The organism is Catenulispora yoronensis (genome assembly GCF_039531695.1).
Taxonomy (GTDB): Bacteria; Actinomycetota; Actinomycetes; order Streptomycetales; family Catenulisporaceae; genus Catenulispora; species Catenulispora yoronensis.
The window spans coordinates 1-115,343 of sequence record NZ_BAAAQN010000038.1; the positions used below are offsets into that span (position 1 = coordinate 1).

The 115,343-nt window shown below is 71.0% G+C and carries 97 protein-coding genes, 1 tRNA gene and 1 pseudogene (1 of these 99 running past the window's edge); 60 read left to right on the forward strand and 39 right to left on the reverse strand.

Annotated elements, in window-relative coordinates; translation table 11 throughout:
- The 4 genes from ABD481_RS27240 to ABD481_RS27255 form a co-directional block, all read right to left on the reverse strand.
- Positions 1 to 377: 2-oxoglutarate dehydrogenase E1 subunit family protein (locus ABD481_RS27240; protein WP_344668617.1), on the reverse strand; the 377-nt coding region annotated here is incomplete at its 3' end.
- A 263-nt stretch (positions 378 to 640) separates the two neighbouring features.
- Positions 641 to 2,068, reverse strand: a complete 1,428-nt coding sequence (locus ABD481_RS27245; RefSeq protein ID WP_344668618.1) for a HAMP domain-containing sensor histidine kinase — start codon at positions 2,066 to 2,068, stop codon at positions 641 to 643.
- Complete coding sequence (locus tag ABD481_RS27250) at positions 2,065 to 2,895, reverse strand: response regulator transcription factor (protein ID WP_344668619.1); 831 nt, start codon at positions 2,893 to 2,895, stop codon at positions 2,065 to 2,067. The genes ABD481_RS27245 and ABD481_RS27250 overlap by 4 nt, the downstream gene beginning before the upstream one ends.
- A gap of 132 nt (positions 2,896 to 3,027) precedes the next feature.
- Positions 3,028 to 3,507, reverse strand: a complete 480-nt coding sequence (locus tag ABD481_RS27255; RefSeq protein ID WP_344668620.1) for a hypothetical protein — start codon at positions 3,505 to 3,507, stop codon at positions 3,028 to 3,030.
- Positions 3,508 to 3,612: 105 nt separating this feature from the next.
- On the opposite strand from ABD481_RS27255, the gene pgi reads away from it, so the two are divergent.
- The gene (gene pgi, locus ABD481_RS27260) at positions 3,613 to 5,247 is read left to right on the forward strand and encodes a glucose-6-phosphate isomerase (RefSeq protein WP_344668621.1); all 1,635 of its coding nucleotides are present in this window, start codon (positions 3,613 to 3,615) and stop codon (positions 5,245 to 5,247) included.
- 105 nt (positions 5,248 to 5,352) lie between these two features.
- On the opposite strand, the gene ABD481_RS27265 is transcribed toward pgi, so the two are convergent.
- Positions 5,353 to 8,154, reverse strand: a complete 2,802-nt coding sequence (locus tag ABD481_RS27265) for a CHAT domain-containing WD40 repeat protein (protein WP_344668622.1) — start codon at positions 8,152 to 8,154, stop codon at positions 5,353 to 5,355.
- 102 nt (positions 8,155 to 8,256) lie between these two features.
- Here ABD481_RS27265 and ABD481_RS27270 point away from each other — a divergent pair, with 102 nt between their 5' ends.
- The 12 genes from ABD481_RS27270 to rdgB all read left to right on the forward strand — a co-directional run bounded on the left by ABD481_RS27270 (position 8,257) and on the right by rdgB (position 17,388).
- A complete protein-coding gene (locus ABD481_RS27270; RefSeq protein ID WP_323746582.1) occupies positions 8,257 to 8,355 on the forward strand; it encodes a putative leader peptide in 99 nt (32 codons plus the stop codon).
- 76 nt (positions 8,356 to 8,431) lie between these two features.
- Positions 8,432 to 8,704 (forward strand): MoaD/ThiS family protein, encoded by a 273-nt coding sequence (locus ABD481_RS27275; protein WP_344668623.1) that lies wholly within the window; start codon positions 8,432 to 8,434, stop codon positions 8,702 to 8,704.
- 9 nt (positions 8,705 to 8,713) lie between these two features.
- Positions 8,714 to 9,661 carry a PLP-dependent cysteine synthase family protein gene (locus tag ABD481_RS27280; protein WP_344668624.1) on the forward strand — a complete coding sequence of 316 codons (948 nt, stop codon included), beginning with the start codon at positions 8,714 to 8,716 and terminating at the stop codon, positions 9,659 to 9,661.
- A gap of 53 nt (positions 9,662 to 9,714) precedes the next feature.
- Positions 9,715 to 10,611 carry an SCO4651 family lipoprotein gene (locus tag ABD481_RS27285; protein ID WP_344668625.1) on the forward strand — a complete coding sequence of 299 codons (897 nt, stop codon included), beginning with the start codon at positions 9,715 to 9,717 and terminating at the stop codon, positions 10,609 to 10,611.
- Between the two features lie 98 nt (positions 10,612 to 10,709).
- The gene (locus ABD481_RS27290) at positions 10,710 to 11,828 is read left to right on the forward strand and encodes an SCO4651 family lipoprotein (protein ID WP_344668626.1); all 1,119 of its coding nucleotides are present in this window, start codon (positions 10,710 to 10,712) and stop codon (positions 11,826 to 11,828) included.
- 184 nt (positions 11,829 to 12,012) lie between these two features.
- Positions 12,013 to 12,882, forward strand: coding sequence for a 3-methyladenine DNA glycosylase (locus tag ABD481_RS27295; protein WP_344668709.1), 870 nt, complete (start codon positions 12,013 to 12,015; stop codon positions 12,880 to 12,882).
- Positions 12,883 to 13,012: 130 nt separating this feature from the next.
- Complete coding sequence (gene murI, locus ABD481_RS27300; protein WP_344668627.1) at positions 13,013 to 13,921, forward strand: glutamate racemase; 909 nt, start codon at positions 13,013 to 13,015, stop codon at positions 13,919 to 13,921.
- Positions 13,918 to 14,694 carry an MBL fold metallo-hydrolase gene (locus tag ABD481_RS27305; RefSeq protein ID WP_344668628.1) on the forward strand — a complete coding sequence of 259 codons (777 nt, stop codon included), beginning with the start codon at positions 13,918 to 13,920 and terminating at the stop codon, positions 14,692 to 14,694. The genes murI and ABD481_RS27305 overlap by 4 nt, the downstream gene beginning before the upstream one ends.
- Before the next feature lie 66 nt (positions 14,695 to 14,760).
- Complete coding sequence (locus ABD481_RS27310) at positions 14,761 to 15,252, forward strand: hypothetical protein (protein ID WP_344668629.1); 492 nt, start codon at positions 14,761 to 14,763, stop codon at positions 15,250 to 15,252.
- Between the two features lie 97 nt (positions 15,253 to 15,349).
- Positions 15,350 to 16,081, forward strand: a complete 732-nt coding sequence (gene rph / locus ABD481_RS27315; protein ID WP_344668630.1) for a ribonuclease PH — start codon at positions 15,350 to 15,352, stop codon at positions 16,079 to 16,081.
- Positions 16,082 to 16,215: 134 nt separating this feature from the next.
- Positions 16,216 to 16,737 (forward strand): hypothetical protein, encoded by a 522-nt coding sequence (locus ABD481_RS27320; protein WP_344668631.1) that lies wholly within the window; start codon positions 16,216 to 16,218, stop codon positions 16,735 to 16,737.
- Between the two features lie 33 nt (positions 16,738 to 16,770).
- The gene (rdgB, locus tag ABD481_RS27325; protein WP_344668632.1) at positions 16,771 to 17,388 is read left to right on the forward strand and encodes an RdgB/HAM1 family non-canonical purine NTP pyrophosphatase; all 618 of its coding nucleotides are present in this window, start codon (positions 16,771 to 16,773) and stop codon (positions 17,386 to 17,388) included.
- A 131-nt stretch (positions 17,389 to 17,519) separates the two neighbouring features.
- Here rdgB and ABD481_RS27330 read toward each other — a convergent pair whose 3' ends face one another.
- The 3 genes from ABD481_RS27330 to bcp all read right to left on the reverse strand — a co-directional run bounded on the left by ABD481_RS27330 (position 17,520) and on the right by bcp (position 18,950).
- Complete coding sequence (locus ABD481_RS27330) at positions 17,520 to 18,185, reverse strand: DUF4190 domain-containing protein (RefSeq protein WP_344668633.1); 666 nt, start codon at positions 18,183 to 18,185, stop codon at positions 17,520 to 17,522.
- 77 nt (positions 18,186 to 18,262) lie between these two features.
- A tRNA-Leu gene (locus ABD481_RS27335) sits at positions 18,263 to 18,345 on the reverse strand.
- Between the two features lie 113 nt (positions 18,346 to 18,458).
- The gene (gene bcp, locus ABD481_RS27340; protein ID WP_344668710.1) at positions 18,459 to 18,950 is read right to left on the reverse strand and encodes a thioredoxin-dependent thiol peroxidase; all 492 of its coding nucleotides are present in this window, start codon (positions 18,948 to 18,950) and stop codon (positions 18,459 to 18,461) included.
- A gap of 91 nt (positions 18,951 to 19,041) precedes the next feature.
- Between bcp and ABD481_RS27345 the strand changes: the two genes are divergently transcribed.
- The 6 genes from ABD481_RS27345 (at position 19,042) to ABD481_RS27370 (ending at position 26,293) form a co-directional block, all read left to right on the forward strand.
- Entirely contained in the window at positions 19,042 to 19,344 is a 303-nt protein-coding gene (locus ABD481_RS27345; protein ID WP_344656388.1) for a GroES family chaperonin, read from the forward strand.
- A gap of 175 nt (positions 19,345 to 19,519) precedes the next feature.
- Complete coding sequence (locus ABD481_RS27350) at positions 19,520 to 20,728, forward strand: AI-2E family transporter (RefSeq protein WP_344668634.1); 1,209 nt, start codon at positions 19,520 to 19,522, stop codon at positions 20,726 to 20,728.
- A gap of 204 nt (positions 20,729 to 20,932) precedes the next feature.
- The gene (locus ABD481_RS27355; RefSeq protein WP_344668635.1) at positions 20,933 to 22,402 is read left to right on the forward strand and encodes a protoporphyrinogen/coproporphyrinogen oxidase; all 1,470 of its coding nucleotides are present in this window, start codon (positions 20,933 to 20,935) and stop codon (positions 22,400 to 22,402) included.
- A 151-nt stretch (positions 22,403 to 22,553) separates the two neighbouring features.
- Positions 22,554 to 24,332 (forward strand): MFS transporter, encoded by a 1,779-nt coding sequence (locus ABD481_RS27360; RefSeq protein WP_425559298.1) that lies wholly within the window; start codon positions 22,554 to 22,556, stop codon positions 24,330 to 24,332.
- Between the two features lie 96 nt (positions 24,333 to 24,428).
- The gene (locus ABD481_RS27365) at positions 24,429 to 25,034 is read left to right on the forward strand and encodes a hypothetical protein (RefSeq protein ID WP_344668636.1); all 606 of its coding nucleotides are present in this window, start codon (positions 24,429 to 24,431) and stop codon (positions 25,032 to 25,034) included.
- 332 nt (positions 25,035 to 25,366) lie between these two features.
- Positions 25,367 to 26,293 carry an undecaprenyl-diphosphate phosphatase gene (locus tag ABD481_RS27370; RefSeq protein ID WP_344668637.1) on the forward strand — a complete coding sequence of 309 codons (927 nt, stop codon included), beginning with the start codon at positions 25,367 to 25,369 and terminating at the stop codon, positions 26,291 to 26,293.
- 19 nt (positions 26,294 to 26,312) lie between these two features.
- Here the strand turns inward: ABD481_RS27370 and ABD481_RS27375 are convergent, their stop codons facing one another.
- Positions 26,313 to 27,902: a hypothetical protein gene (locus ABD481_RS27375; RefSeq protein WP_344668638.1), complete on the reverse strand. Its 1,590-nt coding sequence runs from the start codon at positions 27,900 to 27,902 to the stop codon at positions 26,313 to 26,315.
- Positions 27,903 to 28,062: 160 nt separating this feature from the next.
- Between ABD481_RS27375 and ABD481_RS27380 the strand changes: the two genes are divergently transcribed.
- Positions 28,063 to 30,300 carry a HelD family protein gene (locus tag ABD481_RS27380; RefSeq protein WP_344668639.1) on the forward strand — a complete coding sequence of 746 codons (2,238 nt, stop codon included), beginning with the start codon at positions 28,063 to 28,065 and terminating at the stop codon, positions 30,298 to 30,300.
- 126 nt (positions 30,301 to 30,426) lie between these two features.
- Positions 30,427 to 32,037, forward strand: coding sequence for an LCP family protein (locus ABD481_RS27385; protein WP_344668640.1), 1,611 nt, complete (start codon positions 30,427 to 30,429; stop codon positions 32,035 to 32,037).
- 117 nt (positions 32,038 to 32,154) lie between these two features.
- Here the strand turns inward: ABD481_RS27385 and ABD481_RS27390 are convergent, their stop codons facing one another.
- The 3 genes from ABD481_RS27390 to ABD481_RS27400 form a co-directional block, all read right to left on the reverse strand.
- Entirely contained in the window at positions 32,155 to 33,993 is a 1,839-nt protein-coding gene (locus ABD481_RS27390; protein WP_344668641.1) for a hypothetical protein, read from the reverse strand.
- A gap of 111 nt (positions 33,994 to 34,104) precedes the next feature.
- Positions 34,105 to 34,377, reverse strand: a complete 273-nt coding sequence (locus ABD481_RS27395) for a hypothetical protein (protein WP_344668642.1) — start codon at positions 34,375 to 34,377, stop codon at positions 34,105 to 34,107.
- Between the two features lie 51 nt (positions 34,378 to 34,428).
- Positions 34,429 to 35,043, reverse strand: coding sequence for a hypothetical protein (locus ABD481_RS27400; protein ID WP_344668643.1), 615 nt, complete (start codon positions 35,041 to 35,043; stop codon positions 34,429 to 34,431).
- A gap of 687 nt (positions 35,044 to 35,730) precedes the next feature.
- Here ABD481_RS27400 and ABD481_RS27405 point away from each other — a divergent pair.
- On the forward strand, positions 35,731 to 38,010 hold the full coding sequence (locus ABD481_RS27405) for a glycosyltransferase (RefSeq protein ID WP_344668644.1): 2,280 nt from the start codon (positions 35,731 to 35,733) through the stop codon (positions 38,008 to 38,010).
- Positions 38,011 to 38,315: 305 nt separating this feature from the next.
- Here the strand turns inward: ABD481_RS27405 and ABD481_RS27410 are convergent, their stop codons facing one another.
- Positions 38,316 to 39,146, reverse strand: a complete 831-nt coding sequence (locus ABD481_RS27410; protein ID WP_344668645.1) for an MHYT domain-containing protein — start codon at positions 39,144 to 39,146, stop codon at positions 38,316 to 38,318.
- A 402-nt stretch (positions 39,147 to 39,548) separates the two neighbouring features.
- Here ABD481_RS27410 and ABD481_RS27415 point away from each other — a divergent pair, with 402 nt between their 5' ends.
- Positions 39,549 to 40,508, forward strand: a complete 960-nt coding sequence (locus ABD481_RS27415; protein ID WP_344668646.1) for a glycoside hydrolase family 130 protein — start codon at positions 39,549 to 39,551, stop codon at positions 40,506 to 40,508.
- Positions 40,509 to 40,512: 4 nt separating this feature from the next.
- Here ABD481_RS27415 and ABD481_RS27420 read toward each other — a convergent pair whose 3' ends face one another.
- From ABD481_RS27420 to ABD481_RS27435, 4 genes are read right to left on the reverse strand one after another with little or no spacing between them, the layout of a single operon-like run.
- The gene (locus ABD481_RS27420) at positions 40,513 to 41,112 is read right to left on the reverse strand and encodes a hypothetical protein (protein WP_344668647.1); all 600 of its coding nucleotides are present in this window, start codon (positions 41,110 to 41,112) and stop codon (positions 40,513 to 40,515) included.
- Positions 41,113 to 41,838: a hypothetical protein gene (locus ABD481_RS27425; protein ID WP_344668648.1), complete on the reverse strand. Its 726-nt coding sequence runs from the start codon at positions 41,836 to 41,838 to the stop codon at positions 41,113 to 41,115.
- A complete protein-coding gene (locus ABD481_RS27430; RefSeq protein ID WP_344668649.1) occupies positions 41,835 to 43,646 on the reverse strand; it encodes a ThiF family adenylyltransferase in 1,812 nt (603 codons plus the stop codon). The genes ABD481_RS27425 and ABD481_RS27430 overlap by 4 nt, the downstream gene beginning before the upstream one ends.
- 13 nt (positions 43,647 to 43,659) lie before the next feature.
- A complete protein-coding gene (locus ABD481_RS27435; RefSeq protein WP_344668650.1) occupies positions 43,660 to 44,238 on the reverse strand; it encodes a hypothetical protein in 579 nt (192 codons plus the stop codon).
- A gap of 188 nt (positions 44,239 to 44,426) precedes the next feature.
- Here ABD481_RS27435 and ABD481_RS27440 point away from each other — a divergent pair, with 188 nt between their 5' ends.
- The 3 genes from ABD481_RS27440 to ABD481_RS27450 are packed head-to-tail and all read left to right on the forward strand — an operon-like array spanning position 44,427 to position 45,416.
- Positions 44,427 to 44,720: a hypothetical protein gene (locus ABD481_RS27440; RefSeq protein WP_344668651.1), complete on the forward strand. Its 294-nt coding sequence runs from the start codon at positions 44,427 to 44,429 to the stop codon at positions 44,718 to 44,720.
- The gene (locus tag ABD481_RS27445; RefSeq protein ID WP_344668652.1) at positions 44,627 to 45,082 is read left to right on the forward strand and encodes a histidine phosphatase family protein; all 456 of its coding nucleotides are present in this window, start codon (positions 44,627 to 44,629) and stop codon (positions 45,080 to 45,082) included. Before ABD481_RS27440 ends, ABD481_RS27445 begins: the two co-directional genes overlap by 94 nt.
- A gap of 55 nt (positions 45,083 to 45,137) precedes the next feature.
- The gene (locus ABD481_RS27450) at positions 45,138 to 45,416 is read left to right on the forward strand and encodes a hypothetical protein (RefSeq protein WP_344668653.1); all 279 of its coding nucleotides are present in this window, start codon (positions 45,138 to 45,140) and stop codon (positions 45,414 to 45,416) included.
- Between the two features lie 74 nt (positions 45,417 to 45,490).
- Here ABD481_RS27450 and ABD481_RS27455 read toward each other — a convergent pair whose 3' ends face one another.
- Positions 45,491 to 46,372, reverse strand: a complete 882-nt coding sequence (locus ABD481_RS27455; protein WP_344668654.1) for a helix-turn-helix transcriptional regulator — start codon at positions 46,370 to 46,372, stop codon at positions 45,491 to 45,493.
- Between the two features lie 406 nt (positions 46,373 to 46,778).
- Here ABD481_RS27455 and ABD481_RS27460 point away from each other — a divergent pair, with 406 nt between their 5' ends.
- The gene (locus ABD481_RS27460; protein ID WP_344668712.1) at positions 46,779 to 48,194 is read left to right on the forward strand and encodes an MFS transporter; all 1,416 of its coding nucleotides are present in this window, start codon (positions 46,779 to 46,781) and stop codon (positions 48,192 to 48,194) included.
- A 168-nt stretch (positions 48,195 to 48,362) separates the two neighbouring features.
- On the opposite strand, the gene ABD481_RS27465 is transcribed toward ABD481_RS27460, so the two are convergent.
- Together ABD481_RS27465 and ABD481_RS27470 are read right to left on the reverse strand one after the other, a co-directional pair.
- Positions 48,363 to 49,727 carry a DUF2252 domain-containing protein gene (locus ABD481_RS27465; protein ID WP_344668655.1) on the reverse strand — a complete coding sequence of 455 codons (1,365 nt, stop codon included), beginning with the start codon at positions 49,725 to 49,727 and terminating at the stop codon, positions 48,363 to 48,365.
- 150 nt (positions 49,728 to 49,877) lie between these two features.
- A complete protein-coding gene (locus ABD481_RS27470; protein WP_344668656.1) occupies positions 49,878 to 51,377 on the reverse strand; it encodes an MFS transporter in 1,500 nt (499 codons plus the stop codon).
- Positions 51,378 to 51,493: 116 nt separating this feature from the next.
- On the opposite strand from ABD481_RS27470, the gene ABD481_RS27475 reads away from it, so the two are divergent.
- Positions 51,494 to 51,952 (forward strand): ArsR/SmtB family transcription factor, encoded by a 459-nt coding sequence (locus ABD481_RS27475; RefSeq protein WP_344668657.1) that lies wholly within the window; start codon positions 51,494 to 51,496, stop codon positions 51,950 to 51,952.
- A gap of 30 nt (positions 51,953 to 51,982) precedes the next feature.
- Here the strand turns inward: ABD481_RS27475 and ABD481_RS27480 are convergent, their stop codons facing one another.
- Positions 51,983 to 52,396: a DUF2000 family protein gene (locus ABD481_RS27480; protein ID WP_344668658.1), complete on the reverse strand. Its 414-nt coding sequence runs from the start codon at positions 52,394 to 52,396 to the stop codon at positions 51,983 to 51,985.
- 49 nt (positions 52,397 to 52,445) lie between these two features.
- On the opposite strand from ABD481_RS27480, the gene ABD481_RS27485 reads away from it, so the two are divergent.
- Positions 52,446 to 53,267, forward strand: a complete 822-nt coding sequence (locus tag ABD481_RS27485) for a helix-turn-helix transcriptional regulator (RefSeq protein WP_344668659.1) — start codon at positions 52,446 to 52,448, stop codon at positions 53,265 to 53,267.
- On the opposite strand, the gene ABD481_RS27490 is transcribed toward ABD481_RS27485, so the two are convergent.
- The gene (locus ABD481_RS27490; RefSeq protein ID WP_344668660.1) at positions 53,184 to 54,641 is read right to left on the reverse strand and encodes a sugar porter family MFS transporter; all 1,458 of its coding nucleotides are present in this window, start codon (positions 54,639 to 54,641) and stop codon (positions 53,184 to 53,186) included. The two genes, ABD481_RS27485 and ABD481_RS27490, sit on opposite strands and share 84 nt — an antisense overlap.
- A 122-nt stretch (positions 54,642 to 54,763) precedes the next feature.
- Positions 54,764 to 55,678: an IclR family transcriptional regulator gene (locus tag ABD481_RS27495; RefSeq protein WP_344668661.1), complete on the reverse strand. Its 915-nt coding sequence runs from the start codon at positions 55,676 to 55,678 to the stop codon at positions 54,764 to 54,766.
- A gap of 262 nt (positions 55,679 to 55,940) precedes the next feature.
- Between ABD481_RS27495 and ABD481_RS27500 the strand changes: the two genes are divergently transcribed.
- Genes ABD481_RS27500 through ABD481_RS27520 form a run of 5 tightly spaced genes read left to right on the forward strand, consistent with a single transcriptional unit; the run spans position 55,941 to position 60,902 of the window.
- Positions 55,941 to 57,293 carry an ABC transporter substrate-binding protein gene (locus tag ABD481_RS27500; RefSeq protein ID WP_344668662.1) on the forward strand — a complete coding sequence of 451 codons (1,353 nt, stop codon included), beginning with the start codon at positions 55,941 to 55,943 and terminating at the stop codon, positions 57,291 to 57,293.
- The gene (locus tag ABD481_RS27505; protein ID WP_344668663.1) at positions 57,290 to 58,231 is read left to right on the forward strand and encodes a carbohydrate ABC transporter permease; all 942 of its coding nucleotides are present in this window, start codon (positions 57,290 to 57,292) and stop codon (positions 58,229 to 58,231) included. Before ABD481_RS27500 ends, ABD481_RS27505 begins: the two co-directional genes overlap by 4 nt.
- Complete coding sequence (locus ABD481_RS27510; RefSeq protein WP_344668664.1) at positions 58,228 to 59,061, forward strand: carbohydrate ABC transporter permease; 834 nt, start codon at positions 58,228 to 58,230, stop codon at positions 59,059 to 59,061. The genes ABD481_RS27505 and ABD481_RS27510 overlap by 4 nt, the downstream gene beginning before the upstream one ends.
- Positions 59,062 to 59,069: 8 nt before the next feature.
- The gene (locus tag ABD481_RS27515; protein WP_344668665.1) at positions 59,070 to 60,050 is read left to right on the forward strand and encodes a 5-dehydro-4-deoxyglucarate dehydratase; all 981 of its coding nucleotides are present in this window, start codon (positions 59,070 to 59,072) and stop codon (positions 60,048 to 60,050) included.
- 30 nt (positions 60,051 to 60,080) lie between these two features.
- Entirely contained in the window at positions 60,081 to 60,902 is an 822-nt protein-coding gene (locus ABD481_RS27520; protein WP_344668666.1) for an NAD-dependent epimerase/dehydratase family protein, read from the forward strand.
- A gap of 60 nt (positions 60,903 to 60,962) precedes the next feature.
- Here the strand turns inward: ABD481_RS27520 and ABD481_RS27525 are convergent, their stop codons facing one another.
- A complete protein-coding gene (locus ABD481_RS27525; protein WP_344668667.1) occupies positions 60,963 to 61,856 on the reverse strand; it encodes a DUF4389 domain-containing protein in 894 nt (297 codons plus the stop codon).
- Positions 61,857 to 61,895: 39 nt separating this feature from the next.
- Positions 61,896 to 62,159 (reverse strand): hypothetical protein, encoded by a 264-nt coding sequence (locus ABD481_RS27530; protein WP_344668668.1) that lies wholly within the window; start codon positions 62,157 to 62,159, stop codon positions 61,896 to 61,898.
- Between the two features lie 97 nt (positions 62,160 to 62,256).
- On the opposite strand from ABD481_RS27530, the gene ABD481_RS27535 reads away from it, so the two are divergent.
- Positions 62,257 to 62,952: a YoaK family protein gene (locus tag ABD481_RS27535; protein WP_344668669.1), complete on the forward strand. Its 696-nt coding sequence runs from the start codon at positions 62,257 to 62,259 to the stop codon at positions 62,950 to 62,952.
- Positions 62,953 to 63,001: 49 nt separating this feature from the next.
- On the opposite strand, the gene ABD481_RS27540 is transcribed toward ABD481_RS27535, so the two are convergent.
- Positions 63,002 to 63,664 carry a hypothetical protein gene (locus ABD481_RS27540; protein WP_344668670.1) on the reverse strand — a complete coding sequence of 221 codons (663 nt, stop codon included), beginning with the start codon at positions 63,662 to 63,664 and terminating at the stop codon, positions 63,002 to 63,004.
- Positions 63,665 to 63,781: 117 nt separating this feature from the next.
- Positions 63,782 to 64,255, reverse strand: a complete 474-nt coding sequence (locus tag ABD481_RS27545; RefSeq protein WP_344668671.1) for a MarR family winged helix-turn-helix transcriptional regulator — start codon at positions 64,253 to 64,255, stop codon at positions 63,782 to 63,784.
- Between the two features lie 60 nt (positions 64,256 to 64,315).
- Here ABD481_RS27545 and ABD481_RS27550 point away from each other — a divergent pair, with 60 nt between their 5' ends.
- Positions 64,316 to 64,699, forward strand: coding sequence for a cupin domain-containing protein (locus ABD481_RS27550; RefSeq protein WP_344668672.1), 384 nt, complete (start codon positions 64,316 to 64,318; stop codon positions 64,697 to 64,699).
- A 125-nt stretch (positions 64,700 to 64,824) separates the two neighbouring features.
- Here the strand turns inward: ABD481_RS27550 and ABD481_RS27555 are convergent, their stop codons facing one another.
- A complete protein-coding gene (locus tag ABD481_RS27555) occupies positions 64,825 to 65,943 on the reverse strand; it encodes a S1C family serine protease (RefSeq protein WP_344668673.1) in 1,119 nt (372 codons plus the stop codon).
- Positions 65,944 to 66,117: 174 nt separating this feature from the next.
- On the opposite strand from ABD481_RS27555, the gene ABD481_RS27560 reads away from it, so the two are divergent.
- Together ABD481_RS27560 and ABD481_RS27565 are read left to right on the forward strand one after the other, a co-directional pair.
- Entirely contained in the window at positions 66,118 to 66,744 is a 627-nt protein-coding gene (locus ABD481_RS27560) for an RNA polymerase sigma factor (RefSeq protein WP_344668674.1), read from the forward strand.
- Positions 66,741 to 67,373, forward strand: a complete 633-nt coding sequence (locus tag ABD481_RS27565) for a hypothetical protein (protein WP_344668675.1) — start codon at positions 66,741 to 66,743, stop codon at positions 67,371 to 67,373. Before ABD481_RS27560 ends, ABD481_RS27565 begins: the two co-directional genes overlap by 4 nt.
- 194 nt (positions 67,374 to 67,567) lie before the next feature.
- On the opposite strand, the gene ABD481_RS27570 is transcribed toward ABD481_RS27565, so the two are convergent.
- A complete protein-coding gene (locus ABD481_RS27570; protein ID WP_344668676.1) occupies positions 67,568 to 68,041 on the reverse strand; it encodes a hypothetical protein in 474 nt (157 codons plus the stop codon).
- Positions 68,042 to 68,329: 288 nt separating this feature from the next.
- On the opposite strand from ABD481_RS27570, the gene ABD481_RS27575 reads away from it, so the two are divergent.
- The 3 genes from ABD481_RS27575 to ABD481_RS27585 are packed head-to-tail and all read left to right on the forward strand — an operon-like array spanning position 68,330 to position 77,890.
- Entirely contained in the window at positions 68,330 to 72,355 is a 4,026-nt protein-coding gene (locus tag ABD481_RS27575) for a glycosyl hydrolase 2 galactose-binding domain-containing protein (RefSeq protein ID WP_344668677.1), read from the forward strand.
- A gap of 37 nt (positions 72,356 to 72,392) precedes the next feature.
- On the forward strand, positions 72,393 to 74,456 hold the full coding sequence (locus ABD481_RS27580) for a glycosyl hydrolase family 8 (RefSeq protein WP_344668678.1): 2,064 nt from the start codon (positions 72,393 to 72,395) through the stop codon (positions 74,454 to 74,456).
- A 35-nt stretch (positions 74,457 to 74,491) separates the two neighbouring features.
- The gene (locus ABD481_RS27585; RefSeq protein ID WP_344668679.1) at positions 74,492 to 77,890 is read left to right on the forward strand and encodes a PQQ-dependent sugar dehydrogenase; all 3,399 of its coding nucleotides are present in this window, start codon (positions 74,492 to 74,494) and stop codon (positions 77,888 to 77,890) included.
- A 183-nt stretch (positions 77,891 to 78,073) separates the two neighbouring features.
- Here the strand turns inward: ABD481_RS27585 and ABD481_RS27590 are convergent, their stop codons facing one another.
- Positions 78,074 to 78,370 carry a putative quinol monooxygenase gene (locus ABD481_RS27590; RefSeq protein ID WP_344668680.1) on the reverse strand — a complete coding sequence of 99 codons (297 nt, stop codon included), beginning with the start codon at positions 78,368 to 78,370 and terminating at the stop codon, positions 78,074 to 78,076.
- A gap of 169 nt (positions 78,371 to 78,539) precedes the next feature.
- Here ABD481_RS27590 and ABD481_RS27595 point away from each other — a divergent pair, with 169 nt between their 5' ends.
- The 3 genes from ABD481_RS27595 to ABD481_RS27605 all read left to right on the forward strand — a co-directional run bounded on the left by ABD481_RS27595 (position 78,540) and on the right by ABD481_RS27605 (position 80,756).
- On the forward strand, positions 78,540 to 79,193 hold the full coding sequence (locus ABD481_RS27595) for an alpha-ketoglutarate-dependent dioxygenase AlkB (protein ID WP_344668681.1): 654 nt from the start codon (positions 78,540 to 78,542) through the stop codon (positions 79,191 to 79,193).
- A 77-nt stretch (positions 79,194 to 79,270) separates the two neighbouring features.
- A complete protein-coding gene (locus ABD481_RS27600; protein WP_344668682.1) occupies positions 79,271 to 79,774 on the forward strand; it encodes a SigE family RNA polymerase sigma factor in 504 nt (167 codons plus the stop codon).
- 43 nt (positions 79,775 to 79,817) lie between these two features.
- Positions 79,818 to 80,756, forward strand: coding sequence for a hypothetical protein (locus ABD481_RS27605; RefSeq protein WP_344668683.1), 939 nt, complete (start codon positions 79,818 to 79,820; stop codon positions 80,754 to 80,756).
- 214 nt (positions 80,757 to 80,970) lie between these two features.
- On the opposite strand, the gene ABD481_RS27610 is transcribed toward ABD481_RS27605, so the two are convergent.
- The gene (locus ABD481_RS27610) at positions 80,971 to 82,359 is read right to left on the reverse strand and encodes a DNA-3-methyladenine glycosylase 2 (protein WP_344668684.1); all 1,389 of its coding nucleotides are present in this window, start codon (positions 82,357 to 82,359) and stop codon (positions 80,971 to 80,973) included.
- A gap of 140 nt (positions 82,360 to 82,499) precedes the next feature.
- Entirely contained in the window at positions 82,500 to 83,405 is a 906-nt protein-coding gene (locus ABD481_RS27615; protein ID WP_344668713.1) for an SDR family oxidoreductase, read from the reverse strand.
- 108 nt (positions 83,406 to 83,513) lie between these two features.
- On the opposite strand from ABD481_RS27615, the gene ABD481_RS27620 reads away from it, so the two are divergent.
- The 3 genes from ABD481_RS27620 (at position 83,514) to ABD481_RS27630 (ending at position 85,872) form a co-directional block, all read left to right on the forward strand.
- Positions 83,514 to 84,080, forward strand: a complete 567-nt coding sequence (locus ABD481_RS27620) for a TetR family transcriptional regulator (RefSeq protein WP_344668685.1) — start codon at positions 83,514 to 83,516, stop codon at positions 84,078 to 84,080.
- 83 nt (positions 84,081 to 84,163) lie between these two features.
- Entirely contained in the window at positions 84,164 to 85,039 is an 876-nt protein-coding gene (locus tag ABD481_RS27625; protein WP_344668686.1) for a haloalkane dehalogenase, read from the forward strand.
- Positions 85,036 to 85,872: an RNA polymerase sigma factor gene (locus tag ABD481_RS27630; protein WP_344668687.1), complete on the forward strand. Its 837-nt coding sequence runs from the start codon at positions 85,036 to 85,038 to the stop codon at positions 85,870 to 85,872. Before ABD481_RS27625 ends, ABD481_RS27630 begins: the two co-directional genes overlap by 4 nt.
- Before the next feature lie 41 nt (positions 85,873 to 85,913).
- Here ABD481_RS27630 and ABD481_RS27635 read toward each other — a convergent pair whose 3' ends face one another.
- The gene (locus ABD481_RS27635; protein WP_344668688.1) at positions 85,914 to 86,579 is read right to left on the reverse strand and encodes a TetR/AcrR family transcriptional regulator; all 666 of its coding nucleotides are present in this window, start codon (positions 86,577 to 86,579) and stop codon (positions 85,914 to 85,916) included.
- Between the two features lie 97 nt (positions 86,580 to 86,676).
- Between ABD481_RS27635 and ABD481_RS27640 the strand changes: the two genes are divergently transcribed.
- Complete coding sequence (locus ABD481_RS27640) at positions 86,677 to 87,570, forward strand: NmrA/HSCARG family protein (RefSeq protein ID WP_344668689.1); 894 nt, start codon at positions 86,677 to 86,679, stop codon at positions 87,568 to 87,570.
- A 107-nt stretch (positions 87,571 to 87,677) separates the two neighbouring features.
- On the opposite strand, the gene ABD481_RS27645 is transcribed toward ABD481_RS27640, so the two are convergent.
- Complete coding sequence (locus ABD481_RS27645) at positions 87,678 to 88,451, reverse strand: NYN domain-containing protein (protein ID WP_344668690.1); 774 nt, start codon at positions 88,449 to 88,451, stop codon at positions 87,678 to 87,680.
- Between the two features lie 187 nt (positions 88,452 to 88,638).
- Between ABD481_RS27645 and ABD481_RS27650 the strand changes: the two genes are divergently transcribed.
- The 10 genes from ABD481_RS27650 (at position 88,639) to ABD481_RS27695 (ending at position 98,072) form a co-directional block, all read left to right on the forward strand.
- Positions 88,639 to 89,376, forward strand: a complete 738-nt coding sequence (locus ABD481_RS27650) for a methyltransferase domain-containing protein (RefSeq protein ID WP_344668691.1) — start codon at positions 88,639 to 88,641, stop codon at positions 89,374 to 89,376.
- A gap of 108 nt (positions 89,377 to 89,484) precedes the next feature.
- Complete coding sequence (locus ABD481_RS27655) at positions 89,485 to 90,162, forward strand: response regulator transcription factor (RefSeq protein ID WP_344668692.1); 678 nt, start codon at positions 89,485 to 89,487, stop codon at positions 90,160 to 90,162.
- A gap of 92 nt (positions 90,163 to 90,254) precedes the next feature.
- Complete coding sequence (locus tag ABD481_RS27660) at positions 90,255 to 91,736, forward strand: sensor histidine kinase (RefSeq protein ID WP_344668693.1); 1,482 nt, start codon at positions 90,255 to 90,257, stop codon at positions 91,734 to 91,736.
- A gap of 177 nt (positions 91,737 to 91,913) precedes the next feature.
- Positions 91,914 to 93,152 (forward strand): monooxygenase, encoded by a 1,239-nt coding sequence (locus tag ABD481_RS27665; RefSeq protein ID WP_344668694.1) that lies wholly within the window; start codon positions 91,914 to 91,916, stop codon positions 93,150 to 93,152.
- 63 nt (positions 93,153 to 93,215) lie between these two features.
- The gene (locus tag ABD481_RS27670) at positions 93,216 to 93,437 is read left to right on the forward strand and encodes an EF-hand domain-containing protein (RefSeq protein ID WP_344668695.1); all 222 of its coding nucleotides are present in this window, start codon (positions 93,216 to 93,218) and stop codon (positions 93,435 to 93,437) included.
- Between the two features lie 444 nt (positions 93,438 to 93,881).
- Positions 93,882 to 94,772: a CPBP family intramembrane glutamic endopeptidase gene (locus ABD481_RS27675; RefSeq protein ID WP_344668696.1), complete on the forward strand. Its 891-nt coding sequence runs from the start codon at positions 93,882 to 93,884 to the stop codon at positions 94,770 to 94,772.
- A gap of 29 nt (positions 94,773 to 94,801) precedes the next feature.
- Complete coding sequence (locus tag ABD481_RS27680) at positions 94,802 to 96,007, forward strand: sensor histidine kinase (RefSeq protein WP_425559301.1); 1,206 nt, start codon at positions 94,802 to 94,804, stop codon at positions 96,005 to 96,007.
- 4 nt (positions 96,008 to 96,011) lie between these two features.
- Positions 96,012 to 96,725, forward strand: coding sequence for a response regulator (locus ABD481_RS27685; protein WP_344668697.1), 714 nt, complete (start codon positions 96,012 to 96,014; stop codon positions 96,723 to 96,725).
- 46 nt (positions 96,726 to 96,771) lie between these two features.
- Complete coding sequence (locus ABD481_RS27690; RefSeq protein ID WP_344668698.1) at positions 96,772 to 97,638, forward strand: zinc-binding dehydrogenase; 867 nt, start codon at positions 96,772 to 96,774, stop codon at positions 97,636 to 97,638.
- 170 nt (positions 97,639 to 97,808) lie between these two features.
- Positions 97,809 to 98,072 carry a DUF6289 family protein gene (locus ABD481_RS27695; protein ID WP_344668699.1) on the forward strand — a complete coding sequence of 88 codons (264 nt, stop codon included), beginning with the start codon at positions 97,809 to 97,811 and terminating at the stop codon, positions 98,070 to 98,072.
- Positions 98,073 to 98,353: 281 nt separating this feature from the next.
- On the opposite strand, the gene ABD481_RS47440 is transcribed toward ABD481_RS27695, so the two are convergent.
- The 3 genes from ABD481_RS47440 to ABD481_RS27705 all read right to left on the reverse strand — a co-directional run bounded on the left by ABD481_RS47440 (position 98,354) and on the right by ABD481_RS27705 (position 106,579).
- Entirely contained in the window at positions 98,354 to 98,740 is a 387-nt protein-coding gene (locus ABD481_RS47440) for an IS3 family transposase (RefSeq protein ID WP_425559300.1), read from the reverse strand.
- Positions 98,741 to 98,802: 62 nt separating this feature from the next.
- Positions 98,803 to 99,120: a transposase gene (locus ABD481_RS27700; RefSeq protein WP_344668700.1), complete on the reverse strand. Its 318-nt coding sequence runs from the start codon at positions 99,118 to 99,120 to the stop codon at positions 98,803 to 98,805.
- Between the two features lie 358 nt (positions 99,121 to 99,478).
- Positions 99,479 to 106,579 (reverse strand): LamG-like jellyroll fold domain-containing protein, encoded by a 7,101-nt coding sequence (locus ABD481_RS27705; RefSeq protein WP_344668701.1) that lies wholly within the window; start codon positions 106,577 to 106,579, stop codon positions 99,479 to 99,481.
- 426 nt (positions 106,580 to 107,005) lie between these two features.
- Here ABD481_RS27705 and ABD481_RS27710 point away from each other — a divergent pair, with 426 nt between their 5' ends.
- A complete protein-coding gene (locus ABD481_RS27710; protein WP_344668702.1) occupies positions 107,006 to 113,431 on the forward strand; it encodes an RHS repeat-associated core domain-containing protein in 6,426 nt (2,141 codons plus the stop codon).
- Between the two features lie 22 nt (positions 113,432 to 113,453).
- On the forward strand, positions 113,454 to 113,852 hold the full coding sequence (locus ABD481_RS27715; RefSeq protein WP_344668703.1) for a hypothetical protein: 399 nt from the start codon (positions 113,454 to 113,456) through the stop codon (positions 113,850 to 113,852).
- 400 nt (positions 113,853 to 114,252) lie between these two features.
- On the opposite strand, the gene ABD481_RS27720 is transcribed toward ABD481_RS27715, so the two are convergent.
- Together ABD481_RS27720 and ABD481_RS47445 are read right to left on the reverse strand one after the other, a co-directional pair.
- A complete protein-coding gene (locus ABD481_RS27720; RefSeq protein WP_344668704.1) occupies positions 114,253 to 114,768 on the reverse strand; it encodes a hypothetical protein in 516 nt (171 codons plus the stop codon).
- 418 nt (positions 114,769 to 115,186) lie between these two features.
- Positions 115,187 to 115,343: pseudogene (locus ABD481_RS47445) on the reverse strand (tyrosine-type recombinase/integrase) (its annotated part continues 194 nt past the right edge of the window); the annotation flags it as partial.

The window sequence follows — 115,343 nt, forward strand, 5'->3', positions numbered from 1 at the left end:
AGTGCCGCGGCGGCGGCCAGAGCGGCCGGGGCGGGGGTGGCGGCCGGAGCCGGGGCGGGAGCCGGGACGACCGCCGCCGTGGGGGCGGCGGCCGCGGCGGGGACCGCCGTGTCGGAGGTCACAGTCACTTCGGGGTTATCAACCTTCGCAACGGGGGCAAGAGCCTGCGCGGCGGCAGAGCTGTCCGTGGGCTGGTAGTCGTTGAAGAAGTCCCACCACGCACGGTCCACACTCTCCGGGTCGCGCAGGAACTGCTGATAGATCTCGTCCACCAGCCACTCGTTCGGGCCGAACTCGGCCAGGGTGTGCCCAGGCGTCGAACCCGGGGTACCGGCAGTCTGATCGGTGGGTGCCTGCTGCGACGGCTGTGGCGACACGGCGGTTTCCGCCCTCTTCCGCGTGGGTGCGTATAGGAGTGCACAGCGTCCACGAACGGGTCCGAACGTGGACGTCATAGCGGTCATCCAGGGTACGCCGGTATGAGGGCTTCGTGCAGGCGCGCCTCGTGATAGAGGCACTGATCACACCGGTGAGCGGGGAAAATCCCTCCATCTGGCTACGCCCTCTGGCCCGGAGTGACCAGATTCACACGTTCCGGACCACCCGTCGGCCGGTTCGGACCCCTAGTCCGGACGGCGAGTTACGGCAGATCGACGCGGATGACACAACCCGGTGACGCGCCGGGGTCCAACGGCTCCGCACCGTCGTCGGCCGGCTCGGCCACCGAGATCCGTCCGCCGTGCAGGTCCACCACCCAGCGCGCGATCGCCAGCCCCAGGCCGGTGCCGCCGTCGGCGGCCTGCCGCGACCCGCGGTCGAACCGGTCGAAGACCCGGACCCGCTCGCCCGGCGGGATGCCCGGGCCCTCGTCGCAGACCTCGATCCGGACGCCGCCGGCCTCCAGGCGCCGGGCCCGCAGGGTCACCGTGCCGTGCGGCGGGGAGTGGCGCAGCGCGTTGTCCAGCAGGTTGGCCGCGACCTGGTGCAGGCGCTCGCGGTCGGCGCGCACGGTGAGCGCCGCCGGGACCACGTCCACCACGGTCTTCGGCCGGCCGCCGGGCGAGCTGCCGGGTGAGCCACCGGGCGCGCCGCCGGCCCCGGCGGCGTTCGCGCCGGTGCCCCGGGCCAGCATCTTCACCGTGGCCTCCCGGGACACCGTGCCCAGGAACTCCTCCAGCGCCACGTCCTCGCGGTCCAGCTCGACCGCGCCGGCGTCGATCCGGGACAGGTCCAGCAGCGTGGTGACCAGCCGGCCCAGCCGCTCGGCCTGCTCCAGCGCCAGGCGCATGGTCGGCGGGTCGGGCTCGGTGACGCCGTCGACCACGTTCTCCAGCACCGCGCGCAGCGCCGAGATCGGAGTGCGCAGCTCGTGCGAGACGTTGGCGATCAGCTCCTTGCGCTGCCGGTCCACCGCCTCCAGGTCGGCGGCCATCAGGTTGAACGCGGCGGCCAGCTGGCCGACCTCGTCGCGGGAGGTGGCGGCGGTGACCCGGCGGCTGTAGTCGCCGCGGGCGATGCGCTCGACGGCGTCGGCCATCGAGCGCAGCGGGCTGGTCATGCCGTGCGCCAGGATCTGGGTGACGATCAGCGACAGGATCACCGCGACGCTGACCACGTAGCGGGCCTGGATGCCGGCCGAGACGCCGACCGCGGTGAAGCAGCCGGCCACCGACACCGAGGCCACCACCAGGACGCCGAGCTTGACCTTGATGCTGTGGAACCGGTCCAACGGCCGAACCTCGCGGGCCCGGCCGATCACGGTGCCGCCGACCTTCTTCGCGCCGGCCCTCATCGCCCGCGGCCGTTCGGGCTCCGGCCGGGGACCGGCGCCGGGCTCCGGTGCGGCGGGTTCGTGCTCGACTTCGCGGTAGGGGTCGCGCTCGCCGTCCCCGCTGCTGTCGCGTTCGTGCTCGTGTTCGTGCTCGTGCTCTGCGTACGCGCTGTGCTGTTCGTGTTCTTGGTGCTCTCTGTGCTCGCTGCGCTCTGTGCGGTCTTCCTGCTCCCCGGGCCGGTACCGCTCCCGGGCACCGGCGTCGGCGCCGATCGCACCGACCGTGCCGGCGTTCACGGCCCCGCCGGCGCCGCCGGCTCCTCGGGGGCCGGCTCGGCCTCCAAGGCGTACCCGACCCCGTGCACCGTGCGGATCCACTCCGCGCCGATCTTCCGCCGCACCGCCTTCACGTGGCTGTCCACGGTCCGGGTGCCGGAGGCGTCCAGCCAGTCCCACACCTCGGCCAGCAGCTTCTCCCGGCTCAGCACCGTGCGCGGCTGCCCGGCCAGGCAGGCCAGCAGGTCGAACTCGGTCGGGGTCAGATGCGCCTCGTCCCGGTCCCGGCCGGTGCCGACCCGGACCCGGCGCTGCGCCGGGTCGATCTCCAGCACCCGCGGCCCGGCCCCGGAGCCGCCCGCCACGAACCGCAGCGGCCGCGGCGCGCGCGGCGCGGCGGCCGGGTGGAACCCGGTCCCGACCGCGGGCTCGGCCCCGGCGGCGGCCCCGAGCTCGGCGGCCCGCTCCACCCGCCGCAGCAGGGCGTGCACCCGGGCGATCAGCTCCCGCATCGAGAACGGCTTGGTCAGATAGTCGTCGGCGCCGGTGCGCAGCCCCTCGATCAGGTCGCTCTCGTCGTCGCGCGCGGTGACCATCAGCACCGGGACGGCCCGCTCGGCCTGGATCCGGCGGCACACCTCCAGCCCGTCGAACCCGGGCAGCATCACGTCCAGCACGATCAGGTCCGGCAGCTGCTCCTGCGCGGTGCGGACGGCGGACGGCCCGTCCGCGGCCAGGTGGGTCGCGAACCCCTCGGCCCGCAGCCGCGCGGCGATCGCCTCGCCCAGCGTCGGCTCGTCCTCGACGACGAGGATTCCCACCCGTCGCCCACCACTCGTCACGGTCATCGGTTCAGAATAGGCACGCCCGGGCCCCACTCCCGGCGTCACGCCGCGAACGCTCACATTTTCGGCACAGAAGGGTCCGGGGCGACGGATGGGGCCGGTGGGGGACCGCCGCGTCCGGCCCGGAGCGCGCGGTCACAGCTCCGGGACGGTGGCGAGCTGGCCGGCGATGACCTCCTGGTCCTCCGGAGGCAGCGCCTCCAGCGCGGTCCGGCACTTCGCCGCGTACTCGTCCCGCTCGGCCTTGTCGCCGAGGGCGGCGTAGGCCCGGGCCACGCCTTCGTAGGCGGAGGCGAGCGTGAAGTCGGTCCAGCCCTGCGCCTCGACGGTCGCCAGCGCCTGCCGGGCGAACGACAGCGCCAGCGGGCCGTCGCCGAGCAGGGTCAGGACGTGGCCGACCTGCCAGTCGCCGATCGCGTGCTCGCGCGGGCCGCCGGCCTGGTCCCAGTGCGCGCGGGAGGCGCAGGCCAGGACCAGCATCCGGCGGTCCTGCTCCGGCGACCGCGCCGGCTCGTCGATCAGCTCCCAGGCCGCGTTGAAGGTCCGCTTCGCCTGCTCGCGATGCCACTCGGCCTGTTCGAGCTCTGCCGTCCCGCTGTCGGAGAAAACTGTCATGGGAATCATTCTCACGACGTTCGGTGTTCACCGCAGCCGCCGGGCTTCGCACCCCCGGCGGCGATAGGGTCTGCGAGGGACGAGGCACGTGGCTAGGAGGACCCGATGACTGAGAAGCTCACCGATCTGCCGCAGTGGAAGGCGCTGGAGGCGCACCACGCGGAGTTCGACAAGGTGAACCTGCGGGAGCTGTTCGACACCGACCCGGGCCGGGCCGAGCGGTACTTCGCCCAGGCCGGCGACCTGTCGGTGGACTACTCCAAGCACCTGGTGAGCGACGAGACCCTGCGGCTGCTGCTGGACCTGGCCAAGGCCCGCGGCGTGTTCGAGCTGCGCGACCGGATGTTCGCCGGCGAGAAGGTGAACCTCACCGAGGACCGCGCGGTGCTGCACGTGGCGCTGCGCGCGCCGGCCACCGAGCGCATCGAGGTGGACGGCGAGGACGTCGTGCCGGCCGTGCACGAGGTCCTGCACCGGATGTCCGCCTTCGCTTCCCGGGTGCGCAGCGGCGAGTGGACCGGCGCGACCGGCAAGCGCATCAAGACCGTGGTGAACATCGGCATCGGCGGCTCGGACCTGGGCCCGGCGATGGCCTACGAGGCGCTGCGCGCCTACACCAAGCGCGACATGCAGTTCCGCTTCGTGTCCAACGTCGACGGCGCCGACCTCTACGAGGCCACGCAGGACCTGGACCCCGAGGAGACGCTGTTCGTCGTCTCCTCGAAGACCTTCACCACGGTGGAGACCATCACCAACGCCACCTCGGCCAAGAAGTGGCTGCTGGCCGGCCTCGGCGGCGACGAGGCGGCGATCGCCAAGCACTTCGTGGCCGTGTCCACCAACGACAAGGCCGTGGCCGAGTTCGGCATCGACACCGAGAACATGTTCGGCTTCTGGGACTGGGTCGGCGGCCGCTACTCCTACGACTCGGCGATCGGCCTGTCGCTGATGATCGCCATCGGCCCGGAGCGCTTCGAGGAGATGCTCGGCGGCTTCCACACCGTCGACCAGCACTTCCGCACCGCCCCGGCCGAGCGCAACCTGCCGCTGCTGATGGGCCTGATCGGGCTGTGGTACCGCGACTTCTGGGACGCGCAGACCCTCGCGGTCCTGCCGTACTCGCACTACCTGTCGAAGTTCACCGCCTACCTCCAGCAGCTCGACATGGAGTCCAACGGCAAGTCCACCCGCCGCGACGGCGAGCCGGTGGAGTGGGAGACCGGCCCGATCGTCTGGGGCACCCCCGGCACCAACGGCCAGCACGCCTACTACCAGCTGATCCACCAGGGCACGGCCCTGATCCCGGCCGACTTCATCGGCTTCGACCGGGCCATCGAGGGCACCGACCCGTTCGGCCAGCAGGACGCGCTGATGGCGAACTTCTTCGCCCAGACCGAGGCGCTGGCCTTCGGCAAGACCCGCGAGCAGGTCCAGGCCGAGGGCGTCCCGGCCGCCCAGGTGCCGCACCGCACCTTCCGCGGCAACCACCCGACCACCACGCTGACCGCCCCCCGCCTGACCCCGTCGGTGCTGGGGCAGCTGGTGGCGCTGTACGAGCACAAGGTGTTCGTGCAGGGCGCGGTGTGGGACATCGACTCCTTCGACCAGTGGGGCGTGGAGCTCGGCAAGGTGCTGGCGAAGAAGATCGAGCCGGAGCTGTCCTCGGGCGGGGAGCTGCACCACGACTCCTCGACCAACGCCGCGATCGAGCGCTACCGGGGCGACCGCGCCGCGAAGTGACGATCGGACGATGATCCGGCCGGAACGGCCCGTCGGCGCCCTCGGGTGGCGGCGGGCGCCTTCGGACGGCGGCGGGCCGGCTCCGGGCGCGACCCGGGTCCGGCCTCAGTGGGAGAGCTCGTAGATCCGCACCGTCCGCTGGTCCGGCAGCGCGACCGCGAGCAGCGTCCCCGTCGGATCGAAGGCCGGCCGCACCGTCGGGCAGATCCGGTCCGGCAGCTGTCCGAGCTCGATCTCCGGCCAGGCGACGTCCCAGAACACGGCGTCGGCCGCGGTCTCCTGGAACGGCAGGCCCAGCGCCAGCCCGCTCCCCGTCAGCGACCACATCGGCCGCCGGTCGGCCAGCGCCGACGGCACGCACGGCGCCGACCGCCGGGTGGCGAGGTCGCAGCGGATCATCCCCTGCCGCGTGTGCGAGGCGAACAGTGAGGCGCCGTCCGGGCTGAACTGGAGCCCCAGCTCCAAGCGGGCCTCCGGCGCGCCGAACGACGCGACCTCGTCGCCGGTCAGGGCCCGCCAGACCACGATCCGATGGTCGCCGATCGCCGCGACGTGCGCGCCGTCCGCGCTGACGGCGAGGTCGCCCAGCTCGCCGAGGCCGCGATAGGGCGCGACCGCCGTGAACGGCGCGGTGTAGCGGCGCAGGCTCAGATCGTGGCCGCTCGTCGCCGCGACGAACGTCCCCTCCGCGTGGAAGGCGAAGTGGCTGGCGAGCACCCCGTCCTGGGAGTTCGGCACGCCGTCCACGGACCAGATCCGCAGCCGGTCCGGCCGCTCGCCCTCGCCGAGCAGACAGACCACGTTCTGCCCGCCGGGGCCGAACATGAGCTGCCGGACCGGCCGGCCCCGGCCGTTGGCGAGCGTCGTCGGCTCCGCGCCGCCGGGCCGCAGGATCGCGACCTCCCCGTCCCTGCGGCCGACGCCGAGCAGGCGCGACGGACCGCCCGCGAAGCCCAGGCTCAGAATCTCCGAGGCCATGGTGAACTCGCCGACCGGAGTCGCGCCGACCGCCCTTGATGTGCGCGTCGCGCGGCGATGGCGCTCGCCGGTGCCGTGGCGCGTGGTCTTGCTCCGGAAGTGGTCCTCGGAGTCGTCGTCGGCGGGGTCGGCGGGGTCGGCGGGGTCGGCGATTCCGGTGACCGAGGCCCCGGGCCGCGACCCCCGGTCCGACCGGTCCTCCAGGCCGGACCTGGCCTGGGACAGGACCGTGCGAGCCCGGTTCGTCGATTCGTGCTCGGCGCCGCGCAGCTCGGCGTAGCGCCGGACGATGTCTTCCAACATCGCGACCAGGTCCGAGGAGAAGTCGCCGCGCATGACACTCTCGGTGGCGGTGGTCATGTCCATGCTGAGGAGCTGCTGGAGCAGGGTCTGGTCGGTGCCGAGCGACTGCCCGGGCCGGTCCTGGCGACCGGTTCCGGCCGGGGTCTCCGGCTCGGGGCGCCACGGCTCGGCGTCGGTGGGCGGCCCGGCGGTGGGCGGCCCGGCGGTGTGCCAGGACTCGCTCGCCCGGCCCGACTCCGCCAGGCCCCGGCCGCCGTCCGGCTCGGCCCGACTGCCATCCGCAGTGGCTCGGCCCGGCGCGGGCTCCGCCACCGGTGTCCGCGCCACCGCCGAGCCCGCCGACGTCGGCTCCGCGGCCGCCGGCTCCGCCATGGCGAACAGCGTCCCGTCGGCGCTCCGCAGATGCAGGACCGGCGTTCCCCACTCCAGGCTCGCGTCGTTCGCCAAGGTGATCGCCGCCCGCCCGGCCCGCACGCACCGGTCCACCGGCTGCCCGGCGGCCAGTGCGCCGTAGAACTCGCGCCCGAACACCGGGGCGGCGTCGTCCGTGATCGGGAACTGCATCGCCACCACCGCCGCCAGGCCGGCGTGCACCAGTGCCGCGGCCAGTCCGGCCTGGCCGTCCTCGCTGCTGCCGGCCGACGACTGGCACGCGTTGAGCACCACCAGCCGCAGCGTCGGGTGGGCGCCGAGGATGGTGGCGAGCTGGCGCGCGGTCACCCAGTCGGTGCCCCCGGCCCCGCCCCCGTCCCCGGCCTCGGCGGCGAAGGCCAGGCGGCCGGCGCCGGTGGCGGCGTCGAAGTCGCCGTGGCCGATGTAGTGCACGATGTGCCACCGCTGCCGCTGGGTCGCCGACAGCAGCGCCTGCTTGGTGGCCGGCACCCAGGCCAGCTCCAGCCGTCCGGCGGCGCTCATCGGCGCCAGCGCCGCCTCCAGGTAGGCGCGCTCGCGCGCCACGTCCAGCACCGCCTGGTCCCCGGGCTCGGCGACCATGGCCAGCACCCGCAGCGGCCCGGACACCGCCAGCGGCGGCACGGTGCGCAGGTCGCCGGCGCTGCGGGTGACCATGCAGGAGCGGCCCAGGAACTCGCGGCGGTCCTCGCGGGCGTCGAACAGGTACTCCCAGGGCAGCGCGGCCAGCTCCGGCGGCCGGACCCGCAGCGCCAGCCGGACGTCGGCGCCCGCGGCCTGCGCCCGGCGCCGCAGCCGGGCCAGCTCGCCCAGCGTCTCGCCGCCGGTCAGGGCCCGGAACAGCTGGTCGCCGACGGCCCGCGCGGCCTGCTCCATCGGGCTGACCACCAGCCGGGACTTCGCCGCCGAGGCCAGCACCATGGTCGGCAGCATCGCCAGCTGGGCGCGCAGCGCGGCGTCGGCGGCGTCCAGCGGGGCGATCGCGCTGTGGCCGCCGGTGCCGGTGGGGGAGTCCGGATCGGGGTAGGCGAAGGTGAGCCGGTAGCCGTCCGCGACCCGGTCGCCGACCTCGACGAGGAACTCGAACGTGCCCTGCCGCACCGTGTCCTGCCAGACCGTGTCCTGCCGCACACCGCCGGCCGCTCCCGAGGCCCGGCCCGGGGCCCCGCCCGGCGCCCCGTCCCGGTCCCGCTCCCACGCCCCGCCCTGTGTCACGTGCCGTGCCCCCCTCGAACGCGCCGTGAGCGCGATGATAGCGGCGGTCTCAGCGCTCGGGAGCGGGGTTGGGCCGGGCGCCGGGATGAATATCATGGGGGTATGCGTTCTCCCGGCATGGACCCGACGGTGCTGCTCGTCGCGCGCCGCCATGTCGACTTCGGCCGGCTGGCCAGCGCGCTGTGTCGCCGGGGCGTTTGAGCCCTTCCCCGTTCTCGGGGTTCAGCACGCTTCCGTCCGCCCGATCCGCCTTTCCCTCCCAAGGAGAAGACCGGCCATGTCCGTCTCTGTGTCGATCCCGACCATCCTGCGCACCTACACCGACGGCGCCAAGCGCGTCGAGGCCAGCGGCGCCACCCTGTCCGAGCTCATCGCCGACCTCGACGCCCGGCACCCGGGCCTGGGCGGCCGCCTGCTCGACAACGGCGAACTGCGCCGGTTCGTGAACGTCTACAAGAACGACGAGGACGTCCGCTTCATCGAGGGCCTGGCCACGCCGCTGGCCGACGGCGACGCCGTCACGGTGCTGCCGGCCGTCGCCGGCGGCTGAGCCGCGGCCATGCGCTACGACTCGCTGCTGGACTCTGTCGGCCGCACCCCGCTGGTCGGGCTGCCCCGGCTGTCCCCGTCCGAACGGGTGCGGGTGTGGGCCAAGCTGGAGGACCGCAACCCGACCGGCTCGGTCAAGGACCGGGTGGCCCTGGCGCTGATCGAGAGCGCCGAGAAGGAGGGCCGGCTCACGCCGGGCGACACCATCCTGGAGCCGACCTCCGGCAACACCGGCATCGGCCTGGCGATGGTGGCCAAGCTCAAGGGCTACCGGCTGGTCTGCGTGATGCCGGAGAACACCTCCGAGGAGCGGCGCCAGCTGCTGCGGATGTGGGGCGCCGAGATCATCTCCTCGAACGCCGCCGGCGGCTCCAACGAGGCGGTGCGGGTGGCCAAGGAGCTGGCCGCCGAGCACCCGGACTGGGTCATGCCCTACCAGTACGGCAACCCGGCCAACGCGCTGGCGCACTACCACGGCACCGGCCCGGAGCTGCTCGCCGACCTGCCGACCATCACCCACTTCGTGGCCGGCCTGGGCACCACCGGCACCCTGATGGGCGTCGGCCGCTACCTGCGCGAGCAGCGGCCGGAGGTGAGGATCGTCGCCGCCGAGCCGCGCTACGACGAGCTGATCTACGGCCTGCGCAACCTCGACGAGGGCTTCGTCCCGGAGCTCTACGACGAGTCGGTCCTGACCACCCGCTACTCGGTCGGCGCGCACGACGCCCTGCGCCGCACCCGCGAGCTGCTCGAAGCCGAGGGCATCTTCGCCGGCATCTCCACCGGCTGCGCGCTGCACGCCGCCCTGGGCATCGCCGCGCAGGCGGAGAAGGCCGGGGACGAGGCGGACATCGCGTTCGTGGTCGCCGACGGCGGGTGGAAGTACCTGTCGACCGGCGCCTACGAGGGCACCCTGGACGAGGCCGAGGACCGGATCGAGGGGCAGCTCTGGGCCTGATCCGGCCCGGGTCTAGGATTTCCGCGTCCTGACATACACGGGGGGTGGAGTCCATGGGTCAAGGTTCTTCGGCGGCCCGGCCGGCACGCAGGGCCGGCCTGGCGGCGCTCGCGGCGGTGACGTTCCTCGTCACCGCCGCTTGCTCGTCCTCGGGCACGGTGGGGGAGAGCGGGTCCGGCGCCGAGCTGGACCTGGGCACGGTGAGCGCCGCCGACGCGGTCAGGGCCGCGAGCGCCGCGCAGATCGCGAAGCACACCGTGCGGGTGCGCAGCTTCTACTCCAACAAGCTCGTCGACCAGACCGTCGACGCGGTGGAGAGCACCGAGCGGGCGGCCGTCGTGTCGACCAACACCGCGCAGCAGAAGGGCGGCAGCAGCCCGAGCCCGCAGCACGGCGAGCTCCGGCTGGACTACCCGGTCCTCTACATCGACGATCCCGGCCTGCCCGCCCGCTTCCTGCACGGCAAACAGTGGGCCAAGCTGGACCTGGACCATCTGCCGCCGGGCGACTCGTCCGACGACGGCCTGGCGTTCTACGCCCGGCTCGGCGCCTCGTTCCGGAACGACGACCCGAAGCAGAACCTGCTGTTCCCGCTGCTCTATCCCGATCTGCGCCGCGTGGGGGTCGAGAGCAGGAACGGGCAGCAGGTGCTGCACATCGAAGGCAGCGTCACCCCGCAGACGCTGCCCGCGACCCCGCCGCCGGGCTCCGGGATGACCCAGGCCTATCTGGACGGCCGGCGCAAGGCGATGACCGACACGCAGGTGACCAAGGACACCTTCGACCTCTGGATCGGCCGGAACGGCCTGGTGACGGAGGTCAAGGAGACCCACGCGAGCAGCGGCCCCACCGGTGACGTGACCAATGACGTCCTCCAGAGCGACTGGGGAACGCCGCTGGTCGTCACCGCGCCGCCGGCCGATCAGACGTACGTCGTCCCCGCGTCGTGACCCGGTGTCGCCGCGCCGCCCCGATGCCGGGGCTGATCTGCGGCGACGTTAGGATCGCTGCGCTCTCCAAGCAGTCACTACCTAGGGTGGGAAAGTTCATGCCCCGCAAGCAGATATGGTCCGGCGTCGCGCTCGCGGCGGCCGTCACCGCCGCGCTGTCCGGTTGCACGCTGAAGGCCTCCGACGGCACGCCGCAGTCCTTCGCGGAGCTGTCGGCGCTCAGCCCGCAGGACGCGGTGAAGGCGGCGGGCCGGGCCGTGGCCGCGCACCCCAGCGCCAAGGTGCACGCGGTGCTCAGCGCCCCGAACGCGACCGAGGCCTCCGACGTGACCGCGTCCTTCGGTGAGCACCCGGCGCTCCAGGGCACGCTGGCCGTGGGCCCGGCGGGCTCGGCGCCCGACCCCTCCAGCGCGATCCCGATCGCCTACGCCGACCACATCATGTTCATGAAGATGGGCACCGACCCGTCGATGGCCGCGCAGATGGAAGGCAAGGCGTGGCTGCGCATGGACCTGGCGGCGATGGCGGGCGACCCGCGGACCGCCGGGATCGGCAGCGACGTGCTGGAGAACACCTCGCCGACCAAGGGCCTGACCATGCTGACCGCCTCCAAGGACCTGCACAAGGTCGGCGAGGAGCAGCACGGCGGCGTGCAGACGGTGCACTACGCGGGCACCGTGTCCGGCGCCGACGCGCTGGACCCGAACCTGATCGGCCGCGGCCTCACCCAGGAGAGCGCCGACGCCGTCACCGAGGCGATGGCCGGCGGCGCGGTGACCTCGATGGCCTACGACGTGTGGCTGCGCGCCGACGGCCTGCCGGTCGCGCAGGCCTTCACCGAGACCACGCCGGTCGGCGCGCTGAAGGGCGCGATCGACTTCACCGACTGGGGCACCGGCGTCAAGGTCGACAAGGTGCCGGACAGCCAGAGCGTGGACTACATGGAGATGGTCGCGAAGGCCGCCGCCGCGAGCGCGAGCCCGGACGCCTCCGGGTCGGCGAGCCCGTCGCAGGCCCCGAGCGCCTCCGCCGCGCCGAGCCCCTCGGACGCCCCGAGCGCCTCCAGCTCCTCCAGCGAGCCCGCCGCGCCCGCCACCCCGGCCACGCCCGCCACCCCGTCGAAGCCGTCGCCGACCGGCACGGCGTCCGCCCCCGCGACCCCGGCCACCCCGAGCACGCCGCGCTCCACCGGCTCCTCGTCGAGCTCGTCGGCCTGACGACCGCCAGGCCGCCCCAGGGCCCGGGGCCGGATCGCGACGGCGATTCGGCCCCGGGCCCGTGGCCGGGTACCGTCGAAGCGTGAGCGTGGAGCAGGCCGGGCAGGCCGAGCAGGCCGAGCGGCGGGACGCGGGGGCGAGGCCGTCCGGCGCGCCCGAGCTTCCCGCCGGGCCCGCGCCCCGGATCCTCCCCGAGCCGGTCTGGCGCGCCCGCGAGGCCGCCCACGACGCGCGCGTCGCCGCCTGGGTCGATCCGCATCTGCGCCGCCGCGCCGACAACGAGGCGCACCCGGTGATGGACTTCCTGTTCACCTACTACTCCCACCGCCCGGCCCGCCTGCGCCGCTGGCACCCCGGCGTGGGCGTCGTCCTGGCCGGCCCGGCCGCCCGCGAGCGGCTCGCCTGGCGCGGCTACACCGGGACCGCCGACGGCGTCACGCTCGACCGGGCCGAGTTCACCGACGCCCGGGTCCGCACCGCCGAGTTCGTGCGCGCGCTGCTGGCCGCCACCGCCGGGCGCGAACCCCGGCTGGCCTGCTTCGGGCTGCACGAGTGGGCCATGGTCTACCGCCTCGGACCCGAGCAGGTCCGGCACTCCGCCCGCCGCCTGCGGCTGGGGCCGGCCGGCACCGACGAGGTCGTCCAGACCCAGCGGATCCGCTGCTCGCACTACGACGCCTACCGGTTCTTCACCCCCGACGCCGAACCGCTCAACACCCTGCGTCCGACCCGCGAGGCGCAGATCGCCAACGAGCAGCCCGGCTGCCTGCACGCCGGCATGGACCTCTACAAGTGGGCCTACAAGCTGGACCCCTTCGTCCCGTCCGAGCTGATCGCCGACTGCTTCGCGCTGGCCTGCGAGATCCGCGAGACGGACATGCGGGCCAGTCCCTACGACCTCGCCGAGCTCGGCTACGCCCCGATCCCGATCGAGACCGCGGCCGGCCGGGCCGAGTACGCCGCCGCGCAGGCGGAGTTCGCCCGCCGCGGCGCCCCGCTGCGCCGCCGCCTCGTCGACGTCTGCGACACGCTGCTCGCCTGGGCCGCCGGCTGACCCGGACCCCGGCCCTGCCGAGTATTCGCGCAGCTCAGCCCGGCGTGAGGGAAAGCACCCCTGAGACAGTGGCCACATCGGCGGGCCCAATCGTCGGCCCCAAGAGCACGGAGCCGTACTCTTTCACCTCATGGCCGCACCACCGCCTCCGCACACTCCCGGTGCCGACCCGGCCCCCCGGGACGCCCCGATCGGGATCTTCGACTCCGGCTTCGGCGGGCTCACCGTCGTCCGGGCCCTGCTCGACCAGCTGCCGCACGAGGCGGTCAGCTATTTCGGCGACACCGCGCGCCAGCCCTACGGACCCCGGCCCATCGCCCAGGTCCGCGCCTACGCCCTGGAGTGCATGGACCGGCTCGTCGAGTCCGGCGTGAAGATGCTGGTCATCGCCTGCAACTCGGCCTCCGGGGCGGTGCTGCGCGACGCCCGCGAACGCTACGAGATCCCGGTGGTCGAGGTGATCCGCCCGGCGGTGCGGCTCGCCGTGGCCGCCACCCGCAACCAGCACGTCGGCGTGATCAGCACCCGCTCCACCCGGCGCTCCATGGCCTACGTCGACGCCTTCGCCGCCGCCCCGCAGATCCAGCTCACCACCCAGGACTGCCCGCGCTTCGTGGAGTTCGTCGAGGCCGGCGTCACCGCCGGCGACGAGCTGCTCAAGGCCGCCCACGAGTACCTCGACCCGGTCGCCGCGGCCGGCGTCGACACCCTGATCCTGGGCTGCACCCACTACCCGCTGCTCACCGGCGTGATCTCCTATGTCATGGGCGAGGACGTCATCCTGATCAACAGCGCCGAGGAGACCGCCAAGGACGTCTACCGCGTGCTCGCCGAGAACGCGCTCATGCGTCCCGACGACCTCCCCGAGCCGGTGCACAGCTTCACCACCACCGGCGACCCGGACCAGTTCCTGCAGATCGGACAGCGCTTCCTGGGGCCGGAGATCGGCCACGTCCACCAGGGGCAGCTGCCCGCCGTGCCCACCGATTCACCAGAAGCCGCCGATTCACCAGAAGTTCCAGATGCGGAGTCCTCATGAAGCTCACCGTCATCGGCTCCTCCGGGTCCTTCGGAGGCCCCGGCAACCCGTGCTCCAGCTACCTGGTGGAGCACGACGGCCACCGCGTCCTGCTGGACTTCGGCAACGGCGCCCTCGGCGAGCTGCAGCGGTACGGCGACATCTACGCCATCGACGCGGTGATCCTGTCGCACCTGCACGCCGACCACTGCGTCGACATGTGCGGGTACTACGTCGCGCGCAAATACCGGCCCGGCGGCGACGGACCGCTGCCGCTGCTCCCGGTCTGGGGCCCCTCCGGCACCCGCGAGCGCATCGCGCAGGCCTACGACACCGACGACACCGAGTGCGACTCCGTGTTCGCCTTCCGCGACGTGCTCGCCGGCGCCCCGGACGGCGCCACCGGCAACACCTTCGCCACCGGGCCGTTCACCGTGCGCGTGGACCGCGTCGACCACCCGGTCGAGGCCTACGCGATCCGCCTGGAGGCCGGCGGCAGCACCCTGGTCTACTCCGGCGACACCGGCCCCTGCGCCGCCCTGGACCGCATCGCCGAGGGCGCCGACCTGCTGCTGGCCGAGGCCTCCTTCCAGGAGCCGCGCGACGACGGCCTGCTCGGGCTGCACCTCAACGGCCGCCAGGCCGGCGAGTCCGCGGCCGCGGCCGGCGCCGGCCGGCTGGTGCTGACCCACATCCCGCCGTGGACCGACGCCGGCCTGAACCTGGCCGCCGCCCGCGCCGCCTTCCCGGGCCCGGTCGACCTGGCCGCGCCGGGCGCCGTCTTCCAGATCTGAGAAAATGGCCGCCGGAGCGCTGTTCAGGCGCTCCGGGAGCACCAGCCGCACCGGAGAGGACCCACCGTGCCGACCACCATGCTCGTCGTCGAGAAGGCGATCACGCAGCACGACCTGGAGTACGTCGTCAGCCTGCACGAGGAGAACGCCCAGGACGGCCTGGACCCCGAGAACTACGTGGTCGTCGTGCCGGTCGGCAAGGAGAACGGCAAGGTCCTGGCCACCCTCGACGATCTCGCCCTGGGCAACTTCAAGGGCGCCGAGGAGGACAGCCACGACGAGCCGCTCAACGAGGCCGTGGTGGAGGCCCGGGCGATCATGACCGCCACTGTCGGCTCCTTCCAGCAGGCCGGGAAGCAGGCGAGCGGCGAACTGCTGGTCGGACCGCCGGTCGACGGGCTCAAGGCGATCGCCGCCAAGTACGGGGTCGACGAGATCATCGTGCTGACCGTGCCGCACCTGGTCGAGGAGTTCTTCCACCGCGACCTGGCGACCAAGCTGCGCAAGGCCACCGACCTGCCGACGCTGCGGCTGATGGCGCACGTCGCGCTCGACTAGGCGGACGCCCCCCCGTAGACGGACACCCCCCCGCGGGCTCAAGCGCGGTCCCGCACCGGGACCGCGCCGCCGGGCCGCCGTGGGCTAGGGTCTACACATGTCAGCAGCACGCGTCGACGGCCGCAAGGCCGACCAGCTCCGTCCGGTCACCCTGACCCGCAAGTGGTCGATCCACCCCGAGGGCAGCGTCCTCGTCGAGTTCGGCCAGACCAAGGTGCTGTGCACCGCCTCCGTCACCGAGGGCGTGCCGCGCTGGCTGCGCGGCAGCGGCAAGGGCTGGGTCACCGCCGAGTACGCGATGCTGCCGCGCGCCACCAACACCCGGGGCGACCGGGAATCGGTCAAGGGCAAGGTCGGCGGGCGCACGCAGGAGATCTCCCGGCTGATCGGGCGCGCGCTGCGGGCCGTGGTGGACACCAAGGCGCTGGGCGAGAACACCATCGTCGTGGACTGCGACGTGCTCCAGGCCGACGGCGGCACCCGCACCGCCGCGATCACCGGCGCCTACGTGGCGCTGCAGGACGCGGTGACCTGGATGCGCGACAAGAAGCTGATCAAGGCCTCCAAGGAGCCGCTGACCGGCTCGGTGTCGGCGGTCAGCGTCGGGATCATCGACGGCGTGCCGATGCTCGACCTCTGCTACGAGGAGGACGTGCGCGCCGAGACCGACATGAACGTGGTCTGCACCGCCGACGGCAAGTTCGTCGAGATCCAGGGCACCGCCGAGGGCGCGCCGTTCGACCGCGCCGAGCTGGACGCGCTGCTGGACCTGGCCACCGGCGGCTGCAAGGACCTGGCCTCGCACCAGGTCAAGGCCCTGCTGAGCTGAGGCCCGGTCCGGTTCCCGGTCCGGTTCCCGGGCCGGCTCTCCGAGTTCATTGCCTGATCCACCCCCTGTTCGGTCACCGCGGCCGCACGCCTGCGCTACGGTGTGCTGCGATCGTCGTCCACAGGGGGTGGCTCATGACCGCACGATTCCGATCGCCGGCCGCCATGGCGGCCGTTTCGGGGGTGCTCGCGCTGGGGGTCGCGGGCTGCGCGTCGCAGGGTGTGGTCGGCGCGGTCGGGAGCACCGCCCCGTCGGCACCTGGCTCGGCGGCCGCGACCACCGCGCCCGAAACTCCGATCTCCGACCCCAGCACGTCTACCTCGGCGACCGCCGATCCGTCGGCTCTGGCCTCGTCGCTGAAGTCGTTGAGCGACCTGTGGACCGACCCCGGCTGCAAGATCGGCCTGCGCGGCTTCGGCGCCTACCTCACGGCCTCCGAGCAGAGCACCGCCAAGGGCGACGCGGTCATTCCCACGGCCATCACCGATCTGCGCGCCGGGGCCTCAGCCAGCAAGCGGCTCGCGGCCACCCAGGCCATGACCGCGATGGCCAAGGACCTCCAGGACATCGCCGCCGCCGACAAGGCCGGCACCACCGCGGACCGCGGCAAGCTCCGCCGCGACTGGCAGATCATGGGCACCGCGTGCACCGGGTGAGAAACCGGGCCGCGGCTCCCTAGACTGGCGGCCATGCGCCAGATCGTCCTCGCCACCCGCAACGCCAAGAAGATCCGCGAACTCGAGCGGATCCTGCTCGCCGCCGGCCTCACCGACGTCGAACTCGCCGGCCCCGAGCTCTACGCCGCGCTGCCCGACATCCCCGAGACCGGGTTCACCTTCACCGAGAACGCGCTGATCAAGGCGCGGGCGGTGGCGGCCGCGACCGGGCTGCCGGCCGTCGCCGACGACTCCGGGCTCTGCGTCGAGGTGCTCAACGGCATGCCCGGCATCCTGTCGGCCCGCTGGTCCGGCCGCTTCGGCGCGCTGCCCGGCGGCCCGGAGCGCGACGAGGCCAACCTCCAGCTGGTCCTGGACCAGGTCGAGGACGTGCCGGACGAGGCGCTGGCCGCCAACTTCACCTGCGCCGCCGCCCTGGTCCACCCCGACGGCACCGAGCACGTCGTGGAGGGCGTGGTCACCGGCCGCCTGGTCCGCGACCCGCGCGGCGAGGGCGGCTTCGGCTACGACCCGATCTTCGTCCCGGAGGGGGAGACCCGCACCACCGCGGAGCTGAGCCCGGAGGAGAAGGACGCGATCAGCCACCGGGGCCGGGCGTTCCGGGCCCTGGTGCCGCTGCTCAAGGGCTGAACCCGCGGCGCCGAATCCCGGACCGTACAACAGCCGCGGGCCGGACCTTCGATCGAAGGTCCGGCCCGCGGCTTCTTGCCGGGCTGCTTGCCGAGCTACTTGCCGAGCTGTTCGCCGGGCTGCTTGCCGAGCTACTTGCCGATGGTGCAGAGGTGGTCCATCTGCGCCAGGTCGGCTTCGAGCTTGCTGCTGTCCATGGTCCCGGCCAGCGCGCCGGCGTAGTCGTCGTGCACCGCCTGCACGGCGGCGCGCACGTCGTCCCGCTTGGACTCCGACGCGGCCGCGGCCAGCTGGTCGATTACCGACTGGAAGTCGGCCCGCACGGCGGCGGCGTCGCCCTTCTTCTCGTCGGCCTCCATCTGCTTGCCCTGCTCCAGGACGGCCCGCTTGCCGTGCGTGCACCCGGGGTCCAGCGCCGAGGTCTTCGACCCGATCGCCACCCCCACCAGCACCGCGATCGCGGTGACGATGATCGACAGCACCAGCGCGGTGATCGCCACCCCCCGCCCCCGGGCCTTGCCCTTGGCGGTCTTCACCATGCCTATGATGCTCAGCACCAGGCCGACGAGCGGCACCCAGAACAGGCAGATCGCGACGACCGCCACGCTGCTGGTGCTGGTCGGCGGGCTCGGCGGCGGATACCCGTAGCCGTAGCCGTACGCGGCGGGCACCGGCTCCGGAGCCGGCCCCACCCCCGGCTGCCCCGGGTACCCGAGCTGGCCCGCCAACGGGGCCTGCCCGGGCGGGCCCGGCGTGCCGTCGAACGGATTCGGCTCCTGCGAAGGAGGTGTGGACATGTGCTCCCGCCCCTGACATCGATGAACGACCCTTGGTCGTGGACGGAGCATAGCGGTCCGGGCGGACGTCCGCAGAGTGCCGGCTGGGGGATTCGAACCCCCACGATCAAAGATCAACAGCTCCTAAGGCTGCCGCGTATACCTGTTTCGCCAAGCCGGCCGGAGGGGGAGGAACTGGTCTCGATCCCGCCTCTACAGCAGGGTCAGGCTACCAGTTGCGATACTGGGGCCAGTCCGGCTCGTCGAGGTCTGCGCCGCGGCGCAGACCCGAGGTCACGCCGCGTCCAGGCCCAGGTCGCGCCGCAGCTTCGCCACATGCCCGGTGGCCTTCACGTTGTACTGCGCCACCTCGATCGTGCCCGCGCCCTTGGCGTCCACAGCGATCACGAAGGTCGAGCGGATGACACCGACCATGGTCTTGCCATAGAGCTTCTTCTCCCCGAACGCGCCATACGCCTGGAGCACATCCTTGTCCGGATCGGACAGCAGCGGGAACGTCAACGCGTCGCGCTCCCGGAACTTGGCGAGCTTCTCCGGCTTGTCGGGCGACAGGCCCAGGACGGCATAACCCTCCTTCTGGAAGGACGCGATGTTGTCACGGAAGTCGCAGGCCTGCTTGGTGCAGCCCGGGGTCATCGCCGCCGGGTAGACGTACAGGATCACCTTCCGATCCGGGTAGTCGGCCAGGCTCACCTCCTGGCCGTGGTCGTCGGTCAACGTGAAAGCGGGGGCGGCTTCTCCAGGATTGAGTTTCACGCGTCCCAGGCTATCTACCCCGATACCTCCCCGACGGACGACTGGCGGTCGGTGCGATAACGTCACCAGGGTGAGTTCAGGAGAGAAGCTTCCGATCCGGATGCTGCACGACCGCGTGCTGGTGCGCGAGGACCCGGAGGCCGGGGACCGGCGCTCCTCCGGGGGCATCCTCATCCCGGCGACGGCGCGGGTCGGGAACCGGCTGGCGTGGGCCGAGGTCGTGGCCATCGGCGCCAACGTGCGGACCATCCAGGTCGGCGACCGGGTGTTGTTCGACCCGGCCGACCGCGGCGAGGTCGAGGTGCGGGGCACGGATTACGTGCTGCTGCGGGAGCGCGATGTGCACGCGGTCGCCGCTGAGCGGCTGGCCGAGGGCGACGGCTCCACCGGGCTCTATCTCTGACGGTTCCGATCGGCCGCCGGCCGGACAAAAACACTGATCCGGCACGGGTTCGGCGCTGATTCGGCACTGGCCGGTCCCGCGCGGACCCGTCCCCGATCGAACCGACCGGCCCGCGCCGATCCCCGGTCCGCCATGGGTTACCCGTAGTCTCCCCTCGTCCCCTAAGGTCGGTGGCATGGCCGGTGAACAGGCGACTTCGACGCGCACCCCGCAGCCCGGATCCGCCGGCGCCGCGGCGAACGGCTCCAGTGCCCCGACCGGCGCACCCGGCGCCCCGACCGGGAGCGCACCCGGCGCCCCGACCGACGCACCCGGCGCCCGTCCGCCGTCGTCCGAGCCGCTGTCGCTGTCGGCGATGCCGGCCGGCAACTGGTTCACCTTCGCCTTCTGGCTCGCCGCCGGCGCCATCTCGGCCTACGCGCTGGTCCGGGTGATCTCCGGCCTGGGCAGCCTGCTGTCGATCCTGCTGCTGGCCGTCTTCTTCGCCACCGCGCTGGACCCGATGGTCACCGCCCTGGTGCACCGCGGCCTGCGCCGCAGCGTCGCGGTGCTGGTGGTGGCGCTGGCCGTGCTCGGCGTGCTGGCCGGCTTCGTGGCGGTGATCTTCCCGCCGGTGGACCGCGAGGTCAACTCCCTGATCGACGCCATCCCCGGCTACCTGGACGACCTGCGCAACAAGTCCACCTACCTGGGCAGCCTGGAGAACAAGTACCACCTGGTGGAGAAGGCCAAGTCCTGGATCGACGCGAACAAGGCCGGGACCCTGGACCTGAACGGCATCCTGGGCGCCGGCAAGGCGGTGTTCTCGATCCTCACCGGCACGCTGACCGCGATCGCGCTGACCCTGTACTTCGTGGCCAACCTGCCGGGCATCAAGCGCTTCTCCTACCACCTGGTGCCGGTCCGCCGCCGCCCCCGCGTCGCCGAGCTCACCGACCGGATACTGGCCCAGGTCGGCCGGTACGTCATCGGCCAGATGATCATCGCCTCGATCGGCGGCCTGTGCACCTGGGTGTGGGCGATGGCCTGGGACATCCCCTATCCCGCCGCGCTCGGGATCGTGGTCGCGCTGTTCGGCCTGGTGCCGGTCGTCGGCTCCTCCATCGGCGGCGCGATCGTGACGCTGGTGGCGCTGACGGTCTCGGTGAAGGTCTCCATCCTGACCCTGGTCTACTACGTCGCCGCGCGCCTGGCCGAGGACTACCTCGTCGCCCCGCGCGTCAACCGCCGCACCGTGGACGTGCACCCGATGGTGACGATCCTCGCGGTGCTGATCGGCGCCGCGCTGTTCGGCGTGGTCGGGGCCCTGGTGGCGATCCCGGCCGCGGTGGCGATAAAGCTGATCGCCTCCGAGGTGCTGCTGCCGCGCATCGACGAGATGTGAGCCGCGCCATGGGAGCCGCGCTATGTGAGCCGCGCCGCAGGGCCGGCCGGGGCCCGGGTGTCCACCGGGCGACGGCGAGATGTGAGTCCGGCCTCGGATAAGGCATGATCTCCCCTATCGGGTGAGACCCGCGCCGCGGCACGCGCGCCGCGTTCCGAGAGTCGGGTGGGACTACTAGTGTGGGCTGTCTAATGGGTATCTGCCATGGCCGGTAAGGCCGATCTCGTCGTCCTCGGCGCGGGCCCCGCGGGCCTGGCCGCCGCTTGGCGCGCCGCCCGTCGCGGTCTGTCCGTGGACGTGCTCGAACGTGCCGAGACCGTGGGCGGCATGGCGGCGTCCTTCGACGTCGCCGGGTTCCGCGTGGACCTGGGCAGCCACCGGTTGAACCCGGACCTGCCCGAGCACATCGTCGCCGATCTCAGGGCTTTGATGGGCACGGACCTGCAGACCCGCTACCGGAACGGCCGCCTGCTGCTCGGCGACCGCTGGGTCACCTACCCGTTCAAGCCGCGCGAGCTGGCCAAGTCGATGCCCGCGGTGCCGATGGCCCGCGCCGCGTTCGACGCGCTGGCCACCACCTGGCGCGGCAAGAAGCAGATCGCGGCCGCGGAGAGCTACGCCGAGCTGATGCGGGCCGGCTTCGGGCCGACGATGTACAAGCAGGTGTACGAGCCGTACGCGGCCAAGCTGTGGGGCCTGTCCGGCGAGGAGATCGACATCGACCAGGCCCGGCGCAAGGCCGGGTCGCAGACGGTGTGGAGCGCGCTGGTCCGCAGCGTGCGCAACTCCATCGCCAGCGAGTCGCTGGCGTACCTGTACCCGCGGCGCGGCTTCGGGCAGCTCTGCGAGACGCTGGCCGACGCCGCGATGAGCGCGGGCGCGCGGATCCGGCTCGGCGCCGCCGCCGAGCACCTGTCGGTCGACGACGAGGGCGTCAGCGTGACGCTCGCCCGCTCGGAGTTCCACAGCGCGGCCGCCGAGCGCGGCGGCTGGTCCGGGGAGCAGCACTGGGCCGACGGCGGCACCGGCATCCGCGCCGGGCACGTCTTCTCCACCATCCCGGTGCCGCTGCTGGCCCGGCTGACCTCGCCGGGCGCGCCCTACGAGGCCGTGGAGGCCAGCGGCAAGCTGCGCTTCCGCGCCATCCTCCTGGTGTACGCGGTGCACCAGGGCGGCCGCTGGACCGAGTGCGACGTCCACTACATCCCCGACGGCGACACCCCGGTCACCCGGATCTCCGAGCCGGCCAACCACCGCTTCTCCCCGGACGACCCGACCGAGCGCACCGTCCTGTGCTTCGAGATCCCCTGCGACATAGGGGACGACCTGTGGGCCGCGGACGAGGACCAGCTGGCGAACCTGATCCGGCAGACCGTGCGCCGCCTCGGGCTGCCGCAGCTGAAGCTGGAATGGGTGCAGGTCAAGCGGATGCGCCAGGTCTACCCGATCTACCAGCGCGGGTACCGGGAGGCGCTGGCCGACCTGGAGACCTGGGTGGAGTCGCTGCCGCACGTCACGACCTTCGGCCGGCTCGGGCTGTTCACCCCGGACAACACCCACCACGCGCTGATGATGGGGTACGAGGCCGCCGACGCCCTCGGCGGCGGGCAGTGGGACGACCGGATGTGGCGCGAGTCGAGGGACCGGTTCGCGCAGCACGTCGTGGAGAGCTGACAGCGTTTTGTGACGTGAATCACCATCGATTCATGTCACAACGCATTGTGACCCAAAACCCCCGATCCGCCTCGGCCCAGTGTCAGTCCCTGCCTCTAGCCTGGACTCAAATCAAGAAATTTGAGTCTCAGCCTGAGGGGGCGTACGAGGCATGGCGAGCAACACGGAGCCGGACATCCGTCCGGACACCGAGAACCCGGACCGGGAAGGTCCGGAGCACACGGGGGAGATCACCAACCCCGACCCGAAACGGTGGCTGGCGCTGGCGGTCATCCTGTCCGCGGCCTTCATGGACCTGCTGGACGTCACGATCGTCAACGTCGCGATCCCGTCCATCCAGAGCCAGATGAAGGCCGGATACTCGGCGATCCAGTGGATCACCGCCGGCTACGCGCTGGCGTTCGCGGTCGTCCTCATCACCGGCGGTCGGCTCGGTGACATCTACGGGCGCAAGCGCCTGTTCCTCATCGGGATGACCGGGTTCACCATCGCCTCGGCGCTGTGCGGCTTCGCCGCCACGCCGGGCATGCTGATCGGCGCCCGGGTGTTCCAGGGCGGGATGGCGGCGCTGATGGTGCCGCAGGTCATGGCGATCATCCACGTCACCTTCCCGGCGAACGAGCGCGGCAAGGTGATGGGCATGTTCGGCGGCATCGTGGGCTCGGCCGCGGTGGCCGGCCCGATCGTCGGCGGCCTGCTGGTGCAGTGGAACCTGGCCGGGCTGCACTGGCGCCCGATCTTCCTGGTGAACCTGCCGGTCGGGATCTTCGGCCTGATCGTCGCCTTCCGGGTGATCTCCGAGTCGCGGGCGCCGCACGCCACCAAGCTGGACCTGCCCGGCGTCGGGCTGTCCGTGGTGGGCCTGTTCATGCTGGTGTTCCCGCTGATGCAGGGCCGTGATCTGGACTGGCCGCTGTGGGGCTGGCTGATGATGGCCGCCGCGGTGCCGGTGCTGGTCGGGTTAGTGTTCTACGAGCGGGCCAAGGGCCGCCGCGGCGCCTCGCCGCTGGTGGAGCTGAGCCTGTTCCAGTTCCGCTCGTTCGCCTCCGGGATCCTCACCAACCTCACCTTCGCCACCACGCTCGGGGTGTTCTTCCTGGTGTGGGCGCTGTACATGCAGCTGGGCCTGGGCTGGACGCCGCTGCACGCCGGCCTGACCGGCATCCCGTTCTCCATCGGCGTCTCGGCCGCGGCCGGTATGTCGGTGCAGTTCCTGGTGCCGAAGTTCGGCCGCAAGGTGGTGCAGTTCGGCGTGCTGCTGATGGGCGGCGGGCTGGTGCTGTACATCGAGATGGCCAAGAGCCTGGACCTGTCGTTCGCCTCCTGGCAGATGGCGCTGCCGCTGCTGATCACCGGTATCGGCATGGGCCTGGTGGTCGCGCCGATCTTCGACCTGATCCTCACCGACGTGCCGCTGCGCGACGCCGGGTCGGCCTCCGGGCTGCTGAACACCAGCCAGCAGCTGGGGCAGGCCTTCGGGATAGCCCTGACCGCGCTGGTGTTCTTCAACATGATGGGGACGCACGCCACCAAGGCGGTCGACGACATGAAGCCCGACGTCACCCGGGCCCTGGTGGCCGCCGGGGTGCCGGCGAACCAGACCGACCAGATCTTCGCCGGGTTCAAGCAGTGCACGGTGGACCACGCCCAGGAGAAGGACCCGAGCGACACTCCGGCGTCCTGCCGGCCGCAGCCGGGGCAGGACCCGAAGGTGGGAGCGGTGCTCCAGGCGCAGGGTGCCAAGGCCGCGCAGCACACCATGGTCGAGGGCTACGAGACGACGCTGTGGTTCGTGGCCGGTGGGCAATTCGTTGTCTTCCTCCTGATGTTCTTCCTGCCGAAGAACGTGCGGGCCAAGGATGCGCGCAAGGGCGCCGAGGGTACGGACGCGGACGGCGCCGAGGACGTCGCCCCTGTCTTCGCCCACTGATAAACTCCAGCTCAAGCGCGTGTGTCGCCCCGGTGGACATCCCGATTTCAGGGAATGTTCACGGGGGCTTCGTGTTGATCAGCAAGACTTCCGGTCATGGCGCGACAGTTCCGCCCGGAGCGGGTCGAGTACGACGTTCTCACCGCGCACCCCGAGGCCGCCCAGGCCGCCGCCGGGGTGACGGATTGGGCCACCGCCGCGGTGGATTCGGTCACCGTCGGGCCGCTGTCCGGCCTGACGGCGCTGAAGGACTACGCACTGAGCGTGGTGCCCCGGCTGCGCGACTTCGCCGAGCACATCGCCGACCCCCGCGGGGACGCGAACTCGCCGGCGCTGCGCTACGGCGCCTACCACAGCGTGCGCGCGGTGGTCCGGGACTCCGGCGGCAACGCCCTGGCCGAGGTGCACGCCGACGGCCGCGCGCTGCTGCCCGGGGAGCTCGACGCCGATCTGCGCGGCCGGCTCAACGGCCTGGTGAACGTCGGCCTGCCGATGGTCACCCGGGCCGTCGACCAGGGCTCGTACGAGAGCGCCCTGGAATCGCTGGTGAAGGCCCGCGCGACGTTGAACGCGATGCTCCAGGCGGTGCTGAACATGGCGGTCTCCGGCCCGGAGCCGGTGTCCCGGGAGCGGCTGGCGGCGGCGTTGCGGGTGCAGCCGGGCGACCTCGACAGCTGGTATGCCGGTTCGACCTCGCAGTGACGCCGGGCCGCCGCACCGCGATGGCTCTGTGCTGCTGTGTCGGTGTGTCGGTGTGTCGGTGTGCTGCTGTGCTGCTGTGTCGCCGCGCCGCCGCGCTGCTGTGCCGCTGTGAGCGGGGCGCGGACGGACGGCGGCCGGGGTGGTCGTAGGCTTGCGCGCGAGAACCGGGTGCTTCACAGTAGTGTCGTGCTACAGCTTGTAGCAGTGGTGGGGGAGTAGCGAGGCGCTGCGGCTTTGCCGTACGTTCACTGTTTGTTTCCCTGCGCCGCCCCGTGCCGCGCGTATCCTCCGCGCAGCGCCCGCAACGTCCATTTTTCGGAGGGGAACCCGCCTTGTCCGGCCTGAACTATTTCGAAGCCTGCACGATCGGGCTGCTGCAAGGCGTCACCGAGCTGTTCCCGATATCCAGCCTGGGCCACTCGATCCTGGTGCCGGCGCTGATCGGCGGCAGCTGGAAGACCGATCTGGACATGACCGCCAAGGACTCGCCGTATCTGGCGTTCCTGGTGCTCGCGCACGTGGCGACCGCGCTGGCCCTGGTGGTGTTCTTCTGGCGGGACTGGGTGCGCATCATCGGGGCGCTGTTCACCTCGGTCCGCGACCGCCGGGTGGAGACCACCGACCAGCAGCTGGCCTGGCTGCTGATCATCGGCACCATCCCGGTCGGCCTGATCGGCCTGGCGCTGGACCATCCGCTGCGCAGCCATCTGGGCAAGCCCACGCCGGCCGCGGTCTTCCTGCTGATCAACGGGTTCGTCATCTTCATCGCCAACTACATGCTCAAGAACGCCGGCAAGGGCCGGCACGCCGCGGACGAGGCGGCCCTGGCCCCGCAGCGCGGCGAGACCCCGGAACTGGCCGCCGACCGCCGGCTGGCCCGGCTGGGCTGGAAGTCCGCGGTCGGCATCGGCGGCGCCCAGGCCTTCGCGCTGCTGCCCGGCATCAGCCGCTCCGGCATCACCATGGTGGCCGGCCTGGCCCGCGGCCTGAAGACCGAGGACGCCGCCCGCTTCGCGTTCCTGCTGGCCACCCCGGTGATCCTGGCCGCCGGCCTGTTCAAGACGCCGGAGCTGGCCAAGCCCGCGAACCACTCGATCCTCGGGCCGGCCATCGCCGGGTCGGTGCTGGCCGGCGTCGCGGCCTACATCTCGGTGCGGTTCCTGACCAAGTACTTCGAGAACCGCGACCTGAAGCCGTTCGGCATCTACTGCATCGTGGCCGGCGCGTTCTGCCTGGTCTGGTTCGCCGTCCACAAGTGAGCGGCGGCGCCGCCGCGGCTCACCGGTACTCGCCGAGCCGCGGCCGCAGCCCCAGCACCATCAGGCCGATGACGAGCACGGCCAGCGGATAGGGCAGCCAGGTCCACACTCCGACGTCGCCGCGGGCGGCCGGCATCGCGCTGTCGAAGTGCGTCTTGTTGAGGTCGATGACGTCGTCCAGCGCCGTGGTGTAGACGTCGAAGGCAGCGTCCGAGGTGCTCGGGGTGGCGGCGTCGGTGTCGAAGTCGACGGCGGCCCGCAGCTGGTCGTCCGTCGTCAGCGGCAGTTGGCGCAGTTGGGCGTCGCGTCCGAGGTAGGTGTCGTAGGTGTGGAACGCCTGGTAGGCCAGGCCCGCCTCCCCGTCGAAGGTGATGTTGCCGAACTCGCGGCCCAGGGCGCTGGCCGGGTCCACGCCGGCCGCCGTCAGGTCGTCGGCGGTGATGGTCCGGTCGTCGTCGACGCCGGCCTCCTCCCGGCCCGCCCGCCGCTTGCCGAGCCAGGCGTCCATCGTCCCCAGCGACGCGTCGTAGTCCAGCGGGCCGCTGGAGACGTCCATCCGCGCCACCGCGTCCGAGCCGTCGAGGTAGGACTTCTCGACCGCGGCCCGCTGCTCCGGGTGGTCGTGCAGCAGCAGCCAGCGGCTCTCGTCGGCGTTCGCCCCCGAGCCCAGGGCCTTGGCCTGGGTCAGCGCCAGCATCGAGTCGAAGGCGTTGGACTTGGCGGTGTGGAAGTCGTTCGCCGCCAGGCTGGTGCCCACCGCCCCGCCGACCGTGAAGACCAGCGCGGCCACCGTCGCCGCGGCCAGCCCTGGGTTCACCACCCGGTGGAACCGGCGGAAGAGGAAGACCTGCAGCGCTCCCAGCCCGCCCAGCAGGGCCAGGCCGAACAGCGCGAAGGCGGCGATCACCGCCTGCAGCGAGTCCGAGGCCGCCGACGAGGTGCCCGCGATCGCCGCGGCGCTGGTCTGCTCCAGGTCCTCGGCGGCCTTCAGCAACCCGCCGGAGCCGTCGCCCCCGAACAGGATCGCGTGGGCGCCCTGATAGTCGGCGAGCACCGAGGCCGGCGCCCTCCCGGCCGCGGTCCCGCCGTCCCGTTCGTCGTCGGCGAGGGTGCGCACCGCCTGCGCCTCGTACCCTCCGAAGGTGTCCACCACCGCGTGCAGCCGGTTCAGCGCGTCCTGGTCCCCGGCCAGCGCGGCGGTCGCGGCCTCCAGGTCGCCGTCGGCCAGCTTCCGGTCCCGGTCGTACAGGGCGACGCTGGCCGCCCGCGGCACCCGCACCCCGGTGTCGCCGTTCACCAGCAGGGCGTTGACCAGATGGGCGTCCATGTCCTGGAGCTGGAACACGAAGTCCTCGGTGGCCCGTACGCTCGGCGCGTCGTCGCCGGCGACGCCGGCGATCCGGGCGCCGGCGCTCCCCGCGAACCCGGTCACCGTCACGGCGGCGGCCAGAGTCAGGACACTGATCGCCGCGGCCGCGGCGCGCAGCAGGTTGGGCGTCGTCCCGCGAGCTGTCAGCGGGAGGCGGATGAGATGATCGCTGGAAATGGTTGGTACCCAGGCGGCCCGCTGCGGAGTACGCGTGGGCGCCTGGTAAATAGTCCCCGACACGGTCCGAACATAGGTCCGGACGATGCGTGCGGGGAGGGCGGGACCGGTGTTGCAAACGCGATGCAAACGCCGGGCCCGGCGGACCGCGTTTGCCGCTGCGGGCGCGGCCGGAGGATGATCGTGCGGTTGTGCTGTTCTAGTGGACGATGAGAGGTCGCGGGTGTCACCTCAGCAGGACGGGTCGGCGCACGTCAAAGAGCGCGAGGTCGAGGTCGAGCAGGCCGCGGTCGACGCCGCCTACGCCCGGCTGGCGCAGATGCGCGAGCAGGCCGCGCGCCGGGTGCGGGACAGCTACAAGGTGGCCCAGGGCGGGACCTACTCGGCGCTGGTCGACCGGGACGTGCAGGTGATGGAGGCCGCCATCTGGGAGCGGTCCCTGGACAACGCCTACAACGAGCTGGTGTTCGGCCGTCTGGACCTCAAGCCCGAGACCCCGGGCGGCGAGCTGGAGACCTACCGCATCGGCCGCCTCGGCGTCCGCACCGAGGAGCTGGAGCCGCTGGTCGTGGACTGGCGCGCGCCCGCCGCCGCGGCCTTCTACCAGGCCGCGCCGGAGGACCCGAAGGGCGTGGTGCGCCGCCGGGTGCTGCACTGCCGCGGCGACCGCGTCCTGGACATCGAGGACGACCTGCTGGACCCGGACAGCGCCCCCGAGGGGCTGCCGGTGGTCGGCGACGGCGCGTTCATCGCGGCGCTGTCCCGGACCCGCACCGGCCGGATGCGCGATATCGTCGCCACCATCCAGCGCGAGCAGGACCTGGTGATCCGGGCGCCGGCCGACATCAGCGTGGTGGTGACCGGCGGCCCGGGCACCGGCAAGACCGCCGTGGCCCTGCACCGGGTGGCCTGGCTGCTGTTCCAGCACCGGCGCCGCTTCGGCTCGCGCGGCGTGCTGGTGGTCGGGCCGAACCGGCGCTTCACCGAGTACATCGAGCGGGTGCTGCCCTCCCTCGGCGAGGGCGGCGCGGCGCTGCGCTCGCTGGGCGACGTGGTGAACGGCTTCGAGGCGTCCCGGCACGAGGACCCGGCCCGGGCCAAGCTCAAGGGCTCGCCGCGGATGGTGCGGGTGCTGCGCAAGGTCGCGAACGACGCGCCGTGGGGCGCGCCCAAGGACGTGCGGCTGGTGTACCAGGGCACGTTCTTCACCCTGGAGGCGGCCCAGCTCGCCGCGCTGCGCGAGCGGATGCTGCGCGGCAGCCGGCGGCCCAACGCGGTGCGCGCCGACGTCATCCGGTCCCTCCAGGAGGCGGCGTGGACCGCCTACCAGGACGCCAAGCGCGCGGCCGGCGACGCCTCGCCCTACGACGAGTACCCGGACCTGTTCGAGGACGACAAGCGCACCTTCATCAGCGAGCTGCGCGCGGAGCGGCCGTTCGCCGACTTCGTCACCGCCTGGTGGCCGCAGCGCACGCCGCTGGAGGTGCTGCGCTCCCTCGGCGACCCGGCGTACCTGGCCGAGGTCTCCCAGGGCGTGCTCGCCGCCGCCGACGCGCGGCTGCTGGCCGAGTCCTGGCGGGCCGTCACCGAGACCGGCGGCGGCCTGTCCTACTCCGACGTGGCGCTGCTGGACGAGCTGGACTCGCTGCTCGGCGAGGGTCCGCGCAGCAACCGCGCGGCGGCCGCGGCCAACCCGTACGTCGTGGACGGCGTCAACATGCTCACCGGCGAGGAGGTCGACGACGGCTCGGACCCGGAGTCCGGCGGCTTCCGCGAGCTGTCCACGTTCGGCGACCGGGCCGCGCGGCGCGGCGCCTACGTCGAGGAGCCCGACCCCGACGAGTTCGGGCACATCGTGGTCGACGAGGCCCAGGACCTCTCGCCGATGCAGTGGCGGATGCTGGCCCGGCGCGGCCGGCACGCCACCTGGACCGTGGTCGCCGACGAGGCGCAGAGCTCGTGGGAGGACCTGGACGAGGCCCGCCGCTCGATGGAGCTGGCGCTGGGCACCTCGCGGGAGCGGCGCCGGTTCGAGCTGACCACCAACTACCGCAACCCGGTGGAGATCGCCGACTACGCGGCCACGCTGCTGCACCGGTTCCTGCCGGACGCGCCGCTGCCCCGCGCCGTGCGCTCCACCGGCCGGCTCCCGGAGTTCCTGACCGCCGCCGAGGCCGAGTTGCCGGCCGTCGTGGGGCCGGCCGCGCTGCGGCTGGCCGGCGAGGTCGAGGGCACGGTCGGCGTGATCGTGCCGATGACCCGGCTCGGCGCGTTCGGGCTCGACGGCCTGCCGGAGCGGGTCCAGGTGCTCGGCGCGCTGGAGTCCAAGGGCCTGGAGTTCGACGCCGTGGTGCTGGTCGACCCGGACCTGATCGCCTCGGAGTCGCCGATGGGCCCGCGCACGCACTACGTCACCGCGACCCGCGCCACCCAGGCGCTGGTGACCGTTTCGGTCGAATGAGCGACTCGGGGAACCGCGGACGGGGGATCGCGCGTCCTGGAAGTGGGGATTCGAGCGCGAGGGTCTGATCGGGCGCCGCGACGGCGCGGCCGGGCACGGCGGAGCATTCAGGGGAGCACGGAAACGATGAGCGGCGACACGTCCGGCATAGCCGAGGTGCCCAAGCACAGCCCGGACGTCCCGCAGGGAGCGGGGCGGGGGACGGCGGCGGCCGGCGCCGGGCGGCGGCGCGCCCGGCGGATCCTGATGGTGCTGGCCGGCATGATGGTGCTGGTCCTGGGCAGCACGGTGGCCTACGCGGGCTACTGGTACTACCGGATCAACCACAACATCAAGGGCGCGCCGCTGCACGGCGCCGTCGTGCCCCCCGAGCAGCTGGCCTCCGGCGGGATCATCCAGCCGACCCCGGACGCCTACGGCAACCTGCCGGTCAACATCCTGCTGATCGGCACCGACACCCGGCTGCCCGGCAAGGACGCGAGCCTGGGCGGCTTCGTCGACACCTCCGGCCGGGCCGACGTGGAGATGCTGGTCCACGTCTCCAGCGACCGCAGCAACGCCACCATCGTCTCGCTGCCCCGGGACCTGATGGTGCCGATCCCGGAGTGCGTGGACAACAAGGGCAACCACTACGGCTCGCAGAGCGTGGCGATGATCAACTCGGCGCTGGCCGCCGGCCCGGGCTGCCAGGTCGACACCGTCGAGCTGTTCACGCACGTGAAGATCGACCACTTCATGATGGTGGACTTCTCCGGTGTGGTGGACCTGACCAACGCGGTCGGGGGCGTCAACGTCTGCGTCACCAAGGCCGTGCACGACCCGGACTCGCACCTGGACCTGCCGGCCGGCACCTCCGAGGTGAAGGGCACGCAGGCGCTGGCGTTCCTGCGCACCCGCGAGGGCTTCGCCGACGGCTCGGACCTGTACCGCACCCAGGCCCAGCACCAGTACCTGGGCTCGCTGATCCGCAAGATGAAGGACCAGTCGACGCTGGACGACCCGATCCAGGCCACCCACCTGATGGACATCGCCTCCAAGTCGCTGACCGTCGACGACCCGATAGCCAGCGTCAGCAAGCTGCTGGACCTGGCGAACACCCTCAAGAAGGTGCCGACCGACAACATCACGTTCCTGACCCTGCCGACCGTGCCCTACCAGCCGGACATCAACCGGGTGGCCCCGGACAAGACGCTGGACGACCAGATCTTCTCGCTGATCGCCCACGACCGCTCGGTCACCGCGCCCTCGACGCAGAGCCCGGCCACCTCCTCGGAGTCGACCGGGGGGCAGCCCGCCTCCCCGACCCCGAGCGGCTCGGCCTCGACGCTGGCGCCGTCCGCGGTGAAGGCGAACATCCTGGTCGAGAACGGCACCACGGCCGACGGCCGCTCCAAGCAGCTCGCCGAGACCCTGCGCGCCGACGGCTTCAAGAACGCCAGCGGCGTCGGCTACTCCAGCAGCGACGTCACCGTCACCGAGGTCTACTACAGCGACGACAAGTACGAGGCCTCCGCGCAGGCCGTCGCCGACGCCCTCCAGCTCCCGGCGGGCTCGGTCCGCCCCGGCGGCGACGGCAGCGCGCCGGTCGTGGTGCGGGTCGGCGCCGACTTCGCCTCCGGCGACGTGTTCAACCGCGCCGCCCCGACGACGCCGTCGGCGCTGCCCACGGCCGCCGCGTCGAGCGCGGACGTCGAGAGCGCGGGGGACAAGGGCCTGTGCGTGGCGGCGGCGCACTAGGAGCCGGAGCCGGGACGGGAACGAGATCGGAAACGGGAGCAGCAACAAAGGCGGGAACAAGAGCGGGAACGAGAGCGGGTGCGCGGGCCGAGAGGTCCGCGCACCCGCTCGTCCGTCTCACCGCCGGAAGAAGTCCCGCACGTTCACCAGCAACAGCAGCAGCGCCGCCACCCCCATCGTGATCAGGAAGGCGTCGCGCGCGTGCCGCGCCGTCCACTCCAGCACGCTGATCAGGATGCCGCCGCCGACCAGGATCACCGCGACGCTCACCGCCGTGGTCATCAGCCGCCGGCGGGCGAACGCCTCCAGCGCGGCGAACACCACCAGGATGCCGAGCAGCGTCGGGATCTTCGTGCGGTCCTCCGGCAGGAGCAGCACCGTCGCCACCGCCAGGAACAGCAGCGGGACGCTGACCGCGGCCCAGATCTGGAGCAGGATGCCGTGGTGCTTGGGGTCGCCCGGATCGTAGGGCTTGTGCGAGCGCGTCACATGCGCCTGCGGGTCCTGCACCGGCGGGCCGCCGTGCTCCAGGACGTGCTGGTGCACCGCGCGCTCCTCGGCCAGCGCCGTGCGCTCCTTGACCAGCCGGGTCACCGTCGCCTCGGCCACCCGCGCCTCGCCCAGCCGCTCGGCGACCGCTCTCGACGTCTGCGCCCGCGTGCGCAGGGACAGCACTTCGGCGTGCCGGTCGCGCGCCCCCTGCTGGAGCAGCCCGGTCTGCTCGTCGGCCTCGGCGATCCGGTCGTCGAGCTCGGCGATCCGGGTCTTCAGGCTGCGCTCCAGCCCGGCCTCGTCCGGGGCCACCTTGTGCAGCCCGGCCCAGCCCAGCGGATCGGACCAGGAGAACCGGACCGTGCCGTCGCGCTCGTAGCGCGGCCCGGCCGGCGCCCGCTCGCCCCCGGCCCAGTCCCGGGTGTCCACGCCCCACAGCCCGCGGAAGCCGCGCACCCAGGGGGTGTCGTCGTCGATCACCACCGGCTCCCACGGCCGGTCCTGGCCCGGGCCCACCCGGGTGCCGTCGCCGCGCGCGTAGTCGATGAACGGGATGCCGAACCCGTGGTCGTCGTTGCGGGCCCGCCGCAGCACGAACTCCGAGACCCGCTTCCACCAGCGCGCCGCCGTCCCGACCAGCGGCGGGTTGACCGTCACCAGGTAGTCGCCGGCCAGGAACGCCCCGGAATGCGACCCGGCCCCGGCGAACACCACCGGATGCGTGCCGTCGACCAGGGTCAGGTCCGGATCGTCCCAGCGCCGCCGCAGATCGTCGCCGGTGTAGTCGTGCGAGGAGAACGCCACCCAGCGCGGCGCCACCGTCCCGGCCGCGACGTCCTCGACCAGGTAGACGGTCACCATCTCCCAGTCCGCCTCGTGGTCGTTGACCCCGCCGAACGTCGAGCGCCAGTCGTTGGCCGCGTAGAAGTACCAGTACTGCAGCACCACGTACCCGCCGCGCCGGACCACCCGCCCGTAGTACGGGGAGCTCCCCGCCCCGCCGCCCGCGTGGTACTGCTCCGCGGCCTTCGTCATCACGCCGCCGGGCACCGTGCCCCGGATCAGCAGGCTCAGCCGCAGCAGCACGTCGATCAGCCGGGCCACGAACCCGACCGCCGCCAGCCGCCCGGTCCGCCGGATCCCGGTCGGATGCTCCCGCCGCCACCGCCGTACCCCGCGGCTCGACGCCGGCTTGAGCACATAGCGCAGGAACAGCCGCCGCTCCGGATGCGCCTGCGCGGCCGCCAGCAACCCCGCCAGGTCCAGACTCCCGGCCGGCACCAGCTCCGACGGCTTCTCCCCGTCCCGCCACAGACTCGCCGCAGCCACATAGCGCTCGATGTCGGTCGGGAGGAAGTACTCGCCCTTGGTGTACGCCAACACCGGCTCATGGGCCCGCAGCAACGCCAGATCGTCCGCCGGGCCGGCGGTGGCGGGAGTCGCGGGGGAATCGACGGCAGTCATCACCGCGACGATATTGCGCCCCGACCCGGGTCGCTTCCCGGGCCGGTCCGATCGGGCCGCCCCGAAAGCTCCGCCCGGCCCGACAGCTCCGCCGAAGGCATGCTGCTCAGCTCAGTCCGCCCCTATCAGCTGTATCGCCAGCCGCCGGGCCGACCGCCCGACGGCGCCGACCTCGAACCCGCCGACCCGAACGGCGCCGGGGTTCGGACGCCCTTGGCGCTCCGGGCGGACCCGGCGCTCGGCGAACTGCCCTGGAGCCAGCTCCGGCCCCGGGACCAGCTCCGGCCCCGGCTTCGGCTCCGGGACCGGCCGCTCGCCGCCGCTCCGGGTACCGCTCCCGCTCCCGCTCGTCGTCTCGTCCTCGAAGGACCACTCACGCTGCATGACCGCTCACACCACTCGTCCCGCTCAAGCTCTGAGGACTGCCTGCCCGGTTCAGGCCGCGGCCAACACCCGGCGGCCGCCGCGCAGCGCGTGCTGCGCCGCCCGCTGCCCGCGCTCGGCCCGCTCGGCCAGCGCCGCGATCGAGGCCGCGGCGTGCTGCGCGGCCGGCGCCAGCGGCTGCTCCGCCGGCTCCAGGGTCTCCAGCTCGTCGCAGCCGTAGGCGCGGCACAGCTGGAGCTCGGCGACGTGCACCACGTACCAGCGCGCGTGCGAGCCGTCCTCCTCCAGAGTCACCAGCACCTGCTGCACGATCCCGGTCCGGTCCTCGCCGACCACCTCGACCTTGGCCCCCACCGGGTGCCCGGCGGTCCGCACCGCCGCCGCCAGCTCCGGCTCCACCCGCTCCGCCGCCCGCGCCCGCGCCGCGTGGTCGGCGGCGTCGTACTCCTCGCCCCAGGTGCGCCTCAGGTGGATCAGCACCCGGCCGATCGCCGCGGCCTTGGCACCGGCCACGGCGCGTTGTTCAGGATTGGCGTTGGGACTTGTCGACGCGGCGTGCCAGCGGGCGCGGGCCACGCAGGCGCGCTGCTCGATCTCGTAGCGCTCCAGGCCGTCCAGCTCGGTGCGGACGGCGTCGTAGATCAGTTCCAGGCGGCGGGGGTCCATCGGGGGTGCTCCTCAGCGGGTCGCAAAGCTCTCGGGTCGGGGGGAATCGGACCGGGAAGGGCGTACGCAGACGGCGTTGGCTGGTACGCCCCAGCGCATTCGGCGACACGGTTTATGCCAACCGTGCAGCGCCGGACGCGCTACTCGCTGCGTGCGGTGAGGAGTCGTGCTACGGACAGTGGTGTTCGAGATGAGGCTGGGCCTCGGAACATCTCTCATCAGAGTTACCTCTACAGGTGTACGGCGGCTGGAAGGTGCCCTCCGGGTGAAGCGAGGGAGAACCCTCGTCCCATCCGTGCCGGCGGGCTATCGGACGTCAGCGGCCGCACATTCGGCGCATGCGGCATACGCGGCCGGCCCGATGGGATTTCGTCCCAAGGCAGGTCGCGCAGCACGTAAAGCATGCGCCGTTCATGGCGCTATTAAACCATCCCGACCCCGGGGTGTTGTCAAGCGACGCACGTCACACGACTTTCCTACCTGCGGGTATACCTCAGCCACCCCTCCCGCCACGGTTCGCCATACCGCGCGGCTCGCGATTTGCCAAGTCCGTGGTGGCTGATCGCCTGTTCATCGTGGCGAAACCGACAATACGTCTAAGAGTATTGATTAAGGCTACTGAGTAACGTTAGAGTGGCTTGCCGGTTCCGTCGTATTTAGTGGCGACGGAGAGAGGTATGAGAGGTCATGGCAGGGACTGTCTCGAACATGGGCATCAGACTCGCGATCGTTTCCACGTACCCGCCGCGACGGTGCGGCATCGCCACGTTCTCGCGCGACCTGGCCGTCGCGCTCGCCGATGCCGCTCCGGACGTGCGCGTGGAGATCTGCGCGTTGGACCGGGACGGACTGGCCTACCCCGCAACGGTGCGGACGGTGATCCGCCAGGACGAGCATCCCGACTACCGGAAGGCCGCCGAGGAACTGGCCGCCTCCGGGGTGGGAGCCGTCGTCATCCAGCACGAGTTCGGCATCTTCGGGGGCCAAGACGGCGCCTGGATCACCGATTTCGCCGCCGAGCTGCACCGGCTCGGCGTGCCTTATCTGGTGACGCTGCACACCGTGCTCTCCACGCCGAGCCCTTCCCAGGCCGGCACCCTTTACCGCTTGTGCCGCGACGCCGCGGCCGTGACCGTGTTCACCGAGACCGCGAGGAGGCTGGCCGTCGACACCGGCATAGCCCCGCCGGACCGGATCGTCCACGTCCCGCATGGAGCGCCGCCGCCCGGGAGCGGCGGCGCTGTGCGCCCGGAGGTGGCCGCGACGCTGGAAGCGCTGCGCGGCCGCCGCCTGCTGTCCACCTTCGGCCTGCTCTCGCCCGGCAAGGGGCTGGAGACGGCCGTCGCCGCCGTCGGCCGGATCGCCGAGCGGCACCCCGACGTCACCTATCTGATCGCCGGGTCGACCCATCCCGAGATCGCCCGCCAGGAGGGCGAGAACTACCGCGACCGCCTGGTGCTCGCGGTCAAGGGCGCGGACCTGGAGGACCGCGTGGTGTTCCTGGACACCTTCCTGACCGACGCCGAGATCTCCGCGGTCCTGGCCCGCACCGAGATCTTCTGCACCCCCTACCGCTCCCGCGAGCAGATCTCCTCCGGCGCCCTGACCTTCGCGCTGGCGGCGGGCTGCCCGGTGGTGTCCACCTCGTACTTCTACGCCGAGGACATGCTCTCCGGCGGCGCCGGGATCACCGTTCCGCCGGAGGATCCCGAGGCGTTCGCCGAGGCCCTGCACACACTCCTGGCCGATCCGGCGCGCCTGGAACGCGCCCGGGAGGCCGCGCGGACCGCCGGGTCCGTGCTGCACTGGACCGCCGTCGCCCGCCGCTTCGCGGGCATCGCCCGGGCCACCGCGGCCCGGCGGCCGCGCCCGGTGCCGGACGCCATCACCTCAGACGCCCCCGGGGAGGCGCACGTGGACGTTCCGAAACTCAAACTCACCCACCTGAACCGGATCACCGACTCCGGCGGCATCGTGCAGTTCAGCCGGCACGCCAAACCCGATATGGATTCCGGCTATTGCGTGGACGACGTGGCCCGGCTGGCGATTGTGGCAGCCGGGCTTTGCGCGCTCCCGGTCCTGGAGATCACCGGCACCGACCCGCACGCCTGGCTCGACACCTCGCTGGACTTCCTGGAGGCCGGCTACGACCGCGCGGCCCTGGGCTCGCGCAACATGCGCGACGCGGCCGGGGCCTGGCTGGACCGGCCGCACCGCGGCGACCACGTCGGCCGGATGCTGTGGGCGCTGGGCGACGTCGCCGCCGGCGGCGCGGTGCCGGACAAGCTGCGCGAGCGCGCCGCCGCGCTGCTGGACGCCGCCCGCGCGTCCCTGCCGGCCCAGAGCACCGTCCGCACCACGGCCTACGGCCTGCTGGGCCTGGTCCGGGTCCCGGAGCCGAGTCAGGAGCTGGCGCTCGGCGTGGCCAAGCTGGACGCCGCGTTCCTGGCCGGCGCGACCGACGACTGGCCCTGGTTCGAGGACGAGCTGACCTACGACAACGCGCGGCTGGCGCAGGCCCTGCTGGCCGGCGGCGAACGGGCCGGGGACGCGGCGGTCGTGGAGCGCGCGCTGCGCGCCCTGGACTGGTACCTGGGGCAGGTCGGCATCGGCGCCGACGCCGCGCCGGACGCCCGCCTGCGGCTGGTCGGGAACCTGTGGCGGCGCAAGGGGGCGCCGATTCCGGACTACGAGGGCGACGAGCAGCCGATCGACGCCACGGCGGTCGTGGAGGCCTGCGTGGAGGCCTGGCGGGTGACCGGGCGGGAGTTCTACGCCGTGCGGGCCCGGCGGGCGTTCGACTGGTTCCTCGGCGCCAACCGGCTGGGCGTGCCGCTGTACGACGCGGCCAGCGGCGGCGGACGCGACGGACTGCGCGCCGACGACGCCAACCCGAATCAGGGTGCTGAATCGACGCTGGCCTACTACCAGGCGCTGCTGGCGCTGCGGAAGGCCGAGCTGCTCTGACCGGTGATCCGGTCCGGTCCGCGCCGGCCGCCGATCGGTCATGACGATCCGCTCCGACCGCCGGTCGGTGCCGGGTGCGACTGCCGGGCGGCGCCGGGCGGGACGGAAACGGCCCTGTGCCGCCCTCTCCTTCGCGGGGAGGGCGGCACAGGGCCTTCGTCTTGGCGCGGCGGTTCTCGGGGCGTCTCGCGGTCTGTGGGACCCGATACGGCGGGTCCGCTGTCGGCCGCCGACCGTCGTCGTCCCGACTGTCGTCCCGACCGCCGCCGTCCCGGCTGCTGCCGCCCCGACCGCCGCCGCCCCGACTACCGCCGCGAGCGCAGCGCCAGCGACATCTGCGCGGCCCGCTGCTCCTCGCGCAGCTCGTGCTCGGTCGGCGCCATCGCCACCACCAGCAGCATCACCGTGGTGGTCACGCTGATCCCGATCACCAGCGGGGTCAGCAGCTGCGCGGCCGACATCCCGCCGCCCGCCGCCTCGGCGGTCACCGGCATGCCCGGCATCCAGCCCGCCGGGTCGGTCGCGGCGGTCGCCGTCACGTGCAGCGCCGCCATCCCGACGTAGTGCATGCCGGTCACCGCCACGCCCATGATCCCGGCCGCGCCGATGGTCGCCGCCAGGCCGCGGACGTTCAGCGCGAACCACAGCGCGGCGGTGGCGGCGGCGACCGCGACCACCTCGGAGGCCAGCACCAGCTTCACGTCGAAGTGCATCGACGGCGCCATGTGCATCGCCGCCATCCCCAGATAGTGCATCCCGGCCACCCCGGACCCGGTGATCAGCCCGCCCAGCAGCAGCGAGTTGGCGGAGCCGGCCCGCCGTACCGCCAGCGCCAGGCCGGCCGCCACGATCAGCACCGCCACCGCCAGGCTGATGACGGTCAGCAGCGGGTCGTACCGGATGTCGGCGCCGGGCACCGTGAACCCGAGCATGGCTATGAAGTGCATGACCCAGATGGCGGTGCCGCCGATCGCCAGCGCGGCCATGGCCAGCCAGCGGTAGCGCGAACTGCCCACAGCGACCCGGGCACGCGAGGCGCTCTGTAGGCCGATCGCTGAACCTAGAAAGGACATGAAGTAGGCCAGCAGCGGGGTCAAGGGGCCGTAGGTGAAACCGTTGACGTGCACAGCGCGCATCCATTTCGGGTGTGGGCGGACAGCGGGGGACGACAAGCCGCTGTCTGGGTTGCGCAGGCGTTTGAACTGCGGTTGGTCCGTCAACAGCCGAGCAATCATAGAGGTGGCGAGGTGGCGGCGCGGAAGACGGTTCCGCCAGCTCCGCGTTGTGGCCTTCGTCACACAAACGGCCCTGGCGCCGCCCTGGCCCGCATTACCCCGCGCTGTAGCGGGTCGTGGCGAATCGACCCGGAGCAGCGGGGGCGCGCGCCCCGTATGGAAACCCCATGTGGCGCCCGCGTTTAGCGTGTTGTCCAGACAGGGTGTGATCACGAGCGCTACAGTCAGTGCTTTCCAGCGGCGAACTGTGCCGTTTGCGAAGATCGAAACCTGTTCGCAACCAGACACATTGCGAGGCAAAAGATGTCGACACCGCTCGGCACCACCAGCCCCCACGGCGAACTGTTCCGCCGAGAACCCGCCAACCCGATCCTGACGGCGAATGACTGGCCCTACCAGATCAACACCGTCTTCAATCCCGGCGCCACCACCCACGACGGTGAGACGGTGCTGCTCTGTCGCGTCGAGGACCGCCGCGGCCTGTCCCACTTGACGGTCGCGCGGTCACCGGACGGGGTGCACGGCTGGCGCGTGGACCCCAAGCCGCTGCTCGCCGACGACCCGGCCGACCAGACGACCATGTGGGGTGTGGAGGACTGCCGGATCACCTATCTGGCCGAACTCGAGACCTATGTCATCTCCTATACCGCCTACGGGCCGTCGGGCCCGTGCGTGGCCCTGGCCACCACCGAGGACTTCCAATCGGTCGAGAAGCTCGGCGTCGTGATGCCGCCGGAGGACAAGAACGCCTCGTTGCTGCCCCGGCGCGTGGGCGGCGACTTCATCCTGTACCACCGGCCCTACTCGGCCCACGTGGGCGGCGCCGACGTCTGGCTCTCCCGGTCGCAGGACCTGCGCACCTGGAGCTCGCCGGAGCCGGTCATGGCCAGCCGCGACGGCGCCTGGTGGGACGCCGCCCGGATGGGCCTGGGCCCGGCCCCGATCGAGACCGAGCACGGCTGGCTGGGCGTCTACCACGGCGTGAAGCAGATGGCCGCGGGCCCGCTGTACCGAGCCGGGCTGGTGCTGTTCGACATCGACAACCCGGCCAAGGTGCTGCGCCGCTCCCCGCAGTGGGTGCTCGGCCCGTCGGCGGACTACGAGACGCACGGCGACGTGCCGAACGTGGTCTTCCCGACCGGGATGATCCACGACGAGGAGACCGGCGATCTCCGCCTGTACTACGGCGCCGGCGACAGCGTCATCGCGGTGGCCACCGCCACCATGTCCGAAGTCCTGGATTATCTGCTGCAGTACGGCTGAACGACTAGGTGGCCTGGGTTCGTTCCGCCCAGGCCATCGTCAAGAGAGCCAGTACCAGCAGGATCCCGAAGGCCTGCCAGGGGTTGTGGTGCTCCAGCAGCGTCCGCTGCTTGGCGACGAGGTCCTTGAACCATTGCGGGAAATCGAAGGTGGCCAGGTGCAGCCACCAGTTGTTCTCCACGATCCCGGCCCCGAAGGCCACCACCAGCGCCTGGTAGGGGCGCGCCACCGCGGCGGTCAGCACCGCGACGATCACGAACCACGGCAGCAGCCGGAACTCCTCGAACATGGCGTGGAACAGGTACGCCTCCCCGCCGAGATTCCACGGCCGGTAGCCCAGCGCCCGGAACACCGGCCAGGGCTTCCCGTGATCCTGGGCATGGTCCCCGATCCAGAACGCCGCCAACTGCGCGGCGGTGAAGGCGAACAGCAGCGCCAGGAACGTCAGCACGATCGACAGCACCGCCAGCACGAACGCGCCCGAGGTCCGCGGCGCCGGGCGTAAGTGCGGCCGGTGGCTCCGGCCCCGGCGGACCAGGCGGACCCCGCGGTCCGGCACCCCGGCGATCGCGCCGCGGATCTTGTCTATGTCGTGGTTGGCCATCTACGCCTGCTCCCAGTGGATCGCGACGTCGCCGCGGTGCAGCTGCTCGACCGCTGTGCGCCAGCCCTCCAGCCGGGCCATGACCAGCTCCGGGTCGGCGGCCGGGTCGACGGTGCGCAGCGCGACGTGCAGGGTTTGCGGGTGGGTGTCGGGGACGGCCCGCAGCTCGGACCGGGGAACGCCGGCCTGCGGGAGGATGCGGGCCAGCGCGGCGCGCGCGGCGGCCAGGGGGCCGGCGCCCGAGGGCACCGCGCACAGCCACACGTCGTCGCGGTCCGGCCAGTCCAGGCGCAGCGGCCCGAGCGCCGGCCCGACGGTGGTGGCGGCGATCAGCGTCGTGGCGCGGCCGTCCTTGGCGATGACGACGGTGCCCGAGGAGGTCAGCGCCGCCAGCTCCGGGACCTGGTCCAGCGCCTGCGCGACCACCGGGTCGAGCTCGCCGAGCTCCTCCCCGCGGCCCAGCGCGACGACGATCGCGGCCGGGCGCAGGCCGAACGCCGCTGTCAGGCCACTGATGGTCGACCCGTACTCCCGCAGCGTCTCGGCGAGGACCTCGGCACCGACCTCGGCGGCCTCCGGCGCGGCCGATTCCACGTGCGCGGCCAGGGATTCGGGGTCGACCGGCGGCCCGCCGGGCACCTGGCCGACCAGGTTCGCGAGGGTGGCGCGCAACGTCGCGAGCCAGGCGGTGGCGGGCGGTGAGGGGGTGGGGTACAGGGCGCTCACCCGGAGTCCCCCAGGCTGCGGAGCAGGTCTATGTCCGGCTCCTGATACGCCCCGGGATCGGTGCGGCCCTCGGGGGCGCCGCACACCGGGCAGTCGGGCCGGCCCTGGACCGACAGCCACAGCGACTGGTACGCGTACTGGGCCGGCGCGGCGCGCATCAGGTCGGCGAAGATCCAGTAGTCGGGCTCGTGGCCGAAGACGGCGTAGGTGGTCCCGGCCTTGAGGATGCCGCGGGCGAAGCGGGCGGCCTCGGCCTCGTCCTGCTCGTCGTGCAGCAGTCCGAGGGCGATCTTCGCGGCCACCGCCGACACCTGGTGGATGTCGGCCAGCAGGCCCGGTTCGGCGATCAGGCGCCCGGTGCCGTAGTCGGTGGCGGCGGCGACCGATCCGCTGGCGGTCTCCTGCAGGTCGGCGCGTACTCCGCCGGTCGCGCAGGTGAAGCAGGCGGTCCCGGGCGCGGCGACGATGACCTCGCCGCCGTGCGCGCCCTGGTACAGGCCGGGGAAGACCGCCGGACGCCCGTGCCAGTAGGCGAAATGGCCGAGGCGGGTCTGCGCCTGCGGATCGTCGGTGGCGGCGACGACGAGATCTGATTCGCCGACCAGGGCCGCGAGGTCCACGTCCTCGTGCCGGGCCGTGTGGAACGCGATCCGGGCCGCCGGATTGACCGACAACGCCAGGTCGGCCAGCGCCCGGGCCTTGCCCAGCCCCACGTCGGCGACCCGGTAGGAGCTGCGCCCGAGGTTGGCCGGCTCGACGGTGTCCGGATCGACGATCGTGAAGGCGCCGACGCCGCTGCGGGTCATGGTCTCCACGAGGTAGGAGCCCACCGAGCCCGCGCCCACGATCAGGACTCTGCGATCGGCCAGCGTCGGCGACAGGAGGCCCTCGGTGCGGGCGAACAGGGGCGCCAACGGGCTCCGGCCGGCCTGGGGCGGCCCGGGCGGCCGCGGTCCCGCCGCCGGCCCCGAGGCGGCCTCCGGTGCCGTTTCCGGCCCCGGTGCTAGACCCAGGTCGTCGGCGGCCGCATCGTGCGAGGCATCATCCGATTCCCGGGCCCGCGGCCGGTGCCCCTGGCGCACCGCCAGGACCGCGCCGGCCATCCGCTCCAGCGGCGGCAGCGCGAGGTCCCAGCGCAGCGTCAGCGGGCCGTCCGCGTCCTCCGGCAGCAGCGTCGGCGCGGTCGCCGGGAAGTCGGCGCCGAACAGCAGCGTGACGGCGCCGAAGCCGGGGATCCGCGCCCCGGTGGCCAGCAGCGCCGTACCCTCCACCGCCACCACCACCGGATCGGCCGCCGGCTGCACCCCGGCCCGCCGCAGCATCTTGACGATCGGCACCACCACCGGCCGCATCGGCGCCACCTCCACGCCGTCGGCCACCCGGTACGCGCCGTAGAACGAGACCCGCGCGGGGCCCAGGCGCACCTCGTGCCCGGCCAGCGGCGTCTCGACGTCGTGCGTGACGATCGGCGCCAGATACCGCGCCAGATGCGGGTTGTGGCGCAGCGTCTCGGCGTACTCCGCCCGATCCTGCCCCGACGGCACCGGCATCCCCGCCGGATGCGAGTGCACGATCCCCTTGAACTCCGCCGCCGTGGCGGCCTCCCGCTCCGCGATCGCCGCGATCAGCCAATCCGTGTTCTGATAACGCGTCCCGGTCGTGGCCGCCCCGGCATCGTGGACGAACCCGGCGACGTAGTCCACCCCGGGCAGCCCCAGCAACGCCCCGCCCTGCTCCGGCGCCACACCCCCGATCCGCGCCGCGACCGCGTCCAGCACGAAGTCCGCGACCCGCACCGGTGTCAGCATCCGCACCCCCTGCTCAGAGGTCGTACTCGACCTCGTTGGTCACCGAGAAGGGGAAGGGATACCCGGCCAGCACCACATCCATGCCCGTGGCCCACAACACCGACTTGGAGTACGCCTCCTCCAGGCTCGGCTGCCCCGAACCCCCGAACTGGCTCAAACACAGCTTGCCGTTGGCGAACAGGTGCGACGAATGCACCCCGACCAACCCCTCCAACCGCGGCTCGACCAACTTCACCTGATAGCTGGCCCCGTCGAAGTACGCGAACATGGTGTAAGGCCGCCCCATCTGCGACCGAAAGCTGTAACACCACCCCCGCGCATCCCGATGATCGATGAACCGCGTGTTCCGCGGCATATGCAAAGCCGCCCACCGCACATCCTCGACCTCCCGCCCGCGCACCCGCCCCGCGAACGTCCCATGCTGCACCTTGCTCAACGGCCGCCCCACCGGAGCGTCCCCGGTATAGATCTCCCCTTCGGACCCGACCGCCACCCGCGCCTGCGGATCGACCGGATACTGCTCCCCGGTCTGCTGCGCATTGCGGATGATGTCCCGCAAACGGTTGAGGTCGGTGCGTTCGACGTCTGACATGGACACTCCCTGCACTGGACTGCTGCGCGCCTCTCAGGGTAGGCCGCGCCGCCGCAATAGGAAACGGGAAACACCCTCCACCGCCCTTGTCCGCTCCGTGCCCCGGCGGTAAGAGATGTAGAGGCCTGATACCGATCACGCCATTACTCCGTATCCGACCACTACATCACGAAAGGAGTTCCAAAGTCGTGTCTGAGATCTTTGTCAACTATCGCACCGGGGACGCCCACGACGCGGCCACGGCCATCCAGCTCGACCTGAGCCGACGATTCGGTCCGCGGCAAGTCTTCTTCGCATCCCGCTCACTGGAGTTCGGCAAACCGTTCCCGGTCGCCCTGCTCCAAGAGGTCGCCCGGGCCCGGGTAGTGGTCGCGGTGATCGGCCCGCAGTGGCTGACGCGGGAACCAACCGCCTGCCCGACGACGTCCGACACCTGGCGGACTATCCCTACTGCCGCTACGACCACCGCGAAGCCGAGCTGAGTCTGACCCGGATCGCCGAAGTCGTCACGGCCACAGTTCCCGGGTTAGTCGACCGCGTCGGCCAGGTCACAATGTCCAACGGCTCGATCACCACCGAGGTGCGCGAAAACCACGGAAACATCCACACCGGCCCCGGCTCGCAGTACATCTTCCAGATCATGCGGGACATCAGCGGCCTCGGCGACGACCGGACGGCCGCGCCCCGAAGGCGGTGGGTCGAGGAGCAGTTCGCCTGGCTGCGCGCACGTCTCGCCGACCCGCCGGGCTCCGAGAAGATCCGAGAGACCCTGGCGAAGAAACACATCGTATTGCTGCGCGGCGCGCCGGGGACGGGCCGTCGCACGGCGGCGATGATGCTCTGAAACCGAAGCGCCCGTCCTCACCGTCGCCGACCATGTCGCGGGCATCGCCGACCGGTTGGGTTACGAACCGGAGGCCAAGGCCCGGTCGCTGCTGATAGCCAACCTCGTCAGAGCCTTCGTGGCCTCAGGCCACCGGGACGAAGCCATGGACCTGCGCCAGGCCTTCGACCGGACAGTCGCGCCGGATGACGGTCCGGCATCCGACGACGCCGTTCCACCCCTCGACGACCACCCCGAAAACCACCCCGAAAACCACGCCGACGACTACGCCGCCGACCACCCCGACCACCCCGACCACCCCGACGACCTCAGCGACAACTACCCAGAACCCTGATCCGCCGCCACCGCCTCACACCCCCGCCTCACGCGCCCCCGCCTCACACATCGCCACCTCACACACCCCCAGCCTCACCCCGCCACCAACCGCAACCCGTTCCGCCGCTCGTCCTCCGCCAGCAGCACGTTCAACCGCGCCGCCGTGTCCGTCGCGGCCTGCGGATTGTGCAGCACCACGCGCAAATCCGCGCGGTTGGGCACGCCCAGGGTCACCGATTCGAAGTGCAGGGCGCCGGCCTTGGAGCTCAGGACCTTGCTGCGGGCGCCGTTGTGGGCCACGTCCTGGCGGTTCCACAGGGTCGCGAACTCAGGGCTCTGCGCCGCCAGTGATTCGACGATCTGCTGGAAGCCCTCGTTGCCGGGGTTCGCCGTCATCTCCGAGCGGTAGCTGGCCACGATCAGCGGGGCCAGTTCCTCCCAGTTCTCCAGGTTCTCGCGGTAGATCTCGTCCAGGAAGTACTGGTGCAGGCAGTTGCTGCCCGGTTCGGCCATGTGGAGGGCCAGTTGGGCCGCGCGATTGGCGACCACCAGGTTCCAGTAGCAGTCGACGATGTGGCCGGGGTTCGGCAGCCAGGCGTCGACCAGGCGGACCAGGACGTCGTCGACGGGGCGGGGTTCGGCCGGGCCGGCCGAGCCGAGCTGCGGGGGGTTGAGGCCGGCCAGGGCGTACAGGTGGCGGGTCTCGGCCTCGCCGAGTTTCAGGACGCGGGCGATGGCGTCCAGGACGTGGGAGGACACGGTGATGTCGCGGCCTTGTTCCAGCCACTGGTACCAGGAGGAGCCGACGCCGGCCAGGACGGCGACCTCCTCGCGGCGCAGGCCCGGGGTGCGGCGGCGGGCGCCCGGGGCCAGGCCCACTTCCTCGGGCGTGATCTGGGCGCGCCGGGCGACCAGGAACTCACGCAGACTGGCCCGCCGGACGGTATCGGGGTCCACCTGGACCGGTCCGGTCATCGACACAGCATTCTCCCCTCGTGCGCACACTGCTCCGCGGCGCCCCGCGGACGTCCGCAGCCCCTTCCCACACGGCCCGAAGGGCCTCGGCCGCGCTCTGCGGCTGCTCGCCCAGCCTGGTGTAAGGACCACCAGGATAACTACGAGCTACCTTCGTTTGCTTCCCGGGCCGAATCCTGGATGCATGACAGACGTCCTCGACCGCGCGGCCGCCGACGCGGCCGGCAGCGGGAACGGCGCGGCAGCCACCGCGAACCCCACCCCGAACAGCACCGCAAACCCCACCCCGAACAGCACCGACAGCACCCTGACCCAGGCCGGAACCCAGGCCGAAACCCAGGCCGGAACCCAGGCCGGAACCCAGGCCCGGACCACGAACCCGACCCACGACCCCGCCCCCCAAGGCATGTCCACCCGGGCCAAGCTCGTCCTCTTCCTGCTGTGCGCAGCCAATTTCATGGTCGCCGTCGACTTCTCCATCCTCAACATCGCCGTCCCCAGCATCGGCAAGGACCTCGGCATCTCCGAGGCGAACCTGCAGTGGGTCTCCACCGCCTTCGCCCTGCCCTCCGGCGGCTTCCTGCTGCTGTCCGGCCGGATCGGCGACCTGGCCGGCCGCAAGAAGGTGTTCGTCACCGGCACCGTCCTGTTCACCGCCGCCAGCCTGATCGCGGCCCTGGCCTGGGTCCCGGCGGTCCTGCTCGGGGCCCGCGCCCTCCAGGGCGTCGGCGCGGCGATGATCGTGCCGACCGGCATGGCGCTGCTCACCACCTCGTTCGCCGAGGGCCCGCAGCGCGAGCGCGCGCTGGGCATCAACGGCACCCTGATGACCGTCGGCTTCACCTTCGGCATGGTCCTCGGCGGTTTCCTGACCCAGGCCTTCAGCTGGCGCTCGACGATGGTCCTGAACACCGCCATGGGCGCGCTGGTGCTGGTGGGCGCGCCGCGCCTGCTCACCGAGAGCCGCAACGCCCACAGCTCCAAGCTGGACATCCCCGGCGCGATCACCGTCACCACCGCGCTGCTGGCCCTGATCTACGCGCTGTCCACCGCCGCGCAGGTCGGCTTCGGCCGGGCCGACGTCGTCAGCGGCCTGGTCGGCGGCGTCGTGCTGCTGGCCGCGTTCGTCGCCATCGAGTCCCGCGCCGCTGATCCGCTGGTCTCCCTGCGGATCCTGCGCCGCCGCAGCGTCGCGATCGGCAACCTGGGCGGCCTGGTCTCGTTCGCCACCATGAGCTCCGTGGTCTTCCTGGGCACGCTGTTCCTCCAGCAGGTGAACGGGATGTCCCCGACCCTGACCGGCCTGGTGTTCGGCGTGATGGGAGTGGTCGCCGCGCTCGGCGGGACGGTCGCCCCCAAGGCGATCGGCCGGTTCGGCGCCCGGGCCACGCTGGTCGGCGGCCTGCTGGCGCAGGGCGCGCTGATCGCCCCGCTGGCCCTGATCGACCAGTCCAACGGCACGCTCCTGCTGCTGACGGTCGCCGCGGCCGCGGCCTTCGGCCACCTCGGCGCCGTCGTCGCCTACGGGGTCACCGCCACCGGCGGCCTGTCCGACGCCGAACAGGGCCTGGCCACCGGCCTGGTGACGACCTCCCAGCAGGTCGGCCTGACCATCGGCATCCCGCTGTTCAGCGCCCTGGCCTCGGCCCGCGCCGACAGCCTGCGGGAGGCCGGCCACACCGCCAAGGACGCGCTGACCGGCGGCATCCGGATCGGCCTGGGCGCCGACGGCCTGGTGCTCCTGGCGGTCGCGGTCCTGGTCGGCCTGGGCCTGCGGACCACTCGCAAGGCCAGGGCGGGCGCGGCCGACGCAAGGATCTGATCCTCCTCACGCCGGGATCCGGTCGTCTTCCTCCGAATCCGATCTCGTCCACCGTGAACGGCCCCGCTCCGGCGGGGCCCTTCGCATTCCCGTCCCCGGATCACGCCTCGACCGACAAGCCTTGCCCCTCCGGATCAAGCCTCCACCGACAAGCCTCGCCCCTCCGGATCAAGCCTCCACCGACATGACCCGCCCGTTCTTGATCGCCGCCAACAGCGCCTGATGATCCGTCCGCGTCTGGTCCGCATAAGCCAGCGCCCACCGCGCCATCGCCGTGTCGAAGGAGTCCCCGCGCCCCAAATACGCCGCGATGGCCACCCGGTCCCCGGATCGTGCATGCGCCCGCGCCAAGGTCTGCCCGCACAACTCCGAATAGCGGCGCAGCAACGCCTGGTCCAGGTTGGCGACCACCGCAGAACCCTTCATGTCCCGCAGCTGCCGCACATAGAAGAACCGGCCCTCCGGCCCGCTGGCCCAGCCCAGGAAGATGTCGCTGCTGGCCTGCATCAGCCGCTGCCCGGCGACCACCCGGTGCCCCTGGTGCTCGTACCGGCTCGCCTTCAGGTACGGCGCCAGCACCGACTCCTCGGCCTCCTTCACCTGGAGGAACAACGGCGATCCGATCGTCTCCCCGAGCAGCAGCGACATGGCGCACCGGGTGCCCACGCTCCCGACCCCGACCACCTTCATCGCCGACTCCACGTATCGGAACCGGTCCAGCAGGTCCTTGCGGTCCTCCTGGAGCGTCGACCGGTAGTCGGTGAACACCCGCCGGACGATCTCCTCCTCGGAGTTCCGGTCGAACCCCAGCTCCGCGTACGGCACCACCAGCGGCGGCTGGTACTTGATCCGCGGGGTGCCGTCCGGCCCCGGCTGGGTCAGCTTGCGCAGCGCCTGCACGCTGGTGTGCCGCTCGGCGTCGGCGAACGTCGTCTCCAGGGCCTTGCGCCCGCGCGGCCGCTTCGCCAGCTCCAGCAGCGTCTGGGCGTCCGCGGCCTGGTACCAGACGTCGAGCTCGCCCATCCCGGCCAGCTGCGCCATCGTCAGCCGGTACGCCCGCGCCGCGTCGCGGGCCGCGTCCTGCCCGCACGCGTCCTTGAACCCGTTGCCCCGCGCCGCCACCGCGATGCTCGCGGTCAGCCGCTTCACGTCCCACTCGAACGGCCCCGGCAGCGTCTCGTCGAAGTCGTTCAGGTCGAACACCAGCCGCCGCTCCGGCGAGGCGTACACCCCGAAGTTCGACAGGTGCGCGTCCCCGCACAGCTGCACGGTCAGCCCGGTGTTCGGCGACAGCGACAGGTCCGAGGCCATGATCGCCGGGGCGCCGCGCAGGAAGGCGAACTCCGACGCCGCCATCCGGCCGTAGCGGATCGGCACCAGGGCCGGCACCCGGGTCAGCGCCTGCTTCTCCAGGATCGCGATCGGGTCCCGCCGGTCGGCCGGGGGCGACCACTCCCCGGTGGAGGTCCGCGAGACCTGCTTGCGTGCCGTGCGCCCCGCCGCCGTCCGCGCCGCCAAGCTGGATTCCGTCATAGGTCCCAGAGTGCTTCCGACGCCTCCGCACCGCACGCCGGTGCCCGGCCGAATCGGCTGAAGGAGGCGATTCGGCCGGGCACCGGCGCTTGGGCAGCGGGCTCGCAGCTTGGGCACCGGGCTCGCAGCTCGGGTCCGGAACAGCGCTCCTCAGCGCCGCGCAGCCATCCCCGCCGCCTGCTTCGGCAGCAGGAACGCCAGGCCCAGGATTGCCACGATCGTGACGACGTCCACGGCGTCCACCCAGCGCATCGCGGTCACGAAGTCCCCGAACCCGCTCGGGTGCGAGCCCAGCGCCGAGAAGAACACCGTCCCCAGCACCGTCACTCCCGCCGCGCCGCCGAACTGCTGCGCGGTGACCAGCATCCCGGAGGCCGCGCCGGCGTTCCTGGACCGGATCCCGGCCAGCACCGAGCCCACCAGCGACGGCAGCACCAGCCCGTTCCCGGCCCCGACCAGCATCATCGACGGCAGCAGCTGCCACGCCGCCAGGTCCGTGCCGCGCCAGGTCAGCACCACGCCCAGCAGCACCAGGCCGGTGGTGCTCAGCGCGGCCCCGATCGCGATCACCCGCGACCCGAACCGGCCCGAGACCCGCCGGGCCAGCATCGAGCTGCCCGCGAACGCCACCCCCAGCGGCCCGAACAACAGCCCGGCGCGCACCGGGCTCATGTGCATGCCGCCCTGCAGGAACAGGGTCATAGCGAGCATGAACCCGCCGAACATCGCCAGCATCAGGCCGGACAGCGCCAGGCCGATGCTGAACGTGCGCTCCTTGAACAGCGCCAGGTCCACCATCGGCGACCCGCCCGCCCGGCCCAGCCGGGATTCCCAGCGCAGCGCCACGATCAGCACCGGCACCGAGGCGGCCATCGAGATCCAGGTCCACAGCGGCCAGCCCTCGGCCCGGCCCAGGATCAGCGGCGCCAGTGCCAGCCCGATGGCGGCCGCGATCGCGATCGCGCCGACCGGGTCGAAGCGCGGCCGCTGCGCGCCGCGGGTGTCCGGCAGCCAGCGGATGGCCAGCACCACGGCGATCGCGCCGATCGGCACGTTCACCAGGAAGATCGGCCGCCAGGTCCAATGGAAGAGGTTGGCCTCCAACAGCACCCCACCGAGCACCTGCCCGGCCACCGAACCGGTCCCGATGGTGGCGCCGAACCACGCCATTGCGCGCGGCCGCTCGTGCAGCGGGTAGACCACGTTGATCAGGGCCAGCAGCTGCGGCACCATCGCCGCCGCGGTGGCGCCCTGCACCAGGCGCGCCGCGATCAGCATCGCCGAGGACGTCGCGATGCCGCAGGCCAGGCTGGCGACGGTGAAGGCGGCCATGCCGAGGACGAACATCCGCTTGTAGCCGAGCAGGTCGCCCAGCCGGCCGCCGGTGATCAGCCCGGCCGCGTAGGCGAAGCCGTAGCCGCCGACCACCAGCTCGATGCCGGCGTCCGAGGTGTGCAGATCGTGCTGAAAGGAAGGAGCGGCGACATTAACGACAAAATATTCGAACATCGCTACGAACATGGCGGAAAGGATGACCGGCAGCATGCGCCAGCGGCGGGGATCCGGCTCCGGGAAAGGTTCCGCGGCCGGCGGTGTTGTCGCCGAGGCCGGGACGGTCGGGGTTGTGACGTGTTCCGTGGTGGCTGACACGGGCTGTTCCATCGCCTTCGCTCGGGCTATCGGTTCGACGTTCATCGAACCGTTCGACTATCATCGAACTGTACGACCACTATCGAACTTCAAGCAAGCGGGTTTAGGCTGTGGCTATGGAATCCCAGGTCGAGCAGCACGAACTGGCGCACGCGGACCCCGCCGCCGTCGAGCTGACCGCGGTGCTGGCGGCGCTGGCCGAGCCGGTCCGGCTGAACATCGTGCGGACCGTGGCGGCGCTCGCCGACCAGGACGGGATCGCCTGTCTCGAGGTCTGGCAGCAGGGCGGCTTCACCGCCAGCAAATCGACGATGTCCCACCACTACAAGGTGCTGCGGGAAGCCGGGCTGGTGGTGATGTGGTGGGTCGGGGCCAAGAAGAACGTCCGGCTCCGGCGCGAACTAGTCGACGAGCGCTGGCCCGGGCTGCTGGACGCGGTGCTCGGCGACCAGCCGCCCGAACTGCGCTCCGACCGGCAGTCGGAACGGCCGGCCGAGCAGCCGTCCGAGCAGCCGTCCGAGCAGCCGGCGGCCGAGCGGCTGCCCGAGCAGCCGGCCGGCGCCAAGTCGGCGTAGGCGCGCGCGTTCTCACCGGCGCCGAGCGCCCTACGGGTGCTTCGTCGCGCCTTTCAACGCCTTGTCGACCGCGTTCCGCGCGCCGTAGACCGCGATCCCGACCAGGTCGAGGTCGGCGCCGGGCACGGCCTTCACCGCCGCGCGGTTGTCGGTGTCGTTGCCGGTGGCGAACATGTCGGAGGTGAACACGGCCACGTCCAGGCCGCGGGCCAGGGCCTTCGCCCGGGCCTCGGCCAGGATCTCCTTGCCGCCCTCGAACACCATCACCGGCTGGCGGAACTCCCGCAGGTACGTCGTCCCCTCGGCGTCCTCATAGGGTTCGCCGATCACCTCGGGATGCGCCGTGCCGATCCCGCTCACCAGGAACGCGGTCACGTTCAACCGCTGCCATACCGCCAGGTCGTCGCGCAGCAACACCGCGATCTTCGTCTCGAACTTCTCCATGTACTGAGCATCCCGACCTGCACGGTTGCCGGTCTTGTACATTCCTTGCATGGAGCAGGTGAGCGCCTGGCGGCCGCCGGTGCCCGGAGTCGCGGAAGTCTTCCACGCGCACTTCACCGACCACGTCTACCCGATGCACGCGCACGCCACCTGGACCCTGCTCATCGTCGACAACGGCGCCGTGCGCTACGACCTCGACCGGCACGAGCACGGCGCCCTCACCGACCTCGTCACGCTGCTCCCGCCGGACGTCCCGCACAACGGTCGCTCGGCGAACCCCGCCGACCCCGAAGGCTTCCGCAAGCGGGTGCTCTACCTGGACCGGGACAGCCTCGGCACCGATCTCATCGGAGCGGCCGTGGACCAGCCCGCCTTCGCCGATCCCTTGCTGCGGCACCGGATCCACCAGCTCCACCGCACGCTGCGCACGCCGGGGGAGGAGCTGGAGGCGGAGAGCCGGTTGACCGTGGTCCGCGAACGGCTCCGGGAGCGCCTGGCCGTCCCGGCATTGTCCGAGTCCTCGTCCGAGCCCGCATTCCCATCCGCTTCCGCTTCCGCTTCCGCCTCCGCCGCGAGCCTTCTCAGAGACCTGATGGACAGCCGGATCGTGGAGGGCGTGAGCCTGGAGGCGGCCGCCGCCGAGCTCCACTTCCACCCCGCGCACCTGATCCGCAGCTTCACGCGCGAATACGGAATGGCCCCGCACCGGTATCTGACGTCGCGACGCGTCGACCTGGCGCGGGGCCTGCTGCTGACCGGGATGCCGCCGGCGCGGGCGGCCACCGCGTCAGGATTCTGGGATCAGTCCCACCTCGCCCGGCACTTCAAGCGCGTCGTCGGCGTCAGCCCCGGCCGGTTCGCCGTGCCGTAGGTCGCGCTCGATCTGCTCCAGGCTGCGGCCCTTGGTCTCCGGGATGTAGAACCGGGCCAGGATCAACAGCAGGACGTTGATACCGGCGAAGACCCACATCGCGCCGCCGATACCCAGGTGGTTCTTCGCCGACATGGTCGGGAACACCGCGGTCACCAGTCCGGTGGCGGCCCACAGCACGGTGGTCGCCAGCCCGGTCCCGGCGGCGCGGGCCCGCAGCGGGAAGATCTCGCCGATCATCACCCACACCGTCGCGCCCCAGCCCAGCTCGTAGCCGGCCAGGTACAGGATCAGGAAGACCAGCGTCAGCGTGCCCAGCGTGTCCTTGTCGTGCACGTTCTTGATCACCAGGCCGGCCGCGAACAGCGCGACCGTCATCACGGCGGCGCCGGTCATCAGCAGCGGCCGGCGGCCCCAGCGGTCGACGACGAACAGCTCCCACACCGTGAACAGGAACTTCACGACGCCGAGCACGACCGCCGACAGCAGCGCGGTGCGGGTGGCGAAGCCCAGCGACTTCAGCATCGTCGGGAAGTAGGCGTTGATCGCGTTGACGCCGGAGAACTGCTGCCCGATCGCCAGGATCAGCGCGACCAGCACCATCGGCCGGACCCACGGCTGCCACAGGTCGCGGATCCGGCCGCGCTCCTGGCTGTCCCGCCGGATGATGTCCCGGATCTCGCCGAGCTCGGTGTCCAGCTCGGCCTCCCCGGCCGCGGGCCGCACGGCCGCCAGCACCGTGCGCGCCTCGGCGTCCCGGCCCTTGCTCAGCAGCCAGCGCGGCGTCTCCGGCAGCACCAGCAGCCCGGCGAGCAGGATCCCCGCCGGGACCAGGGCCCCGAGGAACATCCCCTTCCAGTTGTTGTGGCTGCTCAGCGCGTAGTCCACGAGGAACGCGATGAGGATGCCGCTGACGATGAACAGCTGGTTCAGCGAGCCCAACGCGCCGCGGGCCCGGGCCGGCGCCAGCTCGGCCAGGTAGGTGGGCACGGTGGCCGAGGACAGCCCGACCCCGATGCCGATCACGCCGCGGGTCACCATCATCACCGTCCAGCTGCCGGCCAGCGCGCAGCCCAGGGTGCCGGCGACGACCACGATCGCGGCCAGCATGATGGTCCGCTTGCGCCCGATCCGGTTGCACAGCCGGCCGGCCAGCATCGCGCCGAGCATGGCGCCCACCGACAGGCTCGCGGTGATGACGCCCTTCTGGAACGCCGAGAGCTGCCACTGTTTCGTGATCAGGACCAGCACTCCGGCGATGACGCCGAGGTCGTAGCCGAACAGGATGCCGCCGAAGGCGCCGAAGGTGTACAGGGTCGCGCGGTTCACCGGCCGGCGAGCGGCCGGGGCTGCGGGGGACGCGGTAGTCGCCATGGCGCAGACCGTGGCACTAGTAAAGGAACTTGACAAGAACAACTGTCGTAACGATTCAGTAACGTGGACGTCATTCACATACCTGAACCAGTTGTTTCAGAAAACCCCGGCCGGCCGCTCGGTCAGCGGATGCCGGCCCGCCGCAGCTGCTGGCTCAGGTCCTCGGACACCTCGCGCAGCAGCGAGCCCACCTTCTGCAGCTCCGCGTCGGTGACCCGGTCGGCGGGCATCGAGCAGCTCATCGCGTCGGTGCCGGGGATCCGGAACGGGACCACGGCCGCGACGCAGGCCACGTCCGCCGAGCTCTGGCCCCGCTCGGTGGAGTAGCCCCGCTCGCGGATGAAGGCCAGCTCCGAGCGCAGCGCCTCGCGGTCGGTGATGGTCAGGCCGGTCAGCGCCGCCAGGTGCTTGGGCAGCACCGCGGTCAGCTCGTCGTCGGCGAGCTCGGCCAGCAGCACCTTGCCCAGCGCGGTGGCGTGCGCCGGCAGCGTGCGGCCGATCCGGGAGACCAGGTGCGCGGAGGTCCGCGACTCGCGGGTCTGGAGGTAGACGATGTCCGGGCCGTTGAGTCGGGCGTAGTGGCAGGTGTAGCCGACCTGGTCGCGCAGCCGCTCCAGGGCGTCGGTGGCGTAGGGCATCACCGGGTCCCGGTCCAGGTACGCGGTGCCGCAGATCAGGGCCCGCACGCCCAGCCGGAACCGGGTGCCGGCGTCGTCGGACTCGATCCAGCCGACGTCGCGCAGCGTGCGCAGCAGCCCGTGCAGCGACGAGCGCGGGATCCCGGTGTGGTGGTGCAGGTCGGTCAACGACAGCCAGGCGTGGTTGGCGCCGAACGCCTCCAGCAGCTCCACGGCGCGCCGGGCGGACTTCACCCCGGCGGCGCCGGAGTCCTCGCCGGGTTGGTCGGCCCGATGATCGGCGCGGTCGGCGCGGTCGGCGCCCTGGCCGGTGCGGCCGGCGAGGCCGCCGCCGGCGGTGTCCGTGGCGTCGGCAGCGTCGGCAACGCCATCGGCGCCGACGGTCTTCATGCGTGCCATGGGGCCCCTTCGTTGACAGGTCTCCCGCTCCACATTACCGTCTGCGACGCCTTTCAGGTATCTGATAAATGTTCACATATCTGAAACTTCCGGCCCGTCCCCCTGGGCCGTCCTGCCGGACCCGCCTGGCGAGGGGCTCCCCGCCAGGGAGCCCCTCGTCCCCTTGACCCCGTGCGTCGCCGCCGCTACCGTTCCAGCCGCCGAGCACGTTCACTTATCTGTCTTCGTTCACATCCATGAATCGTCGAAGCCGAGGGTCCTCATGCGAACAGCGACACCCAGAACGGCCAGATCCGCCGCCGCCGCGCTCGCGGCCGTGGCATTGCTGGCGTCCGGCACCGCCTGCGGCTCCAGCAAGTCCTCCGGAGCCGCCACCTCCAAGAACGCCAAGGCCGCCGGCCCGCTGAACGTCTGGATCCGGGGCGCCGGGGATTCGCCGAAGGCCTACCAGAAGATCTTCGACGCCTTCACGGCGCAGACCGGTATCAAGGTCACCATCGGCAAGGCCACGCTCACCGACTTCGAGACGGCGCTGACCGCCGCCGCCTCGGCCCACCAGCTCCCCGACATGGTGGTCGACGACGCCGCGCAGCTGGGCAACTTCGTCTCGCAGGGCATCGTGCTGCCGGTCGACAAGGCCAAGTTCACCGGCGCCGACCAGCTCACCGACCAGGCCTGGAACTCGGCCGCGGACCTGAAGGGCAAGACGTACGCGGTGCCGTTCTCGGCCCAGGCCAACGTGCTGCTGGTGCGCCAGGACTGGCTGGACAAGCTGGGCCTGCAACCGCCCAAGACCTGGGACGACCTGGCCAAGGTGGCCCAGGCCTTCACGACGCAGGACCCGGACGGGAACGGCAAGAACGACACCTATGGACTGGCCGTCCCCGGCGCCACGGCCCGCGGCTACACCTCATGGTTCTGGTCGACGTTCCTGTACTCGGCCGGCGGCGACTTCCTCAAGGCCGACGGCGGCAAGTTCACCGCGACCCTGAACTCCCCGCAGGCGGTGTCCTCCGCGAAGTTCCTGGAGGACCAGATCTGCACCGCCAAGGTCGTGCAGCCCTCGGCGCTGGGCGACGACACCACGGCGACCAACAAGGCCTTCCAGACCGGGGTCGCCGGCATGTACCTGACCGGGCCCTACGCCTACGCGACCATGGACGCCACCGCGATCAAGGGCAAGTACACCGCCGTCGCCCCGCCGACCGGCCCGTCCGGCACCGCCGGCACCCTGGCCGAGGGCACCGACATCTTCACCATGGCCGACAGCAAGCAGGACGAGGTGACCAAGCTTGAGGAGTTCATGGTCACCGCCGACGCCCAGAAGCTCGGCATGACCGCGGTCCCCACGGCCACCATCGTGCGGCTGCCGGTGAACAAGACGGTCGACGCCGCCGCGGCGCACGCCGGCGACCCGCGCTGGAAGCTGGCGCAGCAGGTGTACACCTCCTCCGGCCACTACGAGTACGACAACGCCCCGAACTGGACGCAGCTGCGGCAGAAGATGTCCGACGACCTCAACAAGCTGCTGTCCTCCTGCGGAGACGTGAAGACGGCGCTGGACGGCATGAACGCCGACGTCTCCGCGCTCCTGCGGCAGCAGGGCGTGGGATGACGGCCGATACCCGGACCCCCGTGGCGGCGGACGGGGACGTGACCGTCCGCCGCCACGGGCCGGCCTTCTGGAAGCCGGCCCCGCGCCGCCTGGGACCGTGGCTCTACCTGGCGCCGTTGCTGGCGTTCATCGGCGTGTTCAAAGTGTGGCCGCTGCTCTGGGGCGTCTACCTGAGCTTCTTCCACGTCCGGCCGTATCTCGGCAACGAGTTCGTCGGCACGGACAACTACAGCAAGCTCCTCTCCGACCCCGACCTGGGCTCGGCCGTGGTGCACACCTTCCTCGACGCGGTGATCGCCGTCTCCGGGTCGATCCTCGTCGGCTTCTGGCTGGCGGTGCTGCTCCAGGGCCCGGCCCGGCACGTCAGGATCCTGCGCACGGCGGTCTTCCTGCCGACGGTGATCGCGATGGTCGCCGCCGCCGAGCTGTGGACCACTCTGCTCTATCCCTCCCGCTACGGCGCGGTGAACTCGCTGCTGGGCCAGGTCGGCGTCGGGCCGGAGCCGTTCTTCTCCAGCCCGCACTCCTCGCTCGCCTCCGTGATCGCCATGCAGATCTGGAAGCACGCGCCCTACGACATGGTCATCTTCGTCGCGGGGCTGGCCTCGATCGACCGGGAGATGTACGAGGCCTGCGCGATCGACGGCGCCACCCGGCGCCAGCGCCTGCGCTACGTCACGCTGCCCTCGCTGCGGCCGATCACCACGATCGTGCTGGTCCTCGGCGTGATCCGGGGCCTGCGGGTGTTCACCGACATCTGGGTCGCCACCAACGGCGGCCCCGCCGGCTCCTCGGAGTCGGTGGTGACCTATCTGTACCGGCAGTTCAGCCAGGACAACGACACCGGCTACGCCGCCGCGATCGGCACGTCGCTGCTGGCGGTCACCGTGGTCCTGACCTGCCTGATGCTGGTCTGGCGGAGGCGCGGAGAGATATGAGGGCTCGTACCAAGGCCGGCGTGTGGCTGCTCTACGCCCTGGTCCTGTTCGTGTTCGTCTACCCGCTGTGGACGCTGGTCGCGACCGTGTTCTCCCGGCGGCAGGCCCGCCTCGGCGAGCTGATGACCGTGCCGCACGGCCTCACCGGCGCCAACGTCGCGCAGGCCTGGCACCTCGGCGTTGCCCGGGGCCTGGCGAACTCGTTGATCGTGGTGGTGGTCGGCCTGACGCTGCAGCTGACGGTGTCCTCGCTGGCCGCCTACGCCCTGGCCCGCAAGCGGTTCAAGGGCGCGGGCCTGGTCATGCTGGCGATCCTGGCCACGATGATGATGCCGGAGGAGGTGATCGCCATCCCGCTGTTCCAGGTGCTCGGCAAGATCCACCAGCCGTTCACCGGCGGGACGCTGGTGAACTCCTACGGCGGGCTGATCCTGCCGCTGGTCGGCTGGGCGCTGCCGGTCTACGTGCTGACCGGGTTCATGAAGCGGGTGCCGCTGGAGCTGGAGGAGGCCGCGCGCATCGACGGCGCCGGCGACTTCCGGATCTTCTGGCGGATCGTGCTCCCGGTGTGCCGCCCGGCGCTCGGGACCTGCGCGGTGTTCGGGTTCCTGATGATCTGGGACCAGTACCTGCTGCCGCTGCTGGTGTCGCAGACCCCGAAGATGGACACGTTGACAGTGGTCGTGACCAGCCTGCAGGCCGCGCAGGAACAGGGCGAGGGGGTGCGGTTGGCCGCCGTGCTGATCCTCGCGGTGCCCGGCGTGCTGGTCTACCTGGCTTTGCAGAGACTGTTCGAACGCGGCCTGCTCAGCGGTTCGCTCAAGGGATAAGGGAACAAATGCAATCACTCGTGGAGCGCCTGGACGGGCTGCTGTACTTCCCCGTCACCCCCTTCGTCCGCGGCGCCGGGGACCGCGCCGCGGGCGTGGACCTCGCCGCCTACCGGGAGCATCTGGCCTCCCGGCTGGCCCATCTGGACGCCGCCGAGCGCCCCGGGCCGGCCGCGGTGTTCGCGTGCTGCGGCACCGGCGAGTTCTTCTCCCTGGACCTGGACGAGTACGCCGAGTGCGTGCGCGCGGCCGCCGAGGCCGCGGCCGGCCGGGTCCCGGTGGTCGCCGGCATCGGCTACGGCGCGGCCCTGGCCGCGTCCTTCGCCGCCGTGGCGAAGGAGGCGGGCGCCGACGGCCTGCTGGTGATGCCGCCGTACCTGGTGGCCGGGGGAGCGGCCGGGCTGCGCGACCACTACGCCGCCGTCGCCGACCGCACCGACCTGGACCTGATCATCTACCAGCGGGACAACGTGACCTTCACCCCGGACGTGGTCGCCGACCTGGCGGCGGTGCCGAACATCGTGGGCTTCAAGGACGGCAAGGGCGACCTGGACCTGATGCAGCGCATCGTCTCGGCGGTCCGCGACCGGCACGGCGAGGGCGCGCTGCTGTACCTGAACGGCCTGCCGACCGCCGAGATGTCGCAGCTCGCCTACCGCGGCGTCGGCGTCCCCGGCTACTCCTCGGCGGTGTTCTGCTTCGCCCCCGACATCGCGCTGGCCTTCTACCACGCCTACCGCGAGGACGACTCCGCGCTGGTGAACGCCCTGCTGGACCGCTTCTACCGGCCGCTGGTAGAGCTGCGGCACAAGGCCCCCGGCTACGCGGTGTCCCTGGTGAAGACCGGCGTCCGCCTGGCCGGCCTGGACGCCGGCCCGGTGCGGCCGCCGCTGACCGAACCGGCCCCGGAGCACGTCGAACGGCTGGCGGCGTTGATCGCCGAAGGCCGCCGGGTACTGGTCGAGCACGGTATCGAGCCGACGGCGTGAGCGGCGCCGGGAGAAGGGGCGGGAGAGCGGATGTCTGACCAGGAGCGCGGCAGGATCCTGATAACGGGCGCGGCCGGCGGCGTGGGCACGTTCCTGCGCGCCGGCCTGCCGGAACTGGGCTGGGCGGTCCGGGGCTTCGACCTGGTGACCCCGCCCGACCCCGGTCCGGTGGAATGGCGGACCGGCGACGTCGGCGACCCGGCCGCCCTCGACGCGGCCATGAGCGGCGTCGACGTGGTCGTCCACCTGGCCGGCATCCCGGTCGAGGACCGCTTCGACCGCATCCTCAAGACCAACATCGACGGCACCTACCAGGTCTTCGACGCCGCGGTCCGCAACGACGTGCCCCGCGTGATCACCGCGAGCAGCAACCACGCCGTCGGCTACTACGAGCGCGCCGACTACCAGGACACGCTGATCGGAACCGACGTCCGGCCACGGCCCGACACCTACTACGGCGTCTCCAAGGTCTTCATGGAGGCCATCGGCTCCTTCTACGCCGACCGCCACGGCCTCGAAGTCGCCTGCGTCCGCATCGGCTCCTGCTTCCAGGAACCCCGCTCGCGCCGCATGCTCGACACCTGGCTCAGCCCCGCCGACGGCGTCCGCCTGTTCCACGCCCTGGCCACCGCACCCGATCTGCGCTACGAGATCGTGTACGGCCTGTCCGCGAACAAGACCGCCTGGTGGGACCTGGAACCCGCACGCCGCCTCGGCTACGAGCCGCAGGACGACTCCGACGCGTTCGCCGCCAAGGTGGAAGCCCTCGCCACCGACAGCTACGACCCGGAGGACCCGGAGTACAAGTACCTGGGAGGGCGGTTCACGACCCACGTGCCGCCGGAGGCGTAGGCGCGGCCGTCGGAGAAGGGGAATCGCGAGTGCCCGGGTCCTGGCGGCCCGGGCACTCCGCTATCGCGACTGCGAGATCGTGTGCGCAGGACGCGACGAGTCGTCGTTCCAGTTGCTGTTGCTGTTCTCCGCCCCGCTGAAGATCCAGGCGATCACGCCCAGCACGATCATCACGATCAACAGCACCCGCGCCCCGCTGCTCAACGACATCGGACGCGTCAGGGAACGACGGTCGTTCGACGTCGGCACCTCGCCGAACAGCTGCTTCGGATACGTCGGCGTCAGGAGTCCGAAGTATGCCGTGGTGCGCATCGAATACCGGACCACGGCGCTCGTGGCCCCGAACGCGGGTTCCGGCTGCCGCCCGGTGAACAGCATGATCACCCAGACGAAGAACGCCACGATCGCCGCGCCGTCCATCACCACGCCGGCGATGATCCACGCCGGGATCACCAGGATGATCCGGAAGAACACCGCGGCCGGGTTCAGCCGCGTCGCCGGCGGCACCTCGATCTGGATCGGGTAGTCCGGCGCGTCGAAGAACGCGAACGGCGGGTACTCGTCCACGAGCAGGAACGCGTAGCCGACCACCCGGGCGTGGTACTTGACGATCCCGATCAGGAACTCCCTGATGCCGTCCGGCACGCTGCCCGTGAACAGCGCCGCGAACCAGGCGACGATCAGCGCGAAGAACCCGGCCAGGAACAGGAAGTACATGATGATCGCCTGCGGGATCACCAGGATCAGGCGGATCAGCACCGTCCAGCGCTTCTGCGGCCGCAGACCGTGCACGTCCAGCTGCACCTGGGGCTCGGTCACCAGGCCGCCGTAGACGTCGCCGCCGGGGTATTGGGGATACCCGGGCTGCTGCCCGTACGGGCTGCCCGGCTGGCCGTAGGGCGGCTGGTTCGAATCCGGCGGCGGCGGGGGAGCCGGCGGCAGCTGGTCGCTCATGGTGCCTCCTGGGGCTCGGCGTGCGCTACCGCCCTAGGATCACTCCGTCTCGACGTCCCCACCTTCGGGGCGGCCCGAACGGATGACGGCGCGCCCGCGCCGCCGCGTGGGGCGCACCCGGGGCGGGGCCGGGACCAGACCGAGCGCCTCCATCAGGTACCGCGCGTCCTCGGCGTCCCGCGCCCGCGCCGCCAGCGCGCGCAGCGCCCGCTCCCGGATCTCCGGCGGGCACTCGGCGCTGGAGGCGAGCTCGACGACCGTCCCGCCGGACGGGAAGGCGAAGCTGTCGGTTCCTTTCGTCACAACCGGCCCATACCCGCCGGGCGGCGCCCTGAACGGCGCGGACGCCGGGCCGCCGGGACCGGGCGCCGGATGCCAGGCTTCTGGTCTAATCACCACCGTGAAAGCCGCCCTGCTGCGCCTGTCCGACCGCCTCTACGACGGCGGCTCCGCCGAATACGGCGCCCTCCCGGCGGCGCTGATCGCCGCCACCCTCGTGACCGGCACCGTGGACGCGGTCAGCTATCTGGCCCTGGGCCACATCTTCGTCGCCAACATGACCGGCAACGTGGTCTTCCTCGGCTTCGCCGTGGCCGGTGCCAAAGGCCTGACGGTCTGGGCCCCCTGCCTGGCCGTGGCCTGCTTCGGGGCCGGCGCCTGGACCGAGACCCGCCTGGGCCGCCGCAGCGCGGGCGACGATCCGCGCCGCCTGTCCCACGCGGTGGCCGCCCACGCCGCCTTCGTCACCTTGGCGCTCCTGATCGCCGCCCTTGAGGACGACACCAAGACCGCCACGCGCGTCCAGCTCACCGCCATCCTCGCCTTCGGCTTCGGCGTCCAGAACGCGGTGGTCCGCAAACTCGCCGTCCCGGACCTCACCACCACGGTCCTCACCATGACCGTCACCGGCCTGGCCGCCGACCCGCTCGGCAAAGCCACCGTCCGCCGCCTCGTCTCCCTGGGCTGCATGTTCCTCGGCGCGCTGGTCGGCGGCCTGCTGGTGCTGCACCAGAACGTGAGCACCGCCCTGGGGCTGGCGCTGGTGCTGCTGGCCGGCGCCGGAATGCTGGCGCGGATCGGGGGCGCGGGGCGCTGAGGTCCGAGGCGGTGTCGCCGACTCAGTGTCCGCAGCCCGTCCCAGTGCCCTAATTCAACCGCGCCAGCACCGATCGCAGATCCTCGGGCAGCTCGAACGAGAACTGCCCGTCCACCACCCCGGCCCCGAGGTCGTGGACCGTCCATCCCCGCACCCACAACAGCCGCGGCGGCATTGCCTGCGGCGTGTCACGGGCCAGCGCGCCGTTCAGCTCCCACAGCGCGGCGGTGGCGCGCAGCGTGGTGTTGGACTCCAGCGGCAGCGTCACGAACCGGTTGTCGTCGGTCAGCACCACCAGGGCGCCGTGCGGCAGCGGGCGGCCGATGGCGCGGCCGAGGCGGAAGATGTGGGCGGCGCCGGGCCAGCCCTGGCCGTTGACCGCGAAGGTCGGCACGTTCGCCGTCGAGAGCTGGAAGCCCTGGACGTCGAGCGGCTCCACGCTCATCGCGTCGAGGGCGTCGTCCCACAGCCGGGCCGGGGCGACCGGCCAGGTGGCGGCCAGGTGCCGGGTGAGCACCAGCGCCTCGTCCTGCTGTCCCTTGACCACCAGCGCGGCGACCACGTCCGGGTGGAACGCGGCCACCAGCGGGTCGTCCCCCATCGGCGTGCCGGCCGGCCGCACCACGATCCGCAGCCGCGACGGCAGCAGGCTCGGCGGGATGCCGGCGACCGTCCGGCATACCGGATCAGCGCACGGCAAAGCTCCGATCATGACCTTCTTCCCCCCTCAGGGCCCCCGGCGCCCCATCCCGAGCGCCGGGAGAGCCTACAACAACCGGCCCTCCCTCGGCCGAGCCCCGGCCTGGTGGGACGGTCGTCGCCGGCCGGGTCACTGGCCGTTGAACCACGCGGGAATGTCGAACCGCATCTCCCGGCCGCCGGTGATGGCGCGCAGCGTCGCCTCCACCGACGCCAGCTGCTCCTCGCCGAGTTGCTCGGCCCACCGCGCCCGTTGCTCCGCCATGGCCCGGAACGCCAGCCGCTGCACCTCCACGCCGCGCGCGGTGAGTCGGATGATCTTGCTGCGGGCGTCGTCGGGGTCCGGGACCCGCTCCACGTAGCCGTCGCGTTCGAGCCCTTCGATGGTCTTGCCGGCCGCCTGCTTCGACACGCCGAGGCGGCGGCCCAGGGCGGCGGCCGAGATGCCGTCGCCGATCGCCTTGAAGGCGACGCCGTGCAGCGGCCGGAAGTCCCCGTGGCCCGCCGCGGCGAGTTCGGTGTGGACCTCTTCGATCAGTGCCCGGAAACCCAGCAGCAGGAGTAAGGGCAGGTCCGAGCCCGGCGGCGGGAGAGCACTTGACACGATCGACAACCTCATTGTCTAGTTAGGACAACCGTGTTGTCGATCATAGGGGAGCCGACCATGTCTGTCATCCGCACCGCCGAGGTCCGCAGGGCCGAGACTCCGTCCGCGACCATGACCACGCTCGCCTCGCCGACGCTCGGCGCCGCCGAGCGGCCGCTCTGGCGCGTCGACGTGGTCCCCGGGGCCCCGGCCGGGCCGCTGCACGTGATCAACGTCGAGCAGATCTGGACCTTCACCGCCGGCGGGGCCACGGTGTACTGCGCCGGCGAGTCGTTCCCGGTCCTGGCCGGGGACACCGTCGTGCTGCCCGGCGAGGCCGAGCGCAGTGTCGCCGCCGACCCGGGGACCGGGTTCACCGCCATCGTCACCTCCGCGCCCGGCGTGCGGGCCTGGACGCTGCCGCGCGAGGGCGAGGGCATCGTGCCGCCGTGGACGGTGTGATCGGCCTGGACGGGGTGATCGGTGGGTGATCGGTATGGACAGGGCTGTCGGCCCGGTCGGCGACGGTACCCGAGGTGCGGTGCGGTTCGGTGCGGTGCGGTGCATCGGCCCGGTCGGCGTGACCGCTACCCGTTCAGCGTCCCCAGCGTCACCGTCGCGCTCTGCTTCGTGCCGTCCGACGTCGTGTAGTCGACCTTGACCTGCTGCCCGGGCTTGAGCGTCACCAGCACCTGGGACAGCGCCGTCGGATCCGGCGTGGGCGTGCCGTTCACCGCCGTGATCACGTCCCCGACCTTCAGCCCCGCCTTCCCGGCGGGGCTGTCGGCGGTCAGCTCGGCCACGCCGACGCCGATCGGCGTCCCGGAGTTGTCCACCACACCGACCACCTTCACCCCGAGCGCCGCGCGCCCGGAGTCGGTGACCTTGCCGTTGGCGATGAGCTGGTCGGCGATCCGGGTCGCGGTGGCGGTCGGGATGGCGAAGCCGATGCCCGGCGCGGCGCTGTCGCCCAGCGCGGGGTTGAGCGCGGCGGCCGACGGGATGCCGACCACCTGGCTGGACAGGTCCACCAGCGCGCCGCCGCTGTTGCCGTTGTTGATCGCCGCCGAGGTCTGGATGGCGTCGCCGACCGTGATGATCGCGCCGCCGGCGGAGTCCTTGGAGGTCACCGTGCGGCCCAGCGCCGAGACGATGCCCTGGGTCACGGTGCCGGTCAGGCCCAGCGGGCTGCCCATCGCCAGCACGATCTGCCCGACCTTGAGCTTCGTGGAGTCGCCGAACTTCGCGGCCTTCAGACCGCCGCCGCCGCTGACCCGGATCACCGCGACGTCGCCGCTCGGGTAGCTGCCGACCAGCGAGGCGGTCAGCGGCGTGCCGCCGGTGGGCTGCGTGACCTTGAACTCCGTGGCCTGGCCGACGACGTGCGCGTTGGTGATGATGTCGCCCTTGTTGTCGTAGACGACGCCGGAGCCCAGGCCCTCGCCGGTGGCGATCTGCACCACCGACGGCAGCGCGTCGGCGACCACCCGCTCGTAGGCGGACTCCAGCGGATCCGAGGTCTGCGTCGCGGATCCCGACGCGGACGAGGTCGAGGAGGCGGCCGGGGAGGAGGCGGGCTTGGACTTCCCGCCGCTGCCGCAGGCGGCGGCCCCGGCCAGCACCGCGAGCGCCGCCGCGCCGGCAGCCGCCCGCCGGGCGGTGGTGCGGGGCGTGTTCCGGGTCGGGCGGGACGGACGCTGGTTCACCGGGACCTCGCTGAATCGGGGGCATCGATCACCCGAGGGAATGCACCGCGCGGGCTCCGGCCAAACCCCGGTGGCGCCGAACGTGTGAACGGCCGCGAACCCGCCGCGAACCCGCCGCGAACCGGCCGTGACATGGCGTCGTGACAGAATCCGGCGCAGTCGGCAACTACTGGTGTGAGCGAGACGACCACGCAGCCACGGCAGCATCCTCGAATCCGGATCCGGAGCGAGCCCGCGCACCCGGCGGAGCCGCGACGGCCTTCGCCGGGCCACGACCCGGCCGTCGAGTTCGAGCACCTGTACCGGTCCCAGATCGACGCGGTGACCGCCTACTTCGCCCGGCGCAGCACCGATCCGCAGACGGTCGCCGACCTGACCGCGGACACCTTCGTCGAGGCGATCGCCTCCTACTCCTCCTTCGACCCCCGCCGCGGCACCGAGCGCGCGTGGCTGTTCGGCATCGCCCGCCGGGTGTTCGCCGAGCACTGCGACGCGTACGCCCGGCAGCGGGAGCGCACGGTCCGGCTGGCCGGACGGCGCGACCTGGCCGCGGACCACGTCGAGGAACTGCTCGACCGGATCGACGCCGAGCGCGCCGGCCGGCGCCTGGTCACCGAGCTGACCCGGCTGCCGGTCCTGGACCGCCAGGCGGTCGAGCTGGTCGACCTCGCGGGGTTGAAGGCCAAGGAGGCGGCGAAGGTGCTCGGCATCTCCGCGGGCGCGGTGCGTATGCGACTGATGCGCGCCAGGGCCCGCCTTCGCAGGGCGCACGAGCGCCCGGAACTGGAGGAAACACCATGACCAAGTTCGCCGACAGTCTGTACCAGTCCCTGATGGACGAGCACGGGGACACCCTCGCCGCGATGGAGGCGCACGGCCCGGCGGGCCGGAGCCTGCGTCCGGTGTGGGCCTCGGCCGGCACCATCGCGGCCGTCGCCACCGCCGCCGTCGGCTTCACCGCCTTCGGCGGCACGGCCTCCGCCTACGCCGTGACCGACAACCACGACGGCACGGTCACCGTCAAGGTCGACAAGCCCAGCGGGGTGGCCGGCGCGAACGCGGCGCTGGCCAGGATCAAGTCCCGGGTGGCCGTGGTGGAGGCCAAGCCGGGCTGCCCCTCGATCGACACCTTCCGGATCCCGGGCGGGGCCGGCAGCCCGACCAGGGTCGACACCCGGTTCGCCGGCACCGACCCCGGCTCCGTCACGGTCTCCGCCTGGGGCCTGCCCGCCGACGAGACCGCGCTGCTGGTCTTCAGCTTCGACCACGGCAAGAGCACCTCGGCCATGGTGCCGATCAAGGGCCGGCCGCCGGTCTGCGTCAGCCTGCCGGCCGCTCCGCCGGACGGCGCGGTCGTCACCGGCGGTGTGGGCCTGACCGCCACCGTCGGCCCGGACGACGCGCCGGCGCTGAGCCGGCAGGACAAGTGAACACTGTGCGGACCGCGGCCTGATCCAGGCCGTACCTGAACGCCGCCCCGGGTCGCTACTCGACTGCGACCCGGGGCGGCTTGGCGTTGCGCGGCCTGATTCGCACTGTCAGCGGTTCAGCGCGTCAGTGCTTAGCGGTTCAGTGCTCAGCGGCTCAGCGGCTCAGCGGCTCAGCGCTTCAGGGTGTCGGCGGTTCAGTGCCGCACCGCCGCCGACACCTTGACCGTCAACGTCCCCGACAGCTTCCGGGTGCTCCGCGCGGTCGCGTGCGATTCGCCGTGCGCGGCCACCTTCGAGACGTTGACCACCACCACGTCCGCGAGCCCGCCGTCGGAACCGTCGAAGATCACGGAGATCGTGTAGTCGTGCACGTCCCCGGTCGTGTTCTTGACCGTCAGCTGCGCCGTCCCGTGCCCGTCGGCATCGACCGACGCCGCCCCGGCCGTGACATCGCCGTCGGCGGTGACCCCGTCGCTGATCTCGGACAGCGCCGACGTGGCCGCCGACTGCGCCCGCGAGACCGCGCTCGACACCGACCCGCTCGCGTCGGTCGGTGACGGCCCGGGCGCCGAGCCCGACTGGGACGCGTCACTGCGGCACCCGGCCAGCAGGAGCAGGCAGAGCCCGCCCGCCGCGGTCGTGGCGAGGATGGAACGACGCACTGTCATGGGGGAGCCCCTCACTTCCTCTCGGCCGTCTCCGGCCGGAAGCGGTTACCCGTGCGTCCGCGAACCATCCGCGCACTGTCGCGAACGGGGGACACACCCGGCTCCGGACCTCGGCCCGCACCCCGTCCGCATTCTGGTTAAGGACCTTTCGCAGACTCTTGACGGACCGGTCAGGGCTTCAGTAGCGTACGCCCCGATCTCGTTAGGAAACTTTCCTAAATGCTTCAGCGCACGCTCACCGCACCGTCGATCCCGTGTCATCAGCACCAGCCCACCAAGGAGTCGGGCATGAGATCTTCAGACACGATCCGCCCCCACCGTCCCCGGACGCGCGCGTTCGGGGCCGCCGGGATCGCTGTCGCAGTCCTCGCCGGAGCCGTCCAGATCGCGACGGCGACCACTACTCATTCACCAGGCGCCACCTCCGTATCACTGCTCGCCGCCGGCTCGGCCAATCCGGCCACCGGCTCCACCGCCGTCCAGAACCTCGGCGCGAGCGCCGGCTGGAAGGTCCTGACCAGCGCCACCGCCACCCAAACCGGCGCCCAGATCTCCACGCCGGGCTTCAGCACCGGCAGCTGGCTGACGGTCGCCAACGACGGCGGCGGCGCGCCGGGCACCGAGATCAACGCCCTGCTCCAGAACGGCACCTGCCCGAACGTCTACGTGTCCACGAACATGAAGACCTGCTTCGGCCAGATGACGAAGATCGGCGCCGACACCATCGCGCAGTTCTCGGTGCCGTGGTGGTACCGCACCGACTTCGCCGCGCCGCCGTCCGGCCAGTCCGCGCGGCTGGTGCTGAACGGCGTCGTCGGCACCGCCGACGTCTGGGTCAACGGCTCGCAGGTGGCCGCCGCCTCCACCGTCACCGGCGCCTACGTCAAGAACGTCTTCGACGTCACCTCCAAACTGGTCTCCGGCACCAACTCGCTGGCCATCGAGGTGCACCCGAACGACCCCTCGAAGATGCTGACCCTCGACGACGTCGACTGGAGCCAGATCCCGCCGGACAACAACACCGGCATCCAGTTCCCGGTGCAGCTGGAGACCGGCGGTCCGCTGATCGTCGAGGACGCGCACGTCAACCAGAACACCGCGGCGAACCTGTCCAGCAGCGCGCTCACGGTCAAGGCGTCGGTGGTCAACGTCACCGGCTCCGCGCAGACCGGCGCCGTCACCGCGACCGTCACGCCCCCCGGCGGCGGATCCCCGGTCTCGGTGACGCAGAACGTGACCGTCGCCGCCAACGCCACCTCGACGGTCACGTTCGCGCCCGCGAGCTACCCGGCGCTGACCCTGTCCTCGCCCCAGATCTGGTGGCCGTACCAGATGGGCGCGCAGCCGCTCTACACGCTGACCACCTCGGTGGCGCAGAGCTCGACGACCCTGAACTCGAGCTCGGAGACCTTCGGCATCCGCACCATCTCCTCCACGCTGGTCGGCGCGGGCGGCGGTGCGACGTCGGGGGTCCGCCAGTTCGGCGTCAACGGCCAGGCGCTGGTGATCCGCGGCGGCGGCTGGGACCCCGACCTGTTCCTGCGCTACGACCCGGCCGACACCGCGCAGCAGATCGCGCTGATGAAGTCGATGGGTCTGAACACGGTCCGGCTCGAAGGCCACTTCCTGCCCGCGGACTGGTACCAGCAGATGGACGCCGCCGGCATCCTGGTGAACGTCGGCTACCAGTGCTGCGACTACTGGGAGGGCAGCTCGGCCGGCACCAACTACCAGAACACCGCGAGCACCCAGGGCGCGATCTGGCGCAACCACCCGAGCGTCTTCAGCTTCCAGTGGAGCGACAACGCCCCGAGCTCCTCCCAGGAGACGCAGGCGCTGAACGGCTTCGCCGCGGCCGACTACCCGGGTCCGTTCATCTCCTCCGCCGAGTACAACTCCAGCTCCCAGCTCGGGATCTCGGGGGAGAAGGAGGGTCCTTATGACTGGGTGCCGTCGAACTATTGGTACGACACCTCGCACTACCCCTCCGGCGACTCCACGCTGACCAACGCCGGCGGCGCCTGGGGCTTCGACTCCGAGCAGAGCGCCGGCGACACGGTCCCGACGCTGGACTCGATCAACCGCTTCCTGTCCGCGTCCGACCAGTCCGCCTTGTGGCAGACCACCGGCGCCAACCAGTACCACGCCAACTACGAGGGCACCGGCCACAGCGGCTACGCCTTCGGCACGCTCTACAACCTGGACCAGGCCATCACCAAGCGCTACGGCACCTGGTCGAGCCTGGCGCAGTACGTGCAGGAGGCGCAGGCCCAGAACTACGAGGACACCCGCGCGCAGTTCGAGGCCTACATCGCGCACTCCACCAACAGCTCGGCGCCGTCCACCGGCACCATCTACTGGCAGATGAACAAGGGCTGGCCCACGCTGCTCTGGTCGCTCTACAACAACGACTACGACCAGGCCGGCGCGTACTTCGGCGCCCAGCAGGCGAACCGTCCGCTGCACGCCTTGTTCACGCTCGACAACCACACCGTCACGGTCGACAACCTGACCGGCCAGACCCAGTCCGGCGTGACCGTGGAGTCGAAGGTCTACAACGCCGCCGGCACCCTGCTCGACGACCAGACCTCCGGCTCGTTGTCGCTGGCCTCGCAGAAGGTCCAGAACAAGGTCCTGACCCCGAAGCTGCCCACCGCCGCCGGCACGGTCTACTTCGTCGAGCTGCTGCTCAAGCAGAACGGCACCCTGGTCGACCGGAACGTCTACTGGGACTCCACCACCCCCGACGCGGTCAACTGGGGCTCGACCATCCCCTCCGGCGGCGGCAACCCGCAGGCGACGATGACCAGCTACGCCAACCTGACGGCGTTGCAGAGCCTGGCGAAGGCGACGGTCTCGGCGACCGCGGCCACCACCGACCACGCCGGTCCGAACGGCGCCGACAAGCAGGTCACGGTGACCGTCACCAACACCTCCTCGACGCCCACTGTCGGCTTCCTGCTGCGCGCCGACCTGCGGCGCGGCACGGCCTCCGGCGGCGAGCTGTCCGGCGACAACGAGGTGGCCTCCACGGTGTGGGGCGACAACGACGTCACGCTGTGGCCCGGCGAGTCCGAGACGCTGACCGCGACGTACAAGTCGGCCGACCTGCAGGGCGCCACCCCGGTGGTGAGCCTGTACGGCTGGAACGCCTCGAAGATCGACGTGGTCGCGGGGACCGGCACCGGCACCACGAACAACTTCTCGCTGGCCGACGCGCCCGCCTCCGGTTCGGTGGTTCAGGGTTCGTCGACGAGCACGACGGTGTCGACCTCGGTGACTTCCGGTAGCGCCGAGTCGGTCGCGTTGACCGCCTCCGGTCTGCCGTCCGGTGCCACGGCGACGTTCAGCCCGGCCTCGGTCACCGCCGGTGGTTCCTCGTCGCTGACCATCGCGACGGCTGCCACCACACCGGCCGGTACCTATCCGATCACCATCACCGGGACGGCGCCATCGGCGACGCACACCGCGAGCTACTCGCTGACCGTCACCCCGTCCACCACCACGAACAACTTCTCACTGGCCGACGCACCCGCCTCCGGTTCGGTGGTTCAGGGTTCGTCGACAACCACGACGGTGTCCACTTCGGTGACTTCCGGTAGCGCCGAGTCGGTCGCGTTGACCGCCTCCGGTCTGCCGTCCGGTGCCACGGCGACGTTCAGCCCGGCCTCGGTCACCGCCGGTGGTTCCTCGACGTTGACCATCGCGACGGCTGCCACCACACCGGCCGGTACCTATCCGATCACCATCACCGGGACGGCGCCGTCCGCGACGCACACCGCGAGCTACTCGCTGACCGTCACGCCGTCCGGCGGCGGGACGTGCACCGCGGCCCAGCTGCTCGGCAACCCGGGCTTCGAGTCCGGGGCCACGGTGTGGACCCAGACCTCGACGCTCGGCTTCACGCCGATCACCAAGGGCACGTCGGCGGAACCGGCGCACTCGGGCTCGTGGGTCGCGTACTTCAACGGCAACGGCAGCACGGACACCGACACTGCCGCGCAGAGCGTGACGATCCCTGCGGGCTGTTCGGCGTCGCTGACCTACTGGCTGCACATCGACACCACCGAGAGCACCACCACGGCCAAGCCGGACACCTTCAAGGTGCAGGTTCTGAACTCCTCCGGCACGGTCCTGGCAACCGTCGGCTCCTTCTCCAACCTGGACAAGAACACCGGCTACGCGCAGAAGACCGCCGACCTGTCCGCCTACGCGGGCCAGACCGTGACGCTGAAGTTCACCGGGTCGGAGACCGACGCGAACGGCGGGACGACGAACTTCGTCATCGACGACACCGCTCTCCAGACCAGCTGAACCCCACCCCCCACATAACCGGAAAGGAACGAGCACTGTGAAGCGCTCCGCAAAGCGCGTGCTCAGCCTGGCCACCGGAGTCGGCACCATCGCCGGCTGCCTGGCCCTGGTCACCTCGCCGGCCGCCCAGGCGGCCGGGCCCGCGCACGCCTTCCCGTCCCACCAGACCTACAAGGTCGGTGTGATGCCCTCGGCCTCGCAGGCCACCCGCGACGCCGCCGTCCAGAAGCAGTACGACTCCTGGAAGGCCAACTACCTGGTCCACGGCTGCGCCAGCAACGAGTACTACATCTCCACCAAGGGCGACGGCGACGCCACCAACAACGGCCCGGTCTCCGAGGGTCAGGGTTATGGCATGAACATCGTGCCGTTGATGGCCGGGTACGACGCCAACGCCCAGACCGAGTTCAACGGTCTGTGGCAGCTGGTCAAGGACCACGAGGACCAGTACGGCATGATGCAGTGGCAGCTGGACGGCAAGACCTGCAAGTACTACAGCGGCGGCACCCCCGACGGCGCGACCGACGGCGACCTGGACATCGGCTACGGTCTGATCCTGGCCGACAAGCAGTGGGGCGGCTACCAGGCCGACGCCCTGAACTGGCTGAGCAACTTCTACGCCCACAACGTGGCGCCGGACGGCCACCTCAAGTGCGAGGACGACGGTCCGAACACTGACACCCGGCCCTCGGACCACATGATCGACCACCTGCGGGCGTTCGCGGCGTACGACACCGCGCACGACTGGAACAAGGTGATCACCCGCACCGAGGCCGTCGACTCCTCGCTGGTCAACAGCTACTCCTCGGCCAACGGCCTGCTGCCGGACTTCGTGGTCGGCGCCAACGGCACGCCGTCGCCGGCCCCGGCGAACTACCAGGAGAACCAGCCGGACAACATCGTCGGCTACAACTCGATCCGCGTGCCGTGGCACATGGGAACCGACGCGCTGCTCAACGGCACCGCCTCCACCTTCGAGCTCAGCGACGCCACCAAGTGGTCGGCCTGCGCCAAGAAGGTCTCCGGCGGCGACCCGGGCAAGGTCTACCCGCACCTGAACCTTAACTGCACCGCGCACAGCACCTCGGACGTGGCCGAGGAGGCCGGCGACGCGATCGGCCCGTCCGCGATGGCGGCCGGGGACCAGGCGTGGACCGACACCATCTGGAACTTCCTCCAGACCAACCCCTACGGTGACGGCTACTACGGCGAGTCCATCAAGACCCTGGTCATGATCGTGATGGCCGGCGACTACTGGAGCCCGGGCTCGTCGAGCACCCCGCCGCCCTCGAACGACTTCTCGCTCTCGTCGTCGCCGACGTCGGGCTCGGTGGTCCAGGGCTCGTCGGCGACCGCGACCATCGGCACCGCGGTCACCTCCGGCTCGGCCGAGTCGGTCGCGCTGAGCGCCTCCGGCCTGCCGTCCGGCGCCACCGCGACGTTCAGCCCGGCCTCGGTGACCTCGGGCGCCTCCTCGGCGCTGACCATCGCGACCGCCGCCACCACGCCGGCCGGCACCTACTCGGTGACCGTCACCGGAACCGCGTCCTCCGGGTCGCACACCGCCACCTACACGCTGACCGTCACCACGGCGGGCGGCGGCGGGACCTGCACGGCGGCCCAACTGCTCGGCAACCCCGGCTTCGAGTCCGGCGCCACGGTGTGGACCCAGACCTCGACGCTCGGCTTCACGCCGATCACCAAGGCCACGTCGGCGGAACCGGCGCACGCCGGCTCGTGGATCGCCTACTTCAACGGCAACGGCAGCACGGACACCGACACCGCCGCGCAGAGCGTGACGATCCCCACGGGCTGCACGGCGACCCTGTCGTACTGGCTGCACATCGACACCACCGAGAGCACCACCACGGCCAAGCCGGACACCTTCAAGGTCCAGGTCCTGAACTCCTCCGGCACGGTCCTGGCGACCGTCGGCACGTACTCGAACCTGGACAAGAACACCGGCTACGCGAAGAAGACCGCTGACCTGTCGTCCTACGCGGGTCAGACGGTCACGCTGAAGTTCACCGGCGCCGAGACCGATGCCAACGGCGGCACGACGAACTTCATCCTCGACGACACGGCGATCAACACCCAGTGAACACCCTCAGGTTCCGACGCCGGATAATCGGCGTCGTGGCGGCGGCCCTCGTGGCCGCCGCCGGCCCGGGGGCCGTGGCGGAAGTCAAGGCCGCCACGGCCGTCCCCGCGACGCCGCCCACGGGTTTCTCCGACACCGTGGTCGCCAACGTCACCCTTCCGGTCGGCCTCGGGTTCACCCCCGACGGCCGGATGCTGGTGACCACCAAGCCCGGTCAGCTCTACGCCTACGACAAGGCCGGGAAACAGACCCTCGCCCTGGACGCCTCCGGCTTCACCTGCGCCGGCCAGCCCGGGCAGGACGAGCGCGGGATGCTCAGTGTCACCGCGGATCCGTCCTTCGCGACCAACAGCTACATCTACGTCTACTACAGCCACAGCTCCGGCTCGAACTGCTTCAACCGCCTCTCGCGGTTCACCCTGGACACCACCAACCACGTGGTGTCGGGCAGCGAGAAGGTGCTGCTCGACGGCATCGCCGGCGACGGCTTCCACAACGCGGGCGACGTGGTGTTCGGCAAGGACGGCGACCTCTATGTCTCCGTCGGCGACGGCCATTGCTTGGAAGGCTGCGATCCCAGCAACACCGCCGCGCAGGACCTGAAGAACCTGAACGGCAAGGTGCTCCGCATCGCCAAGGACGGTTCGATCCCCGCCGGGAACCCGTACTCCGGCACCGGGACCGCGCGGTGCAACACCGGCGCGATCACCTCTGGGAAGTGCCAGGAGATCTACGCCTACGGGTTCCGGAATCCGTTCCGGATCTCGGTGGACCCGAACGCCTCCGGCACCCGGATCTTCGTCAACGACGTCGGCCAGAACACCACCGAAGAGGTGGACTTGCTCAAGGCCGGCGCGGACTACGGATGGCCCGACTGCGAAGGACCGTGCAGCCCGGCGAACTCCAAGTACACCGATCCGTACTACTCCTACGCCGACAGCATGGGCGGCGGGCGCGGGGCGATCGCTGGCGGCGTGTTCGTGCCGAACGGTCTGTGGAACACCGGCTACAACGGCGAGTACCTGTTCAGCGACTACGTCAAGACCAACACCTACGCCATCAACGCCACTGGCGCCTCCGGGAGCGGGCTCAAGACGTTCTCGGCCGGGTCGACGGCGATCTCGATGAAGTTCGCTCCGCAGGACCTCGGTGGAACCGCCACGCAGCAGGCGCTGTACTACACGAACCTGATCGACGGGACCGTGCACAAGGTCACGTCGGGGGCGACCACGCCGACCGCGTCCTTCACCACCAACGGCGTGACCGGGGCGACGGGCTACTGCTCGACGAAGGCCACGACGGCCGGAGCGCCGCCGTTCACCGTCTCCTTCGACGGTTCGGCGAGCGCCGATCCCAAGGGTCTCGCGCTGACCTACCACTGGGACTTCGGCGACGGCGCCACCGCCACGACCACGACGCCGACCACTTCCCACACCTACACCACGGCCGGGAAGTTCACCCCGAAGCTCACGGTGACGAACAGCGCGGGCGGATCCTCGCCCGCGGCCTCGGGCGCGGTGCGGACCGACGACGCCCCGCCGGCGCTGACCATCACCTCGCCGAGCCCGACGGGCACGTTCACGGTCGGCCAGACCTACACCCCGGCCGCGACCGCCGTGGACAGCGGCGGCGCCGCGCTGCCGGCGTCGGCGCTGACGTGGCAGGTGTGGCTGTTCCACATCAACCACGTGCACCCGGTGCTCGACCCGGTTGCGGGCGACGGCGCGACCTCGTTCGTGGCGCCGCCGGCGGAGCAGTTCTCGGCGATCAAGGGCAACAGCCGGCTGCTGGTGTGCCTGTCCGGGACCGACGCCAACGGCGTCACCCAGACCGTGGAACAGGACTTCGACCCGAAGCTGGTCCAAGTAAGCCTCAACTCGCAACCGGCGGGGCTGAAGGTGAACATCGCCGAGGACGACGTGGACGCGGGCGGCAACGTCACGACCCCGGCCACCGTCACCTCGTGGGCCGGCTACCAGCTGCACCTGAACGCTCCGGACCAGACCGACGCGGGCGGGACGCAGCAGACCTTCGCGTCCTGGTCGGACGGCGGGACCCAGGCGCACGCGGTGACTCCGACCTCTGATTCCGCCTACACGGCCACGTTCACGCCGAGCACCTGCGCGTCGGCGCAGCTGCTGACCAACCCGGGCTTCGAATCGAACGGGACCGGCTGGACGCAGACCTCGACCCTGAACCTGAACCCGATCACGAAGGCCACGACGGCCGAGCCGGCACACTCCGGTTCGTACATCGCGGACTTCAACGGCAACGGCAGCAAGGACACCGACACGGTCGCGCAGACGGTGAGCATCCCGTCCGGCTGCACGGCGAGCCTGTCCTACTGGCTGCACGTCGACAGCACCGAGAGCACCACGACGGCCAAGCCGGACACCTTCAAGGCGCAGGTGCTGAACGCGGCCGGCACGGTGCTCGGGACCGTCGGGTCGTTCTCCAACCTGGACAAGGCCACCGGCTACAAGCAGCACACGGCCGATCTGTCGGCCTACGCCGGACAAACCGTGACGCTGAAGTTCTCGGGGGCCGAGACCGACGCCAACGGCGGGACCACCAGTTTCGTGCTCGACGACACCGCGCTGAACACCAGCGGCGGGGTACCGGTGAGCAACGACTTCTCGCTCTCCGCCACGCCGGGTTCGGCCTCGGCGACAGCCGGCGCGTCGGCGACGTCGACCATCGGCACCGCCGTGACCTCCGGGTCGGCCCAGTCGGTGGCGCTGTCGGCCTCCGGGCTGCCGACCGGGGCCACGGCGTCCTTCGCCCCGGCCTCGGTGACCGCCGGCGGTTCGTCCACGCTGACCGTCGCCACCTCGGCGACGACTCCCGCGGGGACGTATCCGGTCACGGTGACCGGAACGGCGGCCTCCGGAACGCACACCGCCACCTTCACCCTGACGGTGACGGCGCCGACCACCGGGTGCGCGAATCCGGGACAGCTGCTGGCGAATCCGGGCTTCGAATCCGGGGCCACGGCGTGGACCCAGACCTCGACCCTCGGTTTCACGCCGATCACCAAGGCCACCACCGCCGAACCCGCGCACGCCGGCTCCTGGATCGCGGACTTCAACGGCAACGGCAGCAAGGACACCGACACTGAGGCGCAGCAGGTGAGCGTTCCGGCCGGATGCGCCGCGACGTTGGCCTACTGGCTGCACGTCGACAGCACCGAGACCACCACGACGGCCAAGCCGGACACGTTCACCGTGCAGGTGCTGAACTCCGCCGGGACCGTGCTGGCGACCGTCGGGTCGTTCTCCAACCTGGACAAGGCCACCGGCTACAAGCAGCACACCGCCGATCTGTCAGCCTACGCCGGGCAGACCGTCACGGTGAAGTTCACCGGGTCGGAGACCGACACCAGCGGAGGGACCACGAGCTTCGTCATCGACGACACGGCTCTGACGACCTCCTGACCATCGAGCCACTTCTCCGAGGGGCCGCCGGCCCCGACGCTTTGAGGGAAGCGTCGGGGCCGGCGGTGTTGTCCGGGGCCGCGCGGATCCCTGATCCCGCGGGACTGTCGGGCTCTGGGCCCAGGGCTCAGGACTCAGGACTGAGGGCCCAGGACTCAGAGCTCAGGACTCAGGGCCCAGAGCTCAGTGGCTGACCAGCAGCTCGTGGTCGATCTCCACGAACTCCACGATCAGGTCGGCGAACCGGCCGGCGATCAGCTCCTGGTAGACCGCCGATCCGGTGTGCGCGTCGTAGGCGGCCTGATCGGCGAAATGCTCGACGAACAACAGGTAGTCCGGGTTCGCGGGGTCGCGATAGACCCGGAAGGACAGCGTGCCGTCCTCCCGCGCCGGGCCCTTCGGTGCGAAGTCGCGCACCACGGCCTCGGCCTCGGCCTGCCTGCCGGACTTGAGCTTGATGGGGAAGACCTTGGCGAGCATGGTTCGGCTCCTCGATATCAGAAGGCTGTCAGAAAGCGTCCGGCGAACCCCGCACCGGCGCCCCGCCAGGATGCCGCCGCCGCGATCCGCCTTCCGGCCGGATCCGGACCTCCGCCAGGTGTCCGGATCCGGCCGGACACCTGATCGGGTCCCGGATAGAGATGGGTCCGTGAACACACGTGGGCCGCTTCCCGTCGACTTGGGCGTCGCCCAGCCGGATCTGTTCGCCGACGACGTCCCGAGCGTCGACGAGCACTTCGCCACCGCGCACCGCATCGCGCTCGACGCGACGTCGTGGGTCGAGCACGTCCCGGGCTGGCTCACCGGCAGCGAGCACCTGCTGCGCGAGGTGATCGCGACTGCGGGCTGGGAACAACGCGACCGCTGGATGATCAACCGCGTGGTGACCGAACCCCGCCTCACCGCCGAGTTCCCCGACCTCCGCGACGCGCCGGTCCCCGCTCTCCACACCGCCGCCGCGGCCTTGTCCGAGCACTACGGAGTCCGCTACGACGGCCTGTGGATCAACCTGTATCGGGACCACCACGACAGCACCGGTTGGCACGGCGACTGGCCTACCTGCAAACGCGACATCTGCACCGTCCCGGTCCTCACTCTCGGTGCTTCGCGGAGGTTCCTCATCAAGCCGCGCCAGGGCGGTCGCAGCCTGGTCCTCACTCCGGCGAGCGGCGATCTCGTCGTGATGGGCGGCCGCTGCCAGCGGGACTGGCGGCACTGCGTTCCCAAGCAGACCGTGCCGGCCGGTGCGCGGGTGAGCGTGAACTTCTCCAGCACGTTCCAGGCGACGCGGGAGAACGGATAGTCTCCTGCCTCCGTTCCAACCTCGCCGCGGGGTGCGCGCATCTAGGTGTGCGACGCGTCGATGAGCGAAGGGGACCCATGAGACACGACGAGGAGTTCCGGAGCTTCGCAGAGAGCAGACAAGCCCAGCTCCTGCGCAGCGCCTACCTGCTCTGCGGCGACTTCCACACCGCGCAGGACCTGGTGCAGACCGCCTTCGGGCAGCTGTACCGGGGCTGGCGGCACATGCGGCGGGCCGAGTTCCCGGACGCCTACGCCAAGCAGGTGCTCTACCGCTGCTACGCCGCCGACCGGCGGCGCAAGCGGGTCGCGACCGTGGCCCTGGACCTGGTCGGGGAGGCGGCGGACCGGTCCGGCGGCGACCCGGCGGCGGTCCACGGCACCCGGGCGGCGCTGTTCGAGGCGCTCGCGCTGCTGCCGCCGAAGTGCCGGGCGGTGGTGGTGCTGCGGTTCTGGGAGGACTACTCCGTGACGCAGACCGCCGACGCGCTGGGGATCAGTGAGGGGACCGTCAAGAGCCAGACGTCCCGGGCGCTCGGGCTGCTGCGCGGCCACCTTGCCGAGGCCACCTTTGACCGCTGACGCCGACCGACATCGGGACACTTCACTTCAAGGGGACGGAACAATGACGGAACACGGCCTGGAACAAGGCAACGAGGAGCAGCTGCGCGGGCTGTTCGACGGACTGGACCTCGGCGTCGACCAGGCGCCGCGCGACCTCATCAACCCGGCGATCGCGTGGGGCCGCGGCCGGCGGCGGCTGGACCGCGCGGTCGCGATCGGCGGCGTGGCGGGGCTGGCCGTGGTCGCCGTGGTGGGCGCGGTCGCGTTCAGCGGCCCGGGCACGACGGCGACGGGCCAGGTCTCGCCCGGAGCCACTCGGTCGACGGCGACGGCGACGCCGACTCCGCCTAGCAATCCGACGAACGGCAGCTACGACATCGAGCACCTGTCAGCGCTCCAGACGCAGCAGGCCATGTACGACGAGTTGGCGAAGGTGCTGCCCCTGGGCTACACCTACACTCCCGAGGGCGCGGACGCGCAGGGCCTCGACCCGGGTCTGAGAGCGTCCTTCGTCGGCACGCTCAAGGGCCCGCAGGGCAGCGCCTTCGTCCAGCTGCAGACGGACAGCCAGGTCGGCGAACCCGCGCCGGGGGACTCCGGTTCGTTCGTGCCGCACCAGGCCACGGGCGCCAACCCGATCGTGAGCGGGACCTTCCCGTCCAGCGCCGGGACCATCCTGGTGGACGCCCGGGATTTCAAGGCCGCGTACGTGATCCAGACGCTGAACCAGGCCGATGGCCAGAAGATCGTCGGGACCCGCTTCGACTACACCTTCACGCCGACCAGCACCACGCTCAAGACCCGGTACATCTCGATGTCCGCCCTGTTCACCGACCCTACGGGAGCCGACGCCAAGGACATCGAGGCCATCAAGCAGGTCGACGGCTTCAGCCCGAACGGCCCGGTCCTGACCCCGGCGCAGTTCGAGCAGGTCGCGCAGAACCCGCACTGGGCCACGATCGACGCGCTCCGGATGCACCTGCGGACCGTGATCCACTGACGGGTCACCGCGGATCCGGCGAAGTGCGGCACTGACGGACTGGCGGGCCTGGCCGAGTCAAGCGGCCGGGTCCGCCGCGCCACCGTGCCGGCCTTTCGCGGCCGACGATTCTTGGGTCTGATCTGTCCTTTCTTGGGTCTGATCTGCCCTTGGATCCGATCTGGCGCGGCACTCGATGCGGGAATGAACTGTCGCGGTGGTTTCCCGAGCTTTCTTACCGGCTCTGCGCCGCATCCCCATGTGCCATAAGGTGTTCGGCCGCCAGGGCCCGCCAAGGGCGCCACGCCTCAGCGGCCGTCTGGGCCTCCGTCAGCGTCGGGTCGAGTCGCCGCAGTCCTGCCAGCAGCGCGGGATCCTGGGCCGGGAACGCGTCCCGCTCGCCGAGCCGCATCGCCAGCCGCAGCGCAACCGTTCGGTCGAAGCCCGGCACCGCGCTCAGCGCGGCCGTCAGATCGTCGAGCGACATGCTGCCGTCGAGCCGGATCTGTCCGCACTCGGTGGCCCGCGCGAATCGGTGCACTGATTCGCCGGTGTTCATGCCGATCGATCCCAGATCGGCGTCGGCCAGCACGTCCGCGGCCGGAAACGCGTGGCTCAGCCCGTGCGGCAGCCCCGGCACCTCGACGCCGTGCTCCTTCACCAGCCGGGCCATCCGCTCGCGGGTCTCGTCCTCCCCGCAGTGCGCTCGGATCGCCGCCCGCACCCCGACTTCGAACGGCGCCCACGCCCCGGCCACGCGCAGTCCCGGCCGGGCCCGCGGCAGCGGCGAGAGCAACAGATCCGAGGCGAGGTGGGGGAGCGCCTCCGGATCGGCGTCGAGCCCGAGCGCGTGCCGGACCCGCTCCACGACGTGGATCAGCCCCTCCCAGTACGGCAGATGCGCGAGGAGCAGCAAGTGGTCCGGGCCGCCCGGCCGTACCTCCAGCATTCCCGGGTCGCCGTCCAGCATGATCACGCGGCGGTAGCAGAGCTCTGCGACGTCGACGGACTCCACTCCCGGGACGTGCTGCGCGTCGAGCTGGGCCAGCATCGCGTCCCAGTCGTACGGCGGCGTGAACGCCAACCGGATCGCCAAGCCGCCGTCCGTCACCAAGCGGTCCGCGCGCCGCCGCCGCTCCCGCAACGCGTTGGGCGTGTCGCGGAACGTCTCGCGCATCGCCCGATTGAACTGGCGCAGACTCCCGAACCCGGACGCGAAGGCGATGTCCGCCACCGCCAGATCGGTGTCGTCGAGCAGCCGCCGCGCGAAGTGGGTCCGCCGCGACCGCGCCAACTGGTCCGGCGTCAGTCCGAGGTGCTCTTGGAACATGCGCCGCAAATGGCGGCCCGACCACCCGAGCCGCGCGGCCAGTGCCGCCTCGGTGCCGCCGTCGTCGAGCGCGCCGTCGATGATCAGCTGCACGGCCCGGCACACCAGTTCCGGGGCGTCCCAGGGGACCGATCCCACGATCCGATAGGGCCGGCACCGCAAACACGCCCGAAATCCCGCCGCCTCCGCCGACGCGGCCAGCTCGAAGGTGCGGACGTTGTCGGCCAAGGGCCGGGCCCCGCAGCCCGGACGGCAGTAGACGCCGGTGGTGACGACAGCCGAGTAGACGGTCATACCGCCAGGTATAGCCCACACCGCCGACGATGGCTGGCCGGATTCGGACAGGGCGGCGCGGCGGAGCGGGGTCGCGGCGACGCGGCGTCGCGGTCCCTGGGCCTGGACCGCGGCGCCGCCCCGCCATCACCGTCGGTGCTTCACGCCTCCGCCGACGCGAAGTAGTGCTCCTGCTCCAGATCCGCGATCAGGCCGACGTGCTCGGGCTCCCATCCCAGCAGCTTCCGGGTCGCCTCGGACGACGTCGGGTTGTCGGCGCCCGCCATCACGCCCAGGAACCCGAAATGCTCCAGGGCCTCGTCGGCGCTGATCGACGCCGTCGGCACCCCGAGCCGGCGCCCGATCGTCTCGGCGATGGTCCGGAACGGGGTGCCCTCGTCCTCGACGGCGTGCAGCCGGGTGCCCTTCGGCGCCGACTCCAGCGCCAGCCGGTACAACCGCGCCGCGTCCCGCGTGTGCACCCCCGGCCAACGGTTCGCTCCGTCGCCGATATAGGCGGCCACGCCCTTCTGCCGCGCGATGTTGATCAGGAGCGGGCCGAAGCCGTGATGGTCCAGATCGCTGTGCACCAAGGGCGCCAGCCGCATCACCGATGACCGCACCCCGCGATCCGCCAGCGCCACCGTCGCGTTCTCGGTGTCGACGCGCGGCCCCTGGTCCAGGGTGTCGGTCTCGACGCCGAGCACCCCGTTCGCCCGCCGCGCCAGCATCAGGGTTCCGCTGGTCGTCACCAGCGGCTTGCCGGTCCCGGCCAGCCGGTCGCCGATCGCCTCGACGGCGCGCAGGTCGGCGGTCGCGGCCCCGGCCATGTCGGTGAACGAGTGGTCGTAGGCCAGGTGGATCACGCCGTCCGCGGCCTCGACCGTGTCCAGGAAGGTGTCCGGATCGGTGGTGTCGCCCCGATGCACCTCGGCGCCGCGCCCGGCGATGGCGGCCGCCGCCGCGTCGCTGCGCGCCAGGCCCACCACTTGGTGGCCGGCCGCGAGCAGCTCCGGGATGAGGGCGGAACCGATGTGTCCGGACGCGCCGGTGACGAAAACTCGCAAGGCGGGCATGGCAAGGCCTCCTCAGCCTGAGGGATCAGGTGATGTCAGTCGCTGACATCGTCGACCGTATCACTGATGTCAGTCACTGTCATGGCCTAGAATGAGCAGATGAGCCGCTGGCCGTCGAACTCCCGAGGACGCCTCGCGCAGGCCGCGATGGGCATGTTCGCGGAGCGCGGGTTCGACCAGACCACGGTGGCCGACATCGCCGCCCGCGCCGGGCTCACCGAGCGGACCTTCTTCCGGCACTTCTCCGACAAGCGCGAAGTCCTCTTCCACGGCGGCAGCCACCTGGAAGAGGTCATGACCGCCGCCGTGGCGGCCGCTCCGCCGGACGCCACGCCGCTGGCGGCGGTCGCGGCTGGCGTCGCGGCCGTGGGGCCCGCGTTCGAGGGCGGCCGGACCGGCTCCCGGCTCCGGCAGAGCATCATCGAGACCCACCCGGACCTCCAGGAGCGCGAGGCCGCCAAGCTCTGCCACCTCGGCCTGGCCCTGGCGGAGTCCCTGCGGGCCCGCGGCGTCGCGGAACCGGTGGCGAGCCTCGTGGCCGACGTCGGGATCGCGGTCTTCCGCGCGGCGTTCGCCCAGTGGCTGGCCAGCGAGGACGACGACATCCGCACCCTGATCGACCAGTACTTCGACGAACTGGTGAAGGTCGCGCAGTCCGGCCTCTGAGAAAACTTCCGGCGAGGCGGTCACAAACGGCTCCCGGCACCGGTCCAATCCTTCGCCGAACGACCCCGACCGAAGGAAAGACGATGCTCAGCCTGGACTCGCTCATCAAGACCGCGGTGCTCGACTCGTGGATGACCCACCGCGCCGCCGGCGACGCCGGACCGGCCGTGGTGTTCCTGCACGGCAACCCGACGTCCTCGCACCTCTGGCGGACCACGATCCCAGAGGTCGCGGACCGGGCGCGGTGCTACGCCCCGGACCTGATCGGCATGGGCGGCTCCGGCAAGCCCGATCTGGCCTACCGCTTCGACGACCACGCCCGCCACCTGGACGCCTGGCTCGACGCGGTGCTGCCGGACGAGGACCTGGTGCTGGTCGGCCACGACTGGGGCGGCGCCCTGGCCCAGGACTGGGCCGCGCGGCGGGGCGCCGGTCGGATCCGGGGGATCGCCCTGATCGAGACCTTCCTGCGCCCGATGACGTGGGACGAGATGGCGCCGCAGGCCCGCGACTTCTTCACCGGTCTGCGGACGCCGGGCATCGGCGAGCAGATGATCCTGGAGGACAACATGTTCATCGAGCGGAACCTGCCCGCGCTCATCCCCGGGATCGACGCGGCCGACCTCGCGGCCTACCGGGAGCCGTTCCCGGACCCGCGGTCCCGGCGGCCGATGCTGGCCTGGGCCCGTGAGTTCCCGCTCGGCGGCGAGCCGGCCGACGTCGTCGCGCGGGTGGAGGCGTACGGCGCCTGGATGCGGAAGTCCGAGGACGTGCCCAAGCTGCTGATGACGGTGAGCCCGGCGGGCGGCCTCGGCGGCCCCGGCCTGATCGCGTGGGCCGAGGAGAACAGCAGTGCCCTGACGGTCGTGCCGGTCGGCGACGCCGGACACCACGCGCCGGCGCAGGTCGGCCCGGAGATCGGACGCGCGGTGGCCGACTGGCTGGAGACCGCGGCGTGACCGATTTCGCCACCGACCGCGAACTGGTGGCCCGGGCCGTGGACGGGGACCAGGACGCGCTGACCGAAGTGGTCCGGCGCGTCCAGGACCCCGTCCACCGGCTGGCGGTGCGGATGACCGGCCGGCCCGCCGACGCCGAGGACGCGACGCAGGAGATCCTGATCCGCATCCTCACCCGGCTGGCCACCTTCCGGGCCGAGGCCTCGCTGCTGACCTGGGCCTACCGCATCGCGCTGAACCACCTGACCGGCGAGCGGGCGCGGCCGAGGCGCGAGCTGTTGTCGTTCGACACCTATCGCCAGGACCTCCAGGACGGCCTCGCGGCGCCGCCGTATCAGGGCCCGGACTCCGAGCTGCTGGCGACCGAGATCAGGCTCCTGTGCACCCAGGCGCTCCTCCTGTGCCTGGACCTCGACGCCCGCGCGGCCTACGTCCTCGCCGAGATCCTTCAACTGCCGGGCGAGGAAGCGGCGTGGATCCTCGGTGTCGCGCCGGCCACCTACCGCAAACGGGCTGAACGGGCGCGCCGGAATGTTCGGGCCGCGCTGTCCGATCGCTGCGGTCTGCTCGACGCCAAAGCGCCCTGCCGTTGCGGCAAGCGCATCAACCATGCTCTCGCCAAGGGCCGTATCCCGGCCGGCGGTCCGGTCTACGTCGGCCTTCCGGCCACGAAGTCCGCCGCGACCGATCTGGGCCGCCTGCGCGACGTCGACGAACTGCTTCGCAGCCATCCGGCGTACGCCGCGCCCGAAGCCCGGATCGGCGCGGTGCTGGCGCTGGTCCGATCCGGCCGTTACGAAGGGCTGCTTCCGGAGGGCGAGGAGCAGGAATAGCGCGCGGCCCAGGTCGGCCTGGACGCCCAGGGACTGCGGGGTCACCGCCGCCATGGAGCCAAGGCGACCGCTGTCGCCTCGCGAATCAGGGCACGGTGATCGAAAGGCTGCTCGGCGCGCGGGCCGTCAGCTTTGCCTTCGGCATCCTCCTCGTCGAGGAGGGCGGTGTCGAGGAGGGCGGTGACCGCGCCGGCCACCGCGCCGGTGAACGCCCCGGCCAGGGCGGCCGCGGTCACCCGGTCCAGCCGGTCAGGGAACGCGGTGCTGAGCGCTCGCGCGATCTCCTGCTGGGTGTCCATCTGGACTTGCATCGCCTTCCCCCGGACCGCCGGAACGGTACGGAACAAGCGGGTCCGCACCGCGGCCATCGGGCTGACCATGTCGGTGTCCGTCTCGGCGACCGTGTCGAGCGCGCGCAGCAGGATGTCCACCGGGCCCTCGTCGGCGCGCCGGTCGGCGATCGCTTCGAGGGTGATCCGGGCGCGTGCGTCGCTCTCCGGGAACAGCAGGTCTTCCTTGCTGGCGAAGTAGGTGAAGAAGGTCCGCGTGCCGATCTCCGCGGCCGCCGCGATCTCGGCGACGGTCGTCTCGTCGTAGCCCTGCCGGCCGAACAACTCCGCTGCCGCGTCGATGAGCGCATGCCGGGTGCGCTCGCGCTTGCGTTCCCGCAGGGACGGCTGCGGCGCGGGGGAGAGCGGGCTCGGCATGTCCGGAGGCTATCGCATTGACAGCAAGTCTGCATTGAATGCAAACTTGCACTCGATGCAGAAACGCTCACCGAGAGCGCTGCGAAGGAGCCATGCCATGACCCGCGCCACCACCACCCGCCCCGGAACCGTCGTCGTCATCGGAGCCACCGGCAACCAGGGCGGCGCGACCGCGCGCCACCTGCTCGCCGACGGCTGGAGTGTCAGGGCCCTGGTCCGAGACCGACAGGCCCCGGCGGCGTCGGCCCTGGCCGCCGCCGGTGCGGAGCTGGTCCTGGGAGACCTGAACGACCGACGAAGCGTCGAGGCCGCCTTGCAGGGCGCCTATGGCGTTTTCAGCGTCCAAGCCGCGAACCCCGATGAACTGGCGCAAGGCCTGAACGTGGCGTACGCGGCGCAAGCCGTCGGCGTCCAGCACTTCGTATACGCGTCCGTCGGCGGCGCCGAAAGTCAGAACTCGTACTACGTCGAGCACGGCTGGGAGCCGATCGAGAAGTGGCAGATCGAGGAGCGGATCCGTGAACTCGGCTTGCCCGCGACCGTCCTGCGTCCCGCCGGCTTCATGGAGGACTTCGTCAGCCCGGACCGCTTCTTCCAGAACGGGGCGCTCACCGTCCCGTGGCGCGACGACATCGTGATCCAGCTCATAGCGATCGACGACATCGGTGCCCTCGCCGCTCGGGTGTTCGCCGCTCCGGACACGTACCTGCACCAGGCCATCGACATCACCGGCGACCAGCTGACCGCACCGCAGATCGCCGCCGCCCTCGGGACCGCGGCGGATCGGGCTGTCCCCTCCACGCGGTTGCCGCTCGAAGTGCTGTGGGAACACGCACCCGAGGCCGCGAAGGTCTTCGAGTACGTCGAGGCGGGCTACTACGACAGCGACGTCGCCGCTACCCGGGCCATGTTCCCGGGGTTGCAGGACTTCGGGACCTGGCTCGACCGCACCGGACGGGAGCGGCTCTCCGCACAGCTCAGTGGTCTGTGATGTTCGTGATGGCGGTGATATCGGTGACGGCTGTGACGGCTGTGACGGCCTGGATCAGCCGTCCGAGTCGCCGAGCGTGCATTCGGTCTTGAACGCGGGGCCAAGGACTAACTCCGCGACTCATAACGCTTGTCGCGAACCTGGATCTGCGCCGGCTTGCCCTCGCCGACACTGCGGCGGTCGACGTCGAACAGGCCGGTCGCGATGACCAGGTTGCTGAGTTTGGTGTAGCCGTAGGTCCGCGAGTCGAAGTCCGGCTGCTGATTCGTCAGGATGTGCCCCACGCCCGACAGCCCGGCCCAGCCGTCCTCGTCGCTGGCCGCCTCCACCGCGTTGCGCAGCAGGTTCACCAGCTTCGCGTCGCCGCGCAGCTTCGCCGCCGTCGTGGCCGCCGTCTTCGTGGCCGGCTTCGCCGCCAGGTCCGGGACCACCTCGTCGGCGACCGCGAGGTTCTCGGTGTAGATGAACTTGTCGCAGGCGGCGACGAACGGCTTCGGCGTCTTGCGCTCCCCGAAGCCGTACACGATCAGGCCGGACTCCCGGAGCCGCGCGGCCAACCGGGTGAAGTCGCTGTCGGAGGACACGATGCAGAACCCGTCGAAGCGCCCGGAGTACAGCAGGTCCATGGCGTCGATCACCATCGCGGTGTCCGTGGCGTTCTTGCCGGAGGTGTAGGCGAACTGCTGGATCGGCTGGATGCTCAGCGCCAGCAGGTGCTCCTTCCAGCCCTTGAGGCTGGTGCCGGTCCAGTCGCCGTAGGCACGCTTGACGTGCGCCGTCCCGTACTTGGCAACCTCGGCCAGCAGCGTCTCGACGTTGCCCGGCTGAGCGTTGTCGGCATCGATCAGCACTGCCAGCTTGACCTGGTTCTCCGCGACCACGACCGCTCCCTTCGACGGGGTCCACGGTAGCCGGTGCCGCGTCGCCACCGGCCGAGGCGCGACGGTCGGCGGTACGAGGTCCAACGGACGCGTGAGCCAGTAAGACTGTTTCGGTGGATCATTCCTATACGGTGGCCGAGCGTTAAATGTCCGAATCAGACAACGTCGCTCAGTACTGAGGCACTCCATGACATCGCTGTCGCGTGAAGCTTATGGCTCCTGGTTCTACGACTACCAGGCCGGGGGATCCGCGTCGTCGGCCTCCCGCGTCCTGCCGCTGGTGTTCGATCTCGTGCAGCCCCGCAGCATCGTGGACTTCGGGTGCGGAACCGGTGGATGGCTGGCGGCGGCCCGGCGGCTCGGGATCGACGACGTCCGAGGCATCGACGGGTCCTGGGTCGACGAGGACACCCTGGCCATCCCGGCGGAGATGTTCCAGCGATGCGATCTCGAGCAGCGTCCACGGCTCGCTCGCAGCTTCGACTTGGCCCTGTGCCTGGAGGTCGCGGAGCATCTCGCGGCCTGGCGGGCCGATACCCTGGTCGAGGACCTCTGCTGCGCGGCCGAGGTCGTCCTGTTCTCGGCGGCCGTTCCCGGTCAGACCGGCAGCCACCATCGGAACGAGCAGTGGCCCCAGTACTGGAAGGCGAAGTTCGCGCAGCAGGACTATGAGATGGTCGACTGCCTGCGGGCACGCTTGTGGCACGACGACGCCATCGAGCCCTGGTACATCCAGAACATCTATCTCTACGTCGCGGAACGGCGGCTGGATTCCGACCCGCGGCTTCAGGCGGCGGCGTCCGAAACCGGCCGCATCCCGCTGGACGTCATCCATCCGCGGCTGTTCGGACTCTTCTCGAAGCCCTTCGCGCCGGCCGACCCGGAGCCGGTCGGTCGGGAGGCGGCGCCGGTCGTCTTCGAATGAGCGGGTAACAGTCTTCGATGATGCAAAACGTCAGCTCACAGTAGCTACTGACGCACGCAGCGCCAACTGATCACGCCGTACTCACGCCCCCCGAGGGAGACTGAGTCCATGCGGATCCTGGTGGTCGAGGACGAGCCGGCCATGGCCGAGGCTCTCACCTGGGGCCTGGAGGAGGAGGGCTACGTCGTCGACGTGGCCGTCACCGGCGAGGACGGGCTGTGGAAGGCGCTGGAGACTCCGCACGACGTGATCATCCTGGACGTGATGCTGCCCGGGCTCAACGGCTACCAGGTCTGCGAACGGCTGCGCGAACGGGGCATGTGGACCCCGATCCTGATGCTGACCGCGATGGACGAGGACCTCGACCACGCCGAGGGCTTGGACATCGGCGCCGACGACTACCTGACCAAGCCCTTCTCCTACCCGGTGCTGCTCGCGCATCTGCGGGCCCTGACCCGGCGCGGGCTTCGCGCGCGGCCGACCGAGCTCACCGCCGCCGGGCTCAGGCTCGATCCCCGCAGCCGTACCGTTTCCCGCGGTGGTGCCGCGCTGGATCTGAGCGGCCGGGAAGTCGCCGTCCTGGAATATCTGCTCCGCAACAAGGGCCGTGTGGTGTCCAAGACCGAGCTTCTCGACCACTGCTGGGACACCGCCTATGACGGCGCTCCGGCGGTCGTCGAAGTCGTTGTGCACCGGCTGCGCCGGAAGATCGAGCCTGCGGGCGGTCCGGCTGCGATCCTCACGGTTCGCGGCGAAGGCTATGTCATTCGGGATGACGCAGTATGACCGACCTTCTGCCTTCATCAGGGTTCCGCTATAAGCTCCGAGCCGGGCTCGGCCGGTCTGCGGGGCGGCGGCCGGCGGGGATAGTGCGGCCTGTGCGGCCTGCACGTTCAGCGCGGCCTGCGCGGCCGGTGCGGCATACGCTGCGCGCCCGGGTCACCGCCGTCGCCGGCCTTGCGATCGGCGCGGCCATCATCGGCGGACTCCTGCTGATGTACGTGCTGCAGATGAACTCGGTGCGCCGCGTCATCGACGGCCAGCTGCGCGCCTACGCCGGCCAGATCGCCGAATCGGGCCGGAACGGTGCCTGGCCCGACCCGCTGCCGCCGTCCGGGTTCGATCCGAACGCGCAGTCGCAGGTCCTCGCCGCGGACGGCCACGTACTGGCCGCCACCGAGACGCTCGCCGGGATGCCGCCCCTGTACACGCTGCCCGCCCGCGGCCACTCGCCGGTCCGGCAGCCGGCCGCCGACGGCCGGATCCCCGGCGACGTCCGGGTCGTCGCCGTCCGGGCCGTGGTCGCCGGCCGGCCGGTCACGATCGTCACCGGCACGCCGAGCGGCATGCTGAGGATGATCACGGAGGACTTCGCGCACCGGATGATGCTCGGCGTGCCCGTCATCCTGGCGCTGGCGGTCGGGACGGTGTGGCTGGTCGTCGGGCGCGCGCTGCGGCGGGTGGAGCAGATCCGGCGGGCCGTCACCGACATCACCTCAGCGGACCTGGCGCAGCGGGTTCCGGAGCCGGAGTGCCAGGACGAGGTCGGCAAGCTGGCGCGGACGATGAACGACATGCTGGCCCGGCTCGACCAGGCGGCGCGCCGGCAGCGCCGGTTCGTCGCCGACGCCTCGCACGAGCTGCGCAGCCCGCTGGCCGCGATCCGGACGACGCTGGAGGTCGGCCTGGCGTACCCGGACCGCGCGCCGTGGCCGGAGATCGCCGAGCAGGCGGCCGTGCAGGCCCAGCGGCTGGAGATCCTCATCCAACAGCTGCTGGTCCTGGCCAAGGCCGACGACCGCCGGCTGGGCGTCTGCTGCAAGCCCGTGGACCTGGCCGGGCTGCTGGACGGGATCCGCGCCACGACCCCGGCCGCCGCGAGGGCCGGTGTCCGCATCGACCTGCGCACGGATTCCGGGCTCGTCGTCCCCGGTGATCCGACGCATCTGGAGCGGATGCTCCGCAACGTCGTCGACAACGCGGTCCGGTACGCCGGGAGCGACGTCGTCGTCACGGGAGTCGCGAGCGCCGACGCGGTGCGCGTCGATGTCGACGACGACGGGCCGGGGATCCCCGTGGCGGATCGGGAGCGGGTCTTCGGCCGCTTCGTGCGCCTGGACGAGAGCCGCGAGCGCGGCACCGGCAACGCCGGTCTGGGACTGGCCATCGCCCGCGAGATCGCCGGTATGCATCGCGGACGCATCTGCGTCGCCGACAGTCCGGCCGGCGGAGCGCGGGTGACCATCGTTCTGCCGCGGTCCGGGGGAGTGGGCGCGGTCGGGGGAGCGGGCACGGCCGGGGGAGTGGGCAGGAGCAGGGGCGTGGGCGGGACCAGGGGCGTGGGCGGGACCGGCTCGTGAGGACTCGCTCGTGCGGGCGGATTGCGCGGCCAGTGTAAGGGTACTGAAAGCTTCGCTTTCCTACTTTGGCAGTATGAAGCAACCGATCACAGCATTCAGGCCTTACCTGCCGGTCTCGGCTTGGTCTTCGCGTCACCGGTCGAACAAGGCGTCCACCCGCACCATCGGCGGCGTGTCATGAGGAAGCGGAAGTCCGACCTGCGGCTGCTTGTCGGCGCCGCCTGCGCGTCGGCGCTGATGATCGTGGTCGCGGCCTGTTCTTCGAGCCCTGCAAAGCCCGCTTCCACCGACGCGGGCGCGCCGGCGGACTCCGCGGCTTCGAGCGCGGCCGCCGCCGCGGCGGGCGTGGACCCGCACGCCGGCCACGACCACTCAGGCACGCCCGCGCCGACCTCGCCGCTGCGGCCCGGCGAGCACTTCCAGAACCTGAGCATGGCCCGGAGCTACACGCCGTCGGCGCCCAACGGCGGGACCGACGAGTACCGGTGCCTGGTGGTCGATCCGCACCTGACCAAGGCGCAATACCTGGTCGGAACCCAGTTCCAGCCCGGGAACGTCCCGATCGTGCACCACGCCGTCGTCTTCGCGATCCCGCCCGAGGACGCCGCCGCGGCCCGCGCCAAGGACGCCGCGTCCGGCGGGAACGGCTGGACCTGCTTCGGCAACGACGTCGTGGGCCCGAACTCGCGGGAGGCCTGGGTCGACACCTGGACTCCGAACGGTGCCGAGGTGCTTCTGCAACAGGACGTCGGATTCGCCCTCAAGCCCGGCAGCCTGCTGGTGATGCAGATCCACTACAACCTGCTCGCGACCGGCGGCCAGACCGGCTCCTCGGACCTGTCCAGCGTCCGCCTGCGCCTGACCGACGGCACCGCGGCCACCAAGCCGCTGACCACCCTGGGCCTGTCGGCCCCGATCGAGCTGCCCTGCGCCGCCGGCGAGACCGGTCCGCTCTGCGACCGCGCCGCGGCCGTCGCCGACGTCGAGAAGCGCTTCGGCCCCGACCGCCTCACCGAGGACGAGCTGCTCAAGGAGTGCGGCAACGGCACCCCGGTGCCGGGCAACACCCAGCACTGCGACCTCCCGGTGCCCGCGAACATCACGGTGTACGCGGCCCTCGGCCACATGCACCTGCTGGGCCGCGCGATCAAGGTCGAACTGAACCCCGGGACCCCGAACGCCAAGACCCTGCTCGACGTCCCGAACTTCGACTTCGACAACCAGAAGATCACCCCGATGCCGAGCCCGGTCTCGATCAAGAAGGGCGACACCCTGCGCGTCACCTGCACCCACGACGCCTCTTTGCACCAACTCCTGCCGCAGCTCAAAACCCTGCCACCGCGCTACGTGGTCTGGGGCGACGGCACCTCCGACGAGATGTGCCTCGGCCTGCTGACCGTCTCGGTCGACAAGTAGCCGCCGCGAACCCGATATCGTGGCCGCACATCGACCCTGAGGACGATCATGGGAGGCAGGGCAATGGGCCAGCACGGAAAAGCACCCGAAGACGTGGAGAAGGTCTTCCGGACCTTCGACCTGGACGGCGACGGCCGCATCACCGCCGAGGAACTCAAGAACGCCTTGGCCGAACTCGGTGAGGACGTCACCGTCGAGGACGCCGCCGAACGCATCTCCACCGGCGACACCGACCACGACGGAACCATCAGCCTGGCCGAGTTCCAGGCCCTGATCGCGGGCTGATCCGGGGCTGATCCGGGGCTGATCCGTACAGTCTTCCGGCCGGAAGCCGGGCTCCGCCATCACCACTGGCGGGGCCCGGTTCGCTTTGTCGCTGTCGCTGTCGCTGTCGCTGTCGCTGTCGCTGTAGCTGTAGCTGTAGCTGTAGCTGTAGCTGTAGCTGTAGCTGTAGCCGTAGCCGTAGCCGTAGCCGTAGCCGTAGCCGTAGGTCGTGGCGAGGAATGCCTTCAGATCCTTGCTGTGCGGTCGCGAACCGACCGCGGCCGTCCTTCTCAGACTGCGTTCCCGCAGGGCTGTGACGTTCTCGTCTCATCGTGATCGCCGTCGCGCATCCCCCGTGCGAGCTACCGGATCCGTCCGCCAGCGGGTGATCCGTGGGGTGCGGTCGGATCCCTAGCGTTGCTCGCGTGGCCGCCGCCGAGGTGGCCGGAGCTGGGGAGGCTGTCAATGAGCACCACGGATGTCCGCCGTGAAGCAGACTTCGATCACGGACCGGTGCGATCCGGTCCGGAGCGCGGCCGCTGGGGTCGGATCGTGCACGGCCCGCTGGGCTGGGCGCTGGCCGGGCTGGTGGGGGTGGGACTGGTGGCGGGTGTGACCGCGACCGGGCCGGGTCCGGTGCCGGTGTTGGGAGGCGGCGTCGCGGTGGGCGTCTACTGGGTGGTGATGCGCCGCCTGGCACGGCGGGCCACCCCGGAGATCGCAGGGCGTGGCGCCGCGCGGCAGGCGCTGCTGGGCAGCGTGATGGGGCTGGGGTTCGTCGCGGTCTCGACGCTGCTGATCATGGCCTTCGGCGGGTACTCGTTCTCCTGGGCGCACCACGCGGTCGGCGGAACGCTGGCCTCGGTGCTGGCGGTTCAGGCAGGGGCGGCGCTGACCGAGGAGCTGATGTTCCGGGGAGTGGCGTTGCAGGCCATCGAGCAGCGGTGGGGCAGTGTGGTCGCGGTCGCGGCCACCGCGTTGTTCTTCGGCGCGGTGCATATGGCCAACCCCGGGGCCACGCCGTGGAGCGGAGTGGCCATTGCCGTCGAGGCCGGGGTCATGTTGGGGGCGGCGTTCCTGTGGCAGCGCAGCATCTGGCTGGTTGTCGGGGTGCACTTCGCCTGGAACAGCGCCGAGCAGCTGCTGGGCGTCCCGGTCTCCGGGCACACGCCCGACGCCCGGCTGTTCAGCGTGCGGACCAGCGGTTCGCACCTGCTGACCGGCGGTGCCTTCGGCCTGGAGGCGTCGGTCTTTCCGGTGGCGATCGGCCTGCTTCTCGCGATACTGATGTTCGCCGCCGCTCGTGCGGGTGGCAATGTGGTGCCCGCACGCCGCGCCGACCGGAGGAACCGCTAGTGAACACGTCCGCCACGCCTCGCCGACCGGTGTCGCTGCGAGGCGCGGCAGGCTTGCTGGGACTGGGACAGCGGGATGCCTCGGTCGAGGACGGTGTGCTGGCGGCGGGGCTCGCGGTGCTGGCCTTCGCTCCGGCGCTGTCGAAGGTCGGTGCGCAGATCGGTGACCTGCCCGGCCGGCCGGCCGACGTGGTGAGCGTCGCGCTGGCTCTGGCGCAGGCACTGCCGTTGGCCGTGCGGCGGAGGTTCCCGGCGGCCGTGCTGATGGTCATCGGCGCCGCGTTCGCCGTGGACCAGGCCCTGGGCTACCCGACGACGTTCGCCAGTATCGGGCTGTATCTGGCTCTTTATTCTGTCGGGGCTCACCAGGATCGTTTGCGCCGCACGGTCGCCGCTGCGGCGACCATCGGCTGCGCCGTGCTGGCATTGGTGCTGCACCACCTCGGCGCACCACATGGGTTCGGCGACTACTCCGTCTTCTATCTGGCCACCGCTGCGGCCTGGCTGGCCGGCAGCATGATGCGCAGGCGGCGGGAGCAGGAGATCGAGCGGCGACGGCTGGTCGCCGAGGCGGCCGGCGCCGCCGAACGGGCCCGGATCGCCAGGGAGCTGCACGACGTGGTCACCCACCACGTGACGGCCATGGTGGTGCAGGCCGACGCGGCGCAGTTCCTGTTGAGCTCCCACCCGGAGCGGGTCGCGGCGGGGCTGACATCGGTGTCCGACACCGGACGGCGGGCGCTGACCGAACTGCGCTACCTGCTCGGCGTGCTGGAGGCGACCGGCGACGCCGCGCGCCCGGACCGGGCTCCGGCCCAAGGCTCGATCGCAGACCTGGTCGAGCAGGCCAGGGCCACGGGCCAGCCGGTCGACTTCAGCGAGACCGGCGACCACCTTCCGCGACCGGCCGCGGTCGAGCTGGCCGCGTACCGCGTGGTGCAGGAGGCGCTCACCAACGCGATGAAGTACGCGGCCGCGGCCCGCACGAACGTCTTGGTACAGCAGCACCCCCGGCACATGGAGGTCGAGGTGACGACCGAGGGACCCGGATCCGCGAGGCAAGGAGCGGCGGCCTCCGCGCCTCCTCGCACCCCGGAACTGCCGGCCGGCGGTCGGGGACTAACCGGCCTCCGCGAACGTGTCCGGGTGCTGCATGGCGAACTGGAAGCGGGCCCCCGCCCGGACGGCGGATTCGCTGTCCGGGCCCGGATCCCGTTCGGACCCGATCAGGAGTGACCCCGTGACCGACCGGCCCATCCGCGTGCTCGTCTGCGACGACCAGGAACTGGTACGCACCGGCTATGCCACGATCTTCTCGGCGCAACCCGACATGGAGGTCGTCGGCGAATCCGCCAACGGCGTCGAGGCGGTCGAGATGGCGAGCCGCATCCGTCCCGACGTGGTGGTGATGGACATCCGCATGCCGCTGCTGGACGGTATCCAGGCCACCCGCCGGCTGGCCGGGCCCGACGCCGCCGACCCGCCGAAGGTCCTCGTCGTCACCACCTTCAACGTCGACGCCTACGTCTACGACGCCTTCCGCGCCGGAGCCAGCGGCTTCCTGCTCAAGGACGCGCCCCCCGCCGAACTGGTCAACGGCGTCCGCACCGTCGCCCGGGGCGAGGCTCTGCTGGCGCCGGCGGTGACGCGCACCCTGATCGGCCACTTCGCCGACCGGCTACGCCCGGGCGACCCGGCCCGCACGGCGCGCGAAGACGTCATCCGCACACTGACACCTCGCGAACTGGAAGTACTCGAACTCATCGCCGAAGGACTCTCGAACGCCGAGATAGCGGCATCCCTCTTCATCACGCCCGAGACCGTCAAGACCTACGTGTCGCGCATCCTGACCAAGCTCGACCTGCGCGACCGGGTCCAGGCAGTGGTCCTCGCCTACCGGATCGGACTCGCCGGCGGCCCCGGCCTCGGCGGCGACACGGGCCGGCGGCCATAACCAAGGGCTATGGCCGTCCGCCCCGTTCGAGGTGGCGCAAGCCGAGGTGCCCGACCCGCAACCCGGCCCCGGCCAGGTACTGATCGAGGTCCGGCACACCTCACTCAACGCGGGCGAACTGTTCGTCGCCGGCATCTCCGAAACGGGCACCGTACTCGGTTTCGACGCCTCCGGAGTGGTGGCCAAGGCAGCCGCCGACGGCACCGGCCCGGCCGTGGGCACCCGCGTAGTGTCCTTCGCCCAAGGCGCCGGCTGGGCGCAGCTGCGCGCGGTGGACACCAACGACGTCGCCATAGTCCCCGACTCCGTCGACCTGGCCGAGGCCGCCACCTTCCCGGTCGCCGCCGGAACCGCGCTGCGCGCGCTGTGGCAAGCAGGACCAACGCTGGGCATGCGCGTCCTGGTGACCGGCGCCTCCGGCGGCGTCGGCACCTTCGCCATCCAACTCGCCAAACTCGGCGGAGCCCACGTCATAGCCTCGGTCGGCAACCCCGACCGCGCCCGAGGACTCCCCGAACTGGGCGCCGACGAAGTAGTCGTCGGCCTGAACGACCTCAACCACCCGGTCGACATAATCATCGACCAGGTCGGCGGCCCCCAACTGGTCCACGCCTACACCCTGCTCGCCCCCGGCGGCAGCGTACAGAGCGTCGGCTGGTCCTCCGGCGAGCCCGCACTCCTCCCCGTAGGCTCCACCCTCGGCCACCGCCACCCGATATCGCTGACCTCGGTCTACAACGGCGAAGGCCTGAACGACCGAGCCAAGCAACTGCAGGTCCTGCTGGACCTGCTCGACGCCGGCCGCCTCAAGCCCACAATCGGCTGGCACGGCTCCTGGAACCAAGTAGCCGAAGCCGCCAAAGCCCTGACCAGCCGCACCCTCACCGGCAAGGCAATCCTCGACATCGACTGAATGCCGCTGCGCCCCCACTCGCCTCAGCGATCTCAGCCTGCGAGCCCAGAACCCCGCCACGAAGGCGGCATAAGCCCTGGCCAGAAGTCATCGACGCTTGCCAAACAAGCCAGTACTCTGATTCGTAATCCCCACCCCACCGTCCGCCCCCACCCGCCCCGGAGGCACCCGTGATCCGCCGTCTCACCGTCGTCGCCGCCCTCGTCGGGGGCACACTAACCGCCCTACCCACAGCCCCGGCCCAAGCCGTGTCCACCTGCCGCCTCAACAGCGAGTGCGTGACCACGTACTACACCAACGTCTCCCGCACCCAGATCGTGGGCCAGATCACCGTCTTCTGCGACGGCTCAACCTCCGAATGGGGCACCCTCCGCGGCTTCCCCGTCGTCCAGAACGTCCCCTGCGGCGGCCCAGCCCTGCGCACCGGCAGCTGACACAACCCCGACGCGACCTTTCCCAAAACAGCAGCGGGCCCGCGAGCTCTCAGAGAACTCGCGGGCCCACTACGGTCAATCTCTGCTTAAGCGTTTTTAGATGTCGAAGTAAAGTACATGCAAACCTCTGACCTGCGGTGGAGAGTCTAGCGAGTCGAATCGGCCCACTTTGGGCCCACATCGGTTGGCGCATCGATCAGGATCTTGTGACGCTGGCGCCAATGTGCAGGGTCGGGTTCGGTGAGGGGCTCAGGCGCCGGATAGCGAACACTCGTCTGTCGCTAGTCTGGCGGGTCTGACCTATAGGGGAACGTCGACGGCCGAGTTGGGCTCAGTTGCCACGCGATTGGGACGGACGGCGTAGAAGCCAGCGGAGTCCTTGGTGGCTGCGGCTGACCTCCACGCGGTGGGGACAGACGAGGACGCCGTGCTTTCCAGCGCCCGGATGTCCGGCTCACCATATCCCGCATGATCTGCCGAACCAGTTCCGCCGAGCATTCAATCCCCAGGCGCGCCAGATGCGCATGCACCCGCCGATAGCCGTAAGTGCCGTCACCGGCGACATGGAACGCCTCATATATCAGAACGCTCAGCTCTTGGCGGCGCTCGGCCGTGGCCGACAGCGGGCGCGACCGCCAGTGGTAGAAGCCCGAGCGTGAAACCTCCATGACCGCGCACAGCAAGTCGATGGCGTGGTTGGCCTTCTCCGCATCGATGAACTCGTAGCGGGCTACAGGTGATCCTGCGCGAAGAAGGCCGCCGCTTTTTTCAGGATCTGCTCACGCTCGCGCAGGCGCCGGTTCTCCTTCTCCAACTCCGCCACCCGGGCGGCCAGATCCGCCGCCGCCGGGCCGGCCGGCCCATCACCGGCCGCCTCGACGCGCTCGTCCCCGTACTGCTCACGCCACGCCCTCACCCAGCGCCGCAGCGTGCCCTCATAGATCCCGACCTGGTTCGCCACCTCGTCGACCCGCCGGGACCGCTCCACCACCTCACGTACCGCCGAGTCCTTGAACTCCTGCGTGAAGTGCCTGTAACCCTTAGCCACCTGTACTGCCTCACCTTCCGAAACAGACCTTACATTACGATCTGTCCGGAAAGTTCAAAGCACCCCACATGTCCACGAAGTAGGACACCTAGGTCGGGTTTCTAGTCTCAGCGAAGGTGGGCGTTTCTTTCCTCGGGATCGCCAACCAGCAAGCGAGGCCCCGGCTGAAAACGAGGTAGATCACACGTGGCAAAGCCGCTCGAGGATGCCCTACCGGACCGCAGCGCTGCTCAGTGCGCTGGCCGAGTTCTTGAACCCCGCAGGGCGGTAGCCTCCGGCCGTACGACGACGTCCGCGAAAAACGCCCGTGGGGCCGCACGAAGCGGCCCCACGGGTTCGGTACTAAGCGCTGCTCAGATCACGTGATCTTCACGTTGGCCCAGTTCCAGTTGTAGTTGACGGCCTGCCACCACTCCTGCTGGCCCCCGAAGGCGGCGCCGTTCGACGTCCACACCTCGTACCCCACGTTTCCGGCGCCCTTGTCCATGTAGACACCGACGTCGGACTTCCCGTCGTGGTTGTAGTCGCCGGTGGTGATGTCCGCCGTCGACCAGCTCATTGCGGTGGTGAGCCACTCGCGGTGCTGCAGGACCGAGTTGAAGCTGGTGCCGGTGGAGTAGATCGTCCACAGGCCCACGCTCGTTCCGTAGTCGTACAGCGCCGCGAGGTCCGTCATGCCGTCGCCGTTGAAGTCGCCGACGGCGAACTTGCTTTGGCTCCAGCGCCAGTTGCCGGCGCCCGAGCGCCACCACTCCTGCTGCGTCGAGCTGATGGTGTTGTTGCTGTTCGCCGCGAACACCTCGATGCCGGTGTCGTCGTTGCCGTAGTCGTAGACCAGGGCGACGCTCGCCATCCCGGTGCTGGCGAAGTCGCCGGCCAGCAGTTGGGCGTGGTTCCAGTCGAGCTGGGTGTTCACCCACTGCCGGTCGGTGGTGGTGAAGGTCGTCCCGTTGGAGTAGAACGCGAACAACCCGGTGTCGTTCGTGCCGTAGTTGTACAGCGCCGCCAGGTCGGTGATGCCGTCGCCGTTCAGGTCGGCCGCGGCCGCCTTCGAGTCGGCCCAGCAGAACCAGCCGGCGTTGGTCTGTGCCCAGAAGGTCTGGCGGGGACCGAAGGAGTCGCCGCCTAGCGACGGGTACACGTAGAAGGCCGCGGTGCAGTTGCCGGTGTCGTAGAAGACGCCGATGTCGGCCTTGCCGTGGCCGGTGAAGTCACCGGTCACCAGCTGGGCCTTGGTCCAGTCCAGGGTCGGGTCGTTGGGGATCACCTTCGGGTTGACGTTGAACGAGGTGCCGTTGGTCGAGTCGAAGGCGAACGCCCCGCTCGTGCCGTTGCCGTAGTTGTACAGCGCCATCGCGCCGTCGGTGCCGGTGCCGTTGAAGTCGTGCAGCTTGGCCGCGACCGTGACGTAGGTCGTTTTCGTGCTGGTGGCTCCGGCCGGTGAGCTGGTCACCGTGACCTTCACCGGGTATCGCCCGGCCTTGGCGTAGGCATGCGTCGCGGTCGCAGTCGCTTGCGACACCGGCGCGCTGCCGTCACCGAAGTCGAACGTGTAGTTGGACAGGGTGTTGCCGGCGGCCACGGTAGACGTCGACGCGTCGGCGACCATGGCGAGCTTGGCGGTGCCCGTCGGGTGCACGTTCAGCGCCGCCGTCACCGAGGACGGGTTATATGCGTTGGCGCCCCACGAGTAGTACTCCTTCTGGGCCGCGTCCGTGGCGATGTCGAGGTAGTACTGTGCGTTCGGGCTGCCGTTCGTCAGATCGGCCGCCTTGACCGCTGTGGCAGTCCCCGAGGTTGCGACCGCGGTGGCCGGGTCGATGTAGCTCGCCGCCCCCCAGTTGGTCGAGTTCGCGACGACGTCGTTGTTGAACTGCTCGCGTACCTGCTCCTTCGCGCTGCCGGGAGCCAGGCCCAGCGGCGGGATCGTCGCCACCACCACGTTGACCACCGCGCTGCCGTTCGGCGCCTGGTACTGCGCGATGCCGTACTTCAGGTCGCTGATCAAGGACTGAAGGTTGCCCTCGATGACCGCGGCGGTGTCGCCGTGCAGGACGTCGTTGGCCCCCAGGGCGACGATCGCGGTCTCGATGTTGGGCTCGCTCAGCACGCCCGCGTTGAGCGCGGCGCCGCTCTGGCCGTCCGCGCCGGACCCGTTGGCCACCACGGTTACCTCCGCGGCGCTCAGCGCTTGCTGGAACACCTGTGCGTCGGCGATGCCGCCGTTCCAGTAGTCGGTCTGGTTGCCGTTCCAGATCGAGCGCCCGATGGTCAGCGGACCGGTCGCCTTGAACCCGGTCGCCGAGCGGGAGGCGACGAGCAGGCCGTTGACGTACAGCTTCACCGTCTTGGTTCCGGCGTCGTAGACCGCCGCCAGGTGGGTCCAGGCGTTGAGCTGCGCGCTGTTGGCCGGGGCGGTGACGGTCGTGCCGCCGGGGTTTGTGGCGTCCGCGGAGGGCATGGACACCCACCACGTCTTGGCGTCACCGTTGAAGCCGACCATCGCCGAGGAGGTGGTCGTGCCCTCGACGGCGAGCACCTCCCGGTTGCCGGCCGGGTACTGGCTGCCCAGCTTCGCCCACGCCGCCAGCGTGAAGCTCTGCGACGTGTCGATCACCGCGCCGGTGCCGGCGACGCCGTAGGACCCGGTGCCGTTGAACGTGGCCGATCCGGTGGTCGTCGTCGGGTGATCGACGCCGTTCCAGCCGGCCCCGGTCATGGTCAGATTGCTGACACCGAGCTGGTCCACGGCCGTGGTCCCGCCGCCGTCGGCCAGCCGCCACCAACCGGCCAGGCGCTGGTTCAGGGAGTTCGCCGTGCCCGCCGCGGTGGCCGGCTTGGCCGGGTTGCCGCTGGAGACGTTGACGAAGCCCTGCGGGACCCCGCCCGCGGTGTTGTTCGCGGCTGGCAGGTCGTCGACCCAGGTGGCCGGTGCGCCCTTCGCGGTGTTCTGGTCGCCCAGGACCGCGACGGTGGCCTGGTTGTTCGCCGTACTGGTGATGTCGACCCCGGAGACGATGTACCAGGCGTTCAGCGGAGTCGCCCAGGTGGCCGCGCTGCCGGCGGTCTCAGCGGTCTGGTTCCCGGCGGCCAGGTAGCCGGGATTCGTCGCCCCGGTGTGGGTCGCGACCGTGGCCCCGGCGGTCGCCAGGAACACGTTCACGACGAGGTTTCCGTTGCCGGTGCTCGTGTCCGGAAGGGGCAGCGGGTCGCTGTACGCCTCCGCGCCGGGCGCGATGGTGATGCCGGCCTGGCCGCCGAATTTCAGCGCGGACGCCGGCCCGGTGGCCGCGGACCCCGCCGTCGTCTGCGCGGCGACGCTGGCACCGCCGATCACCAACGGGCCCGTGCCGAACCGGTTGCTCAGCTTGATCCGGGTCTGGACCGGGTTGGCCGTCGTTCCGGTGCCGAGGAAGGTCGGGTGGACCACCTCACGCAGGGTCTGGCCGGTGGTGCCGCCGCCGGCCGGCAGCGCCGTGCCGCCGTCCGGGACCGCGGCCCACGACCCGAGCCAGTTCACACCGTTGCCGGTGGCCTGCGGCCGCACACCGATCGCCAGCACGTGCAGGGCGTTCGGGCACGAGCCCGGCGTCATGCTCGTGCCGAAATACGGAAGCGTGACCGAGGCCAGCGGGGCCATCGGGTTGGCCGGCAGCACCATCAGGTAGACGCGTGCCGCCGAGGTGCTCTTGATGCCGCCCGGGAGGTCGTAGTACGACGGCAGATACGCCGCCGTGCTCGTCGCCCCGTCCGTCCAGCTCTCCACCGACGGCGTGACCGGCGGCGGGGAGGTGAGCCCACCGAGGTACTGGATCGTCGCGCCGGACTGCGGCACCGCCCCACAGGTCGAGGCGACCAGCAGGCCGATGGCGTTGGCCTTGATCTGCTGGGCCGGGTCCAGGGTGACGGTCTGTCCGAGGGCGACGGTGTTGTCGTTGCCCAGATTGTTCGGGGTCGGCATCGTGAAGTTGATGCCGTCCAGCGTCAACGAGGTGCCCGCGCCGATGCCGGCCGCGGCCAGCGCCGGGCCGGACAGCGCGCGCCCGGTGCCGGTGGTCCCGGCGTCGGTCGCGGCCGGTGCGTAGGCGTAGTCCAGGTTCGCGGTCGAGGCCGCCGTGTCATCGCTGATGCCGTGGTTGTTCATCGCCGCGGCGAAGCTGGACGTCACGACGTTGTTGACCGGCGAGGCCTGGAGGAAGTCCAGGCCGAGACCGAACCCCTTCGGGCTCGCCGCGGTGTTCGCGAGGTTGCGCCCCACCACCGTGATGGTCAGCTGGTGCGGGGCTGCGGCCCCCAGGTGCATACCACCCAGCGGGACGTATTGCGCAGTGCAGCAGGAGGCTGTGAAGCCGTCGAAGACCCCGTTCGGCAGGGCCGCCGGTGTCAATGGCGTGCCGTCGACACTGAACGTCAGCTGCCCGTAGTCGGTGGCCTTCGTCAGCTTCACGCCAAGGGCGTAGTCGGCCTCGATCGGCGTGGTGAATGGGATCGTCAGTGTGACGTGCTGGGTCGCCGAGTCCGCGCCGGTGCCCCACCAGATCAGCTGCTGGTTGCCGGCGAAGGGCACGGGCCCGCTGGTGAGGTTCTTCTGAACGTCCGGGTTGGGGGCTCCGACCGCGGTCGCCGTCTGCCCGCCGACCGAGGTCGCGGCAGCCACGAGGTTCGGACCGTTGAGGCGGTTCGGGTTCAGGTCGATCGACCAGGTCTGGGCGAAGGTCGAGTTGCAGTCGTAGAGCTGGAACTGGGAGGTGACGGTAGTCGAGGCCCACGGGTCGTCCAGGCAGCGCCCGGAGACCGGGTTGACCAGTTGCCAGTTGTTGTTCGCGTCCCGCTGCGGCCGCCACTTCTGGTTGGCGCCGCCGTTGCAGGTGAACAGCTGGATCTTGGTGCCGTTGGCTGTCCCGTTGTTGTAGGCGTCCAGGCAGTAGATCCCGCTGGCCGGGTCGCCGGTGGTCAGGGAGCCGTCGGCGGTGAGCGTCCAGGTCTGGGCCGGTGAGCCGTTGCAGGTGTAGAGGTCGACGACGGCGCTGTCGGCCAGGCTCCGATTCTGGTCGTCCAGGCAGCGCCCGAGGAAGGGGTTGGTCACGCTGCCGGTGACCGGTGTGTGCGCGAGCGCGGAGACCCCGTACGCGGGGGACACCAGGAACTCGTAGGAGCCGATGCCAGTCATGTTGTGCGCGGCGTCGAAGCCCTTGACATACACCGTGTGATGCCCCGGGGCCAGCGAGGATGGGATGGGCAGCGCGGCCGCCCCGCCGGCGTCGGCCACGATGCCGGTGGCGCCCAGCGCGCTCTGGTAGCCGCAGTCCGGGATGGTGATCGAGTTGACCGCGCCGCCGGAGTCGAAGGCGTAGGCGTAGCCGACGATGTTGCCGTTGCCGCCGTTGCCGATGCTCAGCTGGCCGTAGCCCTGCGGCGCGCCCCACTGCGCGTTGCCGTACTGGTCCTTCGGGAAGTCGAAGGAGCTGATCGGCGGCTGCAGCCCCGACAGGTCCTCGTGCATGCTGGTGAACCGGTACCAGCCGGTCCACCCGCCCCACAGGCCGGTCCCGTTGTCGGTGTTGACCCGGAACTGCCAGTTCTTGCCCGCGCCCAGGTCGCCGTAGTTCTCGGTCCAACTCCCCGCGTTGCCGGAGGCCACGGTGACGCCGGAGGTGTTCCAGGAAAGGCGGTTGGTCGCGTTGTCGTCGCCGCCGGCGTACATCTCGAACCACAGGTTCACGTTCAGCGGCTGCGGGTTGTTGTCGGAGCCGTAGGCGGAGAACGCCGGCCAGCCGTCTGAGGTGTACGTCGTGCCGTTGCAGGTCACCGCGTGCGACAGGCCCCAGTTGTACGCCTGGTTCGGCGGGTACGCGTAGGTGACGGCCAGCGAGGCGCCGTTGTCGAACTTCTTCCACTGGTGGTCGTCGGACTCGTTCGGCGAGCGCAGGGCGAAGGTCGAGGTGGACCAGCCGTAGTTGGCCGCGGACTGCGCGACGGACTGGGCGTTGAAGTCCAGGCCCTGCGAACCGCAGCCGTTGCCGCCGCCGGAGGACTTCTCGTCAACGTACGACTGGATCGGGCCGGGCCAGGTGGCGCCGTTCCAGATGCCGCCGGAACTGTACAGGTCGACCGGGGTGGGTGTGCAGCCGTTCGCGCCGTTCCACGTCTGCGTGATGTAGAAGTCCGCCGAGCTGACGGTCGCGTGCGTGCCGTTGCCCATGGTCAAAAAGTGTGTGTCCATCGCGAAGTACGCGCGCCAGGTCGCATACGGGTACGGACACGGGTTCGCCCCGCCGAAGTCGCACAGCCCGACCCGGGCCACGTCGTTCGGGTTCCAGTTCGCCGCGCCCCGGTTGCTCACGTTGAGCCAGTTCTGCCGGCCGTAGCTGAACCAGGGGTCGATGAACAGCGGGTAGACGACCTTGCCGCCGGTGAGCGCGTCGGACGGCGGGGTGAGCGTGACGTCCGCGTCGCTCTCGTCCGCCGCCGGCGCGCCGGGAGCGGTGGTCGCGGCCCGCTGCTGCGCCGCGGCGGTCGGCGTGACCGTCGTGGGCAGCACGGTCACGACTCCGGAGCCGGCGTCGTCGGCGGTCGGTGCCGGGCCGCTGGGGCCGTTCGCCGAGTCCCACATGGTCGGCTGCGGTGCGTGCAGCAGTTCCTTGCCGTCCTTGTCCACGCCGGACAGGCCGTGGTCGCCGGCCTGCTTCAGTGTCAGGCCCTTGGCATGGGTGTGGGTGCGCAGCGCCGCCAGCGCCGGGTTGGCCGCGGCCTGCGCGTCATGGACGACCAGCACCTCGGTGTAGGCGTCGCCGCTGGCGGCCAGCCGCAGATCGACGCCGGGGAGCACGTCCGGGTACACCGCGGCGTTGCCGGATATCCTCGGCGCGGGCAACGGCATCGGGAACGTGACGGAGATCGACGACTTGCCGTCCGGGGCCTGCATGGTCACCGCGGGGCCGGTACCGCCGGCGGAGAAACTGACCCCGGCCAGCGAGGCCTTGGGCGAGTAGCCGCCATCGGCGTTCTTCGCCAGCGTGGTGTCGATCGTCGTCCAGGCGCCGCCCTTCTTCACCCGGACCGGATGCGCGTCGCTGGTCGCGGTGAACGTCCCGTTCGGGTTGGCGACGACCTTGAGCGTCTCCGAGGTCAGCGCCGCGACCTCCACCGGCTTACCGGTCGCCTTCGCCTGCGCGGCCGCGGAATCCTGGCTCCGCTGTGCCGCGTCCTTCGCCTTCGCGTCCGCCTTCGAGTCTGTCTTCTGCCCCCCGGGCCCCTCCGCAGACCCGGCGGCCGGCTTGCTGTCCTGCTTGCCGTCCTGCTTGCCGCTCGGCGCGGCGGTGGGCTTACCGGTCGCCGCCTGTGCGGACTGGGCCGGCGTCGCCAACGCGACGGCGGCGGCGGCCGCGGCCAGGCTCAGCGTGAGCCGTCGCCATCGCACCGAGCGCCGCAGCGCACCGGCGCCTTTCGTGTGTCTCATTCTCGCTCCCGAAACAAGATGACTTCGGGGGGCGGGCGCCGGTGATCCACACCCGTACTACCGAACTCGCCCCCCGCCGGGCGTGATCCGGCATGAGCGATCACGGTAGCTCTCGGCGTCGGTGACGATCAACAGACGGCTGTCAAAGTGAACGCCGGACCCATGGCGCTTGACCGGGACGTGGCCGGAAAGCCGTTACCCAGCATCGGATTCGGGGGTGGACAAGGCCTCTGATGATCGACTCTTTCGTAAGGGCTGGTGCCTCGGTTAACGTACTACGGCTTGATGCTGCGTCATCAGCACCCTCAAAGGGGGTGCGTCACGAATTCGGGTAGGGGTGGCACGGGGTTGATCAGCACACGAAGATTCTCGACGTCTCGGATCGGACGATCCCTGGCGATACTTACGGCGGCCTCAGCGGCCGCCGTGAGTGTGAACGGGCCGGGCCACTGGGCCGCGGCGGCGGCCGGGACGAAGCCGCGCGGCGTCGCGGACCACCGGATCCCGGCGCATCCGTTCCCGTTAAAGCCCGAGGCGCCGACGCGCCCCATGGACACCGGACCGCGGCCGGACTCGTCCTGGCCGGCCGCGGCCTCCGCCGACGTCGCCGTCTCCGGCGCCCCGTCGGGTGCCAGCCGAGCCGGGACCACATCCGCGCTGACCACGAGCGCTGCGAACGTCGTCGAGTCACAGAAGGCTTCCTCGCTCCCGCTGAGCTTGCGCACCTCCGGTGGGAACCGGGCCGCCGCGGCGGCCGACGGACCGGCACCGACCGGACCGGCACCGACAGCCGTGCACGTCCGGATGTGGGACCGGGCCGCCGCGACCCGGGCCGGCGTCAGCGGTGTGGTGTTCACGCTGACCTCCGCCGGCGGCGAGGTGACCGCGGACCTGGACTACTCGGCCTTCCGCAACGCCGGCGGCCCCGACTTCGGTTCGCGGCTGCGCCTGGTGCAGCTGCCCGCCTGCGTGCTCACTACACCGGACCTGCCGGCCTGCCAGGTGCAGACGCCGATCGCGTCGAGCCACAACGACCCCGGCACACGGACGCTGACCGCCGACGTCACGCTGCCGACCGCGTCCGTCGCCGGTGGCACCGTCGACGGCACCGATGAGGGCACTGCGACCGACGGCACGGGCGCCGTCATCGCGAAGCCGGCTGCCTTCTCCCGGAGCGCGGCCGCCATGACCGCGGCCGCGCCGGTGGTCCTCGCGGCCACGTCCGGCACCTCGGGCGCCAACGGCGACTTCACGGCGACCTCGCTCGGCCCTTCGGGTACGTGGACCGCCGGCGGCTCCAGCGGCGACTTCTCGTGGACCTACCCGATCACCGTGCCGCCGGCGGCGGCCGGATCGGCGCCGAAGATCGCGCTGTCCTACGACGCCGCGAGCGTCGACGGCCGGACCGCGACCACCAACAACCAGCCTTCGTGGGTGGGCGAGGGCTGGGACTACAGTCCTGGCTACATCGAGCGCACCTACAACACCTGCTCGAACTTCACCGACCTGCCGACCGCGTCGCAGACCTCTGACCAGTGCTGGGCCGGCCAGATCCTCACGCTGAACCTGAACGGCGCCTCCAACGCGCTGGTGTGGGACTCCACGTCCGGCCAGGTCCGGCTCAAGGCGGACGACGGCTCCCGGGTCGAGCACCTCACCGGCGCCGCCAACGGCGCGCAGGGCGGGGAGTACTGGAAGGTCACCACGACCTCCGGTACGCAATACTTCTTCGGCCGCACCTCCGGCCCCGGGTTCACCAATCAGGGCACGACGAACTCCACCTGGACCGAGCCGGTCTTCGGCGCCCATTCCGGCGACCCCTGCCACAACGCCGCCGGTTTCTCCTCGTCGGTCTGCACTCAGGCCTGGCGCTGGAACCTCGACTACGTCGAGGACCCGCACGGCAACGTGGCGATGTACTACTACACGCCGGAGACGAACTACTACGGCCAGAACAACGGCACCACCGGCGTCGCCTACACCCGCAACGGCTGGCTGAACCGCATCGACTACGGCATCCGCGACGAGAACGGCACGGTCTACGGCGCCACCGTCCCGGAGCAGGTCGTGTTCAACGTCGCAGAACGCTGCATCCCCGGGACGCCGGCCGGCAACACCTGTGACGACTCGCAGTTCACCTCGGCCAACTCGGCATCCTGGCCGGACGTGCCGATCGACCAGAACTGCGCGTCCGGTGCCACCTGCAACATCCACGCGCCGACCTTCTGGTCGCGCAAGATGCTGTCGAACATCACCACGCAGTACTGGAACGGCACGAACTACGTGAAGGTCGACTCCTACGACCTCGGGCACTCGTTCCCCAACGGCGGCGACCCGGCGCTGTGGCTGAACTCCATCACCCGCACCGGCTACGACGCCACCGGCGCCTCGATCTCGATGCCGCAGGTGTGGACCGAGGGCCAGCTGCTCCCCAACCGGGTGCCCGGCTACCAGAGCCTGCCGCCGATGCTGCACTGGCGGATGACCAACCTGCACCTGGAGACCGGTGACACGATCTCCGTCACCTACAGCACCGGGTGTTCGAAGACGACGATCCCCGCGGACGCCTCCACCAACGGCACGCAGTGTATGCCGGTCTACTGGCAGCCGCCGGGCTTCAAGACCCCGATCTTCGACTGGTTCGACAAGTACGTGGTCACCGAGGTCGACGAAGCGGACCCGAAGGCGCTGACCCCGAAGAAGAAAACCTTCTACAACTACGTCGGCGACGCTGCCTGGCACTTTGACGACAACGAGGTCGTGAAGCCGACGGAGCGCACCTACGGGCAGTTCCGCGGCTACGGCGAGGTGGACGTCAAGGCCGGTGACCCGGTCAACGGCGAAAGCCTGACGAAGTCCGCCTCGTACTTCTTCCGCGGGATGAACGGCGACACGCTGCCGAACAGCGGCACCCGAACGGCGAGCGTGACGAACACGCTCGGCGAGACCACGCCCGACGACAACCGGTTCGCCGGTGTCGAGTACGAGTCGCAGGTCTTCAACGGCGACGGCGGCCCCGAACTCTCGGCCACCCTCACCACCCCGACCGTCGTGGCCACCACGGCGACCCGGAACCGGACCGGCCTGCCCGCGCAGACCGCCGACCTGGTGCGCACGGCCCAGACCCGCGCGCTCACCGACAAGGCGGCCGGCGGCGTCCGGACCGTCACCACGGTGAACACCTACGACACCACGGGCCGCTTGACGTCGGCCGACGCCACCGGCGACGGCGTCCCGGAGGTGTGCACCACCACCGCCTACGCCGACAACACCGGCAGCTGGATCCGCGAACACACCTCTGAGGTCATCGCCAGCCAGCAGGCCTGCCCGCCGGCCGGCACGGCCCAGACGAATGTCCTGTCGGACACCCGCACCTACTACGACGGCTCGACGACGCCGGGTCAGCTGACCGGTGTCGGCGACGCGACTCGCACGGATGTTCTGAACAACAGCAACGGCCAGGCGCCCGCGTTCCTGACGAAGGGGACGCAGACCTATGACGCGTCCGGCCGCGTCCTGACGAACACGGACACCCTCGGGCACGTCATCACCACCGCCTACACCCCGGCCGACGGCGGCCTGCTCACCCAGACCGTCGTGACCAACCCGGCGAACCAGGCCACGACGTCGGTCGTCAACCCCGACCGCGGCACCACCGCATCGCTGACCAGCATCGCCGGCCACGTCACCTCGGCCACCTACGACGCCCTGGGCCGGCTCACGCAGGTGTGGAAACCGGGCCGGACACAGGGGCTGGTCACGCCGAACGTGACCTACGCCTACTTGTTGCAGAACAGCGGGCCGGAGACGGTCACCACCAACACGCTCGTCGACTACGGGAGCGGAACGAACTACGTCACCGATGTGAGGCTGTCGGACGCTCTCGGTCGCGAGGTCCAGACGCAGACCGCCTCCGAGAACGGCGGATCGAAGGTCTCCGACACCTTCTATGACGGCCACGGCTGGGCGGTCGCGACCAACGACCACTATCTGATCAGCGTCCTGCCGTCGAACACGGTGCAGCAGGTGGCGGTCTCGGCGGTCGACGCCCGGACCACCACGACCTTCGACGGTTCCGGCCGCCCGCTGCAGGAGGTCTCGTGGAAGAACGGCGCGCAGGACGGCACCACGACCACCGTCTACGGCGGCGATCGCACCACGGTGATCCCGCCTGCCGGCGGCACCACCGCGACGACGGTCACCGACGCCCACGGAAACACCGTTGAACTCGACCAGTACACGGCGGCCCCGACAGTCGCCGGCAGCGTCGTCAGCGGCGGGACCTTCCAGCCGACGACCTACACCTACGACGCGCTGGACCGCCGGACCAAGACCGTCTCGGCCGGGGCGACCTGGAGCGTCACGCTCGACCTGGTCGGCAACAAGCTGTCGGTGACCGACCCGGACGCCGGCACCGTCACCAACCGGTACGACAACGGCGGCGAGCTTGTGTCGAGCACCGACGCCAACGGCCAGACCCTGGCGTACGCGTACGACGTGATGGGCCGCAAGACCGCCGAGTACTCCGGGTCCACCGCCGGCACCAAGCTCGCCTCGTGGCTGTGGGACAGCCTGCAGGCCGGCAAATTGACCAGCCAGACCCGGTACACCTCCGGCGGCAACTACACCACCGGCGTCACCGGCTTCGACGGCCAGGGCGACCCGACCGGCCAGCTCACCACCATCCCGGCCGCCGAGACCGGCCTGAACAAGAACTGGACGACCCGGTTCGGCTACAGCACCACCGGCCTGCTGACGACGATCACCCCGGCGTCGGTGACCGGCATGCCGGGCGAGACCATCACCAACACCTACGACGGGTTCGGCAACCCGATCAAGGTCAGCGGGCTGGTCACCGCCTCGCAGAAGCTGTCCGGCTACGACCTGCCCGGCGTGATCACCTACGGTGGTTCGACCAACAACGCCTGGCAGCAGTTCACGTACGACGCGCGGACTCTGAAGGTGCGCGACGCCAACGTGACCGCTCAGCGGACCACGGCGCAGGTGGACGACACGGTCTACGCCTACAACCAGTCCGGTCAGATCACTGAGATGACCGACACCCAGGGCCCGGCCGGCACCGCGCCGGTCGACGACCAGTGCTTCACCTACGACGCGCTCGGCCGCCTCGGCGCGGCGTGGACCGCCACCGACAAGTGCGCCGGCGCCCCGAACAACGCGGCTACCGGCGGCAACATCGGCGGCCCGAACCCGTACTGGACCACGTGGCAGTTCAATCCCGACGGCACCCGGTCCAGCCAGGTGCAGCACGCCCTGCCGGGCGCGCCGACCGGCGACACCACGACTGCGTACACCTACACCAGCCCGGCCGGCTCGCACCGGCTCGCGGGCACCGCGACCAGCGGCGCCACGACCAGGACGACCGGCTACACCTACGACAGCGCGGGGAACACCAAGACCCGGTCGCTGCCTTCCGGCAGCCAGAACCTGACCTGGGATCCGGAGGAGCGGCTGGCCTCCGTCACCGACGGGACCGGGGCCACGCTCGCGGCGTTCGTCAACGACGCCGACGGCAACCAGCTGATCCGGCGTGATCCCACCTCCACCACGCTGTACCTGCCGGGTGAGGAGGTCACGCGGACCAGCGCGGGCGTCATCACGGCCAAGCGTCAGTACACGCTCGGCGGAACCGTGGTCGGCGAGTCCGACGGCACCACGGCCGGCACGGTCTACCTGATGGGCGACGCCCACGCGACCCAGCAGGTGGCGATCAACGCCGCGACCCTCGCGCTGACCCGCCGCTCCTTCGACCCCTACGGCAACACCCGCGGGGCGACGGCCGGCGGCGCGTGGCCGGACACCCACGGATTCCTGGACAAGCCGGTCGAGGCGGCGACCGGGCTGACCGACATCGGCGCCCGCAAGTACGACGCCACGCTCGGGATGTTCATCAGCCCGGACCCGAAGGTCGACTTCGACCTTCCGCAGTCCCTGCCGGCCTACACCTACGCCTCCGACAACCCGGTCGTGTACTCCGATCCGAGCGGTCTGTCGTGGTGGAGCAAGCACTGGAAGGCGGTGGCCACGGTCGCGGTGGTCGTGGCGGTGGTCGCCGTGGCCGTCGTCGCGGCGCCGGTGGTGCTGCCCGCCATGGCGGCCGCCGCCGAGGCGGTGTCCGTGACCGGTACCGTCGCCGCCACTGCGGCCGCGGAAGCCGCGACGACCGCGACGATCGCCGGCGCCTCGCCGGCCATGGCGCTGGCGGTCGGTGGGGTGAACGCGGCAGCCGCGACCTGTGCCGCCACCTGCAGCACGGCGGCGGCCTTGACCGCGACAGCGATCGCGGCCGAGGGCGTCAACATGGTGAGCGGGGCGATGACCTCGGGCGGCGGTGGCCGCGGCCGCGCCGAGGAGCAGGGGCCGGAGAAGGCCGCGGAGCCTGGAGCGAACCCGGCACCGGCGCCCGACATCACGCCCGAGGAACCGAACGCGAAGGTCTATTGGCAGCACGGCCATGCGACCATCACGGTCACAGCGAACGGGCGTAGGGTGGTGGGGCATGCCTGGCCCAAATGGATCTTGCCCCCGGACGCGCAGGGCCCAGAGGACGCGATCAAGGTCAACGCCCCGGATATCCTCGATGAGGCTCCCATGGGGGCCCCCGATTACAGCACCACCCTCCCAGACCCCGAAGCCGCCATGGAATACATGGACCGTCAACAGCACGGGATGAATCCCAAGTACATGCGGCCTTGGAACAGGGAGGACAACAGTTGTCTCACCTACTGCGCCGACGTGCTGAACGCGGGCGGTGCAACGGAATTCGGGCCCGGCGCAGACGGCAGCCAGGGGACGACTGAAATGAAGCGCTCGGTTCGGTACCGGGAGTGACGAGGGGAGGGCACGGCAGACCATGGCGGTGAAAGGAATGGGCTGGATCGAGCTCTCGAGGATGGGCGCAGAGATCCTCTCGCACGAAAACGTGACGGGGAAGCAGTGCGCCCTGATGGGAGAAGTGATAGCCGCCTACTGCGAGATCAACCACATTCTCGCCTGCACCAAGGGCGGTGTCCTGGAGCGGGCCGAGTGGGTGCGGATCGCCGACGAGCTCGACCGCCACACCGCCCGCTTCCGGTCGGCGTGGCAGGAGTTCAAGACGGCGCCGATCGTTGACGAGAACGGACTCGTCTGGGTGGACAGGAGGGTGACCCGAGGGTTCCAGGAAGCGGCAGAGGGCCTGCGCACGCTGTTGACGGAGGCGCGGGCCGTCGATGAGGAACTCGGGGTCAGCCGCTGGAACGAGATCAGCTGACGAGTCTCGCGGCGACCACGGTCGCCGCGAGCTCGTGAAGGCTGTTGAGGCCTGTCACCGACGCCGGATCGCCTGCCGATCCGGCGTCGGTGTTCGAGCTGGCTCGGCAACTTGTCCACAGGACAAGGGTTCGTCACAGGAAGACGGTGCCGGTGAGCAGTAGCTGTGTGTTCCCGTGCTGGTTGGCGCCGTGCCCATCTTGGCGGTCTCCCTCCGAGGGCTCGAATCCACGCACGGCAAGCAGCAAGTCAGCGTGATCGGGACCGACGTACACCCCGGTGTCGGTCCCGATTCGGCTCTTATCGCTGCATCCCGCCAGCGATACTTGGAGGCCTCCGCTGATCAAGTTTGGATAGCTAAATAGTGCCAATCCGGGCCGTAGGATCGGGGCACGTCGACATTAGTAGGCTGGGCCCTCGTGGCACGAAGCGTTTCGTCGATACGGCGTCGTTCCATCTCGTAGTCCGTTTCCGGCTCGTGGGTGTATTTGCGGAGTGTGTAAGCCGGGTCGGCGTGGCCCAGTCTGACGGAGAGCGAAGATGTCCATGCCTTCGCCGAGGCGCTGTGTCGCGTAGTCGTGGCGGCCGGCATGCATCATCTTGTCCCGGCACTGCTCCCACTTGCGGCCTCGGCCGATGGGCTTGTCGTTGGTTGCTTTGATGATCCCGGCCAGCTCGCGAGCTCCCTTCCACACCCAGTTGATGTAGTTCTTGTTCAGTGGTTTGCCTTCGCGTGAGGTGAAGAACAGAACCCTGGTGTACGGCTCGCCGTCGCGAGTCATCCAGGGCAGCGTGATCTCGGCGGGTGGGTAGGCATCGGCGTGGGCCATGACGGCGAACAAGACCGCGTCTGCTGCCGGGATGAAGCGGTCGCGTTCCCCCTCGAGGTCGCTGCACTTCGGCGGGGCGAAGACCATCGTTCCCCGATCCCAAGCGATCTGCCGTTGAACATGGACCATCCTTCTGGTCCAGTCGATGTCGTCCGGACCAGAAGGCGAAGAGTTCACCTTGACGCATGCCGAGGCCGCGGGTCACGTTCACGAGCCCCTTGTAGCGGTCGGGCAGGTTTTCTCGGACCGCTTCCAACTGCGCGCCGCTGAGCGGAGCCTTTCGGGCCGGACGCTTCGACCGCTTGGGCTTGACGTCACGGACGGACTTTGCCCGGCAGGGATTCCTCGGGATCGGTTCGTCGTCTAGGGCCGACTCCAAGATCGCCGATAGATGCGCCAGGAGCAGGCCGATCGTCGTTTCGTCGAGCCTGCATGCTCGGCGGTCGTTGATCCATGCGACGACCGTGGACGGCTTGATGTCGCACAGGCGCAGCTTTCCGATGACGTCGATGATGTGGTTGTCGATTCGGGACTCGTACTGGGCGTAGGTGCGGGGAGACTTGAAGTTTCGGCTCGCAAGCCACCGCTGGGCGACGTCCTCCAGTGGGATCAGTCCGTTACGAGGGGCGATGTATATGCCCCTGTCGATTGCTTCGGCAACC

Bases quoted from the DNA above. Each gene is read 5' to 3' on its own strand.
- ABD481_RS27475 (WP_344668657.1), top strand. From the start codon at position 51,494: ATGGAATCCCAGGTCGAGCAGCACGAACTGGCGCACGCGGACCCCGCC.
- ABD481_RS27405 (WP_344668644.1), top strand. From the start codon at position 35,731: ATGGCAGGGACTGTCTCGAACATGGGCATCAGACTCGCGATCGTTTCC.
- ABD481_RS27500 (WP_344668662.1), top strand. From the start codon at position 55,941: ATGCGAACAGCGACACCCAGAACGGCCAGATCCGCCGCCGCCGCGCTC.
- ABD481_RS27420 (WP_344668647.1), bottom strand. From the start codon at position 41,112: ATGGCCAACCACGACATAGACAAGATCCGCGGCGCGATCGCCGGGGTG.
- ABD481_RS27625 (WP_344668686.1), top strand. From the start codon at position 84,164: ATGCTCAGCCTGGACTCGCTCATCAAGACCGCGGTGCTCGACTCGTGG.
- ABD481_RS27305 (WP_344668628.1), top strand. From the start codon at position 13,918: ATGAAGCTCACCGTCATCGGCTCCTCCGGGTCCTTCGGAGGCCCCGGC.
- rdgB (WP_344668632.1), top strand. From the start codon at position 16,771: ATGCGCCAGATCGTCCTCGCCACCCGCAACGCCAAGAAGATCCGCGAA.
- ABD481_RS27435 (WP_344668650.1), bottom strand. From the start codon at position 44,238: ATGTCAGACGTCGAACGCACCGACCTCAACCGTTTGCGGGACATCATC.
- ABD481_RS27485 (WP_344668659.1), top strand. From the start codon at position 52,446: ATGGAGCAGGTGAGCGCCTGGCGGCCGCCGGTGCCCGGAGTCGCGGAA.
- ABD481_RS27565 (WP_344668675.1), top strand. From the start codon at position 66,741: ATGACCAAGTTCGCCGACAGTCTGTACCAGTCCCTGATGGACGAGCAC.
- ABD481_RS27455 (WP_344668654.1), bottom strand. From the start codon at position 46,372: ATGACCGGACCGGTCCAGGTGGACCCCGATACCGTCCGGCGGGCCAGT.
- ABD481_RS27290 (WP_344668626.1), top strand. From the start codon at position 10,710: ATGCCCCGCAAGCAGATATGGTCCGGCGTCGCGCTCGCGGCGGCCGTC.
- ABD481_RS27640 (WP_344668689.1), top strand. From the start codon at position 86,677: ATGACCCGCGCCACCACCACCCGCCCCGGAACCGTCGTCGTCATCGGA.
- ABD481_RS27715 (WP_344668703.1), top strand. From the start codon at position 113,454: ATGGCGGTGAAAGGAATGGGCTGGATCGAGCTCTCGAGGATGGGCGCA.
- ABD481_RS27520 (WP_344668666.1), top strand. From the start codon at position 60,081: ATGTCTGACCAGGAGCGCGGCAGGATCCTGATAACGGGCGCGGCCGGC.
- ABD481_RS27270 (WP_323746582.1), top strand. From the start codon at position 8,257: ATGCGTTCTCCCGGCATGGACCCGACGGTGCTGCTCGTCGCGCGCCGC.
- ABD481_RS27670 (WP_344668695.1), top strand. From the start codon at position 93,216: ATGGGCCAGCACGGAAAAGCACCCGAAGACGTGGAGAAGGTCTTCCGG.
- ABD481_RS27525 (WP_344668667.1), bottom strand. From the start codon at position 61,856: ATGAGCGACCAGCTGCCGCCGGCTCCCCCGCCGCCGCCGGATTCGAAC.
- ABD481_RS27430 (WP_344668649.1), bottom strand. From the start codon at position 43,646: ATGCTGACACCGGTGCGGGTCGCGGACTTCGTGCTGGACGCGGTCGCG.
- ABD481_RS27675 (WP_344668696.1), top strand. From the start codon at position 93,882: ATGAGCACCACGGATGTCCGCCGTGAAGCAGACTTCGATCACGGACCG.
- ABD481_RS27650 (WP_344668691.1), top strand. From the start codon at position 88,639: ATGACATCGCTGTCGCGTGAAGCTTATGGCTCCTGGTTCTACGACTAC.
- ABD481_RS27385 (WP_344668640.1), top strand. From the start codon at position 30,427: ATGAGCGGCGACACGTCCGGCATAGCCGAGGTGCCCAAGCACAGCCCG.
- ABD481_RS27345 (WP_344656388.1), top strand. From the start codon at position 19,042: ATGCTGCACGACCGCGTGCTGGTGCGCGAGGACCCGGAGGCCGGGGAC.
- ABD481_RS27550 (WP_344668672.1), top strand. From the start codon at position 64,316: ATGTCTGTCATCCGCACCGCCGAGGTCCGCAGGGCCGAGACTCCGTCC.
- rph (WP_344668630.1), top strand. From the start codon at position 15,350: ATGTCAGCAGCACGCGTCGACGGCCGCAAGGCCGACCAGCTCCGTCCG.
- ABD481_RS27395 (WP_344668642.1), bottom strand. From the start codon at position 34,377: ATGCAGCGTGAGTGGTCCTTCGAGGACGAGACGACGAGCGGGAGCGGG.
- ABD481_RS27255 (WP_344668620.1), bottom strand. From the start codon at position 3,507: ATGACAGTTTTCTCCGACAGCGGGACGGCAGAGCTCGAACAGGCCGAG.
- ABD481_RS27635 (WP_344668688.1), bottom strand. From the start codon at position 86,579: ATGCCGAGCCCGCTCTCCCCCGCGCCGCAGCCGTCCCTGCGGGAACGC.
- ABD481_RS27320 (WP_344668631.1), top strand. From the start codon at position 16,216: ATGACCGCACGATTCCGATCGCCGGCCGCCATGGCGGCCGTTTCGGGG.
- ABD481_RS27480 (WP_344668658.1), bottom strand. From the start codon at position 52,396: ATGGAGAAGTTCGAGACGAAGATCGCGGTGTTGCTGCGCGACGACCTG.
- ABD481_RS27390 (WP_344668641.1), bottom strand. From the start codon at position 33,993: ATGACTGCCGTCGATTCCCCCGCGACTCCCGCCACCGCCGGCCCGGCG.
- ABD481_RS47440 (WP_425559300.1), bottom strand. From the start codon at position 98,740: ATGGAGGTTTCACGCTCGGGCTTCTACCACTGGCGGTCGCGCCCGCTG.
- pgi (WP_344668621.1), top strand. From the start codon at position 3,613: ATGACTGAGAAGCTCACCGATCTGCCGCAGTGGAAGGCGCTGGAGGCG.
- ABD481_RS27465 (WP_344668655.1), bottom strand. From the start codon at position 49,727: ATGACGGAATCCAGCTTGGCGGCGCGGACGGCGGCGGGGCGCACGGCA.
- ABD481_RS27610 (WP_344668684.1), bottom strand. From the start codon at position 82,359: ATGACCGTCTACTCGGCTGTCGTCACCACCGGCGTCTACTGCCGTCCG.
- ABD481_RS27360 (WP_425559298.1), top strand. From the start codon at position 22,554: ATGGCGAGCAACACGGAGCCGGACATCCGTCCGGACACCGAGAACCCG.
- ABD481_RS27495 (WP_344668661.1), bottom strand. From the start codon at position 55,678: ATGGCACGCATGAAGACCGTCGGCGCCGATGGCGTTGCCGACGCTGCC.
- ABD481_RS27655 (WP_344668692.1), top strand. From the start codon at position 89,485: ATGCGGATCCTGGTGGTCGAGGACGAGCCGGCCATGGCCGAGGCTCTC.
- ABD481_RS27705 (WP_344668701.1), bottom strand. From the start codon at position 106,579: ATGAGACACACGAAAGGCGCCGGTGCGCTGCGGCGCTCGGTGCGATGG.
- ABD481_RS27355 (WP_344668635.1), top strand. From the start codon at position 20,933: ATGGCCGGTAAGGCCGATCTCGTCGTCCTCGGCGCGGGCCCCGCGGGC.
- ABD481_RS27720 (WP_344668704.1), bottom strand. From the start codon at position 114,768: ATGGTCTTCGCCCCGCCGAAGTGCAGCGACCTCGAGGGGGAACGCGAC.
- ABD481_RS27280 (WP_344668624.1), top strand. From the start codon at position 8,714: ATGCGCTACGACTCGCTGCTGGACTCTGTCGGCCGCACCCCGCTGGTC.
- ABD481_RS27605 (WP_344668683.1), top strand. From the start codon at position 79,818: ATGACGGAACACGGCCTGGAACAAGGCAACGAGGAGCAGCTGCGCGGG.
- ABD481_RS27540 (WP_344668670.1), bottom strand. From the start codon at position 63,664: ATGATCGGAGCTTTGCCGTGCGCTGATCCGGTATGCCGGACGGTCGCC.
- ABD481_RS27490 (WP_344668660.1), bottom strand. From the start codon at position 54,641: ATGGCGACTACCGCGTCCCCCGCAGCCCCGGCCGCTCGCCGGCCGGTG.
- ABD481_RS27275 (WP_344668623.1), top strand. From the start codon at position 8,432: ATGTCCGTCTCTGTGTCGATCCCGACCATCCTGCGCACCTACACCGAC.
- ABD481_RS27515 (WP_344668665.1), top strand. From the start codon at position 59,070: ATGCAATCACTCGTGGAGCGCCTGGACGGGCTGCTGTACTTCCCCGTC.
- ABD481_RS27400 (WP_344668643.1), bottom strand. From the start codon at position 35,043: ATGGACCCCCGCCGCCTGGAACTGATCTACGACGCCGTCCGCACCGAG.
- ABD481_RS27505 (WP_344668663.1), top strand. From the start codon at position 57,290: ATGACGGCCGATACCCGGACCCCCGTGGCGGCGGACGGGGACGTGACC.
- ABD481_RS27365 (WP_344668636.1), top strand. From the start codon at position 24,429: ATGGCGCGACAGTTCCGCCCGGAGCGGGTCGAGTACGACGTTCTCACC.
- ABD481_RS27620 (WP_344668685.1), top strand. From the start codon at position 83,514: ATGAGCCGCTGGCCGTCGAACTCCCGAGGACGCCTCGCGCAGGCCGCG.
- ABD481_RS27510 (WP_344668664.1), top strand. From the start codon at position 58,228: ATGAGGGCTCGTACCAAGGCCGGCGTGTGGCTGCTCTACGCCCTGGTC.
- ABD481_RS27600 (WP_344668682.1), top strand. From the start codon at position 79,271: ATGAGACACGACGAGGAGTTCCGGAGCTTCGCAGAGAGCAGACAAGCC.
- ABD481_RS27330 (WP_344668633.1), bottom strand. From the start codon at position 18,185: ATGTCCACACCTCCTTCGCAGGAGCCGAATCCGTTCGACGGCACGCCG.
- murI (WP_344668627.1), top strand. From the start codon at position 13,013: ATGGCCGCACCACCGCCTCCGCACACTCCCGGTGCCGACCCGGCCCCC.
- ABD481_RS27460 (WP_344668712.1), top strand. From the start codon at position 46,779: ATGTCCACCCGGGCCAAGCTCGTCCTCTTCCTGCTGTGCGCAGCCAAT.
- ABD481_RS27250 (WP_344668619.1), bottom strand. From the start codon at position 2,895: ATGACCGTGACGAGTGGTGGGCGACGGGTGGGAATCCTCGTCGTCGAG.
- ABD481_RS27350 (WP_344668634.1), top strand. From the start codon at position 19,520: ATGGCCGGTGAACAGGCGACTTCGACGCGCACCCCGCAGCCCGGATCC.
- ABD481_RS27590 (WP_344668680.1), bottom strand. From the start codon at position 78,370: ATGCTCGCCAAGGTCTTCCCCATCAAGCTCAAGTCCGGCAGGCAGGCC.
- ABD481_RS27570 (WP_344668676.1), bottom strand. From the start codon at position 68,041: ATGACAGTGCGTCGTTCCATCCTCGCCACGACCGCGGCGGGCGGGCTC.
- ABD481_RS27415 (WP_344668646.1), top strand. From the start codon at position 39,549: ATGTCGACACCGCTCGGCACCACCAGCCCCCACGGCGAACTGTTCCGC.
- ABD481_RS27575 (WP_344668677.1), top strand. From the start codon at position 68,330: ATGAGATCTTCAGACACGATCCGCCCCCACCGTCCCCGGACGCGCGCG.
- ABD481_RS27410 (WP_344668645.1), bottom strand. From the start codon at position 39,146: ATGCGCGCTGTGCACGTCAACGGTTTCACCTACGGCCCCTTGACCCCG.
- ABD481_RS27665 (WP_344668694.1), top strand. From the start codon at position 91,914: ATGAGGAAGCGGAAGTCCGACCTGCGGCTGCTTGTCGGCGCCGCCTGC.
- ABD481_RS27285 (WP_344668625.1), top strand. From the start codon at position 9,715: ATGGGTCAAGGTTCTTCGGCGGCCCGGCCGGCACGCAGGGCCGGCCTG.